This is a genomic window from Streptomyces canus 299MFChir4.1 (genome assembly GCF_000383615.1).
Classification (GTDB): Bacteria; Actinomycetota; Actinomycetes; order Streptomycetales; family Streptomycetaceae; genus Streptomyces; species Streptomyces canus_C.
Genome location: NZ_KB911584.1, coordinates 1 through 115343, shown reverse-complemented (window position 1 = coordinate 115343; position 115343 = coordinate 1). Strand labels below are relative to the sequence as shown.

Here is a 115343-nt window from a genome sequence, read left to right as displayed (position 1 = left end):
GTCGGCCTCGCCCTCTTCGTCGCGCTCGTCTACTGGCTGATGCGCGAGGGCTGGAAGTGGCGCGGCACGCTCCAGGGCGACCTGCCCGAGCTCCCCACCGTGCCCGACGACCCCGGCCCGGCGAGACTGAGCATGTGCGGTCGCTACCACGGCTCCACCACCGCGGGCCAGTGGCTCGACCGGATCGTGGCGCACGGCCTGGGCACCCGCAGCCGGGTCGAGCTCACCCTGACGGACGCGGGACTGGACGTCGTACGCCCCGGCGCGACCGACTTCTTCGTCCCGCGCGAAGCCCTGCGGGAAGCCGTGCTCGGCAAGGGCATCGCGGGCAAGGTCCTGACCGAGGGCGGGCTCCTCGTCGTGACCTGGGCGCACGGCGAGCGACTGATCGACTCGGGGTTCCGCTCGGACCACGCGGCCGAGCACACCGACTGGGTCGACGCCATTAACTCCATGATCAACAAGACGGAAACGGAAGGCGCACGATGACGACCTCCACAAGGGGGGCCACCAAGGCCCCCGCGGTACTCGTCCTGGAGGACGGCCGGATCTTCCGCGGCCGTGCCTACGGGGCCGTGGGGGAGACCTTCGGCGAGGCCGTGTTCTCCACCGGCATGACCGGCTACCAGGAGACCCTGACCGACCCCTCGTACGACCGCCAGATCGTCGTCGCGACCGCCCCGCAGATCGGCAACACCGGCTGGAACGACGAGGACGACGAGTCCCGGCGCATCTGGGTCTCCGGCTACGTCGTGCGCGACCCCGCGCGCGTGCCGTCCAACTGGCGGGCCAAGCGCTCCCTGGACGACGAACTGGTCGCGCAGGACATCGTCGGGATCTCCGGCATCGACACCCGCGCGCTCACCCGCCACCTGCGCGAGCGCGGCTCCATGCGCGCCGGGATCTTCTCCGGCGAGGCGATCGCCGGCGAGCCCGAGCTCGTCGCGCGCGTGCAGGCCCAGCCCCACATGAAGGGCGCCTCGCTGTACGAGGAGGTCGCCACCAAGGAGACGTACGTCGTCCCCGCGGTCGGCGAGAAGAAGTTCACCGTCGCCGCCATCGACCTCGGCATCAAGGGCATGACCCCGCACCGCATGGCCCAGCGGGGCATCGAGGTGCACGTGCTGCCGGCCACGGCGAGCGTCGACGAGGTCTACGCCGTCGAGCCGGACGGGGTGTTCTTCTCCAACGGACCCGGCGACCCGGCGACCGCCGACGGCCCGGTCGCGCTCATGACCGCCGTGCTGGAGCGGAGGACGCCGCTGTTCGGCATCTGCTTCGGCAACCAGATCCTGGGGCGGGCCCTCGGCTTCGGCACCTACAAGCTGAAGTACGGGCACCGGGGCATCAACCAGCCCGTGCAGGACCGGACCACCGGCAAGGTCGAGGTCACCGCGCACAACCACGGATTCGCCGTGGACGCGCCGCTCGACAAGGTCAGCGACACGAAGTTCGGCCGCGCCGAGGTCTCCCACGTGTGCCTGAACGACGACGTCGTGGAAGGGCTCCAGCTGCTCGACCAGCCGGCGTTCTCCGTCCAGTACCACCCCGAAGCGGCAGCCGGCCCGCACGACGCCGCCTACCTGTTCGACCGCTTCGTATCTCTGATGGAGGGCCAGCGTGCCTAAGCGCACCGATATCCAGTCCGTCCTGGTCATCGGCTCCGGCCCGATCGTCATCGGCCAGGCCGCCGAGTTCGACTACTCCGGCACCCAGGCGTGCCGCGTGCTCAAGGCCGAAGGCCTGCGCGTCATCCTCGTCAACTCCAACCCGGCGACGATCATGACCGACCCGGAGATCGCCGACGCCACCTACGTCGAGCCGATCACCCCGGAGTTCGTCGAGAAGATCATCGCCAAGGAGCGCCCCGACGCCCTGCTGCCCACCCTGGGCGGCCAGACGGCCCTCAACACCGCGATCTCGCTGCACGAGGCCGGCACCCTCGACAAGTACGGCGTCGAGTTGATCGGCGCCAACGTCGAGGCCATCAACAAGGGCGAGGACCGCGACCTGTTCAAGGGCGTCGTGGAGGAGGTCCGCAAGAAGATCGGGCACGGCGAGTCCGCCCGCTCGGTCATCTGCCACTCCATGGACGACGTCCTCAAGGGCGTCGAGACGCTCGGCGGCTACCCGGTCGTCGTCCGCCCGTCCTTCACCATGGGCGGCGCCGGCTCCGGCTTCGCGCACGACGAGGAGGAGCTGCGCCGGATCGCCGGCCAGGGCCTGACCCTCTCGCCGACCACCGAGGTGCTCCTGGAGGAGTCCATCCTCGGCTGGAAGGAGTACGAACTGGAGCTGATGCGCGACAAGAACGACAACGTCGTGGTCGTCTGCTCCATCGAGAACTTCGACCCGATGGGCGTGCACACCGGCGACTCGATCACCGTCGCGCCCGCGATGACGCTCACCGACCGCGAGTACCAGCGGCTGCGTGACGTCGGTATCGCGATCATCCGCGAGGTCGGCGTCGACACCGGCGGCTGCAACATCCAGTTCGCGATCGACCCGGTCGACGGTCGCGTGATCGTCATCGAGATGAACCCGCGCGTGTCGCGTTCGTCGGCGCTCGCCTCCAAGGCGACCGGCTTCCCGATCGCCAAGATCGCGGCGAAGCTGGCCGTCGGCTACACGCTCGACGAGATCCCCAACGACATCACCGAGAAGACCCCGGCGTCCTTCGAGCCGACGCTCGACTACGTGGTCGTGAAGGCCCCGCGGTTCGCCTTCGAGAAGTTCCCCTCCGCCGACTCCACCCTCACGACCACCATGAAGTCGGTCGGCGAGGCCATGGCGATCGGCCGCAACTTCACCGAGGCCTTCCAGAAGGCGCTGCGCTCGCTGGAGAAGAAGGGCAGCCAGTTCACCTTCGTGGGCGAGCCCGGCGACAAGGCGGCCCTCCTGGAGGAGTCCGTACGGCCCACCGACGGCCGTATCAACACCGTCATGCAGGCCATCCGCGCCGGCGCCACGCCCGAGGAGGTCTTCGCGTACACGAAGATCGACCCCTGGTTCGTCGACCAGCTCTTCCTGATCAAGGAGACCGCGGACGAGCTGGCCGCCGCCGAGCGCCTGGACGCCGATCTGCTCGCCGAGGCCAAGCGGCACGGCTTCTCCGACCAGCAGATCGCCGAGATCCGCGGCCTGCGCGAGGACGTGGTGCGCGAGGTGCGGCACGCGCTCGGCGTACGCCCGGTCTACAAGACCGTCGACACCTGCGCGGCCGAGTTCGCCGCGAAGACGCCGTACTTCTACTCCTCCTACGACGAGGAGAGCGAGGTCGCGCCCCGGACCAAGCCCGCGGTGATCATTCTGGGCTCCGGCCCGAACCGCATCGGCCAGGGCATCGAGTTCGACTACTCCTGCGTGCACGCCTCCTTCGCGCTGTCGGACGCCGGGTACGAGACGGTGATGGTCAACTGCAACCCGGAGACCGTCTCCACCGACTACGACACCTCCGACCGGCTGTACTTCGAGCCGCTCACGCTGGAGGACGTCCTGGAGGTCGTCCACGCGGAGCAGCAGGCCGGTCCGGTCGCGGGCGTCATCGTGCAGCTCGGCGGCCAGACGCCGCTGGGCCTGGCGCAGGCGCTCAAGGACAACGGCGTGCCGGTCGTGGGCACCTCGCCCGAGGCGATCCACGCCGCCGAGGACCGCGGCGCCTTCGGCCGGGTCCTCGCCGAGGCGGGCCTGCCGGCCCCCAAGCACGGCACCGCCACCACCTTCGCCGGCGCCAAGGCCATCGCGGACGAGATCGGCTACCCGGTCCTGGTACGGCCCTCCTACGTCCTCGGCGGACGCGGCATGGAGATCGTCTACGACGAGACCCGCCTGGAGTCCTACATCGCCGAGTCGACCGAGATCAGCCCCTCGCGGCCGGTCCTCGTCGACCGCTTCCTGGACGACGCCATCGAGATCGACGTCGACGCCCTCTACGACGGCCAGGAGCTCTACCTGGGCGGCGTGATGGAGCACATCGAGGAGGCCGGCATCCACTCCGGCGACTCGGCGTGCGCGCTGCCGCCGATCACCCTGGGCGGCTTCGACATCAAGCGCCTGCGGGCCTCCACCGAGGCCATCGCGCGCGGGGTGGGCGTCCGGGGCCTGATCAACATCCAGTTCGCGATGGCCGGGGACATCCTCTACGTCCTCGAAGCCAACCCGCGCGCGTCCCGCACCGTCCCCTTCACCTCGAAGGCGACCGCGGTGCCGCTCGCCAAGGCCGCCGCCCGGATCTCGCTGGGCGCGACCGTCGCCGAACTGCGTGCCGAGGGCCTGCTCCCGGCCAACGGCGACGGGGGCGAACTCCCGCTGGACGCGCCGATCTCCGTCAAGGAGGCCGTCATGCCGTGGTCGCGCTTCCGCGACATCCACGGCCGCGGCGTCGACACCGTCCTGGGCCCGGAGATGCGCTCCACCGGCGAGGTCATGGGCATCGACTCCGTCTTCGGCACGGCGTACGCCAAGTCCCAGGCGGGCGCCTACGGCCCGCTCCCGACCAAGGGCCGCGCCTTCATCTCGGTGGCCAACCGCGACAAGCGCTCGATGATCTTCCCGGCGCGCGAGCTCGTCGCCCACGGCTTCGAACTGCTCGCCACCTCCGGCACGGCCGAGGTCCTCAAGCGCAACGGCATCAACGCCACCGTCGTGCGCAAGCAGTCCGAGGGCACCGGCCCGAACGGCGAGAAGACCATCGTCCAGCTCATCCACGACGGCGAGGTCGACCTGATCGTCAACACGCCGTACGGCACCGGCGGCCGCCTCGACGGCTACGAGATCCGTACGGCGGCCGTGGCGCGGTCGGTCCCGTGTCTGACGACGGTCCAGGCGCTCGCCGCCGCCGTCCAGGGCATCGACGCCCTCAACCACGGTGACGTGGGAGTCCGTTCGCTCCAGGAACACGCGCAGCATCTGACCGCGGCCCGCGACTAGCAGCCCTGAGGGGGACACCGGAAACGGTGTCCCCCTCTTCATGAGGACACCATGTACAAGATCTTCTTCAATCTCGTCTTCCAGCGCATGGACCCCGAGAAGGCCCACCACCTCGCCTTCCGCTGGATCCGGCTCGCCGTCCGCATCCCCGTGCTGCGCACCTTCGTGGCGGCCGCCCTCGCGCCCCGCTACAAGGAACTGCGCACCGAGGCCTTCGGGCTGCGTATGCACGGCCCCTTCGGCCTCGCCGCGGGCTTCGACAAGAACGCGGTCGCGATCGACGGCATGGCGATGCTGGGCTTCGACCACATCGAGATCGGCACGGTGACGGGGGAGGCCCAGCCGGGCAACCCCAGGAAGCGGCTGTTCCGCCTGGTGCCGGACCGCGCGCTCATCAACCGCATGGGCTTCAACAACGAGGGCTCACTGGCCGTCGCGGCCCGGCTGGCGTCCCGTGAGCCGGTCTTCAAGACCGTCGTGGGCGTCAACATCGGCAAGACCAAACTCGTCCACGAGACCGAGGCGATCGGCGACTACGTGAAGTCCGCGGAGCGGCTCGCGCCGTTCGCCGACTATCTCGTCGTCAACGTGTCCTCGCCCAACACACCCGGCCTGCGCAACCTTCAGGCCACCGAGGCGCTGCGGCCGCTGCTGACCGCCGTCCGCGAGGCCGCCGACCGGATCGTCGCGAACCGCCGGGTCCCGCTCCTGGTGAAGATCGCGCCCGATCTGGCCGATGAGGACGTCGACGCGGTCGCCGACCTGGCCGTCGAGCTCGGCCTGGACGGCATCATCGCCACCAACACCACCATCGCGCGCGAGGGACTCGGTCTGACGTCCGGACCCGCCCTGGTGGAGGAGACCGGCGGTCTCTCCGGAGCGCCCCTCAAGAAGCGCTCCCTGGAGGTCCTCAGGCGTCTGTACGCGCGCGTGGGCGACCGGATCACCCTGGTGGGCGTCGGGGGCGTCGAGAACGCCGAGGACGCCTGGCAGCGCATCCTGGCGGGTGCCACGCTGGTCCAGGGCTACAGCGCCTTCGTCTACGAGGGGCCCTTCTGGGCCCGCGCCATCCACAAGGGCCTCGCCGCGCGCCTGCGCACGAGCCCGTACGCCACCCTCGCCGACGCGGTCGGCGCCGACGTGAGGAACATCACCGTATGACCGAGCCCTTCGGCGCCCGACTGCGCCACGTCATGGACGAGCGTGGCCCGCTGTGCGTGGGGATCGACCCGCACGCCTCACTGCTCACCGAGTGGGGCCTGGCCGACGACGTCTCCGGTCTGGAGCGGTTCAGCCGCACTGTCGTCGAGGCGCTGTGCGACCGGGTCGCCGTGTTCAAGCCCCAGAGCGCGTTCTTCGAGCGCTTCGGCTCGCGCGGCGTCGCCGTCCTGGAGAAGACGGTCCAGGAGGCCCGTGCGGGCGGTGCGCTGGTGCTCATGGACGCCAAGCGCGGTGACATCGGCTCGACCATGGCCGCGTACGCCGAGGCCTTCCTGCGCAAGGACTCCCCGCTGTTCTCGGACGCGCTGACCGTGTCGCCGTACCTCGGCTACGGCTCGCTCTCGCCGGCCGTCGCGCTGGCGCGCGAGAGCGGTGCGGGCCTGTTCGTGCTGGCCCTGACCTCCAACCCGGAGGGCGGCGAGGTCCAGCACGCGGTCCGCGCGGACGGCCGGAACGTCGGCGCGACCATGCTGGCCCACCTGGCCGCCGAGAACACCGGCGAGGAGCCCCTGGGGTCCTTCGGCGCCGTCGTCGGGGCCACGCTGGGTGATCTGTCGACCTACGACCTCGACATCAACGGTCCGCTCCTGGCGCCCGGCGTCGGCGCGCAGGGGGCCACCCCGGCCGATCTTCCCCGGGTCTTCGGGGCGGCGATCCGCAATGTGGTCCCGAACGTCAGCCGGGGAGTGCTGCGGCACGGCCCCGACGCCGGTGCGCTGCGCGACTCCGCCGAGCGGTTCGCGGACGAGATCAGGTCGGCGCTGCCGAGCGCATGACGATGTTTGAACCCCTCGTTCGAGTCATCCGACGAGGGGTTCAAGGCCCGCTTGACTCTGAATACATCCTCAAATCCGGGGAAGTATGTCAGGAATGTCCGGCCTGGCGCAGGCTGACCAGGACTTTTCCGCTGTTCTCGCTGACTCTGGCGGACTTGCCCGCTAGTCTCCGACGCAGAGTCAACGGGCAAGCGTGTTGCTCGTGGCTCACCAGGTGTGGGGCGACTAGGTTCCTCACCGGTCCGTATCCGACAGTTCGACATCCGAGGTGACGTAGGCGTGGCTCTTCCGCCCCTTACCCCTGAACAGCGCGCAGCCGCGCTCGAAAAGGCCGCCGCGGCTCGCCGGGAGCGGGCCGAGGTCAAGAATCGACTCAAGCACTCCGGCGCCTCTCTCCATGAGGTCATCAAGCAGGGCCAGGAGAACGACGTCATCGGCAAGATGAAGGTCTCCGCCCTGCTCGAGTCCCTGCCGGGCGTGGGCAAGGTCCGCGCCAAGCAGATCATGGAGCGACTCGGCATCTCCGAGAGCCGTCGTGTGCGCGGCCTCGGCTCCAACCAGATCGCTTCGCTGGAGCGTGAGTTCGGCAGCACCGGTTCCTGAACCGGGTCACTCCGGGAAGGGAGTCCCGGGCACTCCGGGATTGCTGGAATAATCGCTGCATGGCTGCAACATTCCGGGGGACGACCCCCGAGCCCCCGGACGTACGTCCGCGGCTGACCGTGCTCTCCGGCCCCTCAGGGGTCGGCAAGAGCACGGTCGTCGCCCATATGCGCAAGGAACATCCCGAGGTCTGGCTCTCGGTGTCGGCGACGACCCGTAGGCCCCGCCCCGGCGAGAAGCACGGTGTCCACTACTTCTTCGTCACCGACGAGGAGATGGACAAGCTGATCGCCAACGGCGAGCTGCTGGAGTGGGCGGAGTTCGCCGGCAACCGCTACGGCACGCCGCGTGCGGCCGTGCTGGAGCGGCTGGAGGCGGGCGAGCCCGTCCTCCTGGAGATCGACCTCCAGGGCGCCCGGCAGGTCCGTGAGTCCATGGCGGACGCCCAGCTGGTGTTCCTGGCTCCTCCTTCCTGGGAGGAGCTCGTGCGCAGACTCACCGGACGGGGCACCGAGCCGCCCGAGGTGATCGCGCGCCGCCTGGACGCGGCAAAGATCGAACTGGCGGCTGAACCCGAGTTCGATGTGACCTTGGTCAACACCTCCGTCGAGGACGTGGCGCGCGAGCTGCTAGCCTTGATGGATGTTGTGTGATCGTGCCTGCTCATCGAGGCTTGATCATCCGCACTGATTCTTTCCCATCCATCGGAAGGTAGAGCGTGTCCTCTTCCATCTCCGCGCCCGAGGGCATCATCAACCCGCCGATCGACGAGCTCCTCGAGGCCACTGACTCGAAGTACAGCCTCGTGATCTACGCGGCCAAGCGGGCCCGCCAGATCAACGCGTACTACTCGCAGCTCGGCGAGGGCCTGCTGGAGTACGTCGGTCCGCTGGTGGACACCCACGTCCACGAGAAGCCCCTCTCGATCGCCCTGCGTGAGATCAACGCGGGTCTGCTGACGTCCGAGGCCGTCGAGGGCCCGGCGCAGTAGTAGTACTTTCAGCTTTTCGCTGACTTATCCACAGGCCCGGCAGCGCGACTGCCGGGCCTGTGGTGTGTGATGGACCCGTACGCCGCCCGCGTACGTTGCCGAGCCGGGGAGAGACGGTGGACAAGCCGAAGGTCGTGCTGGGGGTCAGCGGCGGCATCGCCGCGTACAAGGCCTGCGAGCTGCTGAGAAGGCTCACGGAGTCCGGCCACGACGTCCACGTCGTCCCCACCGCCTCCGCGCTGCACTTCGTGGGCGCCGCAACCTGGTCCGCGCTGTCCGGCAAGCCGGTCTCGACCGAGGTCTGGGACGACGTCCACGAGGTCCCGCACGTCCGCATCGGGCAGCACGCGGACCTCGTCGTGGTGGCCCCCGCCACGGCCGACATGCTCGCCAAGGCGGCACACGGCCTGGCGGACGACCTCCTCACCAACACGCTCCTCACGGCCCGCTGCCCCATCGTCTTCGCGCCCGCCATGCACACCGAGATGTGGGAGCACCCGGCCACCCAGGAGAACGTGGCGACACTGCGGCGCCGCGGCGCCACCGTGATCGAACCGGCCGTCGGCCGACTGACCGGCGTCGACACCGGCAAGGGCCGGCTGCCGGAACCCGCCGAGATCTTCGAGGTCTGCCGCCGCGTGCTGGCCCGCGGTGCCACCGAGCCCGACCTCCAGGGCCGGCATGTCGTCGTCAGCGCCGGCGGCACCCGCGAGCCCCTCGACCCGGTCCGCTTCCTCGGCAACCGCTCCTCCGGCAAGCAGGGGTACGCCCTCGCTCGCACCGCGGCCGCGCGTGGCGCCCGGGTCACGCTGATCGCGGCGAACACCGGCATGCCGGATCCGGCCGGGGTGGACGTGGTCCCGGTGGGGACGGCCGTACAGCTGCGCGAAGCGGTCCTGAAGGCGGCGGCCGACGCCGACGCCGTCGTCATGGCGGCGGCGGTCGCGGACTTCAGGCCGCAGACGTACGCGGCCGGAAAGATCAAGAAGAAGGACGGTCAGGACCCCGAGCCCATCGTCCTGGTGCGGAATCCGGACATCCTCGCCGAGATCTCGGCCGAGCGTGCCCGCCCCGGCCAGGTGATCGTCGGGTTCGCCGCCGAGACCGACGACGTGCTGGCCAACGGCCGTACGAAGCTGGAGCGCAAGGGGTGCGACCTCCTCGTCGTCAACGAGGTGGGCGAGCGCAAGACCTTCGGGTCGGAGGAGAACGAGGCGGTGGTGCTGGGCGCCGACGGCAGTGAGACCCCGGTGCCGCACGGCCCGAAGGAGTTCCTGGCCGAAACGGTCTGGGACCTGGTGGTGAGCCGCCTGCACTGAACGCTTCATCCGCTTCTCGGCTCTCACGTACCTCTGCCGCAGAGGTGTGGCGCCCCTGGCCAAGTCCGCTCGGAATTGGGCACAATGCCCGTGCCGCAGGTCACGGCACTCCCGATGGGCGAGACAGGGGGTCCGGTGGCCGAGGGCGACCGATAAACTGTTCTCGGACGATGCCGGGCGCAGCCCCCGACCGTCCGCCAATGATCAGCCAGCAGCCGCTGCAACCCCAGGGAGCGTTGTGTCCCGTCGTCTGTTCACCTCGGAGTCTGTGACCGAGGGCCACCCCGACAAGATCGCTGACCAGATCAGTGACACCATCCTCGACGCGCTCCTCAAGGAGGACCCGGCTTCCCGGGTCGCGGTCGAGACCCTGATCACCACTGGTCTGGTGCATGTGGCCGGTGAGGTCACGACCAAGACCTACGCGCCGATCGCCCAGCTGGTGCGCGACAAGATCCTGGAGATCGGTTACGACTCCTCGAAGAAGGGCTTCGACGGCGCCTCCTGTGGTGTCTCGGTGTCGATCGGCGCGCAGTCCCCGGACATCGCGCAGGGTGTCGACACGGCGTACGAGAACCGGGTCGAGGGCGACGAGGACGAGCTGGACCGCCAGGGCGCGGGCGACCAGGGTCTGATGTTCGGCTACGCGACGGACGAGACCCCGACGCTGATGCCGCTGCCGATCTTCCTGGCGCACCGTCTGGCCAAGCGCCTGTCCGAGGTCCGCAAGAACGGCACCATCCCCTACCTGCGCCCGGACGGCAAGACGCAGGTCACCATCGAGTACGACGGTGACAAGGCCGTCCGTCTCGACACGGTCGTCGTCTCCTCGCAGCACGCGTCCGACATCGACCTGGAGTCCCTGCTGGCCCCCGACATCCGCGAGTTCGTCGTGGAGCCGGAGCTCAAGGCGCTTCTGGACGAGGGCATCAAGCTGGAGACGGAGAACTACCGCCTCCTGGTCAACCCGACCGGCCGGTTCGAGATCGGCGGCCCGATGGGTGACGCGGGCCTGACCGGCCGCAAGATCATCATCGACACCTACGGCGGCATGGCCCGTCACGGTGGCGGTGCCTTCTCGGGCAAGGACCCGTCGAAGGTGGACCGCTCGGCGGCGTACGCGATGCGCTGGGTCGCCAAGAACGTCGTGGCGGCCGGGCTCGCCTCGCGCTGCGAGGTCCAGGTGGCCTACGCCATCGGCAAGGCCGAGCCCGTGGGCCTGTTCGTCGAGACCTTCGGCACCGAGAAGGTCGACACGGACAAGATCGAGAAGGCGATCGACGAGGTCTTCGACCTCCGTCCGGCCGCGATCATCCGCGACCTCGACCTGCTGCGCCCGATCTACTCCCTGACGGCGGCGTACGGCCACTTCGGCCGGGAGCTGCCGGAGTTCACGTGGGAGAAGACGGACCGCGTGGAGGCGCTGCGCAAGGCCGCGGGCCTGTAGGTCCGTAAGCCCCCTGCGGCTTGCCGCGAGGCCCGGTGTCCCTCTGGGATGCCGGGCCTCGCGGCGTCCTGGGGCGCCGGGCCCCGCGGGTCACTGGCCCCTCCCTTCGGGTTCGGGCGCGTCGGTTGTCAGCGGGGTTTGGTAAGAATGCAAGCGTGAGCAGCGAGAACGGGTCGGTGGACGGTGGCGCCGAGGGAGCGCAGCCCGAGCAGCTTGCGCTCATTCGGGAGAGTGTGCGGAACGCCAAGGTGCCGCGGGCCAAGCCGCGGACGTGGCGGGGGGCCGCGCTGGCCAAGGAGCTGCCGGTCGCGCGGGTGCTCGTCGACAAGGGGGTGCTGCATCTCGACCGCTACTTCGACTACGCCGTGCCCGAGGAGCTGGACGCGGACGCGCAGCCGGGGGTGCGGGTGCGGGTGCGCTTCGGCGCCGGGCGGGGGCGGGTCCGGGAAGGGCGGCGTGAGGGCGGGGGACTGATCGACGGGTTTCTCGTCGAGCGGCTCGCGGAGTCGGACTACTCCGGGCCGCTGGCGGCGCTCGCCCAGGTCGTCTCGCCCGAGCCGGTGCTCGGCGAGGAGCTTCTGGGGCTCGCGCGGGCCGTCGCCGACCGGTACGCGGGCAGCCTCGCCGACGTGCTGCAGCTCGCCGTGCCGCCTCGCAGCGCCCGGGCCGAGCAGCGGCCTTCGCCCGAGCCGTTGCCGCCGCCCGCCGCGCCGGAGCCGGGGTCCTGGGGACGGTACGAGCGTGGAGGCGCGTTTCTGGAGTCACTGGCCTCGGGGGGCGCGCCGCGCGCGGTGTGGAACGCCCTGCCCGGGCCGGAGTGGAGTGAGGAGCTGGCGAGGGCCATTGCCGCGACCTTGGCCTCGGGTCGGGGCGCGCTGGTCGTCGTGCCGGACGGGAGGGCTGTCGCGCGCGTCGACGCCGCGCTGACCTCGGTGCTGGGCGAGGGACGGCACGCGGTCCTGACCGCCGACGCCGGGCCCGAGAAGCGGTATCGGCAGTGGTTGGCCGTGCGGCGGGGCGCGGTGCGGGCCGTGGTCGGGACGCGGGCCGCCATGTTCGCCCCGGTGCGGGACCTGGGACTCGTCGCTCTGTGGGACGACGGCGACGACAGCCACAGCGAGCCGCACGCCCCGCAGCCGCATGCGCGCGAGGTATTGCTGCTACGGGCCGCGCAGGACAAGTGCGGTTTTCTGCTGGGGAGTTGGAGCTGCACGGTCGAGGCGGCGCAGCTCGTGGAGAGCGGGTGGGCCCGGCCGCTCGTGGCCTCGCGGGAGCAGGTGCGGGCCGTCGCCCCACTGGTGCGGACCGTCGGCGACCAGGATCTCGCGCGGGACGAGGCGGCGCGGGCGGCTCGGCTGCCCACGCTCGCCTGGCAGGCCGTCAGGGAGGGCCTGCGGCACGGGCCGGTGCTCGTACAGGTACCGCGGCGGGGGTACGTGCCGCGGATGGCCTGCGCCAACTGCCGGGAGCCCGCGCGGTGTCGGCACTGTGCCGGACCGCTGGAGGGGCAGGAGTCCGCGGCGGCGCTGCGGTGCGGGTGGTGCGGGCGCGAGGAGAGCTCCTGGCACTGTCCGGAGTGCGGGGGGTTCCGGTTGCGGGCGCAGGTGGTGGGGGCCCGGCGCACCGCGGAGGAACTGGGGCGGGCGTTTCCGGCCGTTCCGGTGCGGACGTCGGGGCGTGAGCATGTGCTGGACACCGTGCCGGGTGCACCGGCGCTGGTCGTGAGTACGCCGGGTGCGGAGCCGGTCGCCGAGGGCGGGTACGCGGCGGCGCTGTTGCTGGACGGCTGGGCCATGCTCGGGCGACCCGATCTGCGGGCCGGGGAGGACGCGCTGCGGCGGTGGATCGCGGCGTCGGCGCTGGTGCGGGCGCAGGAGGCCGGGGGCACCGTGGTGGTGGTCGCCGAGCCCACGCTGCGGCCCGTGCAGGCGTTGGTGCGCTGGGACCCCGTGGGCCATGCGGTGCGGGAGCTGGGGGAGCGAGCCGAGTTGGGCTTTCCGCCGGTGTCGCGGATGGCCGCGGTGTCGGGGACGGGGGAGGCGCTCGCCGAGTTCCTGGCGGCCGCGGAACTGCCTGAAGAGGCCGAACTGCTGGGGCCCGTGCCCTTGCCGGTGACGGGGGCCGCGGGACCTCGGAGGGTGGGGGCACCGCCGGTCGGGGAGCGGTGGGAGCGGGTGCTGGTGAGGGTTCCGCCGGGGCGAGGGGCCGCGCTGGCGGCTTCGCTCAAGGCCGCGCAGGCTTCGCGGATGGCTCGGGGCGGAGGGAGCGGGGGCGAGGGAGCGGTATGGGTGCGGATCGATCCCCCTGACATCGGGTGACGTTGGGAGTGGGAGCGGGGCACGGAGGGTGGGTGCGGGCGGGAGCGTCGGCCCATCCCGGCCGCGGGGGGACTGGGGTCCACACGGCCCGGCGATCTCCGACGGTCGCTGGAGGGGGGTCTGACCGGTCGCGGGACGGGCGCATGACCGGTCTCGGGACCGGCGTACGGACCGATCGCGGAACGGCCGTACGCCAGGTGGCCCCGGACATGCGTCTGCCCTCCCGGTCGTGAGGTGGGAGGGCAGAGAAGGAGGACGGGTCAGCCGTTGCGGGGGCCGGGGAAGGCGGTGGGCCTTGCCTCCTCGCGGAGGGCGGGGCTGCCCGCGGTGGGCTGGGTCGGCATGGAGCGGGCCGCGGGGACCGTGGGAACCGATGGCACCGTGGGGACACCGGTGTTGACGCTGACCGTGCGGGTTCCCGACGGCTCCGTGGCGCGCTCGGCGTCGGCCGTCGCTTGAGCCGCGGCGCGACGGGCGCCGTAACGGCGGTGGACCGCCTGCTTGGTGACGCCGAGGGCGGAGCCCACCGCGTCCCACGAGAAGCCGAGCGAGCGGTCGAAGTCGACCGCGGCCGTCACCAGGGTCTCGACACTGTCCCGCAGTTCCTGCGCGAGACGGACCGTGGGGGCGGGGGCGCGTCCGTAGACGACGAAGCCCGTGGAGGGACCGGAGCGGCGCGGGCGGTAGACGTTGCCCAACTGGGCGGTCAGCGTGCGCAGTGCGTCCACCTGCCGGCGGACCCGCTCGATGTCCCGCACCAGCAAGTGCAGGCTGGCCCGAGCCTGGGCGTCGTGGGTTGCGTGGTCGGCCATGAACAAGCCTCTCGAACCGGCGTTGAAAAGGATGGGGCCGCGATCGCGGCCCGTTGTGGTCAACTCTTTCTTGACCAACGCGGTTACGCCCCGCTGGTCACGCACTGGGGGCGTACCGGCATATGCGTGCGCCGGGGGTGGGAGGCGCGCGCCTTGATCGGGGACACGGGCCTCGCCTGTGGGGTCCCGCTCCGGCCGTGCGGCTGTCCGAGCTCGCCATAGACTTGTGTGTCGCCCGTCGTCACCCGTGCGAGTCACCCGTCCGAGAGGCCCTGCCCACCCATGAAGCTCGTCTTCGCCGGTACCCCCGAGGTCGCCGTTCCCGCCCTGGACGCTCTCATCGCCTCCGGACGGCATGAGGTCGCCGCCGTCGTCACGCGGCCGGACGCACCGGCCGGCCGGGGACGCAGGCTGGTCGCGAGCCCGGTCGCGGAGCGGGCCGAGGAGGCGGGGATCGAGGTGCTCAAGCCCGTCAAGCCGCGGGACCCGGAGTTCCTCGAGCGGCTCCGCGAGATCGCCCCGGACTGCTGCCCCGTCGTCGCCTACGGCGCGCTGCTGCCCCGAGTCGCCCTCGACATCCCCGCCCACGGCTGGGTCAACCTGCACTTCTCGCTGCTGCCGGCCTGGCGTGGGGCCGCGCCCGTGCAGCACTCCATCATGGCGGGGGACGAGATCACGGGCGCCTCGACCTTCCTCATCGAGGAGGGCCTGGACTCCGGGCCCGTCTACGGCACCGTCACCGAGGAGATCCGGCAGACCGACACCAGCGGTGACCTGCTGACCCGGCTGGCCTTCGCCGGGGCGGGGCTGCTCGCCGCGACCATGGACGGCATCGCGGACGGCACGCTGAAGGCCGTACCGCAGCCGACCGAGGGCATCACCGTCGCCCCGAAGATCACTGTCGAGGACGCCCGGGTCGACTGGGCCGCGCCCGCGCTGCGGGTGGACCGGGTCGTGCGGGGGTGCCACCCCTCGCCCGGCGCCTGGACGACCTTCCGCGGCGAGCGGCTCAAGCTCATCCAGGTCCAGCCGGTTCCCGACCGCACGGATCTCGCCCCCGGCGCGCTCGCCGTCGGCAAGAACAGCGTCCACGTCGGTACCGGGTCGTACGGCGTGGAACTGCTGTGGGTGCAGGCACAGGGGAAGAAGCCGATGAAGGCCGCGGACTGGGCGCGGGGAGCCAGGATCTCGGAGGGGGAGAGCGTCGGTGCGTGACGGGGCCGGCAGGGTGGCTGCGGCCCCGCCCCTCGAAGGGTGACGCACCCCCCGGCGGACGTACTCTTGGGGCGTCAGCAGACCTTGAACCCGGAGCACCTTTTTCGTGAGCGAGCAGCCCCGTCGGCCCCGCAAACCCGGCAAGCCCTACCGTCGGCCCCAGAAGGACCCCGTCCGCTTCCTCGCCTTCGAGGCGTTGCGGGCCGTGGACGAGCGGGACGCGTACGCCAACCTCGTCCTGCCGCCGCTGTTGCGCAAGGCGCGGGAGAAGGACGGTTTCGAGGCGCGGGACGCGGCGCTCGCCACCGAGCTCGTGTACGGGACGCTGCGGCGGCAGGGGACGTACGACGCGATCATCGCCGAGTGCGTGGACCGGCCGCTCCGTGAGGTCGATCCGCCGGTGCTGGACGTGCTGAGCCTCGGGGCGCACCAGCTGCTCGGGACGCGCATCCCGACGCACGCCGCCGTGTCCGCCTCCGTCGAGCTCGCCCGGGTCGTACTCGGGGACGGACGGGCCAAGTTCGTCAACGCCGTACTGCGGAAGATCGCGCAGGACGACCTCGACGGGTGGATCGCGAAGGTCGCTCCGCCCTACGACGAGGATCCCGAGGACCATCTCGCCGTCGTGCACTCCCACCCCCGCTGGGTCGTCTCCGCGCTGTGGGACTCCCTCGGCGGCGGGCGGGCCGGTATCGAGCGGCTGCTGGAGGCCGACAACGAGCGGCCCGAGGTGACCCTCGTCGCCCGGCCGGGGCGGTCCGCCGCCGAGGAGCTGCTGCGCGAGGAGTCCGCCGTACCGGGGCGCTGGTCGCCGTATGCCGTACGGCTGGCCGAGGGCGGGGAGCCCGGGGCCGTAGACGCCGTACGCGAAGGCCGGGCCGGGGTGCAGGACGAGGGCAGTCAGCTGGTCGCGCTGGCCCTCGCGAACATGCCTGTCGAGGGACGGGACGAGAAGTGGCTCGACGGGTGTGCGGGGCCGGGCGGCAAGGCCGCGCTGCTCGCCGCGCTCGCCGCCGAGCGGGGGGCGATGCTGCTCGCCTCCGAGAAGCAGCCGCATCGGGCCGGGCTCGTGGCCAAGGCGCTCGCCGGGAATCGGGGGCCGTATCAGGTGATCGCCGCGGACGGGACCAGGCCGCCGTGGCAGCCGGGGAGCTTCGACCGGGTGCTGATGGACGTGCCGTGCACGGGGCTCGGCGCGTTGCGGCGGCGGCCGGAGGCCCGGTGGCGGCGTCGGCCGGAGGACCTGGAGGGGTTCGGGCCGCTGCAGCGGGAGTTGCTGAGTACCGCGCTGGACTCCGTCAGGGTGGGCGGGGTGGTGGGGTACGCGACCTGTTCTCCTCACCTTGCGGAGACCCGGGCGGTGGTGCAGGACGTGTTGAAGCAGTGGCCGACGGCTGAGCTCGTCGACGCGCGGCCGTTGTTCCCCGGGGTGCCTGAGCTGGGGGACGGGCCTGATGTACAGCTGTGGCCGCATGTGCATGGGACCGACGCCATGTACATGGCGATCATCCGCAGGACGGGGTGATCTAGTCGTTCGTCCGCTGTGCCGTCGTGGCTGGTCGCGCAGTTCCCCGCGCCCCTGGGCCGGCCGACTCACCGTTGGCCAGTCTGCTGGGCCACCACACCTTCTCGCCAACGTCCAGGAACAGGGCCGTGACCAGGACCGACCGGACGATGAACGTGTCCAGCAGAACCCCTAGCGCCACCGCGAAGCCGATCTCCGCGAAGCCGACCATGGGGAGGGTGCCGAGGGCGGCGAAGGTGCCGGCCAGGACCAGACCGGCGGAGGTGATCACCGCGCCGGTCGCGGCCAGGCCCGTGACCACGCCGGGGCGGGTGCCCGAGCGGGCCGCCTCCTCGCGGATGCGGGTGGTCAGGAAGATGTTGTAGTCGATGCCGAGCGCCACCAGGAAGACGAACACGAACAGCGGGAAGTCCGTGGACTCGCCCGCGTAGTCGAAGAGGTGGCGGAAGGCCAGGGCGCTGATGCCGAGGGCCGCCGTGAAGGACAGGATGACCGTCCCGATGAGCAGCAGCGGGGCGATCAGGGCCCGCAGCAGGCCGCACAGGATCAGCAGGACGACCGCGAGCACCAGCGGGATGATCAGCAGGTTGTCGTGCGTGGTCGCCCTGTCCATGTCCAGCAGTGCGGCCGTACCGCCGCCGACCTGGGCGTCGGCGTCCGGGACCGCGTGGACGGCGTCCCGGACCCGCTCCACCGTCTGTTTCGCGGCCTCGCTGTCGGCGGGGGCGGTCATCGTCGCCTCGAAGAGGACCTTGCCCTCGAACGACGGTTTCGTGCCCGGTGGCAGACCCAGGGACGCGGGCACGACTCCGCGCGTGCCCGCGACCGCCTCGCCGACCTGCCGTGCCTGGGCCTGGTTGCTGACGACGACCAGGGGGTCGCCGCTGCCCGCCGGGAAGTACTTCGCGGACACCTCCTGGCCGACGATCGAGTCGGGTTTCCCGGTGAACGCGTCGGCGTTGCTGATGCCCTCCGCGCGCAGCTGGATCAGGCCGAGCGAGCAGACCGCGAGGACCAGGGCCGTGACGGCCCAGACGAAGCGCGGGCGGCGGGCGATACGGCGGCCCGTGCGAGCCCAGACGCCGGACTCGATGTGGCTGGGGGAGCCGAAGCGCGGGGTCGCCGGCCAGAAGAGCCAGCGGCCGCAGATCACCAGCAGGGCCGGGAACAGCGTCATCATCGCCAGCAGGGCGACCCCCACGCCGATCGCGGCGACGGGGCCGAGGCCACGGGTCGAGTTCATCTCGGCGGCCAGCAGGACCAGCATGCTGAGGATCACGGTCGCGCCGGAGGCGATCACGGCCGGGCCCGCACGGTGCAGGGCGCGGGCCATCGCCTCGTGGCGGTCCTCGTGCCGGTGCAGTTCCTCCCGGTATCGGGCGACCAGCAGCAGGGCGTAGTCGGTCCCCGCGCCGAAGACGAGGACCGTGAGGATGCCCGCGCTCTGGCCGTTGACCGTCAGGCCCGCGTGTCGCGCCAGCAGGTAGATGAAGGCCTGCGCGGTGAACAGGGCGGCGACCACCGAGAGCAGGGGGACGAAGAGCAGAGTGGGGCTGCGGAAGGTGATGAGCAGCATGACGACGACGACGCCCATCGCCGCCAGCAGCAGCGTCGAGTCGATGCCCTCGAAGGCCTTGGAGAAGTCCGCGGAGGTGCCGCCCGGGCCGGTGACGTGCACGTCGAGACCGTTGCCGCCCTTGCCGACGACGTCACGGATCGAGTCGACCGCGGGCGCGATCTCCTGCCAGCCCTTCTCGTCCATGGTGATCGGGACGAGGATCTGGGCCGCGCGCGGGTCGCCCTGCCGGTCGTAGATCGGCCCCCGGGTCTCCGAGCCGCGGATGCCGTGCGCCGTGAGCTGCCTGATCTCGGCGGCGTCCTTGGCGATCGCGGCCCGTTCCTGCGGAGTGAGGCCGCTGTCGCGCGCGTAGACGACGACCGCGGGGATCTGTTCCGGCCTGAAGTCCTCGGAGATCTGCAGGACCTGGGTCGACTCCGCGGAGCCGGGCAGCCAGGAGGCCGCGTCGTTGTCCTGGGCGTCGGTGAGCTTGGAGGCGAGGGGCGCCGTCAGGAACAGCACCACCAGCCACAGCGCCAGTACCACCCACTTCGCACGCCGTCCGCAGACGTAGTGCGCGATGCCCCTGTTCCCGGTCATGGCCACCCCCGGCGCCACCAGTTCAGCCGATCAGCCGCCCAGCATGGCACGCACAGGTCGTCCACAACATCCGATGAACGGCTTAGGTCTGGACCGGCGCGCCCGTTCACGCTCCGGCATGGGAGGCTTGGGGCATGGCCGCGCAGATCAACCCCAGCATCCTGTCCGCCGACTTCGCCCGTCTCGCGGACGAGGCGAAGGCGGTCGAGGGAGCCGACTGGCTCCACGTCGACGTCATGGACAACCATTTCGTCCCGAACCTCACGCTCGGGGTGCCGGTCGTAGAGTCTCTGGCCCGTGCGACGGACACCCCGCTGGACTGCCATCTGATGATCGAGGCCCCCGATCGCTGGGCGCCCCAGTACGTAGAGGCGGGGGCCTCCTCCGTCACCTTCCACGTGGAGGCGGCCGCCGCTCCGGTCCGGCTCGCCCGGGAGATCCGGGCCAAGGGTGCCCGCGCCTCCATGGCGCTGAAGCCCGCGACACCGATCGAGCCGTACGAGGACCTGCTCCCCGAGCTCGACATGATGCTGATCATGACGGTCGAGCCCGGTTTCGGGGGACAGGCTTTCCTCGACATCATGCTCCCCAAGATTCGCCGCACCCGCGAGTTGATCAGCAAGCACGGTCTTGAGCTGTGGCTCCAGGTCGACGGCGGCGTCTCGGCGTCCACCATCGAGCGCTGTGCCGACGCGGGCGCCGACGTCTTCGTCGCCGGGTCGGCGGTGTACGGGGCGTCCGACCCGGCAGAGGCGGTACGTGCATTGCGCAACCAAGCCGAGGGGGCGACCGCGAAGGCTTCGTGGGCGTGCGACCACTGAGCGTCAGGAACGTGAACGGCTCCGATCAGGGCTGATCAAGTGCGCCGGATCTGCAAGGATGAACGGCGAATCCAGAGTGTGAACAGCAGTGAGGAGAACGCCGTGTCGGGTATGTCGGCGGGCCGGTCAGCCATGCGGATGGGACCCGCTGAGCTGGTGCAGGCGGCGGCCATGGCCCGCCGCTTCTACCTGGAGGGCAAGTCCAAGATCCAGATCGCGGAGGAGTTCGGCGTCAGCCGCTTCAAGGTGGCCCGGGTCCTGGAGACCGCCCTCGAACGGGATCTCGTCCGCATCGAGATCCGCGTGCCGGCCGAGCTGGACGCGGAGCGCTCCGACGCGCTCCGGGCCCGCTACGGCCTCCGGCACGCCGTCGTGGTGGAGTCCCCGGCCGAGGCCGAGGAGACCCCCGACCCGGAGAACCTGGGAGAAGTGGCCGCCGACCTGCTCGGCGAACTGGTCGACGAGGGCGACATCCTGGGCCTGGCCTGGGGGCGCTCCACCATCCACATGGCGGCCGCCCTCGACCGGCTCCCGCCGTGCACGGTGGTGCAGTTGACGGGCGTGTACGACGCCGGGACCGCCGAGCGCGGTTCGGTGGAGGCGGTACGACGGGCCGCCCAGGTGTCCGGCGGGGACGCCCACCCCATCTACGCGCCGATGCTGCTGCCGGACGCGGCCACCGCGATCGCGCTGCGCAATCAGCCCGGGATCGCCCGCGCCTACGAGTACTTCGACAAGGTCACGGTCGCCTGTGTCTCCATCGGCTCCTGGGAGCCGGGCATCTCGACGGTGCACGACATGCTCAGCGACGAGGAGCGCGGCCACTACGCCTCGCTCGGAGTCGCCGCCGAGATGTCCGCGCACCTCTTCGACGCCGAGGGCCGCAGGGTCGGGCGGGACCTGGGCGAGCGGTGCATCACGGTCAAGGCCGACCAGCTCCGCCGTATCCCCGAGGTCGTCGCGATCGCGGGCGGGCAGCGCAAGGCGGCCGCGATCGACGCGGTGCTGCGGTCCGGACTCGTCACCAGCCTGGTGACGGACACCTCGGCCGCGGACTACCTGATGACGGCGGGGACACCGCCGAAGCCGGCGCTGAACAGGGCGGACCCGGACGGGCCCTGACGGAAGGTCAGGAGGGGGCGGCCGTGGCAGCATCGAGCGCATGCTGCTGCGGTTCGTCTCCCGAATGCTTCTGTGTCTACTGGTCCTGACGGGGTGTTCGGCCACCGGCCCCGATCCCTCGTCCGGCGGCGGCCTGGCCACCGTCCAGGAGTCGAAGCTCCCGGCCGAGGCCCGACAGACCCTCGAACTCATCGACAGGGGCGGTCCGTTCCCGTACGCCAAGGACGGCGCCGTCTTCGGGAACTTCGAGCGGCTGCTGCCCGCGCACCAGCGCGGTTACTACCACGAGTACACCGTCCCCACGCCTGGCTCGCGCGACCGCGGAGCCCGGCGGATCGTCACCGGGCAGGGCGGCGAGGTCTACTACACCGATGATCACTACGACTCGTTCAGGGCGGTACTGAGATGACGGCACGCGTGGTCACGCTGGACCTCGACGGGGTCACGGACAAGGCGGGCCTGATGGACCGCTGCGCCCGGGACCTGCGGCTGCCGGACTGGTTCGGCCGCAACTGGGACGCGCTGGCCGACGTCCTGTCCGACCCGGGCCTGTGGTCCGGGGACGGCGTCGGGGAGGAGACCGTCGTGGTCGTACAGCACTGGGACCGGTACGCCGAGGTGCGGCCGGACGAGTGGGCGACCGCGTGCGAGGTGTTCGCGGAGGCGGCCGCGCTCACCGTGGCGCTCGCGCTTGGAGGTTCGTCCTAGGGCCCCCGCGGCCGGTCTGGACGATTCGCCCGTGGGTGGCTTTCCGCCCGGCATGGGAGAATGAAGTACGTGCTCTTTCCCCCTGGCTGACCTGTCCGGGGGCCACCTCTGATCGACTGGGATGTGCAGCACGTGCGTTTCCTCAACGACATCCAGCCCCCGTACGACCTGACGTACGACGACGTCTTCATGGTCCCGAGCCGCAGCGCCGTCGGCTCGCGGCAGGGCGTGGACCTCAGCGCCCCGGACGGCACGGGCACCACGATCCCGCTGGTCGTCGCCAACATGACCGCCATCGCCGGGCGCCGCATGGCCGAGACCGTGGCCCGGCGCGGTGGCCTCGTGGTCATCCCGCAGGACATCCCGATCGAGGTCGTCACCGAGGTCGTCTCCTGGGTGAAGAGCCGCCACCACGTCCTGGACACCCCGATCGTGCTGGCTCCGCACCAGACCGTCGCCGACGCGCTCGCCCTGCTGCCCAAGCGCGCGCACAACGCCGGTGTGGTCGTCGACGAGGAGGGCCGCCCCGTCGGTGTCGTCACCGACCGGGACCTTTCCGGGGTCGACCGCTTCACCCAGCTCGCCGAGGTCATGTCCCGCGACCTGCTGCTGCTCGACGCGGACATCGACCCGCGGGAGGCCTTCAACCGCCTCGACGCGGCCAACCGCCGGTACGCCCCCGCCGTGGACCGGGACGGCCGTCTCGCCGGCATCCTCACCCGCAAGGGCGCCCTGCGCGCCACGCTGTACACGCCTGCCGTCGACGCGCAGGGCAGGCTGCGCATCGCGGCCGCCGTGGGCATCAACGGCGACTTCGCGGAGAAGGCCAAGCAACTGCTCGACGCGGGCGTCGACACGCTCGTCATCGACACCGCGCACGGCCACCAGGAGTCGATGATCACCGCGATCCGTACGGTGCGGGCGCTGGACCCGCAGGTCCCGATCGTGGCCGGCAACATCGTGGCCGCCGAGGGGGTGCGGGACCTGATCGAGGCCGGCGCGGACATCATCAAGGTCGGTGTGGGGCCCGGCGCCATGTGCACCACCCGCATGATGACCGGGGTCGGCCGGCCGCAGTTCTCGGCGGTCCTGGAGTGCGCCGCCGAGGCGAAGAAGTACGGCAAGCACGTGTGGGCCGACGGCGGGGTCCGGCACCCGCGCGACGTCGCCATGGCGCTGGCCGCCGGCGCGTCCAACGTGATGATCGGGTCGTGGTTCGCGGGCACCTACGAGTCGCCGGGCGACCTCCAGCAGGACGCGAGCGGACGGCTCTACAAGGAGTCCTTCGGCATGGCGTCCGCGCGGGCGGTGCGCAACCGCACATCCGAGGAGTCGGCGTACGACCGGGCCCGCAAGGCGCTCTTCGAGGAGGGCATCTCGACCTCCCGGATGTTCCTCGACCCGGCCCGTCCGGGTGTCGAGGACCTGATCGACTCGATCATCGCGGGCGTCCGCTCCTCGTGCACCTACGCCGGCGCGGGCTCCCTTGAGGAGTTCGTCGAGAACGCGGTCGTGGGCATCCAGAGCGCGGCCGGTTACGCGGAGGGCAAGCCACTGCACGCCAGCTGGAGCTGAGTCCGTTCCGCGCGGCCCCCGGCGAAAACCGGGGGCCGTTCGCGTTCGTGGACCGTACGGTCGGCGTATGGAGATCACGGTCTGCCGCCCCGGCGATGTCGCGCTGCTCGACCGGCACATGGGCTCGCCGGGAGCCACGTCGTTCCATGCCCGGCGGTTCGCGCGGCAGGAGGCGGGGGAGTGCACCTACCTCGTCGCGTGGCTGGACGGGCGGCCCGTGGGCCACACGGAGCTGCGCTGGGTCGGCTGCGCGGCGCCCGAGGTCACGCTGGACTGCCCCGAGATCGGCGCTCTCGCCGTGTGGCCCGAGGACCTGCGCTCGCGGGGCATCGGCACCGAGCTGATCCGGGTCGCCGAGGAACTGGCCCGGGAACGGGGTCTGACGACCGTGGGCATCGGGGTCGGCAAGGACAATCCGCGCGCGGCCGCCCTGTACGCACGGCTCGGCTACCGGCCGGCGACCGACTACCTGGACCGCTACGCGTACCGGGACCACGACGGCACCACCCGTGAGTGCGTCGACGCCTGTGTGTTCCTTGTCCGAGAACTCCCGTCAGGCCGCCTTGACGTCAAGTCTGCTTGACGAGAATCTGGAGGCATGACGACACCGGAGAGCATCGAGCCGCAGTACACCCTGCTGACCGCCGTCTCCCGGCTCGACGAGCTGCGGATGCGGGAGTCGATGGGCGAGGGCGGGGCCACGGACGCCCCCGACCGGGCCGAACTGCTCGAACTCCTGGCGCTGAGCGAGGTCGTGGCGCGCAAGGCGTCCTACGGCCGTCAGCTGACCGTGCGCGCGGCCCGCGAGGCCGGGGCCTCCTGGTCGCAGATCGGGGCCGCGCTGGGCACCAGCAAGCAGGCCGCGTGGGAGGCGCACACACGCTGGATCGACGCCCAGGCCGCGGCCCACGGCAGGCCCGGGCAGCTGGGGTTCGACGAGGCGGACGTGGCCGAGGCGCGGGCGGTGGCGGGGGAGCCGGGGGATCGCTGACGAGGGCCGAAGGGGGCCGGCGGGGAGCGTGCGCAACGAACGCCCACCCTTCGGCGCGGAACGCAACGATCTTGCGAATGCGTGCAAGGTTGCTGCATTACGGCTGCGACGTCCGGACTCGTAGGGTGCTTCGCTGTACTCACCTGCAACGACGAAGGAGTCAGCGCGTGCTCGACCAAGGCGCACCCCCGCAACAGCGCACCCCACAGGCGACGGGGCTCGGCGCGCGCCTCATGCGCCGCAAGCCGGTGGAACGCCTCGTCGCCGAGGGTGGCCAGGGCGAGGGAGGGGCACTCAGGCGCTCGCTCGGACTGTGGCAGCTGACGATGATCAGCATCGGCGCCACCCTCGGCACCGGCATCTTCGTCGTCCTCGGTGAGGCGGTCCCCAAGGCCGGCCCGGCCGTCACCCTCTCCTTCGTGATCGCCGGCCTCACCGCCCTGTTCTCGGCCCTCTCCTACGCCGAGCTCGCGGGCACCATCCCGGTCGCCGGGTCCTCGTACTCGTACGCGTACGCAACCATGGGCGAACTGATCGCCTGGATCTGCGGCTGGTGCCTGGTCCTGGAGTACGGCGTCTCGGTCGCCGCCGTGGCCGTCGGCTGGGGCGAGTACCTCAACGAGCTCCTCGACGGGACCATCGGCGTCACCATCCCGGACGCGCTGTCCGCCCCGCCCGGCGACGGCGGCGTCTTCAACCTCCCGGCGCTGATCGTCGTCCTCCTCGCCATGGCCTTCCTGCTGGGCGGCGCCCGCGAGTCGGCCCGCGCCAACACCGTCATGGTGGTCGTGAAGATGGCCGCGCTGGTGCTGTTCTGCGCGATCGGCGTCCAGGGCTTCCGCTCGGGCAACTACGAGCACTTCATGCCCCTCGGGATGGCGGGCGTCAGCGCGGCCGGTGCCACGCTCTTCTTCTCGTACATCGGCTTCGACGCCGCCTCCACCGCCGGTGAGGAGGCGAAGAACGCCCAGCGCGACCTGCCGCGGGCGATCATGCTGTCGCTGGTCATCGTGACCGCGCTGTACGTCCTGGTCGCGGCGGTCGCGGTGGGCGCGAAGCCCTGGCAGCACTTCAACGACTCGGAGGCCGCGCTCGCCCAGATCATGCGCGAGGTCACCGGGCAGAGCTTCTGGGGGACCCTGCTGGCGTTCTGCGCGGTCATCGCCATCGCGAGCGTCGTCCTCACCGTCCTCTACGGCCAGACGCGCATCCTCTTCGCGATGTCCCGTGACGGACTGGTGCCCAAGGTGTTCGCCCGGGTCCACCCGAAGACCGGGGCGCCCCGCGCCAACACGGTGATCGTGTCCCTGTTCTGCGGGGTGCTGGCCGCGGCGATCCCGCTCGGCCAGCTCGCCGACGCCACCAGCATCGGTACGCTCTTCGCCTTCGCGCTGGTCAACATCGCCGTGGTCGTGTTGCGCCGGACCCGTCCCGAGATGCCCCGCACCTTCCGCGTCCCGTTCTCGCCGTTCTTCCCGGCGCTGGGCTTCGGTTTCTGCGTGTGGATGATGGGCAGCCTGTCCACCGTCACCTGGGTGGTCTTCGGGGTCTGGATGGCCGTCGGACTCGTGTTCTACTTCGTATACGGCCATCGCCGTTCCCGACTCGCAACACCCGAAAGCTGATCCACCCACCGTGCTGAACGATCTCGACGAACGCATCGTGCACGCCCTCGCCGAGGACGCCCGCCGCTCCTACGCGGACATCGGGCAGATCGTCGGCCTGTCCGCGCCCGCCGTGAAACGGCGCGTGGACCGGCTGCGTGCCACCGGGGCCATCACCGGATTCACCGTACGGGTGGACCCGGCGGCCCTCGGCTGGGAGACCGAGGGGTTCGTCGAGATCTACTGCCGGCGCAACACCTCACCGGAGACCATCCAGCGGGGCCTGGAGCGCTACCAGGAGGTCGTGGCCGCCTCCACCGTCACCGGCGATGCGGACGCGGTCGTGCAGGTCTTCGCCTCCGACATGCGGCACTTCGAACGCGTCCTGGAACGGATCGCCGGCGAGCCGTTCGTGGAGCGGACCAAGTCGGTGCTCGTCCTCTCGCCGTTGCTCAGGCGCTTCTCTTCGGGCTCGCCTACCTGACCTGCTCGGCGCGGCGCCGGATCCCCGCCAGCAGGCGTCCGGTGAGCAGGGCGTGCGCCCCCGAGGAGATCACCAGCAGGCGGTAGAGGGCACCGCCGGGCCCGGGAAACCGGGCCCGCGTCTCGGCCCGCAGCCGGGTGCCGGCGCCCTCGGGCTCCAGCCGGAAGACCAGCGCGTACGTCGAGAAACGGTGCCGCCCGACGAGGACGAGCTTCCGGCCCGGAACCGCGGCGGCCACCCTGAACCCGGGAACGGCCGCCCCCTCGACGAGCGGTCGGGGCCCGGACGCCGTACGGTCGGCGACGCCGACGAGTCGTGCGTAACGGGCGGAGCGGGGGCGGCCGAACGACTGCTCCAGGCTCGCGCCGAGCGCGTCCCAGACCTCGGCGGCTGTCGCCGATACGACCACCGCGTGCTCGTCGACCCGTGGCAGCACACCGATGTCCAACACGACCTCCTGGCGGGCGGGCACCCTACTCCGCAGTCTTGCGGGCCAGCGCGTTGTTGTCGATCGAGTTGTGCACGCTGAAACTCACCGCGTCCGAACGGTAGCGGTCGTCCGACCACTCCACCGGTCGCCCCTCACGGGTCGTGGTCACCCGGCGGACCCGCAGCAGCGGGCTGGTCCGGCGGACGCCCAGCAGCTCCGCGTCCCGCGCCCCCGCGGCCACCGCGTCGATGACGTGCTCCCCGTAGGCGAACACCAACCCCGTGTCGTCGTACAGGCGTTGGGTGACCGAGGGGCACCCGGGCTCGATGGCCTCGACGGTCGGGGAGATCCAGTCGGCGTACACCGTCCGCTCCAGCAACACCGGTTCGCCGTCCAGGCCGCGCACCCGCAGGACGTGCAACACCGGTGTGCCGACGGCCAGTTGGAGGCGCAGCGAGTCCTCCTTGGCGGCCGGACGGTACTCCTGTGCGACCACCCGGCCCGTCGCCTCACGGCCCATCGCCCGGGCCCACTCGGCGAAGCTCCGCAGTTCCGCGAAGCTCTGGCTGCGGCGGCTGGCGAGGACCACGCGGCGGGCGCCCTGCCGGGAGCCGATGAGCCCCTCGGCCGTCAGCGCCGCGACCGCCTGGCGGACCGTGCCGCGTGAGACGCCGTAGTGGGCCGCGAGTTCCGTCTCGGCGGGCAGCAGACTGCCGACGGTGTACTCCTCGCGGTCGATCGCCCGGCGCAGTTCGTCGGCGATCTCCTCGTGTCGCGCCCCCATGCTTCCCCTCTGAGTCGGCAACTGTGCACAGCGTGACCAGCGTAGTCGACATCGCGGTCGGCCCGGAGAAGTCCTGATTGTGCGGGAATTCAAGGGTCAGTGTTTCGCCAGTGTTTACGAACAGGACACCAGCGGCAGCATTACTGAGGCCAACTTGTTCAGACAAGTTCTCTCCCTTCTGAGTCCCGTTCGACTCCTGCACCCTCGCGCGTCCCCTGGAGAAGCCGTGACCGTGTCCCTGCCGAGAACCGCCGCCGCCGGTGTTCTCGCCACCCTCGCCGCCCTCGCTCTGAGCGCCTGTGGCGCCGCCCCCGACACCGCGTCGACCACCGCCGACGGCAAGAACGCCGCCACCGCCACCTCAGCCGCCGACTTCGGCGGTATGGACAAGCTGGTCGCCGCGGCCAAGAAGGAGGGCACGCTCAACGCCATCGCGCTGCCCCGCGACTGGGCCAACTACGGCGCCCTCATCGACGGCTTCCAGAAGAAGTACGGCATCAAGATCTCCGTCGAGAACCCCGACGGCTCCAGCCAGGACGAGATCAACGCCGTGACCTCGCGGAAGGGACAGAACCGGGCGCCCGACGTCCTCGACCTCGGCAGCTCCTTCGCGATCAGCGCCGCCCAGCAGGGCCTGCTCGCGCCCTACAAGGTCGCGTCGTACGACGACATCCCCACCGGGCAGAAGGACGCGCAGGCCCGCTGGTACAACGACTACGGCGGCTACATCTCCATCGGCTGCGACGCCAAGCGCGTCAAGACCTGCCCCACCACCTTCGCCGACCTCCTCAAGCCGCAGTACAAGGGCCAGGTCGCCCTCAACGGCAACCCCACCAAGTCCGGTTCGGCCTTCGGCGGTGTCTACGCGGCCGCGCTCGCGAACGGCGGCTCCTTCGACGACATCCAGCCCGGCCTCGATTTCTTCGCCAAGATCAAGAAGAACGGCAACTACACGCCCGTCGAGTCGACCCCGGCCACCGTCGAGAAGGGCGAGACGCCGATCAGCATCGACTGGGACTACCTGAACGCCGGATACGCCGACGAGTTCAAGTCGAAGGGCGTCGACTGGAAGGTCACGGTCCCGAGCGACGGCCAGTTCTCGCAGTACTACTCCCAGGCCGTCAACAAGGACGCCCCGCACCCGGCGGCCGCCCGCCTGTGGCAGGAGTACCTCTACAGCGCTGAGGGCCAGAACCTCTGGCTCAAGGGCTACGCCCGCCCGGCGCTGATGACCGCCATGGAGAAGGCCGGCACCCTCGACAAGGCCGCCGCGGCCAAGCTGCCCGAGGTCACCGGAACGCCCAAGTTCCCGGCCGAGGCCCAGCAGGACAAGGCCAAGACGGTCCTCGGACAGGGCTGGGCGAAGGCCGTCTCCGGATGACGGCCACCGCCGTACGGGTGGACACGGCGCCCGCCGCTCGCACGAAGCGGCGGCGCCGGTCCCTCGGCTGGGTCGCGGTCCTCCCGCTCCTCGCGTTCGTCGCGGTCGCCTTCGGGCTGCCCGCGATCGCCATGCTCGACGGCGCCTTCACCGCCAAGGACCCGGCCACCGGGGCGACTTCGTACACCCTCGACAACCTGACCACCTCCCTCAAGGGCGCCTACCTCACCGCGCTGCTCGGCAGCGTGAAGCTGTCCGCGGTGTCCGCCGCCCTCGGCACCCTGGTCGGACTGCCGCTCGCCCAGGCCGTGGTGTCCTCCCGCTTCCGCGCCCTGCGCGAGGCCGTGCTCACCGCGTCCGGGGTGCTCGCCAACTTCGGCGGCGTCCCGCTGGCCTTCGCCTTCGTCGCCACCCTTGGCAACGCCGGTGTGCTGACCCGCCACTTCGGCCTCACCGACAAGGGCTGGGACCTGTACAGCTTCTGGGGCCTGGTCATCGTCTACCTGTACTTCCTGATCCCTCTCATGGTGCTCACGATCACCCCCGCCCTGGACGGGCTGCGCGTCCAGTGGCGCGAGGCCGCGCAGAACAACGGGGCAACGGCCCTGCAGTACTGGCGCTTCGTCGCCCTGCCCGTCCTGCTGCCCACGCTGCTCGGCGGGTTCGTGCTGCTCTTCGGCAGCGCCTTCGCCGCGTACGCCACCGCCGCCGCGATGGTGGGCAGCTCGATCCCGCTGGTCACCCTCCAGATAGCCGACGCGATCTCCGGCAACGTGCTCGTCGGCCAGGAGAACGTGGCGCTCGCCCTCAGCCTCGACATGGTCCTGGTAGCGGGCCTGGTCATGGCCGTGTACCTGCCCCTTCAGCGAAGGAGCGCCCGATGGCTCGCCTGAACCTGTGGCGGTGGGGCGTGCTCGGCCTCGCCGGGCTGTACTTCCTGGTGCCGCTGGCCGCGTCCGTCGTCTTCACCGTCGACGTGCCGGGCCAGGGCCTCACCTTCGACGCCTACACACAGATCTTCGCCACCGACGGCTTCGTCTCCAGCCTGCTGCTCTCCCTGGAACTGGCCCTCGCCACCATCGCCGTCGTGCTGCTGCTGATGGTGCCCGCCATGGTCGCGCTGCGGCTCGGCGCGCCCCGGCTCAGACCGGTCGTCGAGGTGGTGTGCTCGCTGCCGCTGGTCGTCCCGCCGATCGCCTTCGTCGCCGGTATCGGCACGGTCCTCAAGTGGGGGCCCGACCACCTCTCCCGCACCCCGCTGTTCGAGACCTTCGTGGCGATCCAGAACCCCGACTTCCCCTTCGTCCTGGCCCTGGCCTACGTCGTGATGGCGCTGCCCTTCGTCCACCGGGCCCTGGACGCCGGACTCCGCGCGGTCGACGTCCGCACCCTCGTCGAGGCCGCCCGCAGCTGCGGTGCCGGCTGGCCGCAGGCGCTCGTCCAGGCAGTCCTGTCCAACCTGCGCGGCGCCCTCCTCAACGCCTCCTTCCTCACCTTGGCCCTGGTGCTCGGCGAGTTCACCGTGGCCCAGCTGCTGGGCTTCCGGCCCTTCGCCGTGTGGATCGTCAACGTCAGCGGCTCGCAGGCCCAGTTGTCCGTCGCCGTGTCCGTGCTCAGCCTGCTCGTGACGTGGGTGCTGCTCCTCGTCCTGGCCGGCTTCGGCGGCCGTACCCGTCCTACCTCCCGGGGATGACCCATGCCTGAAACAGCTGCAACCGTCGAATTCCGGGGTCTCAGGCGGGAGTTCGGTCCGACCGTCGCCCTCGACGGACTTGATCTGAGCGCCCGGCCCGGTGAACTGCTCGCCCTGCTCGGCCCGTCCGGCTGCGGCAAGACCACCGCTCTGCGGATGCTCGCCGGCTTCGAACACCCGGACTCCGGCGAGGTGCTGGTGGACGGCGAGGACGTGACCCGGGTGCCGGCCCACCGCCGGGACGCCGGGATGGTCTTCCAGTCGTACAGCCTCTTCCCGCACCTCGACACGCTCGACAACGTGGCCTTCGGACTGCGGATGCGCAAGGTCCGCACGGCCGAACGGCGTGCCAGGGCCGCCGAGTTGCTGGACCTGGTCGGGCTCGCCGACAAGGGCGGCCGGTTCCCGCACCAGCTCTCCGGCGGCCAGCAGCAGCGGGTCGCGCTGGCCCGCGCGCTCGCCCTGCGCCCCCGCGTGCTGCTCCTGGACGAACCCCTGTCGGCACTGGACGCCAAGGTGCGGCTCAGCCTCCGCGAGGAGATCCGGCGGCTCCAGCAGGAGCTCGGCATCACCACCCTGTTCGTCACCCACGACCAGGAGGAGGCCCTGTCCATGGCGGACCGGGTCGCCGTGATGCATGCCGGCCGGCTCGAACAGTGCGCGCCGCCCAGCGAGTTGTACGGCCGTCCCGCGACCCCCTTCGTCGCCGAGTTCGTGGGCACGATGAGCCGGATCCCGGGCCGGCTCGCCCAGGGCACGGTCGACGTGCTCGGGCAGCGGCTGCCGGTCGACGGCCCGGTGCCGTCCGCCACCGAGGTCGACGTGCTGGTGCGTCCTGAGGCCGTGCGGGTGCGGGCCGAGGCCGACGGCAAGTCCCGCGTGGTCGCCACGTCCTTCCTGGGCGCCGCCGTCCGCGTCACCGTCCGGCTCGCCGACGGCATCGAGGTCAAGGCCGACCTGGCCGCGCACGAGGCCGCCGAGCTCACCGCCGGTGCCGTGGTGAGCGTGTCGCTGCCCGAGCGGCCGGTACTGGTGGCGGAACGCACCCGCTGACCGTCGTACGACCGCTGATCCCCCCCACACGAAAGAGATCACCGTGACTCGACTCCCGCTCCAAGCCGTCCTGTTCGACATGGACGGCACGCTCGTCGACACCGAGCGGCTGTGGTGGGAGGCGGTGGAGCAGGTCGCCGGGCGGCCCCTGACCGAGGCGGACCGGCCGGACGTGCTCGGCCGCCCGGTCGAGCACACGGCCGCCTGGCTGGCCGCGGCCACCGGCGCCCCGGCCGGCGGCCTCGCCGAGACCCTGCACCGGGAGTTCGCGGACCGCGTCCGCATCGGTGTCGTGCCCCGCCCCGGCGCGCTCGACCTGCTGGACGCCCTGGCGCGGGAGCAGATCCCCACCGCCCTGGTGACCGCGTCACCCCGCGCCGTCGCCGACACCGTCCTGGAAGCCCTGGGCGGCGCGAGCCGCTTCGCCGTCTCCGTCACCGCCGACGACACCGAGCACACCAAGCCCGCACCCGACCCCTATCTCGCCGCCTGCCGCGCGCTCGGCGTGGATCCTTCGGGGTGCGTGGCCGTCGAGGACACGGAGACCGGTGTGCGCTCCGCCGAGGCGGCCGGGTGCGCCGTCCTCGCCGTTCCCTCACTGGCCCCCATCGACGCGGCCCCGGGCCGTACGGTCCTGACCGGACCGGAGGGCCTGGAGGGCGTCACCGCGGCCCGGCTGCGCGCCCTGCTGCCGTACCGGCTCCGCGTGATGACCTGGAACCTCTGGTTCGGCGGCACCAAGGTCCACGACCACCGGGCCAAGCAGCTCAAGGTCATCGCCGAGGCCGATGTGGACGTGGTCGGGCTCCAGGAGACCTACGGCAACGCCGCCGGGGAACTCGCCGAGGCACTCGGCTGGCACCACCACCGGGCCGGGACAAACCTCGGCATCATCAGCCGCTTCCCCGTCACGGCCGTGCTGGGCGACCCGGACGTCGGTTTCTACGGGGCGGCCGGCGCGCGGATCGCCGTAGGGGAGCGGGAGGTCGAGGTCTGGACGGCTCACCTCGACTATGAGCAGTACGGGCCCTACGAGTCCGAGCCGCTCGCCCACGAGGAGGTACGGCTCGCCCAGATGCGGGACACCCTGCACCGCATCGGCGACACCGCGCCGGTCGTCCTCGTCGGAGACTTCAACTGCCCCTCCCACCTGGACCGGCCGGGCGTCGAGTGGCCGGTGACGAAAGCGGCGGAGGAGGCGGGCTTCAGGGACTCCTTCCGCCAGGCCCGTCCCGATGCCGTACGGGACCCGGGACACACCTGGTCGCCGGTGCATGCCCACCCGGAGCCGCAGGACCGGATCGACTTCGTCCTCCACCGCGGCCTGCGGGTTCTCGACTCGCGGACCTGCGTCAGCGGCACCCCCCGGACCTGGCCGGACGTCGAGGACAACGACTGGCCGTCCGACCACGCCGCGGTGATCACCACATTTTCGCTGGGCAGCGGGCCCGCGACTGTCTAACATCGGTGCCATGACCTGGCGACATTGATCCACCAGCCGTGCCTCCCGAGGGCCGCCTCGGACGCCGTACCGACGACGTCCGAACCGCCCTTCCGGGAAGGCCTCATGACACTCTCACCCGCACGTGTGCCCGCGACCGGCGTCCGCCGGCTGACGACCACGCTGTACGGCTACGCGTTCCTCGACGACCTCGTCCTGCTCTACCCGGTGTACGCGCTGCTGTTCGCCGACACCGGTCTGCCGCTCTGGCAGATCTCCTCGCTGTTCGCCCTGTGGTCCCTCACGGCCGTCGTCCTGGAGGTGCCCTCCGGCGCCTGGGCCGACACCGTCTCGCGGCGCCGGCTGCTGTGGATCGGCCCGCTGCTCACCGCCGCCGGCTTCACCCTGTGGGTGACCGTGCCGTCCTACGGCGCCTTCGCGCTGGGCTTCGTCCTGTGGGGGGCCGGCGGAGCGCTCGGCTCAGGCTCGCTGGAGGCCCTCGTCTACGACGAGCTGGAACGGCTCGGGTCCACCGAGCGCTACGCGCGCGTGATGGGGCGGACCCGGGCGGCACGGCTGCTGGCCACCGTCGCGGCGATGGGCCTGGCCGGACCGGTCCTCGCCCTCGGCGGCTACACGGCCGTGGGGGCAGCGAGCGTCGTGGCCTGTCTGCTGGCCGCGGTGACGGCGACCCGGCTCCCCGAACACCGGGTGCCGGACGAGAAGGGGAGCACGCGCTGGTCGGCGACCCTGCGGGCCGGACTCGCCGAGGCCCGCGGGGACCGGACCGTCCGGCGTGCCCTGCTGCTCGTCCCGGCCGTCGCCGCGGTGTGGGGTGCCCTCGACGAGTACGTCTCGCTGCTGATCCGCGACCTGGGTGTGGCCGACGCGACCGTGCCCTACCTGGTCCTCCTGGTGTGGACGATGGTGACCCTCGGCAGCCTGTGCGCCGGGCCCGCCGAGCGCCTCGGCACCCGGGGCCTCGCCGCCCTGATCGCGGGTTCCGCGCTTGCCCTGGCCGTGGGCGCCGGGGCCCGCACCCCGGCGGGCGTCGCCCTCGTGGGTCTGGCCTTCGCCGGCTTCCAGCTGGCCGAGGTGCTCGCCGACGTCCGTCTCCAGCACCGCATCGAGGACGCCCGCCGGGCCACGGTGACCTCGGTGGCGAGCCTGGGCACCGAGCTGGTGACGCTCGCGGTGTTCGGGGTGTACGCGCTGCTCGGCGCGTCCCTGGCGCACAGCACGGTCTTCATGATCCTTTCCGTGCCCTATCTGGTGACGGCACTGGTGCTGGGCCGGGGGAGCGGGCGCCCGCGCAACGAATCGCCGCAGGACCGCCCCCGCACGCAATGAACCGTTCACGGGCGCGCAACGGCTCCTCCTTGTCCGCCCTGGCGGGCCGCCCGTACCGTCTACATGGCCCTTCCAGTGGCCCCCACATCCACCTTCCGCCCGGTGAGGATCCCGCATGCGCACCGCCCTGCTCCAGAGCTCCGGCCGCCCCGGCTCCGTCGAGGGGAACCTCAAGGTCCTCGACGAGGCCGCGGGCCGTGCCGCCGCCGCGGGCGCCGCGCTGCTGGCCGCACCGGAGATGTTCCTCACCGGGTACGCGATCGGTGACGACATCGCCCGCCTGGCCGAAGCGGCCGACGGCGACTCGGCGGACGCGGTCGCGGAGATCGCCGAGCGGCACGGGGTCGCGATCGCCTACGGCTACCCCGAGCTGGCCGGCGGGTCCGTCTTCAACTCCGCCCAGCTGATCTCCGCCGACGGTGTCCGGCTCGCCAACTACCGCAAGACCCACCTCTTCGGCTGCTTCGAGCACGACCACTTCGAGCCCGGTGAACAGCCGGTCGTCCAGGCCCAGTTGGGCGGACTCACCGTCGGTCTCATGATCTGCTACGACGTCGAGTTCCCGGAGAACGTCCGCGCCCACGCCCTCGCCGGCACCGACCTCCTGATCGTGCCGACGGCCCAGATGCACCCCTTCCAGTTCGTCCCTGAGTCTCTGGTGCCGGTGCGCGCCTGGGAGAACCAGCTGTACGTCGCCTACGTCAACCGGGTCGGCCGGGAAGGGGAGTTCGAGTTCGTCGGGCTGTCCACGCTGGCCGGTCCCGACGGGGTGGCCCGTGCTCGCGCCGGACGCGTCGAGGAGCTGGTGTTCGCCGACGCCGACCCCGCCCTCCTCGCCGCCTCCCGCGAGGCGAACCCCTACCTGACGGACCGCCGACCCGGCCTCTACGGGTCCCTCGTCTGAACCACCCCTTTGTTCCAAGGAGTCCGTACCCCATGACGTCCACCGTGCCCAACGCCGTCGAGCACGCAGACGAGCAGCAACCGCCGATCACCATGTTCGGACCGGACTTCCCGTACGCGTACGACGACTTCCTCGCCCATCCGGCGGGCCTCGGCCAGATACCCGCGACCGAGCACGGCACCGAGGTCGCGGTGATCGGCGGCGGTCTCTCCGGGATCGTGGCCGCGTACGAGCTGATGAAGATGGGCCTCAAGCCGGTCGTCTACGAGGCCGACCGGATCGGCGGACGGCTCAGGACCGTGGGCTTCGAGGGCTGCGACCCCACGCTCACCGCGGAGATGGGCGCGATGCGCTTCCCGCCCTCCTCCACCGCCCTCCAGCACTACATCGACCTCGTCGGACTGGAGACCCAGGCCTTCCCCAACCCCCTCGCGGAGGCCACCCCTTCGACGGTCGTCGACCTCAAGGGCGAGTCCCACTACGCCGAGACGATCGACGACCTGCCGCAGATCTACCGCGATGTCGCCGCCGCCTGGAACAAGTGCCTCGAAGAGGGCGCCGACTTCTCCGACATGAACCGCGCGATGCGCGAGCGGGACGTGCCGCGCATCCGTGAGATCTGGGCCGAGCTCGTCGAGAAGCTCGACAACCAGACCTTCTACGGCTTCCTCTGCGACTCCGAGGCCTTCAAGTCCTTCCGGCACCGCGAGATCTTCGGCCAGGTCGGCTTCGGCACCGGCGGCTGGGACACCGACTTCCCGAACTCCATCCTGGAGATCCTGCGCGTCGTCTACACCGAGGCGGACGACCACCACCGCGGGATCGTGGGCGGTTCGCAGCAACTGCCGCTACGGCTGTGGGAGCGCGCGCCGGAGAAGATCGTCCACTGGCCGTACGGCACCTCGCTGGCGAGCCTGCACATGAACGGCGAGCCCCGGCCCGCCGTCACCCGTCTGCACCGCACCGCCGGCAACCGGATCACCGTGACGGACGCCGACGGTGACATCCGCACCTACGCGGCGGCGATCTTCACCGCCCAGTCCTGGATGCTGCTGTCCAAGATCGCGTGTGACGACTCGCTCTTCCCGATCGACCACTGGACGGCGATCGAGCGCACCCACTACATGGAGAGTTCGAAGCTCTTCGTCCCCGTCGACCGGCCGTTCTGGCTGGACAAGGACGAGGAGACGGGCCGGGACGTCATGTCGATGACTCTCACCGACCGTATGACGCGCGGCACCTACCTCCTCGACGACGGCCCGGACAAGCCCGCCGTCATCTGCCTCTCCTACACCTGGTGCGACGACAGCCTGAAATGGCTGCCGCTGTCCGCGAACGAGCGGATGGAGGTCATGCTGAAGTCGCTCGGCGAGATCTATCCCAAGGTCGACATCCGCAAGCACGTCATCGGCAGCCCGGTGACGGTCTCCTGGGAGAACGAGCCCTATTTCATGGGCGCGTTCAAGGCCAACCTGCCCGGTCACTACCGCTACCAGCGGCGCCTGTTCACCCACTTCATGCAGGACAAGCTCCCCGAGGACAAGCGGGGCATCTTCCTCGCCGGTGACGACATCTCCTGGACGGCCGGCTGGGCCGAGGGCGCGATCCAGACCGCCCTGAACGCGGTCTGGGGCGTCATGCACCACTTCGGCGGCGAGACCGACGCGACCAACCCCGGCCCGGGGGACGTGTACGAGGAGATCGCACCGGTCGAACTCCCCGAGGACTAGAACCTGTTGTGCCCGTGTCGGTTCAGTCCGGCAGCGGAGTGAGGAGCATGCGGCCCGCGAATCCCACCGCCGTGTCGAGGCGCTCGGTGAACTCCCCGGCCACGTCGGGCAGTCCGCGCAGGGCCCACAGCGCCCGGGCCGCGGTCCAGGTGGCGTCGCGGGCGCGCTCCAGGCTCCAGGAGCCCAGCAGATGGGTGAGCGGGTCGGCGATCTGGAGGAGGTCGGGGCCCGGCATCAGATCTTCGCGGATGCGCTCCTCCAGCGAGACGAGGAGATCGCCCACGCGGTCGAACTCGTCCTCCACGTCCGCGGGTTCGCAGTCGAGGCTACGACAGGTGTCCACCACGGCGAGCGCCAGGTCGTGCCCGATGTGCGCGTTGATGCCCGCGAGCGCGAACTGAAGTGGTCGTACGCCGGGATGCCGACGGAACTGGAACAGTGGCCGCCAGCAGGCCGGTGGACGGTGCTCACGGGCCGCCGCGTCCACCGCCGCGAGATAGCGCTCGGCGAACCGCACGTCCAGCGTGATCGCGGCCCGCGCGTCCGCGAACCGGCCCCCGTCGACGCACCGGTCGACCGCCTCGGTGACGGCGAGGTAGACGCGGTTGAAGACCGCTACGCCGTCCCGTTCGGGCAGGTCCTCGTGCAGGGCGCGCATACGGGAGACGACCGTGTCGAGGGGAGTGGTGAACTGTTCCAATTGCGCCATAGCGGCAGGGTCCCAGTCCTAGGCTGGCCGGGGTACCGGCGGGCCCGACGCTTCCCCAGAACGGGGGAACGCGACCGTCGCGCGAGGGGGGAGCGCCAGGGTGGCAGGCTCACGTGCCCAGCGGCTGGCCGCGCGCCGCGCCGCGCGCAGATGTGCCACGGGCCGCGGCGTGCTGGTCGCGGCGGCCTCCGCGGTGGTCGCCGTCGGCACCGCGACCGGGATGCTCTCCGCGCTCGACGACCGGCACGGCTCCGACGAGGCGCGGCCCGGGCTCGTCAGCGGCTCCCAGAGCCGGAGTTCGCCGTCCGCCGTGCCGTCGGCGTCCCGGCCGGCTTCTCCCTCCGCGTCTCCCTCCGCCTCGGCTTCGGGGGACGGGAAGGCGAGTGCGTCCCCGTCCCCCAGGAAGGCGAGCACCGGTTCCACGAAGGCCCGCCCGACCACCGCCACCCGCCTCTACCGCTACCCCGCGTCCCAGGTCTTCGACTGGGTGCGGGACCACCCGCGCGACTGGCGCGCCGACGTCATAGCGGCCCGCATCGCCGACCGGCCGGCCGCGGTCTGGTTCGCCGACTACACGCCGACGACCATCGCCTCCCGGGTCCGCGCGGTCACCTCGGGCGGTGCCGCGCAGGGCCGGGTCCCGGTGCTGGTGCCGTACGCGATCCCGGACCGCGACTGCGGCGGCGCCTCCCAGGGCGGGGCACCGGACCTCGGCGCGTACGACGCCTGGATCGACCGGTTCGCCGCGGGCATCGGTTCCGCCGAGGTCGTCGTCGTCCTGGAACCGGACTCGATCGCCCAGTCCGACTGCCTCTCGGACGCCGGGCGCGCCGACCGCTTCGCCTCGCTGGCCCGCGCGGGCCGCGTCCTGAAGGCCGCGAACCCCGAGGCCCGCGTCTACTACGACGCCGGTCACTCCGGTTGGCGTCCGGCGTCCGAGCAGGCGGCCCTGCTCAAACAGGCGGGCGCCGCCTCGGCCGCCTCCTCCGACGGGATCTTCAGCAACGTCTCCAACTTCCACACCACGTCCACCGAGATCGCCTACGACCGCCGGGTCCTCGACGCCCTGGCCGGACCACCGACCCTGGGCGCCGTCATCGACACCAGCCGCAACGGCAACGGCGCCCCGCCCGACGGCGAGTGGTGCGACCCCGCGGGCCGGAAGATCGGCCGGCCCCCGACTCTGAGCACCGGCGAGGCGAAGATCGACGCCTACCTGTGGGTGAAGCTGCCGGGGGAGTCGGACGGCTGCCGGGGCACACCGGGCACGTTCAGCCCGTCGTACGCCTATGACCTGGCCTCACCGTAGGCGGGCCGGCACGCCAGGCGGGGTGAGCGGCCGCTTAGGATAGGGGTCGTTGCCGTATACACCCAGGAGTTCCGCCGTGACCGCCGAAGCCACCCTCGTCCCCGCCCTGTCCTACGGACGGCTGATGCCGGTCACCGTCCACTTCGACGACCTGGACGCGCTGGGCATGCTCCACAACGCCCGCTACCCGCTGCTCGTCGAGCGGGCCTGGGCCGAGTTCTGGGACGGGCACGGCATCCGCTTCGACGGTGACTGGGCGAGCGCCGGGGACGCCTGCAACGTCGTCAAGGAGCTGCTGATCGGCTACGAGGCCCCCGTCACCCGGACCGGCCCCTACGCCGTCCACCTCTGGCTGGAGCGGCTCGGCACCACCGGCCTGACCTACGGTTTCCGGTTCTGCTCCGCGGACGGGGTCACGACGTACGCGCGCGGCACCCGCGTCCTGGTCCGGCTGGACCCGCAGACGCTGCGCCCCACGCCGTGGAGCGAGGGCTTCAGGGCCGCCGGTCGGGAACTGCTGCGGCCGCAGGACTGACCTTCGGGCGGTCGCGGTCGCCGGCGCGCAGCACACCCGCGAAGGCCACGAGGCCGCCGGCCAGGACGGTCACCAGGACGAACGAGACCATCAGGCTCGTGGCCTGGGCCAGCGTGCCGATCGCGCTCGGGGCGATCAGCCCCGAGGTGTAGGTGATCGTGGCGACCCCGGCGATCGCCAGACTGGGGTTGGACCCGCTGCGGCCCGCCGCGGCGAAGCACAGCGGTACCACCACCGCGATACCGAGCCCCATCAGCGCGAACCCGCCCATCGCCACGGCCGGATGGTTCGCGACCACGATGAGGAGGCCGCCGAGCACGGCCAGTGCCCCGCTCGCCCGGACCGTGCGCACCGAACCGAACCGGTCCACGATCCGGTCGCCGACCAGCCGCGCGACCGCCATGGTGAACGTGAAACCGGTGGTGCACGCGGCCGCGAGTCCGGCCGAGGTCTCCAGCTGGTCTCGCAGATAGACCGCCGACCAGTCCAGGCTCGCGCCCTCCGCGAACACCGCGCAGAACCCCACCGCGCCGATCAGCAGCGCCGACTTCGGGGGCAGCGCGAACCGGGGCGGCGGCTCCTCGTCCTCGGTGGGCTGGAGGTCCAGCACCCAGCGGCAGAAGAACAGGCCGAGCAGGGTGAGGGTGACCGACGCGAGCACGTGGTGCAGACGGGCGTCCGAGCCCAGATGGGCTGCGAGGGTGCCGGCCGCCGAGCCGATCAGGGCACCCGCGCTCCACATGCCGTGCAGTCCGGACATGATCGAGCGGCCCAGCCGGTTCTCCACCTCGACGCCGAGCGCGTTCATCGCCACGTCCGCCATGCCGGCGGTGGCGCCGTAGACGAACAGGGCCAGGCAGAGCGTGAGGAGGTTCGGGGCCAGGGAGGGCAGCACCAGGGCCAGCGTCCACAGGGAGATCAGACCGCGCAGGGCGTTCCGGGCGCCGAAGCGGTGACTGACGCTTCCCGCCAGCGGCATCGCCACGGAGGCGCCGAGCGCGGGGAAGGCGAGCGCGAGCCCCAGCTGGCCGGCGCTCACCGAGGCATGGTCCTGGATCCACGGCACCCGGGTCGCGAACGACCCGGTCACGGCCCCGTGCACGGCGAACACGGCGGCCACGGCGTACCGGGCCCGCCGTACCTCTGCCGGCGCGTACACCACATCGCTCATGGTCGGGCCCCTCCCGGATCCTCGTCCTGCCCATGCTGCCGCCGTAAACTATCAGGAACCCTGCCTGATAGATAGCGCATATTCGGCACTGTGGATCTGAGAGGATTCCCGGCATGCCCGCATCCCCGAGCACCGCCCGGGCCATCAACGACCGGCTCGCCCTGCGCCTGCTCCAGCAGGAAGGCCCGCTGACGGCAGGGCAGTTGAAGCAGCTCACCGGACTGTCCCGGCCGTCCGTCGCCGACCTCGTCGAGCGCCTCGCCGCCGCCGGACTGATCGACGTGGTCGGGGAGTCGGGGGAGCAGCGCCGCGGCCCGAACGCGAAGCTGTACGGCATTGTCGCCGACCAGGCCCACCTCGCGGCCCTCGACGTCCGCACCGAGGGCGTCTCCGTCGTGGTCTCCGATCTGCTGGGCGGGGTGCTGGCCGAGGCGTCGGTGCCCATCGGCGGGGACACGGGGACCGGGCCCGCGGTCGAGCAGGCCGTCGCGCTGGTCGAGCGGGCGGCGAAGGAGGCGGGGGTGCCCGGACTCCACACCGTCGGCATCGGCGCCCCCGGCCTGATCGACCCGGCCACGGGTGAACTCCGCGACTCCGGCGGCCTGCCCGCCTGGCACCGGCGACTGGTGCTGGCGCTGCAGGAGCGGCTCCCGGAGACCCGCGTCCATGTAGAGAACGAGACCAACCTCGCGGCGCTGGCGGAACAGCGCGACGGGGTGGCCCAGGACCGGGACACCTTCGTGCTGCTGTGGCTCGGGCACGGCACGGGCGCGGCCGTCGTCCTGGAGGGCACCCTGCGCCGGGGCGCGTCGGGCGGCACGGGGGAGATCGGTTTCCTGCCCGTGCCGGGCACGGGGGGACTGCCGTCGGCCGTGGACTGCGAGGGGGGCTTCCACTCCCTGGCGGGCTCGGCGGCGATCGTGGCCCTGGCGGAGCGGCACGGGCTGACCGTCGAGGCGCAGGGGTACGAGCCGCTGGCCGCGGGGGTGGTTCGGGACGCGGTGGCGCGTGCGGGAGCGGGGGTGAGCGCGGCGACGGTAGCGGGGGCGAGTGCCGCGACGGACTTCCTGGACGCCCTCGCCGACCGCCTGGCCGTGGGAGTCGCCGCGGTCGTGGCCATCCTCGACCCGGGCTGCCTGGTGCTGGCCGGGGAGGTCGGCCAGGCCGGTGGAGCGGACCTCGCGGCGAGAGTGGAGCGACGGGTCCGCCGTATGTCACCGCTGTTCACCGAGGTGCGGGCTAGCGCGCTGGGAGGAGGGGCGGTCCTGCGGGGCGCTCTGCTCACGGCGAGAGAGAGGGCTCAGGACGAGTTGTTCGCGCCTCTCCGGAAGCGCGGGGCTCTGCCCTAGCACGCGGTTCCGCCGCGCGGACGCGATCGGCTCCCGCCGGCCCGCAGGGAGTCCCCGAACGTCCCCTTCCTTGCGGCCTGTTCGGGCGTGAGATGCCCACCCGCCCGCAGATGGGCGCGCGCCGGATCGGCGAGCCTGCGCACCTGGGGCCCGCCCGGACGCACTCTCACCAGGGAAGGAGACCCGGCGGCGGGCAAGGGCCGTCGTCACCGCCGCCGGGCCCGTCTCTACGGGTGTCCACGCACAGCGACCCTAAAAAGGACTAGACCATTACGTCAATGGATCTGCGCCATCCGCCTGTTGGGAACCGGGCCGGAGGTCGCCCTGACAAGTCCATCGGTACCGTCTGTGAGCCACCCCACATCCATCACCTGTATGGACATCGATCAGGCGTGGCAGACTGGCCCTGTACCAGAAGCAGCGCACTCCGGGGTCGGTGAAAGTCCGAACCGGCGGTTACAGTCCGCGACCCGGCCGCTTCCAGCGGCCGGTTGACCAGGTGAAATTCCTGGACCGACGGTTAAAGTCCGGATGGGAGGCAGTGCGCGGCGGGCGGGCATTCGTGCGCGCCGCCGTATCCGTTCGTCCTGAGGGACGAGTGCGTCCGGCGTCGCCCCCGGTGTTCCCGCTCGTCCATTCTGTCGTCATCGACAGCCCCGGAGTCCGTGCCCCAAGAGGCAGGGAGGACCCGGGAAGTGTTCACCGGAATCGTCGAAGAGCTGGGCGAGATCACCGCCGTCGAGAACCTCGGCGACGCCTGTCGCTTCCGACTGCGCGGCCCCGTCGTCACCGAGGGCGCGAAACACGGGGACTCCATCGCCGTCAACGGCGTCTGCCTCACCGTCGTCGACCACGAGGGCGACGAGTTCACCGCCGACGTGATGGCCGAAACCCTCGACCGCTCCAGCCTCGGTGCCCTGGGCGTCGGCTCCCGCGTCAACCTCGAACGCCCCACGGCCGTGGGCGCGCGCCTCGGCGGACACATCGTCCAGGGGCATGTGGACGGCACCGGCGAGGTCCTGGAGCGCAAGCCCTCCGAGAACTGGGAGATCATCAAGATCTCGCTCCCCGCCGACCTCTCGCGGTACGTCGTCGAGAAGGGCTCCATCACGGTCGACGGCATCAGCCTCACCGTCGTGGACGCCGGCCCCGACTACTTCACCGTGAGCCTCATCCCCACCACCCTCGCCCTGACCACGCTCGGCCTCAAGCAGCCCGGCGCCCCGGTCAACCTCGAGGTCGACGTCGTGGCCAAGTACGTCGAGCGCCTGCTCGCGAGCGGTCAGGGGGCGGGGAAGTGAACTCCCTCAACACCGAGGCCTTCACCCTGTTCGGCCAGCACATCCTCTGGTCGGACATGATCGGCAACATCCTCGGCCTCATCGCCCTCGCCCTCGGCTGGCGGCGCAACCTGTGGAGCTGGCCGGTGCAGTTCGCCTCCGGCCTCATCCTCTTCGGCGCCTTCTACGGGCACCTCACCGGCAGCGCCGGCAAGCAGGCCGTCGTCATGGTCGTCGCCCTGTACGGCTGGTGGCAGTGGAACCGCAACAAGGGGCAGTCCGGCGACGGACACATCGCACCGCGGTTCGCCACCTGGGCCGAACGCGCCTCGATGATCAGCGCGGCCGCCGTCGGCACCGTCGCGGTCGCCCTGCTCTTCAAGGCCTACCCGAGCCTGTCCTGGGACCCCTGGCCGGACGCCTACATCTTCGTCGGCACCGTCGTCGCCATGTACGCCCAGGCGCGCGGCATGGTCGAGTTCTGGTTCGCCTGGCTCCTCGTCGACCTCGTCGGCGTCCCGCTGAACTTCGCCAACGGCTACGCCTTCTCCGGCTTCGTCTACGTCATCTACGGCGCGCTCGTCCTGTGGGGCATGCGCGACTGGTGGCTGCGCTCCCGTGAGTCCGCGCGGCCCGTCATGGAAGGAGCGCCGGCATGACCGCCGCACCGATTCTCTACAGCACCGACGGGTTCGAGGACTTCGCGCTGGACCCCGTCGAGCAGGCCATCGCCGACATCGCGGCCGGCCGGCCGATCGTGGTCGTCGACGACGAGGACCGCGAGAACGAGGGCGACCTGGTCGTCGCCGCCGAGAAGGTCACCCCCGAGATCGTCGCCTTCATGATGAGCGAGTGCCGCGGCCTGATCTGCGCCCCCATGGAGGGCGACGAACTGGACCGGCTCAAGCTGCCTCAGATGGTCGACGACAACACCGAGTCGATGAAGACCGCGTTCACCGTCTCCGTGGACGCCTCCGGCGCCCACGGCGTGACCACCGGGATCTCGGCATCCGACCGCGCGACCACGCTCCAGCTCCTCGCGAACGGCGACGCCGCTCCCACCGACTTCGTCCGCCCCGGCCACATCTTCCCGCTGCGCGCCAAGGACGGAGGCGTCCTCACCCGCAACGGCCACACCGAGGCCGCCGTCGACCTCGCCCGGCTCGCGGGACTGCGCCCCGCCGGCGCGATCGTCGAGATCGCCGGCGAGGACGGCCGGATGCTGCGGCTGCCCGAGCTGATCCCCTTCGCCCGCAAGCACGGCCTGACGATCATCTCCATCGAGGACCTGATCGCCTACCGCCGCAGCAGCGAGCCCACGGTCCGCCGCGAGGCCGAGACCCGGCTGCCCACCGCCCACGGCACCTTCACGGCGTACGGCTACCGCTCCACCGTCGACGGCGTCGAGCACGTGGCTCTCGTCCACGGCGAGATCGGCGACGGCGAGGACGTCCTGGTCCGCCTCCACTCCGAGTGCCTCACCGGCGACATCTTCGGCTCCCTGCGCTGCGACTGCGGCCCCCAGCTCGACGCCTCCCTGGAGCGCATCCAGGAGGAGGGCAGGGGAGTGGTGGTCTACCTGCGCGGCCACGAGGGGCGCGGCATCGGCCTGCTCTCCAAGCTGCGGGCGTACGAACTCCAGGAACAGGGCCACGACACCCTCGACGCCAACCTGGAGCTCGGCCTGCCCGCCGACGCCCGGGACTACGGCGCCGGCGCGCAGATCCTTCAGGACCTCGGTGTCCGCGGCCTGCGCCTGATGACCAACAACCCCGACAAGTCCGACGCCCTCCTGCGCCACGGACTCAAGGTCACCGGGCGGGAGCCGATGCCCGTACAGGCGGGTGAGCACAACCTCCGCTACCTGCGCACCAAGCGGGACCGGATGGGCCACGACCTTCCCTGGCTGGACACCAACCCGGTGTCCACCTGCAGCAACCAGTAAGCACTTCGAGGAGAGTCCAGAACGTGAGCGGCAAGGGTGCACCGGAGCTGTCCGTACGCAACGTGGGTGACCTTCGGGTCGCCGTCATCGCGGCGCAGTGGCACGAGAAGGTGATGGACGGACTGGTCGACGGCGCCCTGCGGGCCCTGCACGACCTGGGCATCGACGAGCCGACCCTGCTCAGGGTCCCCGGCAGCTGGGAGCTCCCGGTCGTCGCCAAGGTCCTCGCGGGCCGCGGCTACGACGCGATCGTCGCCCTCGGTGTCGTCATCCGCGGCGGCACCCCGCACTTCGAGTACGTGTGCCAGGGCGTCACCCAGGGCCTCACCCAGGTCTCGGTGGAGACCGGCGTCCCCGTCGGCATGGGCGTGCTGACCTGCGACACCGAGGAACAGGCCCTGGACCGCGCCGGCATCGAGGGCTCGAACGAGGACAAGGGGCACGAGGCGGTGACCGCCGCGGTGGCCACCGCGGCCACCCTCCGCTCAGTATCTGAACCGTGGCACTAGGTGGTCCGGGCTTACGCGTAAAGTGGGCGCCACCATGTCCAATAAGACGTTCGAGGAGCTCTTCACCGAGCTCCAGCACAAGGCCGCCAACGGCGATCCCGCCACTTCCCGCACCGCAGAGCTGGTCGGCAAGGGCGTCCATGCCATCGGCAAGAAGGTCGTCGAAGAGGCCGCCGAGGTCTGGATGGCCGCCGAGTACGAGGGCAAGGAGGCGGCCGCCGAGGAGATCTCGCAGCTGCTCTACCACGTCCAGGTGATGATGGTCGCGCGCGGGATCTCCCTCGACGACGTCTACGCCCACCTGTAAGCCACGCGCCGAAACCACCCCTGAGAGCAAAGGAAGCCGACCTCATGCTGCGCATCGCCGTCCCCAACAAGGGTTCCCTGTCAGGCCCTGCGGCGGACATGCTGCATGAGGCCGGCTACCAGCAGCGCCGCGAGTCCAAGGAACTGCGGATCGTCGACCCGGTCAACGACGTGGAGTTCTTCTACCTCCGCCCCCGGGACATCGCGATCTACGTCTCCTCCGGTCAGCTCGACATCGGCATCACCGGCCGTGACCTGCTGGTCGACTCCGGCGCCGACGCCGAGGAGATCCTCCCGCTCGGCTTCGCCCGCTCCACCTTCCGCTTCGCCTCCAAGCCGGGCACCGCGAACGGCGTCGAGGACCTCAAGGGCAAGACGGTCGCCACCTCCTACGAGGGGATCGTCGCCGGGCACCTCGCCGCGGGCGGCATCGACGCTTCCGTCGTCCACCTCGACGGCGCCGTCGAGACCGCGATCGAGCTCGGGGTCGCCGAGGTCATCGCGGACGTCGTCGAGACCGGCACCAGCCTGCGCAACGCGGGCCTGGAGGTGTTCGGCGAGCCCATCATGAAGTCCGAGGCCGTCGTCATCCGCCGCACCGGCGCCGACACCGAGGAGGCCGCGGAGTCGAAGGTCCAGCAGTTCCTGCGCCGCCTCCAGGGCGTCCTGGTGGCGCGGACGTACGTGATGATGGACTACGACTGCCGCGTCGAGCAGCTGGAGAAGGCCGTCGCGCTCACGCCGGGCCTGGAGTCGCCGACCGTCTCCCCGCTGCACAACGAGGGCTGGGTCGCCGTTCGCGCGATGGTCCCCGCCAAGGAGGCGCAGCGGATCATGGACGATCTGTACGACATCGGCGCGCGGGCCATCCTGACGACGGCCATCCACGCCTGCCGTCTGTGAGGGAAGTGCCGCAGATGTCCTCCGAACCGCCCACCCTCCCCGTCACCTTCCGGCCGGGCCGCACCCGTGCCGTGCTGATCACCGCGGGTGTCGCGATCTTCGTGACCATCACGGTGATCGCTCTCCTGCTGGAGCAGCTGGGCCCCGGCGAGCGCCTGAGCTTCATCTTCACCGCGGCCCTGCTCGCCGGTGTGCTGTTCCTGCTGGCGAGGGTGAAGGTCGTCGCCGACGAGTCCGGTGTCACCGTCCAGAACATCGCCGGCCGCCGGCATCTGGCGTGGGCCGAGATCATCCAGGTGAACCTCCGCCCGGGCGACCCCTGGGTCTTCCTGAACCTGAGTGACGGCACCAGCCTGCCCGCGCTCGGCATCCAGCCGGGCATCGCGAAACAGCAGGCCATCGCCGACGCGAAGGCCCTGCGGGCGCTCGCCGAGGCCCGCTCCACCGCCCGCTCCGACGAAGATCAGGGCTGACTCAGGGGCTTCCACCCTGCCGCAGTCGGCCATGTCTTGATTAATCTGTTGGCGGAGGCGTTTTTCCTTGCGCCTCCGCCTCTCGTTGTTCCTGCTACCCGAGGAGTGACTCCCTCCAGCGATGGACGGATCGTCCTGTAGTACCTGCGCCGCCCCCTCCCGAGATATCCCGCGAGATATCGAGGCGGCGGCATGACCATCCCCTTGCTGCTCCTGGGAGCGGCGTTCCTGCTGATTCTCGCCAACGGCTTCTTCGTGGCGGCCGAGTTCGGCCTCGTCACCGTCGAGGCCACGGACGCCGAGAAGGCCGCCGCGGAAGGCGACCGTCGTGCCCGCAGGGTCGCCGAGTCGCTCAAGGAGCTGTCGTTCCAGCTCTCCGGCACCCAGCTCGGCATCACCATCACCTCCCTCGTCGTCGGCATGCTCGCCGAACCGGCCCTCGCGCAGCTGCTGCACGGCCCGTTCACGGCCCTCGGCGTCCCCGAGGGCGCCGTCTCCGGCGTGGCCGTCGTCGTCGGCATGCTGCTCGCCTCGGCCGTGCAGATGGTGATCGGTGAACTCGTGCCCAAGAACTGGGCGGTGTCCAAGCCGATGCAGGTCGCCCGCTTCGTGGCCGGCCCGCAGCACGCTTTCGCCCGCCTGTTCCGGCCGGTGATCGCCGCTCTGAACGCGGTCGCCAACCGCCTCGTCCGCGCCCTCGGCATCGAGCCGGCCGACGAACTGGCCTCCGCCCGCACCCCCGGCGAGCTGGTCTCCCTGGCCCGCCACTCGGCCCAGGCGGGAACCCTGGAGCAGGACACCGCGGACCTGTTCGTGCGCACCCTCTCGCTCGCCGAGCTGACCGCGCAGCACGTCATGACCCCGCGCGTGAAGGTCAGCTCGCTCCAGGCCTCGGCCACCGCCGAGGACGTCGTCAACCTCACCCGCGCCACCGGCCTGTCCCGCTTCCCCGTCTACCGGGAGAAGATCGACGAGATCGTCGGCATGGTCCACCTCAAGGACGCCCTGGCCGTCCCGGTCCAGGACCGGCTGCGCACCCCCGTCGCCCGCATCGCCCGCCCGGCGCTGCTGGTGCCCGAGACCCTCCCCGTCCAGCCCCTCCTGGCCCAGCTGCGCAGCGAGCAGCCCATCGCCGTCGTCGTCGACGAGTACGGCGGCACCGCCGGCGTGGTCACCCTGGAGGACATCGTCGAGGAGATCGTCGGCGAGGTCCGCGACGAGCACGACGGTCAGGACGTCCCCGAACTCGCCGCCGCCCCGCCCGAGGACGGCCGCCTCGCCTGGGACGCCGACGGCAGCTGCCGGGTCGACATCCTCCAGCGCATAGGCCTCGACGTGCCCGAGGGGCCGTACGAGACCGTCGCCGGGCTGGTCGCCGACCTGCTCGGCCGTATCCCCGCCGTCGGCGACCGGGCCGAACTGCCCGGCTGGCGGCTCACCGTCCGCCAGGTCGGGCACTACCGTGCCGAGCGGGTCCGCCTGGTCCGCACGGTTCCTGCGGTCAACGTCATGGAGGCCGCCCGATGAGCGTGCTCCAACTCCTCTTCGCCGGGCTGCTCGTGCTCGCCAACGGCTTCTTCGTCGGCGCCGAGTTCGCGCTCGTCTCGGTGCGCCGCAGCCAGATCGAACCGCTCGGCACGGCACGGGCACGTCAGGTGCTGTACGGCCTTGAGCGGCTCCCCCAGATGATGGCGGCGGCCCAGTTCGGCATCACCGTGTGCTCGCTCACGCTCGGCGCGGTCGCCGAACCGACGGTCGCGCACCTGCTGGAGCCGGTCTTCGAGTGGATCCACCTGCCGCACGGCATGATCCACCCGCTGGGCTACGTCATCGCCCTGGCCGCGGTCGTCTTCTTCCATCTCGTCATCGGCGAGATGGTCCCGAAGAACCTCGCGATGGCGGCCCCGGAGAAGGTCGCGCTGTGGCTCAGCCCGGGCCTCGTCTACTTCGCCCGCCTCTGCAGGCCGATCACCCTCTCCCTCGGCGCCTGCGCCCGGGCCATCCTGCGGCTCTTCAACGTCGAGCCCAAGGACGAGGTCGAGGCCGTGTTCACCAGCGAACAGCTGAACCGGCTGGTGGAGGACTCCGGCCAGGCCGGCCTGCTGGACCCCGAGGAACAGGAACGCCTGGAGGACGCGCTGGAACTGGGCTCGCGCCCCGTGACGGACGTCCTGCTCAAGCGCGAGTCCCTGGTGACGGTGCGCCCCTCGGTGACCCCGGGCCAGATCATCGAACTCACCGGCCGTACCGGGTACTCACGCTTCCCGGTCGCCGCGGAGAACGGCGCCTTCATGGGGTACCTGCACGTGAAGGACGTACTGGACCTGGAGGACTCGCAGCGGGCGGTGCCCCAGCAGATCTGGCGGCCGATGACGAAGCTCAGGTCCGACCTGCCGCTCGACGACGCCCTCACGGTGATGCGGCGTGCGGCGACCCACCTCGCCCAGGTCGCGGACGGGTCCGGCAAGGTGCTGGGTCTGGTCGCCCTGGAGGACGTACTGGAGCTGCTGGTCGGCGAGGTCCGGGACCCCGCGCACCGGGACCTGCCGGAGGTCCGGGTCACCGAGCCTCGGAGCAGTGAGGAAGCGCTGGCGTCGTAGTTCTTCGGCTGCGGCCGAGTGGGGGCTATGGCGTGATTCCCCGCGCTGTGCCCACTGCTTTCAGGGGCGCGGGGAACTGCGCGACAAGCCCCCACCGGCCCGCAGCCAACGAACTACATCGCCGACGGATCCTGCGGCCCCCGCCCCGACAAGACCTCCCCGTACGCCTGCATCAGATCCGGCAGCCGCAGTGTCGACAAGTCGTCGCGGCTCAGCATCCCCGGATAGGTCGACAACCGGAGATCCCGATACGCGCAGCTCTTCTCGTAGAGCGTCCGCAGGAACCGCCCGTTGCCCAGCTCGTCGATCCAGCCCTGGTCCACCACGTGCCCGGCGATGGAGCGCAGCTCGTCCAGCGCCTCCTCGTCCCAGACGTCACCGTTCTCCGCCGCCAGCACCTCGCCGATGGAGGTGAGTTCGAGGGGACGGTACGACGGGAAGTCGACGCGGGTCGTGAAGCGGGAGGAGAGCCCCGGGTTGGCGCCGAGCAGACGGTCCATGCCCTCCGGGTAGCCCGCCAGGATCACGACCAGGTGGTCACGGTTGTCCTCGGCCCGCTTCAGCAGCACCTGGAGTGCCTCGTCGCCGTACGCGTCCCCCTTGCCGTAACCGGAGTTGGAGAGCGAGTACGCCTCGTCGACGAAGAGGACGCCACCGAGGGCCGAGTCGATCAGTTCGTTCGCCTTGACCGCGGTCTGGCCGAGGTACTCCCCGACGAGGTCTGCCCGCTGTGCCTCCACCAGATGGTCGCCGCCGAGCAGGCCGAGGGCGTAGAAGACGCGCCCGAGGATGCGGGCCACCGTGGTCTTGCCGGTGCCAGAGGGCCCGGAGAAGACGAAATGACGTTTGGGCGGCTGGACCGGCAGGCCCTGCCCGGCGCGCAGACGGGCCATGTTCAACTGGGCGGACAGGGCCTTGACCTGGCGCTTCACCGGCTCCAGCCCCACCATGCGCTCCAGCTCGGTGAGCGCCTCCTCCAGTAAGACGGGATCGGTGGGCCCCGCCGGCAGCGGCCCCGCCGGTACTCCGGACCGCTCGCGTCCGGCCGGGTCGGTCATCGGGGGCAGCGGACCGGTCGGCGGCGGCTCCGGGTCGGAGAGCTTCAGCTCCCGCCCCTCGACACCGAACAGCGGATCGATGCCGTCGGGTCCGTCCAGCACGTCCTGGCCGAACCCGGTGAGCGTGATCGCCGCGAGGTCGGCCGGGTCGTCGTACCCGTCGGCCTCGGCGATCGCGGCGAGCCGGGCGGAGGTGTCCATGAACGCGGGGTCGACGCGGTGCACGGCCCGGTAGAGGGGGAGCGCGGCCGCCGACCGGCCCGTCCCCTCGTGCGCCCGGGCCAGCCAGTACCGCAGCTCCTTGCGCTGGGGCTGCTCGCTGCGACAGCGCATCAGGGCCGCCGAGAGCAGCGGTTCGGCCTGGCCGTACATCTCCAGGCGGACCCGGGCCATGCCGCCGAACAGGCCGGCCTCGATGCCGAGCATGGCGTCGTCGATCAACGGGTCGGTGTGCCGGACCAGTTGATCCCAGTCCTTGACGAGATAGGCGCGGCAGGCGTGCAGAAAGCGGACCTGATGGTCGGTGTCCACCGGTGGCAGGCCCGCGAGGGCCCGGTCCAGCTCGGGGACATGCCGGCCGTCCAGCCAGTGCGAGGCGTGCGCGAGCAGCAGGTCGCGCGGGCTCTCCAGGACCGGTTGCACCCACCACCCCAGCCAGTACCAGGAGTTGAGGGTGCGTCGGTGCCGTGCGCGCTGTTCGCCGAAACGCTCGCGGTGCCGGAACATCCTGAGCAGCGCGGTCGTCGTGTCGACGCGCAGCGCGTGCAGTCCGAGCCAGCCGTCGGCCATCCCGGGATCGATCCGTACCGCGGCCCGGAACTCCTCCTCCGCCTGTGGATAGGCGCCCATCGTGTAGGCGTCCACACCTCGCAGCCAGGCGAGGTCGGCCGGGGCCTCGGGGCCCTGCGTGCCGAAATCCATCACGTCCCCCACAAACCGTGCCCCCGTGGTTTCACCACCGGGCCGACGCCCGGTGGCCGCCTTCGTCCAACCGCTGTGCCGCGGACCGGAGTTGCAACGGTGCGCAGCGCAGTCGTCCGTAGGTCGCACCGAGGGCATCGTACCTGCGGTGGTGTCGCTCGCCGTAGGGTGCCGTACAGGCCGTTTGGCGAGGTGGGAGCAGATGAGGCGCACCGCGGGTGGTGACCGAGGGTGAGCGAATCGCGCCTCACGGCGTCCGGAAATCCGTGTGAGGGCAGAACGAAGCCCCCGATCACGGGGGAACAACCGGGGGCTTCGCGACTGCGGGCGGCCTCGAACGGCCGCACATTCAGAACGTAAGACCTGTACGGCCCCTCGGTCAAGCGGAGTTGGGCGACTCAGGCAAGTTCCTACTGGTGGGTCTTCACAGGTTCAACACATTGCCGCCGGGCCGTCACCGTGGGTGACCTCGTGGTCCGGTCCAACGGTCCCGGCAGGCCCTTTGGTGAGCGTGTATCCCTTCTGGCACTGCCGTACCAGGAGGTCGGCGTAGGGCCGGGAGGGGTCTTCGGCGAAATGCCGTTGTTCCGCCGTGACCCATCCCTCCCAGAACTCCCGCTGTTCCACGCCGTCCCGGGAGCGGCCGCGTGCCCAGGACTCCTCGGGGGACAGCTCCATCCACAGCAGTCGGGCCAGGTACGGCCGCAGCGCGCGTCGGCCCGCGCCGACCCCCTCCAGGAGGATCACCGGCGCCGGCGGCAGGGCGCGGGACGGTCCGAAGCGGCGGGCGTGCCAGTCGTAGACGGCGTAGTGCGCGGTCTCGTCGCGGCCCAGCGGGGTGATCACCTCGTCCATCAGCCGCCCGGTCCAGTCGAACAGTTCGTCGTGGCTGGCGATGTCGTCGAGATGCAGCACCGGCGCGCCGCCGAGGGCGTCGGCCAACTGCCCGGCGAACGTGGACTTTCCGGAACCGGCGTGCCCGTCGACGCCGATCAGACGGACCGGGCCGCAGGACGGGGGCAGCCGGCGGAGCCGGGAGGCGAGGAAGTGGATGACGAGTTCCTGAAGCTGCTCATACGGATGGGCGGTCGGGCCCGTCCAGTCTAGTGAGGCGCCTGTGATCGCCGCCGGAACCGCAGCTTCCCAGGTCATGCCAGTGGACGAGACCAATATTCACGGGCGTGGCACGGGCCGAAGTGCTGGCAGGAGCATGCCGCCTCGTTCATAGTTGGCGCACAAACGTGCATCGGCCCGCTCCGAATCGGACACCTGGGGGTCTTCCCACCCATGAGCAGAGCCCAGCAGCCGTCCCGCAGAACCGTTCTGGCTGTCGCGGTCGCCGCCGCGGTGGCAGGCGTCGCGAGCCCCGCGACCGCCGCGGACAACACCGCCGCGGAACCCGACGACACCGCCGCCCGCACGGTCGACAACCACGCCTGGACCACCTACAGCGACTGGCGCGCCGGCACCGCCGACGGCACCCGCGCCGTCGCAGGACACCGCCCCGGGGTCGTGATCGGCGCTCCCGCGGGCACCACCGCGTACGCCGACCCGCACACCGGGACCACCGCCACCTGGGCGTACGCGACCTGGACCTCGCCGGTCCACCCGCTCGCCGTGCCCTCGACCGAGGTGATCGCCTCCTGGAACGCCCACACCCCGGCCGGCACCTGGATCCAGATCGAACTCCAGGGGACCTACTCCGACGGGACGGCCACCCCCTGGTACGTGATGGGCCGCTGGGCGGCCGGCGACGGGGACATCAAGCGGACCTCGGTCGACGACCAGACGGACGGCAAGAGCACGATCTGGACGGACACCTTCGCGATCGACGACGCGTCGACCGGGCTGCGCCTGGCCTCGTACCGGCTGCGGCTGACCCTGTACCGCAAGCCCGGCGCGACGAACACGCCGACCGTCTGGCGGGTCGGCGCGATGGGCTCGGACGTCCCGGACCGCTTCACCGTGCCGGCCACCGCGCCCGGGCTCGCCAAGGAGCTGATCGTCCCGCGCTACTCGCAGGAGATCCACAAGGGCCAGTACCCGGAGTACGACAACGGCGGCGAGGCATGGTGCAGCCCCACCTCCTCGCAGATGATCATCGAGCACTGGGGCGGCCGGCTCACCAAGGAGCAGCTGGCCTGGGTCGACCCGGCGTACGCCGACCCCCAGGTCTGCCACGCGGCCCGGTACACCTACGACTACCAGTACGCGGGCTGCGGCAACTGGCCGTTCAACGCGGCCTACGCGGCCACCTTCGACGACCTCCAGGGCGTGGTGACCCGGCTCGGCTCGCTCACCGACCTGGAGACGCTGATCGCGGCCGGCATCCCGGCCATAACGTCCCAGTCGTTCCTCAAGGAGGAGCTCACCGGGGCCGGTTACGGCACCTCGGGCCACCTGATGACGGTGATCGGCTTCACCGCCGAGGGCGATGTGATCGCCAACGACCCGGCCTCGCCCGGCGACGAGGCGGTGCGGCGCGTCTACAAGCGGCGCGAGTGGGAAAATATCTGGCTGCGCACCAAGCGGTACAACGCCAGTGGCAAGGTCGTCTCCGGCACCGGCGGCGTCTGCTATCTGTACTTCCCCGCCTGCCCGACCCCGCGCCAGCGCAAGGCGCTCGCGGCGGTGGGCGTGCGCTGAGCCGCCCCGCGACGGCCCCCGGCATCCGTCGGGGGCCGTTCGCTGTGACCAAGATCTCGGCCGCAAAAGCCGCGGAGAGTGGCAAGGTGGACGGATCGGCGGGGGGATCCGACCAGTACTTCCGAGATCAGCGAGACGCCATGACCGCACACTCTGCCACCGCCGCCCGCACCCGTACCGGCGGCCCCGAGGACCACGGTCCGAAGATCCTCGAACAGATCGCGGGCTGGGCCCTTGTCGCGGTGATCGCGATGCTCGTCACGCAGCTCGGTCTCCTGTGACCTGGTCCACAAGTGACCTGACATACTGCGGATGTCCCGCCGCCAGCCCGAGATCAGGGGCGAAAACTTGAATATCAGTGATCAGCGTGAAGCCGCCCGGCCGCGGGCCCGCGGCACCGAGCGCTCGGTTGCGCGCCGCGCCGAACTCATCGCCATCGGGCGGAAGTTGTTCGCGGACACGTCCTACGACGCGCTTTCCATGGACGACATCGCCAAGCAGGCGCATGTCGCCAAGGGGCTGATCTACTACTACTTCCAGTCCAAGCGGGGCTACTACCTGGCGATCATCCAGGACTCCGTCGCCGACCTGGTCACCTACGCGGCGAGCGGCCTGGAGATGGAACAGGTGGACCGCGTCCAGCGCACCCTGGACAGCTATCTCCGCTATGCCGAGCACAACCAGGCGGCCTACCGCACCGTCGTCAGCGGCGGTGTCGGTTTCGACGCCGAGGTGCACGCCATCCGGGACGGGGTGCGGGAGGCGATCGTCGCGACCATCGCCGAAGGGGCGTACGGCCGTACCGACATCTCCCCGCTGGCCCGCATGGGTCTGCTCGCCTGGGTGTGCAGTGTCGAAGGCGCCACCCTCGACTGGATCGGCGGCCCGCCCCAGCTCTCCCGCGACACCATGCGCGACCTGCTCGTGAAGACGCTCGGCGCCTCGATGCGCGCCATCGAGGAGATGGATCCGACCCACCCGGCTCCGGCACCGGCCCGCCGCGGCGACTGACGGCCACGAGTTGGGGCGGAGGCTCGTGGTCCCCCGCCCCAAGTCCCCCGTGGGACCGGTCAGTTCATGACCTGATCCCGGCTAGTTGATCGATTTGACCAGCTCGCCGTTCGAGGTGTCCCCGCTCAGTTCCCAGAAGAAGGTGCCGCCCAGGCCCTGCTGGTTCTTGTACGTCATCTTCGTCGCGATGGTCGCGGGGGTGTCGTAACTCCACCAGTCGTTCCCGCACTTGGCGTACGCGGTGCCGCCGACCGTCCCTGTCGCCGGGCACTTGGACTTCAGCACCTTGTAGTCGTCGATGCCCTGTTCGTAGGTGCCCGCCGCCGGGCCCGTCGCGGTGCCGCCCGGCGCCGACTGCGTCACGCCGGTCCAGCCGCGGCCGTAGAAGCCGATGCCGAGCAGCAGCTTCGAGGCCGGGACGCCGAGGCCCCTGAGCTTGGCGATGGTCGCCGAGGTGTAGTAACCGGCCCTCGGAATGCCGGAGTAGGAGTCGAGCGGCGAGTGCGGGGCCGTCGGTCCTGTCGCGTCCCAGGCGCCGAAGTAGTCGTACGTCATCGGGTTGTACCAGTCGACGTACTGGGCCGCGCCCGCGTAGTTCGCCGCCTCGATCTTGCCGCCGGCCGTGGCGTCCGCGGTGATCGCGGCGGTGACCAGCGAACCGCTCCCGAACTTCGCACGCAGCGCCGCCATCAGGTTCTTGAACGCCTCCCTGCCGCTGGTGTCACAGGTGTTGCCGCAGGCGTTCGGGTACTCCCAGTCGATGTCGATGCCGTCGAAGACGTCGGCCCACTTGGAGTTCTCGACCAGGTCGTAGCAGGACTGGGCGAACGCGGCGGGGTTGCGGGCGGCCTCGCCGAAGCCGCTCGACCAGGTCCAGCCGCCGAACGACCAGATGACCTTCAGGCCCGGGTGCTTCTTCTTCAGCTCGCGCAGCTGGTTGAAGTTGCCCCGCAGCGGCTGGTCCCAGGTGTCCGCGACCCCGTCCACGGACTCGGCCGCCGTGTAGGTCCGGTCGGTCGCCGCGTAGGCGTCGCCCATCGCGCACTTGCCGCCGGTGACGTTGCCGAAGGCGTAGTTGATGTGGGTCAGCTTCGCCGCCGAGCCGGAGGTCTCGATGTTCTTGACGTAGTACTTGCGGTCGTAGGTGCCCCATTCGGTGAAGTAGCCGACGACCTTGGAGCCGGCGGCCCTCGGTGTCGCCTCGGGGGCGGCCGCGGTGGCGCTGCTCGCGCCGGCCAGCAGGCCCGCGCCGAGGACCGCGCAGCACGCGGCGGAGATCAGCGCCCGGAAGCGGGCGCGGTGGGGAAGGTGCATCGGTGTCTCCTCGTGGGGGAGAGGGGAACGCCAGTCGATTGGCATGAACGCGATGAAGCGCTGCCGGAAGAGTAGGAGGACTAGACCACCTGGTCAATGGTTCGGACCAATCCCGGGCCGATTCGAGGCCGGTTGTCGGTGCCCTGAGATATCTTGAAGTGAGCGGTCGTTAACCAGTGACCAGGTGTCTCCTTTCGGGCATACTCACAGGGCGCAGCCGCTGGTCAGCAGCTTCCGTGACCCGGGAGACGCGAGCAGCGAGCGGCGCCCAGTGAGACCGGCGGAGCCGCCCCACCCCACGGCGTGCGCCCGCCAGCGCCCTACAGGGAGGAGAGCGTCGCCATGCCCGACCGCGCCCCGCAGCCGGTGGACCGGCAACTGCCCACGGACGAGGCCCGGGATCTGATCTCGCTCGTCCGCGACATCGCGCAGCACGAGATCGCCCCGAACGCGGCCGAGGAGGAGGACGCCGGGCACTTCCCGCGCGAGGTCTTCACCCTGCTCTCCCGCACCGGACTGCTCGGTCTGCCGTACGACTCCGAGTACGGCGGCGCCGACCAGCCGTACGAGGTCTACCTCCAGGTCCTCGAAGAGCTCGCCGCGGCCCGTCTCACCGTCGGCCTCGGCGTCAGCGTGCACACCCTCGCCTCCTACGCCCTCGCCACCTACGGCAGCAAGGAACAGCAGGTCGAGCACCTGCCCGCGATGCTCGGCGGCGGACTGCTCGGCGCCTACTGTCTCTCCGAGCCCTCGTCCGGTTCGGACGCGGCCTCGCTGCGCACCAGGGCGGTCCGGGAGGGCGACGACTGGGTGATCACCGGCACCAAGGCCTGGATCACCCACGGCGGGGTCGCCGACTTCTACACCGTCATGGCGCGCACCGGCGAGGAGGGGCCGCGCGGGATCACCGCGTTCCTGGTGCCCGCCGACTCGGAGGGCGTGAGCGCCGCGGCCCCGGAGAAGAAGATGGGCATGAAGGGCTCGCCCACCGCCCAGGTCCACTTCGACGGAGTGCGCGTCCCGGACGCCCGGCGCATCGGCGACGAGGGGCAGGGCTTCGCGATCGCCCTGTCCGCGCTCGACTCGGGACGGCTCGGCATCGCGGCCTGTGCGATCGGGGTGGCCCAGGCGGCCCTCGACGAGGCGGTCGGTTATGCGACCGGGCGACTGCAGTTCGGGCGGCCGATCGCCGACTTCCAGGGGCTGCGCTTCATGCTCGCCGACATGGCGACCCAGATCGAGGCGGGCCGGGCGCTGTACCTCGCGGCCGCGCGGCTGCGCGACGCCGGACGGCCCTTCGCCAAGCAGGCGGCCATGGCCAAGCTGCACTGCACCGACACCGCGATGAAGGTCACCACCGACGCCGTCCAGGTCCTCGGCGGCTACGGCTACACCGCGGACTTCCCGGCCGAGCGGTACATGCGCGAGGCCAAGGTCCTCCAGATCGTCGAGGGCACCAACCAGATCCAGCGGATGGTCATCGCCCGTCACCTAGCGGGTCCGGAGACGCGCTGAACTGACCGGGCCTGACCTGCGGCGCCGCGAGCCGTACCCATTCCGGGTCGTGGCGCCCCGGCAGAGTGCGCCCGCCGCTCGCCCAGGTGCGCATCAGGTCCCGGTAGATGGGCGGGTCCTGGGGTGGCGGCGGGGCCGGGCGGTAGGAGGACGGGGTCGGCGGAACCGATTCTGCGACCGGTGCATACGTACGGGTCATACCGGGGCAACGCGGAAGTCGGCGGCTGGGTCACGGTGTCCGCAATCGACCGTGAGTTCGCGGGCGTCCGGCCGAACATCTGGCCAGTGGCAGCGGTCTGACGTACCGTCAGCCAACCGCCGGCAGGGAGTTTGGCCATGACCGACGACCGCCCCGTACCGCTCGACGAGTACCCCGTGCACCAGGTGCCCCTGTCCATGAAGTACGTGGCGACGGGGGACCGCAACGCCTACGACCGCTGCATCTTCCACGTCCTCGACCACGAGGGACACGCCCTGCTCATCCTCGGGCTCGGTGTCTACCCCAACCTCGGGGTGATCGACGCCTACGCGACCCTGCGCCTCGGCGACACCCTGCACGCGGTCCGCGCCTCGGACGCCCTGCGCGAGGACTCCCGGACGGAGCTGACCGTCCGCCCTCTGCGCATCCTCGTCGAACGCCCGCTGCGGGAGTTCGTGCTGAGCTGCGAGGCGGACCCGGGCGACCCGGACGGATTGTCGTACGAGATCAACTGGACCGCCGACTTCCCGGCCCTCTGGGAGCCGCACCACCTCCAGCGGCGGGGCGGCCGGCTCACCCTGGAGGGCAGGCGCTTCGTGCAGGCGGGCCACTGCGACGGCTGGATCCGGGTGGGCGGACGCGAACTGCGCGTCCAGGGCTGGACCGGGACCCGGGACCGCAGCTGGGGTGTGCGACCGGTGCCGGGGGAGGAGGGCGGCCGGTTCGCGGAGGAGCACCCCGCGGAGGGCTTCCACTGGATCTGGTGCCCGGTCCGCTTCGAGGACCGCTTCCTCATGGTGATCGTCCAGGAGGACGCCGACGGCCACCGCTCGCTCAACGACGCGACCCTCGTCCGCCCCGGCCGGCGCGACCGCCAACTCGGCTGGCCCCAGCCCGAGATCACCTATCGCCCCGGCACGCGCCACCCGGAACGCGCCCTCATTCACCTCGGTGACCTCCGCAAGCCCATGGAGCTGGAGGTGGAGGTCCTCACCTCCTCACCGCTCGCGCTCGGCGCCGGCTACCCGCCCGCCGACGACTGGCAGCACGGCACCTGGCAGGGCCGCGACTGGACCGACCGCCGCACCTACGACCTCACCGAGCCGCACCCCCTGGCCGCCTTCGGCGTCACCGACCACGCGGCCCGCTTCCGGCTGGACGGCCGGCTCGGCCACGGCATCTTCGAACACGGCTCGTTCGGACGGCACGACCCGAGCGGCTTCACCGGCTTCGACTCGGTGGCCCCGTAGGAGAGTTCCGCCTGCTCCACAAGGGAGTTGACGACATGCCCATGGCACCCCGCCCCCGCCCCCGCACCAGCACCCGCGACCCGCAGGAGCTCGCCGACCGCCTCTCCGCCTGGCTCGGCACCCGCCTGCCCGGCGCGAAGGCCGTCGAAGTCACGGTCCCCACCTCGAACGGCCTGTCCAGCGAGACCCTACTCTTCGACATCGAGCACCCCGAACCGCCCCTGCGGTCCTGCGCGTTGCGGCTCGCCGCGGACCCCTCGGCGTACACCGTCTTCCCGGTGTACGACATGGTCCGCCAGTACCGCACGATGCTCACGGTGGCCCGCTGCACGGACCTGCCCGTGCCGAGGGTGCAGTGGCTGGAGGAGGACCCGGGTCCGCTCGGGGCGCCCTTCTTCGTCATGGAACGCGTGCGGGGGCGCGTGCCGCCGGACGTCATGCCCTACACCTACGAGGGCAACTGGCTGCATGCCGCGAGCGACGCCGAGCGGGAGCACCTGGAGGCGGCCACGATCGGCTTGTTGGCCCAACTGCACGACCAAGTCCCGACTTCTGAAGCCGCGTTCCTGGAACTGCCCGGCGAGGGTGACGCACTGCGCCGCCATGTCACCGCCCAACGCGCCTACTACGACTGGGTGGTCGACGGACTCGCCCGCTCACCCCTCATCGAGCAGGCCTTCGACCGGCTGGAGGAACTCTGGCCGACCGACCCGGGCCCGCCCGTCCTCAACTGGGGCGACGCACGTATCGGGAACGTGATCTACGACGGCTTCGACCCCGTCGCCGTCCTGGACTGGGAGATGGCGGCCCTGGCCCCGCGCGAGGTCGACCTCGGCTGGACCGTCTACCTGCACCGCTTCTTCCAGGACCTGACGACCGCCCTCGGCGGGCCCGGGCTGCCGGACTTCCTGCGCCGCGACCGGATCGAGGCCCGCTACGCCGAACTCACCGGCCACACACCGCACGACATGGACTTCTTCACCCTGTACGCCGCGCTGCGGCACGCGATCGTCATGCTGCGCATCGCCTACCGCCAGGCGCACTTCGGCGAAGTGGCCGTACCGGCAAACCCGGACACACTGATCCTGCACCACGACAGTCTGCGGGCCATGGTGCAGGGCAGCTACTGGGATTGAGCGGGACGGCTCAGGCGGCCTGGCGGCGCATCACCGGCACGCGCAGGGGGCGCGAACCGGGGCCACCGACGTGCGAGAAGGGCTGGGTCCGCCAGTCGAGTCCCTGAGGGAGCGTCAACAACAGGGCCGTGTCCTGCTCCTGGGGCTCCGCCGACTCGTCCGCCGACCGGGCGTCGGAGGCCTTGCGCCCCGTACCGGCGCAGACCGTGAGGCCGAACGGATTCCACGGCGAGGCGCACAGCGCGTGCTCCGGCAGGATCTCCTCGTCCGCCAGCAGGGCGATGGGCTGCGCGCAGTCCGGGCAGATCACCCGGTACATCTCGAAGGTGTCGTACGCGTCGAAGTCCTCGTCGAGGGCGTCGGGTTCGACGCCCTCCGGCTCGAACTCGACTACCGCCTGGAGGCGCTTGGGCGCGGTACGACCAGGACGCTGAAGACTCTGCATTGGGTTCTCCCCCTCGGGCTGGGCCGTGAAGGCACTGCGGCCTCGACCACAGCAAGCACTTCCCGTCCCGTCGTGGCGGTAATCACGAGAACATCACAGGGGCCGTTCAGAGTGTGTGGCCTTCGTCACATGCCGCTCGCAGATGCCCGTGGCGGTGGCTTTGTCCCTCAGGAGACGCACAGGCGCCTCTCGGCCACATCACGAACCGGGCATGACCTGGGGCGCTCAGGTATCCGAGAAGATCAGGCGCACTGTAGGTTCTTGCGCCATGGAGGAGCTGGACCGACAAATCGTGCAGCTGCTCGTCAAGGACGGGCGGATGAGTTACACGGACCTGGGCAAGGCCACGGGCCTGTCCACCTCGGCCGTGCACCAGCGGGTGCGGCGGCTGGAGCAGCGTGGTGTCATCCGCGGCTATGCCGCGGTGGTCGACCCGGAGGCGGTGGGCCTGCCCATGACGGCCTTCATCTCGGTGAAACCGTTCGACCCCAGCGCCCCCGACGACATCGCGGACCGCCTCGCCGGCGTCCCCGAGATCGAGGCGTGCCACAGCGTCGCGGGCGACGAGAACTACATCCTGAAGGTGCGGGTGGCGACCCCGCACGAGCTGGAGGAACTGCTCGCGCGCGTGCGGTCCCTGGCCGGGGTCTCGACGCGTACCACGGTGGTGCTGTCGACCCCGTACGAGGCACGACCACCGCGCATCTGAACGAACCGGGGTTCGTGCAACCCGCACCCTTGCGGCGAGATGCCTCCTGCGAAACTGTCCCCCATGAGCGAACCGAAGACCGTCCTCCTCCGTCGCGGCGAGGTCCACAGCCCCGCCGACCCCTTCGCCACCGCGATGGTCGTCGAACGTGGACAGGTGGCCTGGGTCGGTTCCGAAGGCGCGGCCGACGCCTTCGCTGACGGTGTCGACGAAGTCGTGGACCTGGACGGAGCTCTGGTCACCCCCGCGTTCACGGACGCACATGTGCACACGACCGCCACCGGCCTCGCGCTCACCGGCCTCGACCTCTCCGACGCCCCCTCCCTGGACGCGGCGCTGAATCTCGTACGAGAGTTCGCGGCCGCCCGCCCGAACGACCACGTCCTCCTCGGCCACGGCTGGGACACCTCCCGCTGGCCCGGCGGCCGCCCGCCCACGCGCGCGGAACTCGACGAGGCGACCGGCGGCCGCCCGCTCTACCTCAGCCGTATCGATGTCCACTCGGCGGTGGTGACGACCGCCCTCCTCGACATGACGTCCCTCGGTGCGGTGGACGGCCCCCTCACGGCCGACGCCCACCACGCCGTCCGCGCGAAGGCGCTCGGTTCCGTCTCCCCGGCCCAGCGCGCGCAGGCCCAGCGCGCCGCCCTCGCCCACGCCGCCTCCCTCGGCATCGGCACCGTTCACGAATGCGCAGGCCCCGAGATCTCCTCCGAGGACGACTTCACGGGGCTGCTGCGGCTCGCGAGCGAGGAGCCGGGCCCGAGGGTGGTCGGCTACTGGGCCGAGCAGGGCGACGAAGGCGTTGCCAAGGCACGCGAACTCGGCGCGCTCGGCGCCGCCGGAGACCTCTTCGTCGACGGCGCCCTCGGCTCCCACACCGCGTGCCTGCACGAGCCGTACACCGACGCCGACCACTCCGGCCTCGCCTACCTGGACGCCGCCGCCGTGGCCTCCCATGTCGCCGCCTGCACCGAGGCGGGCCTCCAGGCCGGCTTCCACGCCATCGGCGACGCGGCGGTGACCGCTGTGGTCGAGGGAGTGCGCGCCGTCGCGGAGAAGCTCGGCCTCGCCCGTGTCCGTGCCGCCCGGCATCGCATCGAGCATGTCGAGATGCTCACCCCCGAGGCCGTCGCCGCGTTCGCCGAACTCGGTCTGACCGCGTCCGTCCAGCCCGCCTTCGACGCCCTGTGGGGCGGTGAGGACGGGATGTACGCCCGGCGCCTGGGCAGGGCGCGGGCGAGCCGTCTGAACCCCTTCGCGGCCCTCCTGCGCGCCGGCGTCCCGCTCGCCTTCGGCTCCGACAGCCCCGTCACCCCCCTCGACCCGTGGGGCACGGTCCGCGCGGCCGCCTTCCACCGCACCCCCGAGCACCGCGTCTCCGTGCGTGCCGCCTTCACCGCGCACACCCGGGGCGGCTGGCGGGCGGTCGGCCGGGACGACGCGGGCGTCCTGGTGCCCGGCGCCCCCGCCGACTACGCCGTGTGGCGCACCGGCGAACTGCTGGTGCAGGCCCCCGACGACCGGGTCGCCCGCTGGTCCACCGACCCCCGCTCCGGCACCCCGGGCCTGCCCGACCTGACGCCGGGCCGTGACCTGCCCGTCTGCCTGCGCACCGTGGTCGGCGGACGGACGGTCTTCGTACGGCCGGGCGAGTGATCTCCAGGGGTGGCGCGGTATCGATCGGACGCCGCCCCGCTCTCGCGCGACCTGCGCATCCTCTGCCCTGACCAGGGCATTGTCGGAAGATGCGCAGGTCGAACGACTGTTGACAGCCGACGGCAGGAGGCCGGTAGGTTCGGCCGGGTCCACCACCGGACGCCCGACCGGGGAATTTCCACCCAGTCGTCGCAGCGCCGCTGGGTCAGGGACGGTGTGCCGCACCGGAGCACCGCCACTGGGAGCCAGGCTCAGCGCTCGCGCCACGGCGAGGGAACGTTCCGTCCGGCCGGGGAGGTGTGACCCGGGTGGGGCCCGGGCGCTCAGTAGACAACGGCTTTCGGTCGACCCGCAGCCAGCGGGCCCCAGGTCGGCCCGAAGAGCGCCGGGCCCCCATCCGCAGCGAGGGGGCAATTCGGCCACAGCGGCCAAAATTCCTATTCTTACCCCGCTCTTGTGGAAACGACACCAGCATACGAACGCCTTGTCACGTCATCGCAGGCCGTGCGCACTATGGTGGACGCCTGCGCAATGACTCGAAGGGGCAGCGGTGAACGACGGCGACGGGACCCACACGGGCCAGGAGAGGCGATTCGGCCCGCTCGGCACGGCGTTGGTGATCATTCCGACCTACAACGAGGCGGAGAACATCAAGGCCATCGTCCGCCGGGTGCGCGAGGCCGTCCCGGAGGCGCACGTCCTCGTGGCCGACGACAACAGTCCCGACGGCACCGGCAAGCTGGCCGACGAACTGGCCGTCGAGGACGACCACGTCCAGGTCCTGCACCGCAAGGGCAAGGAGGGCCTCGGCGCCGCCTACCTCGCGGGCTTCCACTGGGGTCTGGAGCACGGCTACGGCGTCCTGGTCGAGATGGACGCCGACGGTTCCCACCAGCCCGAGGAGCTGCCCCGGCTGCTGACCGCTCTGAAGGGCGCCGACCTGGTCCTCGGCTCCCGCTGGGTGCCCGGCGGGAGGGTCGTGAACTGGCCCAAGTCCCGAGAGTTCATCTCCCGCGGCGGCAGCCTGTACTCCCGCGTCGCCCTCGACCTTCCCCTCCGTGACATCACGGGCGGCTACCGCGCCTTCCGCCGCGAGACCCTCGAAGGCCTCGGCCTCGACGACGTCGCCTCCCAGGGCTACTGCTTCCAGGTCGATCTCGCCCGCCGCGCGGTCAAGGCCGGCTACCACGTCGTGGAGGTGCCGATCACCTTCGTCGAGCGCGAACTGGGCGACTCCAAGATGAGCCGCGACATCCTCGTGGAGGCCCTGTGGCGGGTCACCACCTGGGGTGTGGGGGAGCGGGTCGGCAGGCTCACGGCACGGGCAAAGCGCGCGCAGCCGTAGGTCCACGACCTCACAGACGGGGGCGATCGTCCCCTTATGCCGTGCTGAGCCGTGCCCAGGCACACTGGACGTATGACGACAGGCGCTTCGACCCCCACGTACCCCGCCCGGCCCCGCCGCTCCCGTGTGCGCACCTACCTGCCGCTGGGCATCGCCGCCTGGCTGGTGCTGGAGATCTGGCTGCTGACCGTGGTCGCGGGCGCGGCGAGCGGCTTCGCGGTGTTCCTGCTGCTGGTCGCCGGCTTCGTGCTCGGCTCGGTGGTCATCAAGCGGGCCGGCCGCCGCGCCTTCCAGAACCTGAACGAGGCGCTCCAGCGCGGCGGCGCCCCGTCGAGCTCCGGCAGCGGTGGCAACGGCCTGATGATGCTGGGCGGCCTGCTCCTGATGATCCCCGGCCTGCTCTCCGACGCGGTGGGGCTCCTCCTGCTGATCCCGCCGGTCCAGAAGGCCGTCGGCCGCTACGCCGAGCGCACCTTCGACCGCAAAATCCGCGCTGCCGCCCCCGGCACCCTGGGTGACGCGTTCCAGCAGGCCCGTATGCAGCGTCCGGACGGCAAGGTGGTCCAGGGCGAGGTCATCGTCCGGGACGAGCCGGGCGGCGACTCCCCGCGGGAGCAGCGCCCTCCGCTCACCCGCTGACCCGGGCGCGGACAGCACAAACCGCGGGCGCGGTACGTGAATCACGTACCGCGCCCGCGGTTACTTGTATGCGCTTGTTCCCGCTCAGGCCGACTTGCGGCTGTCCCGGGGATGAACAGCGATGTTCATCGCGCCGGAACGCAGAACCGCCAGACGCTCCTCAAGGACCTCTTCGAGTTCCTCTCGGGTGCGTCGCTCCATCAGCATGTCCCAATGTGTACGCGCGGGCTTGGCCTTCTTCTCTTCAGGGCCGTCGCCGTCCACGAGGAGTGCCTGGGCCCCGCAGACCTTGCACTCCCACTCCGGCGGGATCTCCGCCTCGACCGAGAAGGGCATCTCGAAGCGGTGCCCCTTCTCGCATGCGTACTCCACGGCCTGGCGCGGGGCCAGGTCGATGCCGCGGTCCGTCTCGTAGCTGGTCACCACGAGGCGCGTGCCGCGAAGAGCTCGCTCACTCATGAATCGTGCCTCCCGGGCTTGTCGCCCACAGGACAGGTGTCGCTGTCGTCGTCATACCGGTCAACGTCCGGTCGGCGGTAAAGATTCCCGTTCCGGGTCCCGTCCCGGGCAATGCGTCGCCGTCGTAGCCGCCCCTTGTTGTACCCACCATCGCCCGGTTTGTCACATCTGCTAGCAGATGTCACCCAGCGTTTCAGTATCTTTGACGCGCAGTAACGGTACGCCTGGCAGGCCAAACGCGTACACTACAGCGCTTTGGTGTTGAACGCTAAATCCTTTCGGGTACGGGGTTGCCCGCGTCGCTGATCGCCCGCCGTACCGGGACCCGTGCGAGCAGGGCGAATCCGATGATGAAGAAGGCCACCAGGGAGATGATCGCGTCCCGGTAGCTTCCGGTCAGCTGGTAGGTGATCCCGAACAGGAGCGGGCCCAGCCAGCTCATGCCCCGGTCGCTCATCTCGTATGCCGAGAAGTACTCGGCTTCCTTGCCGGGCGGGACGAGGTGGGAGAACAGGGAGCGGGACAGGGCCTGGCTGCCGCCGAGGACGAGCCCGATGCCGGAAGCCAGGACGAAGAACCACCCGGGTGCGCCGGCGGGCAGGAAGTACCCGGCACCCAGGATCACCGCCCAGGCGACGAGCGAGCCGAGGATCGTCTGCTTGGCCCCGTAGGTCCGGGCGAGCCGGCCGAGTGCCAGCGCCCCCGCCACCGCGAGCACCTGGACCAGGAGCACGGCCGCGATGAGCGTCGACTGCCCAAGCCCCAGCTCCTCCGAGCCGTAGACCGACGCCTGGGAGATCACGGTCTGGATGCCGTCGTTGTAGATCAGGTACGCCAGCAGGAAGGCGAGCGTGAGCGGGTGGCGGCGCATGTCGCGGACGGTGGCGGCGAGCTGCCGGAAGCCGGGGGCCGTGGGCTCCTCGGCTTCATGCGCGGACGACCGGCGGTCGCGCAGCCGTCGTAGCGGAACCAGCGTGAAGGCGCCCCACCACAGGCCGGCCGAGGCCAGACAGATGCGGACCGCGGCGCTCTCGGAGAGGCCGAAGGAGTCATGGCCCATGTAGAGAACGAGGTTCGCGACCAGCACCAGGGCGCCCGCCGCGTAGCCGAAGGCCCAGCCCTTGGAGGAGACGGCGTCGCGCTCCTCGGGCGGTGCGATCTGCGGGAGGTAGGAGTTGTAGAGCATCGTCCCCACGGACTGCGCCGCGTTGGCGACGACCAGGAGGACGCCGCCGAGGAGGTAGCGCTCGCCGCCCAGGAAGAACATGCCGGTCGTCGCGGCGGCCCCGGTGTACGCGGCGGCCGCCAGGAGGGGCTTCTTGCGGCCGCTGCGGTCGGCGGCGGCGCCCACCACGGGCATCACCAGCACGGCCACGATCACCGACAGGGACACCGAGTACGCGAAGAAGGAGCCGGCGCGCACCGGGATGCCCAGCGGATGGACATAGCCGTCGGCGTCCGCCGCGTTCTTGGCGACCGACGTCAGATAGGGGCCCAGGAACACGGTGAGCACGCTCGTCGAGTAGACGGAGCACGCCCAGTCGTAGAAGTACCAGCCGCGTTGTTCGCGCCGCCGGTCGGCGGCCTCGTCCGTCGCGCCCACCCGCACGGTGTCGGTGCCCACCCGTGCCCTCGCTTCCCCGTGAAGGTGCCGTGCGCGGGCCGGGGAACGGGCTGGTCGGACGTGGGTCAGACCCAGACGCCCCGGTCCTCCATGACCTTGCGCAGTGTGTCGATGTGATCGGTCATGATGCCATCGACTCCCAGGTCCAGGAGCCGGTGCATGCGCTCGGGCTCGTTGATGGTCCACACGTGCACGTGGAGCCCGCGCGCGTGGGCGGCGCGCACGAAGCGGTGGTCCACCACCTGGATGCCCGACTGGACCTCGGGCACCTGGGCGGCGACGGCCGAGCGGCGCAGGGCGGCCGGCACACCCCAGGAGCGCAGCCGGAGGTTGAGCACGCCCCGGGTGCCGTACGACGTCGCCAGGCGCGGCCCGGCCAGCCGCTGGGCGCGCATCACCCGCGCCTCGGAGAAGGAGCCGACGCAGATGCGGTCCCAGGTGTCGGTGCGCTCGACGAGGTCCAGGAGCGGCTGGAGGGCGGACTCGGCCTTGACGTCGACGTTCCAGCGGGCCTCGGGGAAGGCATCGAGGAGCTCCTCGAAGAGCGGCACCGGCTCCTTGCCCGCCACACGCGCGTGCCGTACGTCGGTCCAGGGCAGGTCCGCTATCCGGCCCGCGCCGTCGGTCACCCGGTCCAGGGTGGTGTCGTGGAAGGCGACCAGCCTGCCGTCCGCGGTGGCGTGGACGTCGGTCTCCAGGTACCGGTACCCCGCCTCGACCGCCCGCCGGAACTGGAACGCGGTGTTCTCCAGGCCGTCCGCCGCTCCGCCCCGGTGGGCGAAGGGGATGGGGCCGGGGTGGTCCAGGTAGGGGTGCCGTATCCGCGAGGTCACGGACGCAGTATCGCTCCCCGCGGTTGCCCGACGGCAACGACCGTGCTGCCGTCGGATGCCCGGGGAACGGCGAACACGCGCAGGAAGACCTGGGCGAGCGGGCCGATGGACACCGCGTAGAGGGCGGTGCCGGCGCCGATCGTGCCGCCGAGCACGAATCCCGTGACCACGACGGCCACCTCGATCGCGGTCCGCATCAGCCGGATCGAGCGTCCCGTGCGCCGGTGCAGCCCGGTCATCAGACCGTCCCTGGGGCCCGCACCGAAGCCGGCGGCGATGTACAGGCCGGTGGCCGCGCCGTTGAGCACGATGCCGGCCAGCATGAGGGGAATCCGTACGGCGAGACCGTGCGCGTCGGGGACCACGGCGAGGCTGGCGTCCAGGGCGAGGCCGACCACGAAGACGTTGGAGACCGTGCCGAGGCCCGGCCGCTGGCGCAGCGGGATCCACAGGAGCAGCACGGCCGCGCCGACGACGATCGACACGACACCGATCGACAGCCCGGTCAGCTCGGCGAGTCCCTGGTGCAACACGCCCCAGGGCTCCAGGCCCAACCCCGCCTCGACGAGCAGCGCGGAGCTGGCCCCGTACAGAGCGAGTCCGGCGCACAGCTGGATCAACCGTCGTCCCAGACGGCTCTGCATGGACAAGGTGGGTCCCCCCGTGGCGGTAGTGGCCTGATGCATGACACCCTGTGGCTTGGGGTGACATGCTATCCATGGCCAATTCGGTGAAGGTGGACTGATTTCAGTGGCGCAGTGGACTTCCGCGATGGGGGCGGCGCAGCTCGCCCGGTTGCTCAACTCCCAGCAGGACCGTCCGGCGGGCCCCGGCACGCGCCGGCCGCCCGCCTACCGCGCCCTCGCCGACGGCATCCGCCTGCTGGTCCTGGAAGGGCGAGTTCCGGTGGCCGCCCGGCTGCCCGCGGAACGGGAGCTGGCCTTGTCCCTGTCCGTCAGTCGTACGACCGTGGCGGCGGCCTACGAGGCGCTGCGGGCCGAGGGTTTCCTGGAGTCCCGGCGCGGCGCGGGCAGCTGGACGGCCGTACCGGCCGGGAACCCGCTCCCCGCGCGCGGACTGGAACCGCTCCCGCCCGAGGCCCTCGGTTCGATGATCGACCTGGGCTGCGCGGCACTGCCCGCGCCGGAGCCGTGGCTGACGCGTGCGGTGCAGGGCGCCCTGGAGGAGCTGCCGCCGTACGCCCACACACATGGGGACTACCCGGCCGGGCTTCCGGCCCTGCGCGCGATGATCGCCGAGCGGTACACCGCGCGCGGGATCCCGACGATGCCCGAGCAGATCATGGTCACGACCGGGGCGATGGGCGCGATCGACGCGATCTGTCATCTGTTCGGGGGCCGGGGCGAGCGCATCGCCGTCGAGTCCCCGTCCTACGCGAACATCCTCCAGCTGATGCGGGAGGCGGGCGCGCGGCTCGTGCCCGTCGCGATGGCGGAGGGGCTGACCGGCTGGGACATCGACCGCTGGCGTCAGGTGCTGCGGGACGCGGCGCCGCGGATCGCCTATGTCGTCGCCGATTTCCACAACCCGACGGGTGCGCTGGCCGGTGAGGACCAGCGGCGGCAGTTGGTGGAGGCGGCGCGGTCCGCGGGGACCGTGCTGGTGGCGGACGAGACGATGACCGAGCTGTGGTTGGACGAGGACGTCTCGATGCCGCGGCCGGTGTGCGCCTTCGACCCGGCCGGATCCACCGTGGTCACCGTCGGCTCCGCCAGCAAGGCGTTCTGGGCGGGGATGCGGATCGGGTGGGTCCGGGGGGCACCGGACGTGATCCGCAGCCTGGTCGCCGCGCGCGCCTACGCCGACCTGGGAACGCCTGTGCTGGAGCAGTTGGCCGTGAACTGGCTGTTCAGCACGGGCGGGTGGGAGCAGGCCGTGGAACTGCGGCGGGCCCAGGCCCGGGAGAACCGGGACGCCCTTGTGGCGGCGATGCGCAAGGAGCTGCCCACCTGGGAGTTCGAGGTGCCGCAGGGCGGCCTGACGCTCTGGGTGCGGGCCGGCGGACTGTCCGGGTCGCGTCTGGCGGAGGTCGGTGAGCGCGTGGGGGTGCGCGTCCCGTCGGGGCCGCGTTTCGGGGTGGACGGCGCTTTCGAGGGGTATGTGCGGCTGCCGTTCACGGTGGGCGGCGCGCTGGCCGAGGAGGCGGCGACACGGCTGGCTGCCGCGGCGAGGGTGGTGGAGAGCGGGGGGTCCGGTGGTGGGGAGGCGCCGCGTACGTTCGTGGCGTGAGATCGCTGACCGGGCCTGCGCGGCGGCTGCGTGACCGGCCCCCACCGGTCCACAGCGGCACCGACGGCCACCATCCCTACGGCGCTTCCGCGGCCATCGCTTCCGAGGGGACGCTCTCCGCGTCGGCCGGATGGACGGTCTTCGCGTCGGCCGAGGGGACGCTCTCCGCGTCGGCCGGAGTCGTCCGCTCCGGCAGCAACGCCAGCACCGCCTGCCGGTCCGCCTCGCTCGTAGCGTCGTCGTACGGGTCCGGGGTCGCCGGCACCTGGAGTCGATGCACGGGGCCCGTCCCGAGGCGGGCGTAGCCGCGGCCCGGCGGCACCTCGGCCACCGGGGTCGTGTGCGGGGGTGCTCCCAGGAAGGCCTCCAACTGGTCCGGTGTCGCGGGCCCGAGCACGACACGCGCGCGTGTGTGCTGGCGTACCGGCTCGCTCAACGCCTCCGCGCTGTCGAACTGATCGGCCACCACCACCGTGACATTCGCCGCACGCCCGTGCCGCAGGGGGACCTGGAGCAGGGACTGCGGATCCTTGCGGCCGTCCGCGGCGGCCAGGTGGGTGAAGGCACTCGGCCGGTCCAGGAGGATCCACAGCGGACGCTTGGTGTCCTCGGGCGGCGGATGGCCGGCCTGCCGGGCGCGGTTGGTCGCGATCAGGCGGCGCTCCGTCTCGGTCGCCGCCCACTCCAGGCTCGCCACCGCCCCGGAGAGCCCGCACTCGACCGCGAGGACACCGTCCCGCCCGGTCAGGCACGCGTACTCGCCGGTGCTGCCACCCTCGACGATGACGACATCGCCGTACTGAAGGGCCTGGAGCGCGATCGAACGCAGCAGGGTCGAGGTGCCGCTGCCCGGCTGGCCCATGACCAGCAGGTGCGGCTCGGTGGAGCGGATGCCGGTGCGCCAGACGACCGGCGGGACGTCACGCTGCCCGTCGCCGTAACCGAGCGGGAGGGTGCGCTGGACCTGGGTGGGGTCGGTGAAGCCGAGCACCGTCTCGCCCGGGGCGGTGACGAAACGCTGGGCGGCGATGTCGGTGGGCAGCGGGGCGAGGACGGTGACCGTCAGCTCGTTGCCCTCCTCGTCCCAGGCGAAGTGGTACTCGCGGCCGCGGCCCGACTTGGCGTGCAGCAGCTGCTCGATGCGGGCCCGGGACTCGGCCTCGCCGTCGGTGAAGTACGCCGGGTAGCGGATCAGCAGGTGGGTGATGCGGCCGGTGGCGTCGAAGTCGTACGCGGGGAAGGCATCCCCCCACTCGCCGCCGTGCGTGTACAGCGGGGCCGGGTCCTCGGCCGCCGAGAAGTACGGGACGAGCGCCTCGTACAGCGACTGGAGGCGCTGTGTCTGCGACTCGTCGGGTCCGTCCGGCTCCGGCGGCTTGCGGTCCCGGCCCTGCCAGGCTGCCGCCGCCATCAGGCTGATGACGGCGAGCAGCGGGCCGTACGGAACGAGCGCCACGACCAGGACCACCGAGGCCACCAGGAACAGCAGCGGTCCGCGCCGGTCCTTGGGGGTGTCGGCCCACCTGCGCCGCCCGGCCGAGGCCAGCCGGCGCAGACCACGGGTGAGCGTGATCAGCGGGTGGAGGACATCGGTGGCGCTGTCGGCCGCCGTCCGGGCCAGCTCCCGGCTCCGGGCGATCTGCGCGCTGCCTGTGCTCAGGATGCGGGGGAGGGGGCGGCGGGCCACTGCTGTCTCCTGGAGGTGCGTACGGACGGGACGGGCGGCGTCAGAACTTGATGCCGCCGAGGAGGCTCGCCAGGCTCTCGCCGCCGGCCTTGATGCTCGGAGCGATGGCCGTGCTGGCCAGGTAGAAGCCGAACAGCGACGAGATCAGCGCGTGCGAGGCCTTGAGCCCGTCCTTGCGGAAGAAGATGAAGACGACGATGCCGAGCAGTACGACACCCGAGATGGAGAGGATCATTTGGTGCTCCTGGTTCGTGGGGACAGTCACCATGAGTACTTCCAGCATCACAGCATGTATCCATACGATAAAAGGTGCAAATGGTTGAATTTCTCGCGATTTCACCTGGTTGGTGGAGCCGTGGTGATGCCCACCACGGGACCCCGGGTCATCTGCGGTGCGAGCCAGTACCCTTGCGATTCACCTGAACGGTTGTATGAGAGGCGGTCCGGCCGATGACTGAAGCCCCCGACCCCGAGGTCGTGGAGCTGGCGACCAAGATCTTCGATCTGGCCCGGCAGGGGCAGACCGAGGCACTGGTCGCGTACGTCGACGCGGGTGTCCCGGCAGGCCTGACCAACGACCGCGGGGACTCGCTCGTGATGCTCGCCGCCTACCACGGCCACGCGGACGCCGTGCGCGAGCTCGTCGCCCGCGGGGCGGCGGCAGGCGGGGTCAACGACCGGGGGCAGACGCCCCTCGCCGGCGCTGTCTTCAAGGGCTCCACGGACGTCATCGAGGCCCTGCTGGCAGCCGGCGCCGATCCGGCCGAGGGCACCCCCTCGGCCCTCGACACGGCCCGGATGTTCGGCAGGACGGAACTGCTCGAACTGTTCGCCGCACACTGATCCGCACCTGCTGACCAGTGAACTGACCAGCGAGAACACAGACAACGGGGGAGGCGGTACAAGGCCGCCGAAATTTCGGTCGCGGCAGATGTGAGTGCCGGGTCATCATGACGTCGTGGTTCACGGACGTGATGGCCGGGCAGGTGATGCCGCACCGCGCGGACCGTGACACGGTCCGCATGGGCCACCGACGAGAGGCAGAGGAAGATGGCTTACAGCAAGCAGGAAACGGCGGGCGCCCCGACGTGTTGTCACGCGGCCAGGTAATGCACGTCCCCGGTTGCGTCGACGCTTGATGTGAGGCTGTTTCCCATGTTCGATCCGGTCATAGCGCCCAGCGGTACGCTGCTCGGCCTGCTCCAGCGGGGCCGCGGCGACGGCACACTGCACGCGCTCACCGCCCCGCGCGCCGAGGCGCTCGCGGCCCTCAACCACTGCGTGCTGCGCGATCCCCGCCACGACTGGCAGGTGGAGAACCGCTCCCTGTACTACGCCCGTCTCTTCCTCGACCTGGGTGGCGAGCTGGACGAGATCGAGGCACACCTCTTCGAGGTGGACGACGTCTTCGACACCGAGGAGTCACGCACGGGCCTCGCCCTCGCCGTCCTCGGCCACCTAGCCTCCTACGGCAGGCGCGACGCGCTCGAACTGCTGCGCAGGTACGCCGCCACGGGCTCCAACTGGGCCTGGGCGCTGGACGAACTGGCGCTGCGCGACGACGACGCCGGGCTGCGTGCCCTCGCCGCACCCGTGCTCGCACGCTTCGCGACCGATCCCGAGGGCGAGGCCGAACTGGCCGCCGCCGTCCGCGACGCCTTCGAACCGCGGCCGTGGCGGCTGTGGGCCGAAGATCCCCGCGAATCCGTCTCCACCCGCGTGCGTGCCGCTCACGAGGCCGGCTGTTTCGACCGTTGGCAACGCCAGATGCGACCCGCCGGGCCGCGCCCGGGATGGAGTGTGCAGGCCGTCTTCGAGTGGGCCCAGCAGGGCATCGAGCGGGGTGCCGCCCTCCACGTGCCCGCCGCCCGGTGTCTGACCGCCGTCGCGGGGCCGGAGGACCGGCCGGAGATCCTCGCGGCCGCCAAGGACGGCACCGAGGGGGCGCGGTCCACCGCGCTGCGCTATCTCGCCGACAGCAATGATCCCGAGGCCTTCGAGCTGATCGAGCTGGCCGCCGCCACCGGCTCACCGCTCGTCGTCGAGGCCGCCCTCGACTCATTCGAACGCATGCGCAGTATCGCCGCCGTCGACCGCGCGCGTGGCTGGGCCCGCCGGCCCGATCCGCTGGGCGCCGCCGCCGGCCGCATGCTCGCCTGCCTGGGCGGAACCAAGGACCGGGACCTCGTGCTCGCGGCCCTCCGGGAGGCCGTACGGGGCGAGGGCCCCGACGCGCCCACCCTGTGGACCCTCGTCGACGGCACCGGACGGCTCGGCATCGCCTGCGCCGCGCCCGTACTGCGTCACATCTACCGGGAGACGGCCTCCTCCCACCTCCGAGGCCGCGCCGCCCGCGCGCTCGCCGCCACCGACCCCTCGTTCGCCACCGGCTTCGCCGTCGAATGCCTGTGGGACTGCGAGGAGACCACCCGCGAGATCGCCGCCCGGCACGCCGAGACCGGCGACGCCCGGGTCGTGGAGCGACTGCGCCGACTGGCCGCCGACCCGGCCGAGGAGGCCGAGGTCCAGACGGCCGTCCGCAGCCGTATCGGACCGGACACCGCGGCCATGTGAAACCACCCTCGGGTGTGAACCTCCGAGCCCCGTCACACCCGCCGGGTGAACACCGGACGACCCACGGGTCAGGCGCGCATGGACGCCGCCTGACCTGCTCGGGTGCGCGGCGGAACGCTCATGGGACGTTCATCGTTCGCAAAGATCCACGTTGACGCGGCCACGTCCAACGCGGCGAGAACACCCTTATGCGTGTCGTCATAGTGACCGAATCCTTTCCCCCCGATGTGAACGGCGTGGCCCACTGCGCGCTCCAGACCGCCCGGCACCTCGTAGATCGCGGTCACCTTCCGCTCGTCGTCGCGCCGGCCACCGCGTCCGGCCCCGGGCCCGGCGTGGACGCCCTCGCGCCGTGCCCCGTCGTCCGTGTCCCCTCCCTCCCCCTCCCGGGCTACCCCCAGGTCCGCGTCGCCCTCCCCAGCAGGCGCGTGGCCGCGGCGATCGCCGAGCACCGGGCCGACATCGTCCACCTGGCCAGCCCCTTCGTCCTCGGCGTCCGCGGCATGGCCGGCGCCTCCCGGCTCGGCATCCCCGCCGTGGCCGTCTACCAGACCGACCTCGCCGGATACGCCCGCACCTACGTGCACGCGGGAGAAGCCGCCGCCTGGCGCCGTATCCGTTCCGTCCACGCCGCCGCCGACCTCACCCTCGCCCCGTCCAGCGCCTCCCTGCGCGACCTGGAGGCGCACGGCGTGCCCCGGGTCAAGCTGTGGCCGCGAGGCGTGGACACCGTCCGCTTCCGCCCCGACCTGCGCGACGAGGCGCTGCGCCGCCGACTCGCCCCGAACGGCGAGACGATCGTCGGCTACGTCGGACGGCTCGCCGCCGAGAAGCACATCGAACTGCTGGCCGACGCCTGCCGCCTGGACGGCGTCAAGGTCGTGGTCGTCGGAGACGGGCCCAGCCGGCCCCATCTGGAGCAGGCACTGCCCGGCGCGGTCTTCCTGGGCCGTCGTATGGGCGACGAACTGGCCCGGATCTTCGCCTCCTTCGACGTCTTCGCGCACACCGGCCCCTTCGAGACCTTCTGCCAGACCGTGCAGGAGGCCATGGCGAGCGGCGTGCCCGTCGTCGCACCCGCCGCCGGTGGCCCGCTCGACCTGGTCGCCCACGGGCGCACCGGGTACCTCGTCCCGCCACGCGACCCGGCCGCCGTACGGGACGCGGTGTGGTCCCTGGCCGCCGACGCCGGGACGCGGGCCTCGTTCGGCGCCGCCGCGCGGGCCATGGTCGAGGGGCGTACCTGGGCAGCCGTCGGCGACCTGCTGATCGGCCACTACGCCGCCGTGCTCACCGGCCGGAAGACGGCGGTGGCGGCATGAACGGACCGTCGCTGCGGATCGTCCGTCTCGCCAACTTCGTCGCGCCCGCCTCCGGCGGCCTGCGCACCGCCCTGCGCGAGCTCGGCAAGGGCTACCTGGCGGCCGGACACGAGCCCGTGCTCATCGTGCCCGGCGAGCGCGCGAGCGACCGCGTGACCGGGCAGGGACGGATCATCACCCTGCCCGGCCCGCTGCTGCCCGGCACCGGCGGTTACCGCGTCCTCGCCGACAAGGGGCGCGTGGCCCGGCTCCTGGAGGAACTCGCCCCCGACCGCCTGGAGGTCTCCGACCGTACGACCCTCAGGTGGACCGGCAAATGGGCCCGGCGGGCCCGCGTCCCCGCCGTGATGGTCTCCCACGAGACCGCCGACGGCGTCCTGCGCACCTGGGGACTGCCCGAGGGCGCGGCCCGGCGTACCGCCGACGCCCTCAACGTCCGTACGGCGCACACGTACGCGCGCGTGGTGTGCACCACCGAGTTCGCCGAGCGGGAGTTCGTCCGGATCGGCGCGCGCAATGTCGTACGGGCTCCGCTGGGCGTCGACCTGGTCGAGCGGCGCCCGGCGCTGCGCGACGCGGGACTGCGGGCCCGCTACGCGCGTGAGGACGAGACGCTTCTCGTGACGTGCACCCGGCTGTCTGTGGAGAAGCGGCCGAGCACGGCCCTGGACGCCCTGGAGACCTTGGTCCGCCGAGGCCGGCGCGCGGTGCTCGTGGTGGCGGGGGACGGGCCGCTGCGGCCGCGCCTGGAACAGCGGGCCCGGGAACGGCGGTTGCCGGTCACCTTGCTCGGCCACGTCTCCGACCGCGGGCTGCTCGGCGCGCTCCAGGCCTCCGCCGACGTGTGCCTGGCGCCCGGGCCCGCCGAGACCTTCGGGCTCGCCGCGCTGGAGGCCATGGCGTGCGGCACGCCGGTGGTGGTGAGCGCCTCCTCCGCGCTGCCGGAGGTCATCGGACCGGCCGGGGCCGTCGCCGCCGACCGCGGGGACGCCTTCGCGGACGCCGTCGACATGCTCCTCGAACGCTCCGAGGCCGAGCGTCGCGAGGCCGCACGCGCGCGTGCGGAGTGCTTCGGCTGGGACACGGCGGTCAGGGCGTTCCTCGCCGCGCACGACGCGGAGGTCTTCGTACCGGGCCCCGTGCCGGGGGGCGTCGCATGAGCAGGGGTGTGTCATGAGAACCGTGCGCTTCGTCGCCCTCGGGGACTCGCTGTCCGAGGGCGTGGGCGATCCCGTCGGCGGGGGATGGCGCGGCTGGGCCGCGCTGCTCGCCGACGGGCTCGCCGAGTCCGTGGAGTTCACCAAGCTCGCGGTGAGCGGGGCGCAGACGCGGGACGTGCTGGAGCGGCAGCTGCCGGTGGGGCTGGGGTCGCGGCCGGATGTCGTCTCGGTCGTCGTCGGCGTCAACGACACCCTGCGCTGCACGTTCGACATCCATGCCGTGGCCGCGCGGCTCGACGAGGTGTACGCGGCCTTCACCGAGCAGGGCGCTCTCCTGCTCACGGCGTGCCTGCCCGACCCGGGCACGATGCTGGGGCTGCCCGGCGCGCTGGCGCGTCCGCTGGCCCGGCGGCAGCGGGCGGTCAACGCGGTGGTGCACGCACTGTCCGAGCGGTACGGGGCGGTGCATCTGCATGCGGCCGAGGGGGCTTGGACCACCGAGCCCGCGATGTGGAGTGCGGACCGGCTGCACCCCAGTGAGCGGGGGCACCGGCAGCTGGCCGTGCGGTTCCACGCGGTGCTGGCGGAGCGGGGGGTCGCGACCGGGGCCGCGCCCTCGGCCGAGCCCGAGTTTCCCGTGCCCGCGAGGGCGGCGAGTCTGTGGTGGCTGGCTACGGCGGGCATGGGGTGGGTGGTGCGGCGGTGCACCGATCTGCTGCCCCAGTTGGTGACGCTCGCGGTGGACGAGATGCGCCATCGTGCGCGGGGGACCAGCGCGCGGCTCGATCTGCGGGCCGCGCACGGGGTGTCCACGGCGTTGGCGGCCTTGTCCGGGCAGGAGCAACGACCTGAGGCCGCGTGAGTGCGTTGTTGGGTGCGGGTGCGGGTGCGGGTGCGGGTGCGTTGTGGCTGGTCGCGCAGTTCCCCGTGCCCCTAGGAAAGTTGTCGCCGCCGCACCTCTACGAAGCGCACCGGGATGCCGGGTACCGCCTGCGCCGCCGCGGCCAGGTCCGGTGTGCGGACCACGCCGATCACCGGGTAGCCGCCGGTGGTCGGGTGGTCTGCCAGGAAAACCACCGGCCTGCCGTCGGGAGGGACCTGGACGGCGCCCAGAACCATGCCTTCGCTGGGGAGTTCACCTTCGAACGCCCGCTCCAGGGCCGGACCCTCCGTGCGCAGGCCGATGCGGTTGCTCGCCGAGGACACCTGGAAGGCGCGGGAGGTGAAAGCCCGTACCGCTTCCGGGGTGAACCAGTCGGCTCGTGGGCCCAGCGTGACGCGCAGGACGAGTTCCGCGGGGGGTGCCGGCTGCGGCGCGGCGTCCACGCGCGTGTGGAGCGGCGTCGGCGTGCCCAGGGGGAGGACCGCGCCGTCCGTGAGGGGGACCGGGCCCAGGCCCGACAGGAGATCCGTGGACCGGCTGCCCAGGACCGGCTCCACAGCGATTCCGCCAGAAACGGCCACATAGCTGCGCAGCCCCGAAATGGCGGTTCCGACGGCCAGCAGCGCTCCGGCCGGTACCCGCACCGGTGCGCCCCAGGCCGCCGGACGGCCGTCCACCGTGATCCGGCAGGGGGCACCCGTGACGGCCACGGTGACCGTCGAACGCGGGCGTACCGCGCAGCCGTTGAGCGTGGTCTCCAGGAGGGCAGCGCCGGGGCGGTTGCCGACCAGACGGTTGGCGAGGTCGGCCGCCGGACCGTCCAGTGCGCCCGAGCGGGGGACGCCGAGGTGGGCGTGGCCCGGGCGGCCCCGGTCCTGGACGGTGGTCAGTGCTCCGGCCCGGACGACGAAGAGCGCTCGGTCCGTCATGTCGCCCCCACGAAGCGCACCCGGGTCCCCGGCGACAGCAGCGCGGCCGGCACACGCGCGTGGTCCCACAGAACGGCGTCCGTGGTCCCGATGAGCTGCCAGCCGCCCGGCGACGAGCGCGGGTAGACGCCGGTGTACGGGCCCGCGAGCGCCACCGAGCCCGCCGGGACGGTCGTGCGCGGGGTGGCCCGGCGCGGGACGTCGTAGCGGGCGGGCAGGCCGGTGAGGTAGCCGAAGCCGGGCGCGAATCCGCAGAAGGCGACCGTGAACTCGGTGCCGGCGTGGATGCGGGCCACCTCCTCGGGGGTGACGCCCCAGTGCGCGGCCACGTCGGCCAGGTCCGGACCGTCGTAGCGCACCGGGAGTTCGATCACCTCACGCGCGCGTGGGGGAGCGGGCGGCACCTCGGAGGCGGTGAGTTCGTCGGCAAGGCGGGCGGGGTCGGCGAGGCCGTCGAGGAGGACCGTACGGGCCGCGGGGACGATCTCGCGGACCGACAGCGAGCCCTCCGCGCGGCGGCGCACCAGCTCCGCGTGCAGGGCCTGGGCCTCCTCGCCCGAGGACACCTCCACGAGCAGGGCGTCGTCCCCGACCGGCAGTGCTTTCATACGAACGCCTCCACCCGCACGCCCGAGGACTCCAGGCGCTCCCTGACCCGTCGGGCCAGTTCCACCGCGCCCGGTGTGTCGCCGTGCAGGCACAGGGAGCGGGCCTCGACCTCGATGCGGGCACCGGAGCGGGCGGTGACCGCGCGGTCCCCGGCCAGGCCGAGCGAGCGCTCCACGACCGCCTCGGGATCGGTGATCACCGCACCCTCCTGCCCGCGTGGTACCAGCGTGCCCTCGTCGGTGTAGGCGCGGTCCGCGAAGGCCTCCGGGACGGGCTCCAGGCCCGCCTTCCGGGCCGCCTCCAGAAGACGCGAGCCGGGCAGGCCCAGCACGGGCAGCGTGGCATCGGCGAGGAGCACTCCCGCGACGACCGCCTCGGCCTGCTCCTCGTCGTGGACGGCTCGGTTGTAGAGCGCGCCGTGCGGTTTGACGTAGGACACGCGCGTGCCCGCCGCCCGGGCGAAGACCTCCAGGGCGCCGATCTGGTAGGCCACCTCGGCCGTCAGCTCGGCGGACGGCACGTCCATCGCGCGCCGCCCGAACCCCGCGAGGTCCCGGTAGGAGACCTGGGCGCCGATCCGCACCCCGCGCGCGGAGGCCAGCTCGCACACCCGCCGCATGGTGACCGCGTCCCCGGCGTGGAACCCGCAGGCCACGTTGGCGCTGGTGACGACGGACAGCAGCTGCTCGTCGTCGGTCAGCCGCCAGCGGCCGAAGCCCTCGCCGAGGTCGGCGTTCAGGTCGATCGAGGTCATGGAGGTCTCGCGTCTCCTTTCGGATCTTCAAGAGGGTCAGGTCTTCACGAGGGTCAAGCGGTTCTCAGGCCACCCGGTACTGCTCGTCGCGGGCGTCCGTCAGGAACATCTGCCCCGGTGCGTGGGTGATGGCGAACGGCGGGCGCGAGGCCATCACCGCGGCCTGCGGGGTCACTCCGCAGGCCCAGAACACCGGGATGTCGTCCGGCTCGGCGTCCACCGGGTCACCGAAGTCGGGACGGCCGAGGTCCTCGATGCCCAGGCCGGAGGGATCGCCACAGTGCACGGGGCTGCCGTGCACAGCCGGGAGCAGACTGCTCTCCCTCAGGGCCGCGGCCAGGTGCTGCGGCGGCACCGGGCGCATGGAGACCACCATGGGTCCGTGCAGCCGCCCCGCGGGACGGCACTGTCGACTGGTCACATACATCGGAACGTTCCGGCCCTGCTCGATGTGCCGGATCGGGACGCCCGCCTCCGAAAGTGCCCACTCGAAGGTGAAACTGCACCCGATCAGGAACGAAACGAGGTCGTCACGCCAGTGTGCGCGCACGTCCGTCGGCTCGTCCACCAGGTGCCCGTCCTCCCACACCCGGTAGCGCGGGAGATCGGTGCGCAGATCGGCGCCCTCGGCGAGGACGGTGGTCGGGTCGCCGGCGTCCGTCACGTCGAGGACCGGGCAGGGCTTGGGGTTGCGCTGGCAGAACAGCAGCATGTCGTACGCCCAGTCGGCGGGCACCGAGATCAGGTTGGCCTGGGTGTGGCCGGCCGCGACCCCGGCGGTGGGGCCGGTCAGACCCGCCCGGAAGCGGGCGCGTGCCCGGGCCGGGCTCCACGCGTGCGCGTGCTCGTCGACGAGGGTCAGGGGACGGTCTTCTGTGCGGTTCACGCGAGTTCCTTCCCACGGGTCTCCGGCAGTCCGAGCAGGGCCAGTGCGGCGATTCCGTAGCCGATGGCGCCGAAGACGAGTGCCCCGCCCACGCCCCAGCTGTCGGCCAGGAAGCCGACGGTGGTCGGGAAGACGGCGCCGACGGCGCGGCCCGCGTTGTACGTGAAGCCCTGTCCCGAGCCGCGCACCGCCGTCGGGTAGAGCTCGCTCAGATAGGACCCGAAGCCGCTGAAGATCGCCGACATGCAGAACCCGAGCGGGAACCCGAGGACCAGGAGCCAGGTGTCGGCTCCGCTCGGGATGTTGCCGTAGGCCACGATGCAGACGGCCGACAGCAGGGCGAAGAGCCAGATGTTGCGGCGCCGGCCCAGCCGGTCGGTGAGGTAGCCGCCGGTCAGATACCCGAGGAAGGCGCCGGAGATCAGGAAGGTCAGGTAGCCGCCGGTGCCGACGACCGACAGTCCGCGGTCGCTCTTCAGATACGTCGGCACCCAGGTGGCGAGCGTGTAGTAGCCGCCCTGGACGCCGGTGGACAGCAGCCCGGCGAAGATCGTCGTACGCAGCAGGTCCGGTTTGAAGATCGCCGCGAAGGAGCCCTTACCCGCGCTCTTCTCGCGCACGGCGATCGCCTCGGGGGCGTCCTGGACCTGGCGCCGCATCCAGACGACCAGCAGCGCGGGCAGTGCGCCGGTCCAGAACATCACGCGCCAGGCCGTGTCGGCGTCGAAGACCGAGAAGACCACCGTGTACACGATCGCGGCCAGCGCCCAGCCCACGGCCCAGGAGCTCTGGATCGCACCCAGGGTGCGGCCCCGGTGCTTCGAGCTCGCGTACTCGGCGACCAGGATCGCGCCGACCGCCCACTCGCCGCCGAACCCGAGGCCCTGGAGGGCGCGGAAGACCAGCAGCGACTCGAAGTTGGGGGCGAAGCCGCAGGCCACGGTGAAGATCGCGTACGTGACCACCGTGATCATCAGCGCCCTGACCCGGCCGGCCCGGTCGGCCAGCACCCCTGCCAGGGCTCCGCCGATGCCGGAGGCCAGCAGGGTGACGGTGGTGAAGAGTCCGGTCTGGCCGCTGTCCAGGCCGAAGTAGGCGGCCAGCGCGACCATGCTCAGCGGGAGCGTGAAGTAGTCGTAGGAGTCGAGGGCGTAGCCGCCGAAGGCACCGGCGAAGGCGCGTCGGCCGCGCGGACCGAGGGCGCGGAACCAGCCCAACGCCCCGTCTTCGGTCTGGCGTTCGGTGGCTGTGGGCTGATCGGTCAGGGCCTGAGGAGGCGGGGTCGTGCTCATGAGCACCTCGCAGTGGGAGGACGGAGGTCGCGGAGCTGAACCGTGCGGTGATGAGTAACGTAGAGGATCGTTCAACGATCCTTCAATACCCCTGTTGTTTCGTTCTCGTGTCTGCGGTTGAATTCCGGGCATGGCAGAGCAGTTGAGCGGACTGGCCGACGATCGCGCCCTCCTGGGCCGCACCAGCACGGCCGAGCGGGTCTCGGACATCCTCAGGAGCCGCATCGCCGAGGGCTACTTCCCGCCGGGGACACGGTTGTCGGAGGACAGCATCGGAGGAGCGCTGGGGGTCTCCCGCAACACCTTGCGCGAGGCGTTCCGGCTGCTCACCCACGAGCGGCTGCTGGTCCACGAGTTGAACCGCGGTGTGTTCGTCCGGGTGCTGGCGGTCGAGGACGTGGAAGACATCTACCGCACCCGCGCGCTCGTGGAGTGCGCCGTCGTCCGTGGGCTGGGCGAGCCGCCGTACGCCCTGGACGCGCTCGCCGAGGCGGTCGTGGAGGGGCAGCGGGCGGTGCGCGAGGGTGACTGGAAAACGCTGGGCACGGCCAACATCCACTTCCACCGCGAACTCGTCGCCCTCGCGGGCAGCGACCGCACCGACGAACTGATGCGCAGCGTCTTCGCCGAACTCCGCCTCGCGTTCCACGTCGTGGACGACCCCAAGGCCCTGCACGAGCCGTACCTGGCCCGCAACCAGCAGATCCTCGGCGCGCTCCAGGCGGGCGACAAGGCGGAGGCCGAAAAGCTCTTGGCGGTCTATCTCGGCGACTCGCTGGAGCGAGTGGTCGATGTGTACCGGCGGCGGGTGAGCGCCCCGTAGGGGCGCGGGGCTGTGTCGATCTGCGGCTCCGCCGCGCGGGCGCGACCAGCCGAGGACGGCCCGCGGACGAGACGCAACCGGTAGTGCCCCGTCCCACCGCCGGAGGCGATCCGCGCCGTTTGGCGAGTTGTCAGACCGAGGACCTAGTCTGTGCACCGTGACTTCGCCTGCGACGACGGACAGCGTTCCGCCCCAGTTCAGCGCGGGGCCGCGCCCCGCACCGGGCCCGGCCGCCGACGAGGGACTGGCGCGTCGGCTGCGCGCGCTCGCCTGCACCGCGCCGCTGCACGACCTCGACGTGCGCAAGGCCAATCTTGCGGGCGAGTACTCGGTGTACGGCATGGCGGAGGTGGCCCTCGCCGCCATCGACCTGGTCACCCTGAACATGGACTTCGACACCGGCGCCGACCACGACCAGGTCGTCGCCCGCCTCATCCCGCGCATCGCCGCCCAGGCCCCGCGGCGGCCCGTCGCCGAGCACGAGCGCGTGGCCCGCTGGGTCCTGGAGAACCTGATCAACGTCGGCAGCGTCGACCGCGGTTTCCGCGCGGTCTACGGCACGTTCGCACCGGACGGGACCTACGTCCGGCGTGACTACGACTTCAAGCTGATCGAGGAGGTGCCGGGGCCCGGCGGCTCGGTGTATCTCCGGACGACGGACGAGGCGGTCAACGTCCTCGTCGGGGCCCTCGACACCGACGTCACCAGCGCCCAGATCGCCGCCGAGGTCAAGCTGGAGGTGCTGATCAGCCGCGGCCGCCTCGCCGACGCCCAGCTCGCCGCGGAGCAGGCCCGCTACCGGACCGTGCAGTACTCCGAGACGCTGCGCAGGACCCTGGACGCCACCCGGCGCAATGTCCGGGCCGTCGACTGGCTCAGCTCCGTGCCCGACATGATCGCCGAGGCGCTCGACCACGTCGCCGACCGGTACCGCCACGAGAACGCGATCCTGACCAACATCCGCAAGGCGCGGGACGAGTCCGAGGACCCCGAGCAGAAGCGCCGGGCCGCCGAGCTCGTGGACATCGTCAAGGACTGCATCCGGCGCCATACCCAGCTCCAGTCCCGGCTCCTGGAGGCGGGCCCGCTGTTCCGCGCCGAGCAGGACCGGCAGGCCTTCGCCACCCCCATGACGACGTCGGGGACAGACCTGTACGGCCAGCTGTTCGCGCCGCTGCTGCCCTTGCCGTTGCAGCAGGCCACCCGGGTCACCGACGCGTTCTTCGCGCGCGGGACCGGCCTGCGCACACCGGTGTCGGTCCGGGTGGGCGATCTCGTCGACATACTGCTGACGCCCCCCGTGGAGCGGGAGCACCTGGGCGCGGAGATGCCGGAGCCGGACCTCATCGCCACGCCCGACGACAGCCGGTTCAGCGAGGAACAGCTGGCGTCCGCGAAGCAGTTGCTGGACCTGCCCGCGGACGCGCCGCGGCGGCTCTCCGGGCTGCTCGCGGAGGCTCGCCGGACCGGCGGGTTCGATCTGGCCTACCTGGTGGCCCTGATGTCGATCCACGCGGCCAGCCCCGCCGTGGGCACCGCCTACCGCCAGGGCGAGGAGAAGCTGCTCTTCGCCGTGGACGACGGGACGGAACTGGACGATCCGGACTTCGGCGGCGCCGACCTGATCGTCGGCACAGCCCTGCTGGACGCCGCGGGGATGGCGGCGGACCGGACGGAAGCAGCATGAGTGAGCGACAGCGTGACAAGGAGTCCCAGCCGTGAGTGAGCATGTCGAGTGGAGCGACACGGAGGTCCCGACCCCGTCGGCGCCCGCCGCCGTCACCCCCGCCGACGCCGCCGACGCCGCTCGGCTCGTCGCCTTCGGGCTGCAGCCCAAACTGCAGCCCGCTCGGGACCAGGAGTACGCCGACCTGCTGCGGCGTTACCGGGAGGACCCGCCGTTCGCGCGACTCGCCGACGCCGTCGCCGCCGGACTGGGCCTGGTCGTCCTCGAGGTGTCCCCGCGCGCGGGGATGGCCGTGACCGCCGCCGAGGACTCCGTGTTCGCCGTCCGGATGGGGGAGTACGCGCGTCGTACGTCCGCCGACGGCGGCGACCGGTTCCTGCACGGCCTCGCCCATCTCGCCGTCGCCGCCATGGCGTTCCCGCGGCCCGAGGACCTCGCCGACGACGGATACATCGGGCGGGTCTCGGTCAACGGTGTGGACGCCTTCGTACGGCAGGCCTGCCGGCGGCTCGAGGAGCGGGCCGAGGAGGTCGGCGAGAACACCGACCCGGCGACCGACGCTCCGGGGCTGGAGGCGGCCTGGCGGATCTGGGCGAGACGCAGCGCGGCCGGCGCGACCAAGGACGCGCGCCGACTGGCCGGGTCCACGACCGGCATCGTCGGCAAGGCGGCCGCCTTCCTCACCGACTCCGGATTCCTCCAGCGCACCGGGGACGACAACGGCGGTACCTACCGGACCACGGCTCGCTACCAGCTCCAGGTGCGCGACATGGCCGGAAGCGCCGCCATGGCCGAACTCCTGGAGCTGGGGGTCGTCCCGGTCACCGACGGCACACCGACCCTGGTGCCCGCCGAGGACGCCGACGACCTGGAGCTGGTGGCCGATGCCGGGCTGCCGTTCCACTCCTGAACTTCCCTGACCTGCCGAAGACTTACGAGAGTCCGCCATGTACGAGCTGTCCCGGGTCCGCCTCTACTCCATCGGCCCCGCTGGTGCGCGCTACGCCGACACCGTGCTGGACCTGCGCGGCGTCGGCGCGGAGGTGCCCGACCCCGCGCCCACCCAGGCGGAGTTCTTCGAGGAGGAGCCCGTCGGCCCGCCCCGCCGGCCCGCGCCCGCCGGAGTGCTCTTCCTGGAGAACGGCGGCGGCAAGTCCGTCCTGCTCAAGCTGATCTTCTCGGTGATGCTGCCGGGCCACCGGAACACCCTGGGCGGCGCCAGCTCCGGTGTGCTGCGGAAGTTCCTGCTGGCGGACGACTGCGGGCACGTGGCCCTGGAGTGGCAGCACACGCTGACCGGCGAGTGTGTCGTCGTCGGCAAGGTCAGCGAGTGGCGGGGGCGCCAGGTCTCCAACGACCCGCGGAAGTTCGCCGAGGCCTGGTACTCCTTCCGGCCCGGACCGGGGCTCAGCCTCGACAACCTGCCCGTCGCCGAGTCCACCGCCGTACGGCCGCCCGCCGAGGGCCAGTCGGCCGCACAGGGCCGCCGCCGCACCATGAAGGGCTTCCGGGACGCCATCACCGAGGCGGGAAAGGCGTATCCGCATCTGGAGGTGCACTGGGAGGAGATCCACGACCGCTGGATCGAGCACCTCGGCGACCTCGGCCTGGATCCCGAACTGTTCCGCTACCAGCGGGAGATGAACGCCGACGAGGGCGAGGCCGCCGGCCTGTTCGCGGTGAAGAAGGACTCCGACTTCACCGACCTGCTGCTGCGCGCCGTGACCGACACCCGCGACACCGACGGGCTCGCCGACCTGGTCAGCGGATTCGGCAACAAGCTGGGGCGACGCGCCGAACTCATCGCCGAACGGGACTTCACCGCAGGCTCCGTGGACCTGCTGGGCCGGATCGTCGAGGCCGCCGAGGCCCGCTCACGCGCGCGTGACATCCACGCGGGCGCCGAGCGCCGTACCCGCACGCTGGCCCGGCGGCTGTCCGCGCGGGGTGTCCAGGAGCGGGTACGGGCAGCGGACCTGGCCCAGCGGGTCACCGCGGCCGCGTACGCCGTCACGCACGCCGAGGCGGGCCGGGAGCGCAGTGCGCTCGTCGCCGCCGAACTCGCCTACCGGCACGCCTCCCTGGCGCTGGCGGCCGCCGAGAAGTCGGCCGCGGCCCAGAAGCGCGAGCTCGCCGAAGCGCGCACGCTGCACTCCGCCTGGCAGGCCGCCGAGGCCGTGCTGCGGCACCGCGCCGCCGCCGACCGGGTCGCGCGCGTGGCCGCCGCCATCCAGGAGGCCGAGCGGGACGCGGCTCCCGCGCTCGCCGCCCGCGCCAAGGCCGCCGTCGATCTGGTACGGGCCCTGCACGCGGCCGCCGAGGGTGCCGAGACGCTCGCCAACGAGGAGGAGGAGCGGTCCGCCGCCCTCCAGGAAGTCAGCGAGTCGGCCCACCGGGACTCCACGTCCGCCGCCACCGAGGCGCAGCGCGCCCGCAGTGAGATCGGCCATCTGCGCCAGCGGCTGAGCGAGGTCGAGCAGGAGACCGCCGAGGCGGTCCGCGCGGGCTGGCTCGACGACAGCGCGCCCGACGCCGACCCCGCCCGGGCCGCCCTCGCCGCGAGCGACGCCGAGAAGACGGCCGTGGCCGCCTGGGACACCGCGCGCGAGGCATCCCACCGGGCCGCCGAGCACGCGCGCGAGGCGGCCGCCGCCGAATCCCGGGCGGAGCTCACGGCCGCCCGCGCGGAGGACGCGGCCACGGCGGCCGCGCGGTCCTACGAGGCCGAGCGGCGCCTGGCCGAGGGCCTGGCGGGAGAGGAGCGCCTGGCGGAGTTGCTGAGCCTGACCGGAACCTCCGCGGCCGTGCCGGGACCGCGCGCGGGCGCAGAGGGCCCGAGGACGCACGGCGCGGCCGGGCGCGAGGGTGCCGGTAGTGGCGCCGATCCGCACAGTGGCTCCATGGGGTCTCACGCCGACGCCGGTCTGACCCCCGAGGATCTCGACCGGTTCGCCGACGAACTGCGGGAACTGCTCGACGACTCCGTCTCCGCCGCCGAACGCCAACTCTTCGAGCTGCGGACCGCCGCCGCCGACGACTCCCGGATCCTCGGCGCGCTCGGTGACGGCGGGCTTCTGCCGCCGGGCCCGGACGTGCTGGCCACGGTCGAGTTCCTCGGTGAGAACGGCATCCCCGCCCTGCCCGGCTGGCGCTACCTCGCCCAGGCCGTCGACCCCGTCGACCACGCGCGCGTGCTGGCCACCCGGCCCGAACTGGTCGACGGCGTGATCATCACCGACCCCGACACCCACGCGCGTGCCCGTGAGGCGCTGAACGACGCGGCCCTCCTCCCGCGCTCCGCCGTCGCCGTCGGCACGGCCGCCGCCCTGCTGGCACCGACCCCGGCGACCGATTCCCAGAGCGCCGACGTCTTCCTCGTGCCGCCGAACCCGGCCATGCACGACGAACACGCCGCCGACGAGGAGCGCCAGGCGCTGCGCGCGCGGGCCGGCGAACGGGACGAGGAGATCCGGTCGCTCGCGGCCCGCCTCGGCAAGGACCGTGAACTGGCCGCCCGGCTCGCCTCCTGGCGCACCGGCTGTCCGGCCGGCCGGCTCGTCGAGCTGGCCCAGGCCGCCATGGACACGCGCGTGTTCGCCGAGGAGTCGGAGGCCGAACTGGCCGAGGCGCGCACGGTACGGGCGGAGGCCGACGAAGCCGCCGCCGAGGCCGCGCAGACACGTGACGAGCGACAGGAAGCCGCTCAGAAGGCCCGGCGCGCCGCCGACGCCCTCGCCGGGCTGGCCTTCCGGCTGCGCGAGCGGGCCGGCTGGCAGGCCAAACTGCGTGAGCTGGCCGACGAGGCCACCGAGTCGGAAGCCCGCGCCCAGACCTGTCTGGAGCGGGCCCGGGCCGCCGACGAGGACCGGCGCGGGGCCCAGCGGGCCGCCGACGACGCCCGCCGCACCGCGCGGGCGCTGCGCGCCGAGCGCGCCGAGATCGCCGGCGCCCCGGACGACGTACCGGACAGTGACCCGGACGCCTCCAAGTCCTCGCTGCCCGCGCTCCGCGAGGCCTACCGTGCCGCCTCCCAGCTGTACGAGAAGGTGGGGGTCGGTGCCGACCTGCGGGCCGAGCAGGCGCGGGCGGAGAGCGACGAGAGCGCGGCCCTCGCCGAACTGGACCGGCTGAGCAACAAGGTCCGCACCCGCGCGGCGCAGCTGCTTCAGTCGCCCGACGGCTCCGACGGGCCCTCCCGGCAGGCCGCCGCCGCCCGTGCGGAGGAGCTGGTGCAGCTCCTGGAGACCCGGGTGTCGACCGCGAGCGAGCAGCTGGGGCGGTTGCGCGGCGAGGCCGAACGGCACGCACCCGAGGACGGTGAGGCGCACACCGAGCTGTCGCCGGAGCTGGAGCCGCGCGACGCCGAGCACGCGCAGGCGCTGTTGCGTACGGCCACCGCCGAACTCGCCTCCCGGACCGAGGCGCTGGCACAGGCCAGGGAGGTGCACGCGGAACTGCTCGGCTCCCACCGGGCCGCCGAGGACGCGGCGGACGGCTTCGACGAGATCGCCGCGATGCTGCGCGACCTGCTGCGCGAGCACGCCATGGAGGACGAGCAGGACGAGCAGGAGCCGTACCCGGGCAGCCCCGAGGAGGCCCGGCAGGCCGCCGCCGAGGCCCGACGGTCGCTGCGCGGCTGTGCCGCCGACCTCTCCGCCGCCGAGTCGGCCGTCCGCGAGGCCAGTGACGTCCTCGTGCGCCACGCCAACTCCACGCGCTACGAGCAGGTCCGCACGCCCGCGCGGCAGCAGATCCGCGAGCTGCCCGCCTCGGCCCTGCCCGAGCACGCGCAGAAGTGGGCGGACGCCTTCGCACCCCGACTGCGGGTGCTGACCGACGAGTTGGCGCAGCTGGAGCGGAACCGGGACTCGATCGTGGACCGGCTGCGGGGGCTCGTGGAGTCCGCCCTCGCCACGCTCAGGTCCGCCCAGCGGCTGTCCCGGCTGCCGGAGGGGCTCGGTGAGTGGTCCGGGCAGGAGTTCCTGCGGATCCGCTTCGAGGAGCCCGACCAGGCGGCGCTGACCGAGCGGCTCGGCGAGGTCATCGACGAGGCGACCAGGGCGGCGGTGAAGAAGAACTCCGACCTGCGGCGGGACGGAATGTCCCTGCTGCTGCGGGGAGTCGGGGCGGCGCTCCAGCCCAGGGGGGTGGCCGTGGAGATCCTCAAGCCGGACGCCGTGCTGCGGGCCGAGCGGGTGCCCGTGGGGCAGATGGGTGACGTGTTCTCCGGCGGTCAGCTGCTGACGGCAGCCATCGCGCTGTACTGCACGATGGCGGCCCTGCGGTCCAACGACCGGGGCCGGGACAAGCACCGGCACGCGGGGACGCTGTTCCTGGACAACCCCATCGGCCGCGCCAACGCGACGTATCTGCTGGAGCTCCAGCGGGCCGTGTCGGACGCGCTGGGTGTGCAACTCCTTTACACCACCGGCCTGTTCGACACGACGGCGCTCGCCGAGTTCCCCCTGGTCATCCGGTTGCGCAATGACGCGGACCTCAGGGCCGGCCTGAAGTACATCAGCGTGGAGGAACACCTCCGCCCCGGCCTGCCGCAGCAGCCGCAGGCGGGGGAGGCGGGGCACAGCGAGATCACGGCGACCCGGATGTTCAAGCGTCCGGCGCCCGCGACTCCGTAAGGGCCCGCGGGGCCGCGTCCGGTGGGCGGTCGGCCGTCGCCGACGGCGTGGGTGATCAAGCCCTCGCGGGTGAAGCCCTCACGGGTGGGACAGCTGCCCGGCGCTGCCGCCCTGACGCCGTATCCGCTTCTGGGTCCGCTCCGTGACCCGCGCGTGCCGCCGGGCTTTGCGGCGCTCACGCCGCAGCGCACGCGCCGTGCTGCTCGGGGTCGACACCACGCCGTAGCGCTGGTTCCAGACCTGACGGGTCACCCAGACGTCCACGGCGCCCCAGGTGGCCACCACGGTGCTCGCCACACTGCTCAGCACCATCGGGAACGCCAGCCAGGACCCGGCCAGGGTGCACAGGAAGGCCACCATCGCCTGAAGCAGGGTCACCGCGATGATGAGTACCGCCCGCACCGCGGAGGTCCGCACCGGATCCGGCAGCCGACGCCTGCGGGCGGGCTCCTCGACCCACAATGGCCGGTACGCCTCCTCCCGGGCCGCGGCGCGCCTGCGCGGCACGGCCGGCTCCGCCGGTATGTCGGGAACCCGTGCCTCGGTGCGCCGGGGCGCCGTCGGACTCGCTGTCTCCGCGCCGGTTCCCGGCGCCTCCTGCCGTTCCGCCGTGCCCATCACCGTGTCACTCCCCACCGCCGGCAGACCCCTGGTCCCGGTGTTCGTGAACCGGGCTTCTAAGGTGGCTGCCCGGCTTGCGCTGCTTTACGCCGCCCAGTTGCAGATGCGGCTCCTGTGGCCGAATCCACCGCCATTTCCCGAAGAGGTAGACGAACAAGACCCCTTCAAGATTCCCTCGCGACATCAAAGAAACGAAAAAATCCAGCCAACCACCCGCCCTGGCCGATCGGTTCCGGTCCGATCGCCCCACCTGGTCGCAGGACGCAATCTCCCGCAATGGGAGGACAAGCACCCATCTCTAGAAACCGCGGCAGAAGTTCGGGTTCCGGACGCAACTTCGAGTTACGTGTGCGTCGGTAGTAGGCTCGCGCCGGTTTGTTGACGTACATGTGTACCCCCGGCCGGCGGGGGTCCAGCTGGGGGAGGCCATGCGCTTTCGCGGGAAGTCGATCCGCCGGAAGATCGTGGCGCTGCTTCTCGTGCCGCTGGTGTCCCTGATCGCGGTGTGGGGCTTCGCCACGGTGCTGACGGGACGTGAGGTCGCCCGGCTCTTCCAGGTGTCGACCGTTACGGAGAAGCTCGGGTATCCCATCGAGGACACCGTGCGCGTGCTCCAGCAGGAACGCCGCCAGACGCTCGTCTACCTGGCCGATCCGCGCGCCTCGGACGCCCTGGCCGCGCTGCGCGGCACGAGGAGCGCCTCGGACGAGGCCATCGCCAAGTTCCGCCGGAACGCGCACGATCCCGATGTCCGCGACGGTCTGGACCAGGACGACGACGAGCGCCTCACCGCCGTCCTGGACGCCTTCGACGGCATCGACTCGCTGCGCCGCAGTGTCGAGGACGGCACCGTCTCCAGGTTCCAGGCCCTCGACCAGTACAACCGCCTCGTCGACCCCGCCTACGTCCTCCTCGCCACCCTCGACGGCATCGACAACGTCGAACTGGACAAGCAGGCCCGGGCGCTGGTCAACATCACCCGGGCCCGCGAACTGCTCTCCCGCGAGGACGCCCTTCTCGGTTCCGCCCTCGTGGTGGGCAAGCTCACCCGTGACGAGATCCGCGACGTCTCCGACCTCGCCGCCCAGCGGACCCTGATGTACGACGTCAGCCTGGGAGTCCTGCCGGCCTCGGAGCGCGAGCGCTACGAGCGTTTCTGGAAGAACGCCGGCACCGCTCCGCTGCGCTCCGCCGAGCAGTCCGTCGCCACCGCGGAGCCCGGCACGACCGGCAGTGTCAGCGCAAAGAGCTGGGACGCCGCCGCGGGCAGCGCGCTCGACGAACTCGCCAAGCTCGACGACCAGGCGGGCGACCGCCTCCAGGACCGCGTCCGGCCGGACGCGGTGGGCGTCATCATCAAGGCGGCCGCCGTCGGCATCCTCGGTCTGATCGCCCTGCTCTTCTCGCTCGTGCTGTCCGTGCGCGTCGGCCGCGGCCTCATCCGCGACCTGCGGCAACTGCGTCTGGAGGCCCACGAGGCCTCCGGCGTACGGCTGCCCAGCGTGATGCGCCGGCTGTCCGTGGGCGAACAGATCGACATCGAGACCGAGGTCCCACGCCTGGAGTACGACAAGAACGAGATGGGCGAGGTCGGTCAGGCGCTCAACACCCTCCAGCGCGCCGCCGTCGAAGCGGCCGTCAAACAGGCCGAGTTGCGCGCCGGGGTCTCCGAGGTCTTCGTCAACCTCGCCCGGCGCAGCCAGGTTCTGCTGCACAAGCAGCTCACCCTGCTCGACACCATGGAGCGCCGCACCGAGGACACCGACGAACTCGCCGACCTGTTCCGCCTCGACCATCTGACGACCCGTATGCGCCGGCACGCCGAGGGCCTGGTGATCCTCTCCGGCGCCGCCCCCTCACGGCAGTGGCGCAAACCCGTCCAGCTCATGGACGTCGTCCGTGCCGCCGTCGCCGAGGTCGAGGACTACGAGCGCATCGAGGTCCGCCGGCTGCCGAGGGTGGCCGTGACCGGCCCGGCCGTCGCGGACCTCACGCATCTGGTGGCCGAACTGCTGGAGAACGCCACCGTGTTCTCCCCGCCGCACACCGCCGTCCAGGTCCTGGGCGAGCGCGTCGCCAACGGCTTCACCCTGGAGATCCACGACCGCGGACTCGGCATGGCCGCCGACGCGCTCCTTGACGCCAACCTCCGGCTCGCCGAGACACCGGAGTTCGAGCTGTCCGACACCGACCGGCTGGGGCTGTTCGTGGTCAGCCGGCTCGCCCAGCGGCAGAACGTCAGAGTCTCGCTGCAGCCTTCGCCGTACGGCGGCACGACGGCGGTCGTCTTCATCCCCGACGCACTGCTGACCGACGACGTCCCCGACACCAACGGCATCGGCTTCCGCCTCGACAGGCCCCGGCCGTCGAAGGAGGCCGAACTGGAGCAGGGGCAGCGCGTCTCGCTCACCCGGGGGGCACCGCTCGGGGGCATGCCGCCCGCGATCCTGGACGGCCCGGTCGAACTGGAGGCTCCGGTCGACCTGGACACCCTGAGCGATCTGCCGGGCGTCCTCGAATCCGAGGACAGCGAGCGCGGCGGACTGTTCCGGCCGCGCCGCTCCCTGGCCCAGGTCGACGACGAGGCTCCCGGAACCGACGGGGCGGACATCGGCGGCGGCAGCGCGGACGGCCCGGTGTCGTTGTCCCGTCGCCGGACTCCCAAGCTGGTCAGCTCCCACGGCCGCCCGGTCACCGACGAGCGGACGGGACGCGAGGAGGCGGACCAGCCGCCGGCGATCGGCCCGGGCGCGTCCCGGTCGCAGACCACCCCCGCGGCGGGGCCCGCGCGCTCCGAACCTCCGACACTGCCGAGCCGCCGCCGTGCCGCGGCCCTGCGCCGGAGCACCGGCGTGGCCGACCGCCTGGACGGACTGACGGAGCCACCGGCCCCCTCGACATCCCCCAGTCGTGAACTCGGCGGCGGACCCGCAGCCCCTGGTCTGCCCCGACGCACCCGGCGTGCCGACATCGCGTCGAGTGGCCCGGGCGCTGAGGACTCGGCCACCGGCGGGCACGGCTCGGATATGTCCGCTCTCGGCGCCGTGGGCCCGGCCGTGGATGCCGTCGGCACGCGCGCGACCGACTCCGCGCCGGGCGGCGTCGTACGGCCGGGCTGGGGCGAGCCTTCCGGCGGTGCCGCCGGAACGTCCGGCTCCGGCAGGCCGCCTCTCGGCGCTGCCCGCGGGCCCGTCGAGGCCGGCTCCGGCACCGCTCCGCTGCCCCGCCGGGTACGACAGGCCAACCTGGCCCCGCAGCTCAAACAGGCCCCGGAGCGGCGCCCCCAGAACCAGGCGGAGCCCGCGGAGCGGGACGCCGACGAGGTACGCAGCCGAATGGCCTCGCTCCAACGGGGCTGGCAGCGTGGCCGTGAGGAGAACGCCGAGGGCGACGACACGTCCGGCGGCACAGCACCACAACGAACGACTAAGGGGGACGGTCGATGACCGCACCGAAGGCGACCGACAAGTCCGGCGAGCTCAACTGGCTCCTCGATGACCTGGTGGAGCGCGTCGCGAGCATTCGCAAGGCCCTGGTGCTCTCCAGCGACGGCCTCCCGACCGGCGTGTCCCAGGACCTGACCCGTGAGGACAGCGAGCACCTCGCCGCCGTGGCGTCCGGGTTCCACAGCCTGGCCAAGGGTGTGGGGCGGCACTTCGAGGCGGGCAACGTCCGGCAGACGGTCGTGGAACTGGACGATGCCTTCCTGTTCGTGACGGCCGCGGGTGACGGCAGCTGCCTCGCCGTCCTCTCGGACGCCGACTCGGACGTGGGTCTCGTCGCGTACGAGATGACGCTCCTGGTCAAGCGGGTCGGTGTACATCTCAGTGCCGCCCCGCGCACCGATCTGCCTCAGGGCGGGTAGTGAGATGACATGAGCACAGATGGTCAGGGAAGAAGCCACTGGTTCGACGACGAGGCCGGACCGGTGGTTCGTCCGTACGCCATGACGCGTGGTCGCACCACAAGTGCCGGCCAGCACCGCCTCGACCTGATCGCGGTCGTCGTGGCCGAATCCCACACGGACGATCCGGAAGGGGACCACTCGCTGTCCCCCGAGCACGTGGACATCGTCGACCTGTGCCGGGACACCCCGCAGTCGGTCGCCGAGCTGTCCTCCGAACTCGACCTGCCCATCGGGGTCGTACGGGTCCTCGTGGGCGACCTCGTCGCCTCGGAGTGGGTCCATGTGAACCGGCCGGTGCCACCCGCCGAGCTGCCGGACGAGAGCATCCTGCGCGACGTGATCAACGGCCTGCGGGCACTGTGACGGGCCGTCGCGCGCGCCCGCCCTCGGAGAACGCCGAGAGCGGGCCGCGCGTCCGCGCCGGAAGGCCTACCGGTCCGCGGCGGACACCAGGAAACCCCCCTGCCGATATGATCTGACTGATCGTCGACGACCATCCGCGGACGGCCGGCCAGCGTCCCGCGGACACGGCTGCGAGCAGTGCGATCGGGGAGACGGACGTGACGACGTCCACCCCCCACACCCCCAGCAAGCAGGAGAAGAGACCAATGATCTTCGGGCGATCTGAGCGCGGCAAGCCCCCGGTCGAGCCCGTCACGCTCAAGATCCTGGTGGCCGGCGGCTTCGGCGTGGGCAAGACCACGTTCGTGGGCGCGGTCAGCGAGATCAGACCGCTGCGCACCGAGGAACTGCTGACCGAGGCGGGCCGCCCCGTCGACGACACGAGCGGTGTCGAGAACAAGCGCACCACCACCGTCGCCATGGACTTCGGGCGGATCACCCTGCGCGAGGACCTGGTGCTGTACCTGTTCGGCACGCCCGGGCAGGAACGGTTCTGGTTCATGTGGGACGAGCTCTCCGAAGGAGCCCTGGGAGCCGTCGTGCTCGTCGACACCCGCCGCCTGGAGGACTGCTTCGCCGCGGTCGACTACTTCGAGCGGCGCTCCATCCCCTTCCTCGTCGGCGTCAACTGCTTCGAGGGAGCCGTCCGTTACCCCGAGGAGGACGTGCGGCAGGCCCTCGACCTCGACGAGGACGTACCGGTCGTGCTGTGCGATGCCCGGGACAAGCAGTCGGTCAAGGACGTGCTCGTGGGCGTCGTCCAGCACGCGATGGCGTACTCGGCGCGGCGCCGCCAGAGCGTCACGACCTGAGACACGGGTGCGGCCCGTACCCCCGCCGACAGGGGTACGGGCCGCGGCTCGACGGCACTGCGCGCGTGCCTAGTTCTCGCCGTCCTCCTCCCAGCCGAAGCTCTTCTCCACGGCCTTGCGCCAGTTGTGGTACTGGCGGTCCCGGACGGACGCCTCCATGTTCGGCGTCCACTCGACGTCCTTCTGCCAGTGGGCCTTCAGCTCGTCGAGGTCGTTCCACACGCCCGTGGCGAGCCCTGCCGCGTACGCGGCGCCCAGGCATGTGGTCTCGGACACCTTCGGCCGGACCACCGGCACGTCGAGCACATCCGCCTGGTGCTGCATGAGCAGGTTGTTCTTGGTCATGCCGCCGTCCACCTTCAGGGTGGTGATCCGCACCCCGGAGTCCTGGTACATGGCGTCCACGACTTCGCGCGTCTGCCAGCTCGTCGCCTCCAGCACGGCCCGCGCGAGGTGCGCCTTGGTGACGTAGCGCGTCAGGCCCGTGACGACCCCGCGCGCGTCGGAACGCCAATAGGGCGCGAACAGGCCGGAGAAGGCGGGCACGATGTACGCGCCGCCATTGTCCTCGACACTGGCCGCGAGCGGCTCGATCTCGTCGGCGGCACGGATGATGCCGAGCTGGTCGCGGAACCACTGGACCAGGGCGCCCGTGATGGCGATGGACCCCTCCAGGCAGTAGACCGGCGCCTCGCCGCCGATCTTGTAGCCCATGGTCGTCAGCAGGCCGTTCTTCGACGGGACCGGCCGGTTGCCCGTGTTGAGCAGCAGGAACGAGCCCGTGCCGTACGTATTCTTCGCCGTGCCCACGTCGTAGCAGGCCTGCCCGAACACCGCGGCCTGCTGGTCGCCCAGCGCCGACGCCACGGGCACGCCCGCAAGTTGGCCGACCGCGGTGCCGTAGACCTCGGCGGACGACCGGATCTCGGGCAGCACCGCGTCGGGCACGTCCATCGCGGACAGGATGGACTGGTCCCACTGGAGCGTCTCCAGGTTCATCAGCATGGTCCGTCCGGCGTTGGTCACGTCCGTGACGTGCCGCCCGCCGTCCGTACCGCCGGTGAGGTTCCAGATCAGCCAGGAGTCGATGGTGCCGAAGGCGATCTCGCCGTTCTCGGCACGCGCGCGCAGTCCCGGCACGTTGTCGAGCAGCCAGGCCGCCTTCGGCCCCGAGAAGTAGGTGGCCAGCGGCAGTCCGGTCTGTTCGCGGAAACGGTCCTGGCCGTCCGAGCCACCGAGCCGGCGGGTCAGAGCCGCGGTACGGGTGTCCTGCCAGACGATCGCGTTGTGCACGGGCTTGCCCGTGGCGCGGTCCCACAGGACCGTCGTCTCGCGCTGGTTGGTGATGCCGAGCGCGCTGAGCTGGTCGGCGCGCAGCCCGGCCTTCGCGACCGCCCCGGCGACCACGGCCTGCACCTTGGACCAGATCTCGGTGGCGTCGTGCTCCACCCAGCCGGGCTTGGGGAAGATCTGGCGGTGCTCGCGCTGGTCGACGGCCACGATCGCGCCGTCCTGGTTGAAGATGATGCAGCGGCTGGAGGTGGTGCCCTGGTCGATGGCGGCGACGAACTTGTCCGTCATGACGTCCCCTTCGTCGGTTCCTGCACGAGGCTGCGTTTCACGAGGGCTGCGCTACACGAGGGCTGCGGTTCAGAATGCTGCATTGAAGATCACGCCGGAGAGTGCCCCGCCGATCAGCGGCCCCACCACCGGGATCCACGCGTAGCCCCAGTCCGAAGTGCCCTTGTTGGGGATCGGCAGCAGGGTGTGGACGATGCGTGGGCCCAGGTCACGGGCCGGGTTGATGGCGTATCCGGTGGGCCCGCCGAGCGACAGACCGATGCCCACCACCAGGAAGGCGACGACGAGGACCGCGGTACCGGACTCGCCGAGGCCCTTGGTGAGTCCGAAGGCCAGGATCGGCAGGACCAGTCCGACGGTCGCGATGATCTCCGTGACCAGGTTCGCCACGGGATTGCGGATCGCCGGCGCGGTCGAGAAGATCCCGAGCGTGGGCTGGGCGATCTCCTCCTCGGCGTTGGCCCGGAACTGCGCGTAGTAGGTCAGCCAGCACAGGACCGCCCCGAGCATGGCGCCGACCATCTGCCCGGCGATGTAGACCGGTACCTGGTCCCAGTCCCCGGTGTCGACGGCGATCCCGATGGTCACGGCGGGGTTGAGATGCCCGCCGGACAGCGGCGCGGCGGTGTACGCCCCGGCCAGCACGCCGAAGCCCCAGCCGAACGCGATGACGACCCAGCCGGCGTCCTTCGCCTTCGAGTAGTTGAGAACGACGGCGGCGACCACGCCCGCGCCGAAGAGGATCAGAATGGCCGTACCGATGACCTCACCGAGGAATACGTCTCCGTTGCTCATGGCGGCTCCTAGGCCATGGCCCGGGGCTTTCCCGCCCCGGTTCTCCGTGCAGGGTTGCGGTTCCCTTGGCGAACTGCCGAGGGCAGGGAGGTCCCGCGCCCCGCCCGGCGTCCGCGACGAGCGTGCCGTCGCAGCCGAATCGCCCGTGGGGGTATGGGCCTTGGCTCATGGGGGGCCCGCGCGGCGTGGTGCCTGGAACGCCGAGAATGTACGGCGATGTCGACCGACACCCGAAGTGTTCACCGGGCCCCGGGGAGCGTCAAGGTCGCCGACGGCAACGGTTGGGACGGGCGCCCGAACCGACTTGAACAACGGGCTCGGGGACCGGACGAGCCCTCTTCGAACCGAAGGGGGGCGACTTACCTGATGCCTCTTCAGCCCCGCCCCGGCTCAGCCACCGCATACCCCGCCGAAGGCGCCTGTGGCCCCGTCCCGCGGCGGATCTCGTGCCCGGGAAGTCCTGCCCGTCCCACGACCCAACTCGCCCCGCTGAGCGCCTTGGCGGCCTTCTTCAACGGCGCCAGACACGCCGCCGCCTCCCGATGGTCCGCCACGCTGCCCGGCACGCACACCACGGTGGCCAGGGACAGTGTCACAGGCCGCCCGCCCGCCGCCCACGGGGCGTCGAGAACGGACGCGGCCAGCGGAGCCAGTTCCTCCGGATCCGTCAGCACCAGGAAGTCGTCCCCGCCGATGTGCCCCACGCGCGCGGTGCCGGTCGCCGAGTGCTGCAGCACCCGTCCCACCGCGCGGATGAGTTCGTCGCCCGCCGCGAATCCCGCCCCGTCGTTGACCTGCTTGAAGTGGTCGACGTCCAGCCAGCTCAGCGCGAACGTCCGACCGGCGGCGACACGCCGGTCCACCTCGCCCGTGATCGCGTCCGAACCGGGCAGCCGCGTCAGCGGGTTGAGCCCGGCCGCCTCCTCCACCCGGGTCTCGCTCAGCGCCCGTACGAGATCCGCGAGCCGCACGACTCCCACGCACCGGCCGAACCGGTCGACCACGGCGACATCGTCCGACGTACGGTCCCGGTCGCCGACCGCGACCACGTCCAGGACCTCCCACGCGGTGGCGTCGATCCCCACCGTCCGCGGCGGATCGCCGAGTTTGGCCGCGGGACGGTCGGCGTACAGGGCGTGTCCGTAGCGCCCCGACATCGACAGCAGGAAGCGCGAGCGGTGCACCGAGCGGAACGGCACCCCCTCCCTGTCCACGAGCAGCACCCCGGACACGTCGGGCGACCCGGTCAGCAGTGCCCGCACCTGCCCCGCGGACGCGGTGGCCGGCAACAGCGCGGCGGGACGTACGAACTCCCGTACCGAAGGACCCGACCGCGGGGGCGCCGCATCGGCGGGGGAGCGGGGCGGAACGTATACCTCCGCCGCGGGGAGCCGGGACGGCGGCGCGAGCAGTGTGCCCTGCGCCAGTTGCGCACCGGCCGACAGCGCGGCCCCGTACTGCAGTTCCGTCTCCACGCCCTCCACGCACAGGAGCGCTCCCAGCTCGTCGCACAGGGTCCGCATCGCCCGCACCGCCGACGGCCGGACCAGCAGCGACGCGTCGAGCTTCACGAGGTCGGGCGACATGTCGACAAGGAGTCTCAGCGGTACGTCCCCGTCGCCCACGCCGTCCGCACTGATCTGGAAACCCTGCCCCCGCAGCTCGGCGAGCGCCTCCAGCAGTGCCTGGTGCGGCACATGTGTGTACGGCGGACCCACGTCGAGGGTGATCTCCCAGGGCAGCCGACCCACCTCACACACCGCGTGGTGCAGCGGGGTGAGGCCGCCGAGGTCGGCGAGTGTGCCCGCGAACACATTGACGTGCAGCGGCAGCAGCGTTTCCCGGCGTGCCGCCGCCCTTACCGCCAACACGGCGAGCCGTCCGTCGAGTTCAGGGTCGCGGCGGGCCTCCGCGAGGATGTCGCCGGTCTCGGGGCGGGCGAGTATCTCCAGCCCCGCGACTCCGCCGGTGGCCAGATTGACCACGGGCTGGAAGGCGAAGCGGAGAGTGTCCGTCCAGGAGCGCACGGGAGCATGATGGCTCCCTCAGCCCACGCCCAAGCGCAGTTCATGAGACGTTCACGCAGGATTCGGGGCCGCTCACGCACCGTATGGGAAGCCCTTCCCGGGGCCTCGGCCCGGCCGGTCATCTCACCGCGATCACCGCCGACCCGTGCCCGAACAGCCCCTGGTTCGCGGTGATCCCCACGCGCGCGTGCTCGACCTGCCGGTCGCCCGCGTCGCCTCGCAGCTGCCAGGTGAGCTCACACACCTGGGCGATCGCCTGGGCCGGCACCGCCTCACCGAAGGAGGCGAGCCCGCCGCTCGTGTTGACGGGAATGCGCCCGCCGGGCGCCGTCGCTCCCTCCCGCAGGAGCTTCGCGCCCTCGCCCTCCCCGCACAGCCCGAGGTCCTCGTACCACTGCAACTCCAGGGCGGTGGACAGGTCGTAGACCTCGGCGAGGGAGAGATCCTCCGGCCCGAGACCCGCCTCCTCGTAGGCCGCGCGCGCGATCGACGCACGGAACGTCTCGGCGGCGGGCTCGGCCGCGGCGGCGGAGTCGGTCGCGATGTCCGGCAGATCCAGCACCGTGTTCGGGTACCTCGGCGTCACCGTCGACACCGCCCTGATCCGCACGGGCTCGGCCACGCCCCTGCGGCGCGCGAACTCCAGGCTGGAGAGCACCAGCGCCGCCCCGCCGTCCGAGGTGGCGCAGATGTCGAGCAGCCGCAGCGGATCGGCGACCACGGCGGAGGCCGCGACCTCGTCCGCGCTGACCCGCTTGCGGTAGCGCGCGTACGGATTCAGTGCGCCCAGAGCCGAGTTCTTCACCTTGACCTGCGCGAAGTCCTCCACCGTGTCCCCGTGCACGGCCATGCGCCGGCGCGCGTACAGCCCGAAGTACGTCGGGTTGGTCGCCCCGAGGACCCGGAACCGCAGCCAGTCCGGATCGTCGGGCCGGTCGCCGCCCGCGGGCCGGAAGAATCCCTTGGGGGCGGCGTCGGCACCCACCACGAGCACCACGTCGGCCAGGCCCGCGAGGATCTGCGCCCGCGCGGCGGCCACCGCCTGCGCCCCGGACGCGCAGGCGGCGTACACGCTGGCGACGCGGGCCCCCTGCCAGCCCAGCGCCCTGGCGAAGGTCGCCCCCGCCACGTAGCCGGGATAACCGCCCCGCACGGTGTCCGCGCCGACGATCGATGCGACGTCCCGCCACTCCAGGCCGGCGTCGCCAAGCGCCGCGCGCGCCGCCGCCACGCCGTAATCGACGAAGTTGCGCCCCCACTTGCCCCAGGGGTGCATGCCCGCACCGAGCACCGCCACCTCTCCCGTCATGCCGTCACCCCCGTCGGCCGCCACTGCCACGTCGTCCAGACCGTCTCCCCGTCCTCATGGAGCACCCCGGGGACGACCTCCACCTCCGCGCCCACGGTCAGATCGGCGGCGGTGACCCCGGGAGCCGCCTGCCCCAGCACCACCATCCGCTCGGCGGCCAGCTCCACAGCGATCAACGTGTGCGGCTCCCACGGAAGTTCCGGATCGGTCACATAAGGTGACGGAGGCCGGTACCGGCTGTCCGTGTACGACCAGACGCGACCGCGGCGCGAAAGGGGAATCTCCGCCAGATCGCCACCGGCGCATCCGGGGTTGCGGCACCAGCCGTCCTCGCGCGGGAAGAAGACCGAGGTGCAGGCGGAGCAGCGGGTTCCGAGAAGTGTGAAGTCGTCTCCGTCACCGGTGAACCACCCGGCGACCACAGGTGTGTGCGTGCGCGGCACAGGTCCTCCCCGGCCCAGATCTGACGGAACGTCAGAAGTGTGCCACGGGCAGCCGCAAAGAGGCAGAGGGCCCGGCGCAACCGGACCACCTGATGATCGGATACAGTCCGCGGCGTGTCCGAAACTCAGCACTCCACCCCCAACTCCGTCCCTGGCTCCCACTGTTCGAGCTGCGGAGCGCCCTACGGAGAGGGTGTCGCGGGCTGGCCCCGCACCTGTCCCGTCTGCCACACCGTCGCGTACCGCAACCCCCTGCCGGTCGCCGTCGCGCTCCAGCCCGTGTACGACACCCAGGGCACCGCTCTGGTCGTCATCACCCGAACCGTGGCTCCCGCGCGCGGAGGCATCGCGCTGCCCGGCGGCTTCATCGACGACGGCGAGGACTGGCGGCACGCCCTGGTCCGTGAACTCAGGGAAGAGACCGGCATCGAGGCGGCGAGCCGCGACGTACGGCTCGTCGACGCGCTGAGCTCGCCCGACGGCCACCTGCTGCTGTTCGGGGCATTGCCGGAGCGTCCCGCCGACGGTCTCCCGCAGTCCGCGCCCACCAACGAGACGGAGGGCTGGCACCTCCTGCGCAGGCCGGAGGAGCTCGCCTTCCCGCTGCACACGCTGGCCGTACGGGCCTGGTTCGAGGGCCGTTACCTCTGAGTCTCAGCGCGCTCCCAGCCCGCGCAGCCGCACCGGGTGGGACGGCTCACTCAAGCCGTCCTCGCCCTCCCGCTGAACGACCAGCTTCCGGCCCTCCCAGCGGGCGACGTACCGTTCGATCTCCGGTTCGTCCCAACCGTCGCCCGCGTCCTCGACGAGCAGCCCGCCCCCGCTCCGTCCCCGGGCCGGAGCCCACACCTCCAGTTCGATCCCGCCGTCGTCCCCCCGCACCGGAATGACGGCGCCCGCGCGCGCGAGCACCGGGATCCGCGACAGGGGGGCGTCGACCAGGACCTGTCCCGGCCCCTCGTACACCTGCTCCGTGGTCGTGTCGTACCAGCGCCCCCGCGGCAGCTGCACCGCACGCCGGTCGCCGCCCGGATCGAGCACCGGTGCCACGAGCAGGCTGTCGCCGAGCAGGAAGGCGTCCTCGCAGTCCCGCAGGGCGCGGTCCTCGGGCACGGACCACCACAGGGGCCGTACATAAGGCGCTCCGGTACGCCGGGCCAGCTGCGCGAGCGTCATGAAGTACGGCAGCAGCCGACGGCGTTCCACGAGCGCCACGCGTGCGTGCTCCAGCACCTCGGCACCGAACTCCCACGGCTCCCTGCGCCCGGCCCGCGGACTCGCGTGGGTACGGAACAACGGCAGATAGGCGCCGAGCTGGAACCAGCGCAGATACAGCTCGGGGGAGGGGTGCCCGTCGTAGCCGCCCACATCGGGCCCCGAGTACGGCACCCCGCACAGGCCGAGGCCCATGACGAGCGACAGTGAAGCCCGCAGGCCCGGCCATCCGGTGGCCACGTCACCGGACCAGGTGCCCCCGTACCGCTGTATGCCGGCCCACCCGGAGCGCGAGAACAGGAAGGGTCGCTCGCCCGGCACCAGCTCGCGCAGACCCTCGTATCCGGCCTGGGCCATGCACAGCGCGTAGACGTTGTGCGCTTCCTGGTGGTCGCCACCGCGACCCTCCAGGGCGTGTCTGGCCGAGCGCGGCAGGGTGGACTCCCCGAACGCGTTGAAGGACGTGGGCTCGTTCATGTCGTGCCAGAAGCCCGCGAACCCCGCCGTGAGTCGCTCCTGGTAGAGGCGACCCCACCAGGCACGTACACGCGCGTGCGTGAAGTCCGGAAAGAGCGCCTCCCCGGGCCACACGACCCCCTTCACGAGCCGCCCCGACGCGTCCCGCACGAAGGCGTCCTCGGCCGTCCCGCTGTCATGGACGGCGTTGCCGGGCGCCGCCTTGACCGCCGGGTCGACGATCGACACCAGCCGGATCCCGTCCCGCCGCAGCTCCTCGGCCAGTTGAGGCAGCTTGGGAAAGCGCTCCTGGTCGACCGTGAACACCTGGTGCTCGTCGTAGTGGTCGATGTCCAGGTGCACGGCGTCGAGCGGCAGACCGCGCTCCTGGTACCCGGCGACGATCCGCCGGACCTCCTGCTCACTGCCGAAGCCCCAGCGGGCGTGATGATGGCCCAGCGCCCAGGACGGCGGCAGCGCGGGCGCACCGGTCAGCGAGGCCCAGGCGAGCAGCACGCGCGCGGGAGTGCCCACCATCACCCAGCAGCGCAGCGGACCGCCGGCCATCCGCAGCTCGGACATCCCCGCCCGGTCGTGCCCGGAGCCGGCCCCCTCCTCGCCCTCCCGCAGGGTCACGGTGCCGTCCCACGAGGTGTCGTGGAACACGAGATGGGTGGCGGCGTCGGCCACCACCAGCTGCACCGGCATCGTGACGTACAGAGGATCGTCGCCCGGCCCGAAGGCCCGGCCGGGATCGGTGTTCCACAGGCGGTACGTCCCGTCCCGCAACCGAGGCCCCGAGGCCCGCCCGCCCAGTCCGAAGAACCGGGCGTCGGCGGCCACCTCGGACCGCTGCATCCAGCGCGCCTCGCCCCCGCCCACCGGCTCCCACCAGCGGGGCGGCAGATCCCGGCGCAGGGTCACTCCGCCGGGCGTACGCACCTCGACGGCTCCGTGCCGCGACACCATGACCGTGGCCCGTTCGGCGACGACCCGCCAGCCGCCGTCCTTGTCCGGCTCCAGGACCGCCCGGGGATCCGGCTCCGGGCAGCGGCCCGCGAGCGCGTACGACGGCTGCGGCCCGGCGCCGTCCCACCCCCAGAAGACCGCCCCGTTCACCGCGACGACGATCCGCAGTTCGGAGCGGCTGAACCGGACGACACCCCCGCCGGGAGCCGGCTCCGCGTCCTGGACCGCTCCCGGCACCCGCGCCCGCTCGGCTCCCCGCGCGGGCAACCCGACGGCGTCGGTACGCCTCCTGCGCCACGCGGCACGCACGGTACGCAACCCCTGGGGCGCCCCCGCCGAACCGACCGCCCTTATCGAACGCACCAGGTCACGACCGCTCATGCTGCTCACCCTGCCACTCACCGCCCCCCGCGCGCGTGTCGTTCAACTGCCGTTCACCCGTGCCGGGGCCACATCTTCACGACACGGACTATGTGGGGGGCACCCTGGCGTAGAAGTTGATCACATGGCATCGTCCCTGTCAGCCGCGTCACGCGCACACCCCTGACCCGTGCGCGGGAGACGCACACGACGCGCACAGCCCGGGAGCCCCCATGCCGACCGAGAATCCCCAGCCGCTCTGGCAGCCAGATCCGCAGCGCATCGCCCGGTCCCAGGTCACCAGGTTCCAGGCATGGGCGGCCGAGCACCACGGCGCCCCGGCCGAGGGAGGCTACGAGGCGCTCCACCGCTGGTCCGTGGACGAGCTGGAGCCGTTCTGGGCAGCCCTCACCCAGTGGTTCGACGTACGGTTCTCGACGCCCTCCGCGCGCGTGCTCGGCGACCGCTCGATGCCCGGCGCCGAGTGGTTCCCCGGAGCCACCCTCAACTACGCCGAGCACGCTCTGCGCGCGGCCGACAGCCGCCCGGACGAACCCGCCCTCCTGTACGTCGACGAGACCCACGAGCCGACCTCGGTGACCTGGTCCGAGCTGCGCCGCCAGGTGGGGTCCCTGACCGCCGAGCTGCGCGCCCTGGGCGTCCGCCCCGGAGACCGCGTCAGCGGCTACCTCCCGAACATCCCGCAGGCCGTCGTCGCCCTCCTCGCCACGGCCGCCGTGGGCGCCGTCTGGACGTCCTGCGCTCCCGACTTCGGCGCCCGCAGCGTCCTGGACCGCTTCCAGCAGGTCGAACCGGTCGTCCTGTTCACCGTCGACGGCTACCGCTACGGCGGCAAGGAGCACGACCGCCGCGAGACGGTCGCTGAACTCCGCCGCGAACTGCCCTCCCTGCGCGCCGTCGTCCACATCCCGCTGCTTGGGACCGAGGCTCCTGAAGGCGCCCTGGAGTGGGCCGCCCTCACCCGCACGGACACGGAACCGGTCTTCGAACAGGTGGCGTTCGCGCATCCGTTGTGGGTGCTCTACTCCTCCGGCACGACGGGCCTGCCCAAGGCCATCGTCCAGTCGCAGGGCGGCATCCTCGTCGAGCACCTCAAGCAACTCGGCCTGCACTGCGACCTCGGCCCCGAGGACCGTTTCTTCTGGTACACCTCCACGGGCTGGATGATGTGGAACTTCCTCGTCTCCGGCCTCCTCACGGGCACGACCGTCGTCCTGTACGACGGCAGCCCCGGCTATCCCGACACGGGCGCCCAGTGGCGGGTCGCCGAACGCACGGGCGCCACCCTCTACGGCACCTCGGCCGCCTACGTCATGGCCTGCCGCAAGGCCGACGTGCACCCGGGACGCGACTTCGACCTCTCCAAGATGCAGTGCGTGGCCACCACCGGCTCACCGCTCCCGCCCGACGGCTTCCGCTGGCTGCACGACGAGGTCCGCGACGACCTGTGGATCGCCTCCGTCAGCGGCGGCACGGACGTGTGCTCGTGCTTCGCGGGCGCCGTACCGACCCTGCCCGTGTACATCGGCGAGCTCCAGGCACCGAGCCTCGGCACCGACCTGCAGTCGTGGGACCCGAGCGGCAAGCCCCTGGTCGACGAGGTCGGTGAGCTGGTCGTCACCAACCCCATGCCGTCCATGCCGATCCACTTCTGGAACGACCCCGACGGCAGCCGCTACCACGACAGCTACTTCGACACCTATCCCGGAGTGTGGCGGCACGGCGACTGGATCACCGTCACCTCGCGCGGCTCGGTCGTCATCCACGGCCGCTCCGACTCGACGCTCAACCGCCAGGGCGTCCGCATGGGTTCGGCCGACATCTACGAGGCCGTGGAGCGACTCCCCGAGATCAAGGAGTCCCTGGTCATCGGCATCGAACAGCCCGACGGCGGCTACTGGATGCCGCTGTTCGTGCAGCTGGCTCCGGGTGCGGTCCTGGACCAGGCACTCCTCGACCGCATCAAGGCGACGATCCGCGAAAACCTCTCACCCCGCCACATCCCGGACGAGGTCATCGAGGTCCCCGGCATCCCGCACACCCTCACCGGAAAGCGCATCGAGGTCCCCGTCAAGCGCCTCCTCCAGGGCACCCCTCTGGAGAAGGCGGTCAACCCGGGCTCCATCGACAACCTCGACCTGCTGCACTTCTACGAGGACCTGGCCCGCAAACGCGCCTGACCGAGCGGGTCAACCACCGTAGGTGGCCTCGGACTCGCCGAGCACTCCGGCGAAGTCCGAGGCCAGCCGCGCCGCGTCGGCCGGCGCCAGCTCGGCAGTCGTGATCCGCACGCCCGGCCCCGCCGACAGCCGGAACCGGGCTCCGGCCGCGACCCACCAGCCGTACGACCGCAGCCCGTTCACCACGGCCGACTCGTCCCGGACGGGCACCCACACGTTCATCCCGCTCGCCCCGTGCGCTTCGATGCCCCGGTCGCCGAGCTCCTGTACCAGAGCGTTCCGGCGCACGGTGTAGGTCTCCTCGGCGCGAGCGACCAACGCGCGCGTGCTCTCGTCTGTGAGAAGCCCGTACACCGTCTCCTGGAGCAGATGACTGACCCAGCCGGACGTCAGCAGCAGCCGCCCGTCGTGCCGCCCCAGTGTCATCGGATCACACGCGGCGGCCGCCCATCGCAGGTCCGTCCCCAGGAACTTGCTCACCGTCCGCACATGCACCCAGCGCGACAGCCCCGCGCCGGTCAGGGTCCGCAACGGCGCGTCGGCGACGGCGGAAGCGTGGTCGTTCTCCACGACCAGCACCTCAGGGTGTTCCCGGAGCACACCCAGCAGCGCCTCCCGGCGCTCGGCGGAGAAGCGACCACCGTACGGATTCTGCGCCCGCGGACTGCACACGAGCGCCCGCGCCCCCGCCCCCGCCCGCAGCGCCGTGCGCACGGCCTCGGGCAGCACTCCCTCGTCGTCGACCGCGACGGGGATCATGCGCAGCCCCAACGCCGTGACCAGATCCAGCAGATGGTGGTATCCGGGATCCTCCATCGCCACGGCGTCACCGGGCCGTAGCTCGACGGAGAACAGCCGCCCGACCAGATCCAACGCCCCGTGCGCGAAGGTCACATGCTCCACCGGTACGCCGTCGGACCCCAGCCACGCGCGTACGGCGTCCTCGAGCCGCGCCAGCCGGGGCGTCGAACGGTGCGAACGGGCGCCGGGTGACAGCCGCGAGGGCGGCACCAGACCGGGGAGCAGCCGAGGATCCGGGTGACCGCCCGCCAAGTCCCGCAGCCCCTCGGGCACTTTGGGCGGCCGACGTGACGCCACAGCCGGAGCCGGGACCACAACGGTCCCGCCTCGGCCCCGGGTGACCACGATGCCGCGCTGCCGCAGTTCCTTGTACGCCGTCGCGACCGTTCCCGGGCTCACGCCGAGGTCGTCCGCGAGGCGCCGCACCGGAGGCAGTGCAGCCCCGGGCGCCATGGAGCCCTCGGCCACGGCCCGTTCGACGGACGCCGCAATTCCCTTGGCCGTCGTGCCACTGATCCCATATTGTGTTGCCACGTTGCCAAGTATGTATCAGTACATAAATGAAAAGCAAGCAGGCGAAGGGGGAGCAGTGCATCCGACACGGCGCGCGGCATCATGGTCGAGAAGCGTTCCCGGAGGGCGCGACGGGCGCGGAATGCTCACCATCGCGCTCGTCGACCGCGTCGGCAGCGGACTGTGGGCGTCCGTCTCCGTCCTCTACTTCACCTACGTCTCCGCCCTCTCCCTCGCCCAGGTCGGCACCCTCGCCGCTGCCGCCGGCGCCATCGGCATCGCCGGGGCACCCATAGGGGGCAAGCTCGCCGACCGGTTTCCGGTCACCCGAGTCCTGCTGATCGTCCAGCTCGTGCGGGCCGTCGCCTCCTGCGCCCTGCTCACCACGAACAACTACGCCCTGCTCATCGCCTTCTCGGCGGTGGGTGGCCTCGGCGACCGCGCCGCCAGCGTCCTCACCAAGCTCTACGCCGCCCGGGTCGCAGGGCCGGACCGCGTCCGCTACCAGGCCTTCCACCGAACCGTCGCCAACGCGGGCTGGGCGCTGGGAGGCCTCACCGCCGCGGCGGCCCTGGCGCTCGGCACCACCACCGCCTACCAATGGCTCCTCGCCGGCGACGCCCTCTCCTTCATCGCCTCAGCACTTCTCACCCTGCGCTGGGCGAACCCCCGTCCCCTACCCGCACCGTCATCACCTCGAAGCACCCGGCCCCGACGACCAGACCGACGAACCCGTGGCGCGACCGCACCTATCTCGCCTACGTCGCCACCGAGACCGTCCTCTTCCTCGACGACGCCGTGTTCAAGGTCGGTCTGCCCCTGTGGATCGCGCACGAGAGCAACGCCCCGAACGGACTCGCACCACTCCTGATGGTCCTCAACAACGTCACGGTCGTGGCACTCCAGGTGCCCCTCGCACGATTCGGCACCACCACAGCGGCGGCCCGGAACCTCCTCCTCCCGCTCTCCGTCACCTTCGCCCTGGGCGGCATCGCCATGGCACTCGCGGCCACGGGCGGAGCCGTCACCGCCACCGTGCTCCTCACCGCCGCCGCAGTCGCCTTCACCCTGGCCGAGATGCTCCACGCCACCGTCTCGTGGGAACTCTCGGTCGCTCTCGCCCCCGACACCGTGCAGGGTGCCTACCTCGGAGTCCACGGCCTGGCCCAGTCCGTGCAGCGCACATTCGGACCACTGGCGGTCACCGCTGCCATCGCCACCGGCCCGGCAGGATGGGCCACCTTCGGCACAGCCATCGCTCTGACCTGCACAATCCAGCACCGACTGGTGCGGAAGCGCCTCACTCAACCCTCTTTGTCAGTGCCGCCGGTTACTGTGAGTGAGCACTGATCGACTGCGCACAGGGGGAAACATGGCGCACACCGACCACCAGACGATGCGACGCGTCCTGCGCCGCGAAATCGCCGGCACCATCGGCCTGCTCACGGACGAACACGACTTCCGCGCCATGCGGCGCTACCGCACCTTCACCTTCGACGACCACGCGACCTACCTGAAACAGGTCGAAGACCTCCTGAGGACCCGCTCCGCACAGGGCAGCCACACCACCGTCGCCCTCTTCGATCCCCAGGAGTACGCCGAGTTCTGCGAGGAGACGGGCCTCGACCCGGACGTCCCGTCGAGCCGCACACGCTTCACGGCCGAACTCGCCGGCACCGGCCCGACACTCCCGTACGAGGGCCAGCCACTCACCGACCTGGTACCTGCCCTCGTGGACGAGGCGGTCCGCCAGGCCACCTGGGAGTACGCGACCACACTCCTCGCACGCCTCGGCACCTGCGGTTCCTGCGGGGAGGACATCGGCCGCGCGGCCTTCACCCGCGCCTCGGACCTCCTCCTCCGGATCCTCGACACAGCCCTGCCGGGCGAACACCACTTGGTCTGCAGCGTCACCGGCACCCCGGAAACCCTCGTCTCCGTCCTCCACTCCGACGAGAACACCGACGGATGCGTACAACTCGACGAGGCCGAGGCCCTTGAATTCACCACGGTCCTCGCACTCGGCATCGCCACCCGGAGCCCCGGCGGACTCGTCATGCGCACCAGCGCCCCCGGCACCACCGACCGCATCTACGGCTGGCGCCTGCGCGGCGACGGCCTCGAACCCCTCACCGCAGGAGAGGTCTTCGACGCCTACTGCACCGACATCGACTCCGGCGATCTGATCTCCCCGGAATCGGACGTCGACTACTGCACGCCCCCCGACCTCGGACCGCAAGGACAGACGCCACACCACAGCCACTGAACACAAGGAGGGCGCCCCACCCACAGGTGGAGCGCCCTCCGGAACCGTCAGCCGGCCGATCAGGTCCGACTACTCGCCCGACAGCACCGCCTGAGCCGCGGCACGCGCCTCGTCAGCACTGTCGCCAGTCCGCGCGGCTGCGGCAGCACGCTCGCACTGCGCCAGCGTGTACTTCGCCAGCGTCGCCCGGACGTACGGAATGGACGCCGCCCCCATGGAAAGCGAGGTGACACCAAGACCGGTCAGCACACAGGCGAGCAGCGGATCGGACGCGGCCTCACCACAGACACCACAGCTCTTGCCCTCGGCCTTCGCCGCCTCGGCGGACAGCGCGACCAGGTCGAGCAGCGCGGGCTGCCACGGATCCTGCAGCCGCGACACCGCACCCACCTGACGGTCGGCGGCGAAGGTGTACTGCGCGAGGTCGTTGGTCCCCAGCGACAGGAACTCGACCTCCTGCAGAATCGACCGAGCCCGCAGGGCAGCGGAGGGGATCTCCACCATCGCGCCAAACTTCGCCCGCAGCCCGGCCGCACGGCACGCGTCGGCGAACGCCTTGGCGTCGGCACGGTCCGCCACCATCGGGGCCATGACATCGAGGTAGACCGGCAGCCCCTCGGCGGCCTTCGCGAGCGCCGTCAGCTGAGTACGCAGCACCTCAGGGTGGTCCAGCAGCGTCCGCAGCCCCCGCACACCCAATGCCGGGTTCGGCTCGTCGGCCGGTGTCAGGAAGTCCAGCGGCTTGTCCGCGCCCGCGTCCAGCACACGGACGACCACTCGTCCCTCGGGAAACGCCTCAAGGACCTGGCGGTACGCCTCGACCTGCTTCTCCTCGGACGGAGCGTTCTTGCTGTCGTCGAGGAAGAGGAACTCGGTACGGAAGAGACCGACACCCTCGGCCCCCGCCTCGAGCGCGGCAGGTACGTCCGCCGGACCACCGACGTTCGCCAGCAGCGGCACCTTGTGACCGTCGGCGGTGACCCCCGGGCCCGTCGACGCGGCGAGCGCGGCCTTCCGCTGAGCGGCAGCGGCCTCCAACTCGGCCTTCTTCTCATCGCTCGGGTTCACGAAGATCTCACCGGTGCTGCCGTCGACGGCGACGACCGTGCCCTCGGCCAGCTCACCGGCACCCGGCAGCGCCACGACGGCCGGCACCCCGAGCGCCCGCGCCAGAATCGCACTGTGGCTGGTCGGTCCACCCTCCTCGGTGACGAAACCCAGAACGAGCGTCGGGTCCAGCAGAGCCGTGTCGGCGGGAGCGAGGTCACGCGCCACGAGGACGTACGGCTCGTCGCTGTCCGGGATACCCGGCATGGGCACCCCGAGCAGCCGAGCGACGATACGATTCCGCACGTCGTCCAGGTCGGCGACGCGTCCGGCGAGGTACTCCCCGGCACCCGCCAGCAGCTCCCGGTACGCGGCGAACGCGTCGTACACGGCCCGCTCGGCCGTGCTGCCGACGGCGATACGCCGGTCCACGTCCGCCATCAGCTCGGGATCCTGGGCCATCATGGCCTGCGCCTCGAGCACCGCCTGGGCTTCGCCCCCCGCCAGATTGCCGCGCGCCATCAGGTCGGCCGCCACGGCTTCCACTGCCTTGCGGGCGTTCCCCTGTTCACGCTCCGCGTCCTCCGCCGGGATCTGCTTGGCAGGCGGCTCCAACACCGCCGTTCCCATGTGCCGAACCTCGCCGATCGCCACACCATGGCTCACGCCGACGCCTCGCAGCGTTGTGTCCATCTCACCCGTCTCCGATAGTGCGGCGGGCCCCGCCGCCGCGATGGTTGTCGTCCTGGTCGCCGTCGTACGACGGCGGTCACGTCACTTCCAGCTGAAGAGACTGTCGCCGGCCTTCACATCGCCGTTGTCACGGAGTTCGGAGAGCGCCTCGACCGTGGCCTCCAGAGCCACGACCGGGCAGACAGCGGACTTGCCGGCGGCTTCGACGGCGGCCGGATTCCAGCGCACGATCGCCTGACCGCGCGTGACGGTGTCGCCCTTGCTCACCAGCAGCTCGAAGCCCTCACCGTTGAGCTGCACGGTGTCGATTCCGAGGTGCACGAGCACGCCGTGTCCCTGCTCGTCCACGACGACGAACGCGTGCGGGTGGAGAGAGACGATCACACCGTCGACGGGTGCGACGGCCTCGGACGGTTCACGCACGGGTTCGATCGCCGTACCCGGGCCGACCATGGCCCCGGAGAAGACCGGATCCGGCACTGCGGCCAGTCCGATGGCGTGTCCTGCAAGCGGGGACGTCACGGTGGTCATGGGAAGCCTCCCAGGGGTGGAGCTGCGTACACGCGCCGTCACTGCTTGTCTCGGGCGGCGCTGTCCAGCAGCGTATGTCAAATGAAGTAAGGGCTCCGCACGGAAGATACCGGCTGGTGGTCTAGACCACCAGTCCAATGGATTTGCACCGCCTTCCAGGCCCCGTGTACAGTCGTACTCCTGCTTGAGGCCGAGCGGCGCCACCGAGCGTCCCAGCCGGGCAGCATCCAACTTGTCAGATCCTATCTCGGGGTCACCTTCTGCATGTCTGCAGAACGGTGGTCAGGGGGCCGGAAAAACACTGATAGAGTTTGGAACAGCGAAGGGAAGCGCCCGGAGGAAAGCCCGAGAGGGTGAGTACAAAGGAAGCGTCCGTTCCTTGAGAACTCAACAGCGTGCCAAAAATCAACGCCAGATATGTTGATACCCCGTCTCCAGCATCTGCTGGGACGAGGTTCCTTTGAAATAAACACAGCGAGGACGCTGTGAACGACCGCCTTATTCCGGTGGTTGTTCCGCTCTCGTGTGTGTGCACCCGATTACGGGTAAACATTCACGGAGAGTTTGATCCTGGCTCAGGACGAACGCTGGCGGCGTGCTTAACACATGCAAGTCGAACGATGAACCACTTCGGTGGGGATTAGTGGCGAACGGGTGAGTAACAC

The 115343-nt window shown here is 71.5% G+C and carries 102 protein-coding genes, 1 rRNA gene and 1 riboswitch (1 of these 104 running past the window's edge); of the genes, 72 read left to right on the top strand and 31 right to left on the bottom strand.

Features of this window, described 5'->3' with window-relative positions; translation table 11 throughout:
• The 11 genes from H293_RS0108470 to H293_RS0108420 all read left to right on the top strand — a co-directional run.
• Positions 1-489: the 3' portion of a PH-like domain-containing protein gene (locus H293_RS0108470; protein ID WP_020117447.1), read on the top strand. It extends 90 nt beyond the left edge of the window; only the last 489 of its 579 coding nucleotides appear in the window; its start codon lies off the left edge, out of view; the stop codon is at positions 487-489.
• The gene (carA, locus tag H293_RS0108465) at positions 486-1628 is read left to right on the top strand and encodes a glutamine-hydrolyzing carbamoyl-phosphate synthase small subunit (RefSeq protein WP_020117446.1); all 1143 of its coding nucleotides are present in this window, start codon (positions 486-488) and stop codon (positions 1626-1628) included. Before H293_RS0108470 ends, carA begins: the two co-directional genes overlap by 4 nt.
• Entirely contained in the window at positions 1621-4929 is a 3309-nt protein-coding gene (carB, locus tag H293_RS0108460; protein WP_020117445.1) for a carbamoyl-phosphate synthase large subunit, read from the top strand. The genes carA and carB overlap by 8 nt, the downstream gene beginning before the upstream one ends.
• Positions 4930-4980: 51 nt before the next feature.
• Positions 4981-6090 (top strand): quinone-dependent dihydroorotate dehydrogenase, encoded by a 1110-nt coding sequence (locus H293_RS0108455; protein WP_020117444.1) that lies wholly within the window; start codon positions 4981-4983, stop codon positions 6088-6090.
• A complete protein-coding gene (gene pyrF / locus H293_RS0108450; RefSeq protein WP_020117443.1) occupies positions 6087-6926 on the top strand; it encodes an orotidine-5'-phosphate decarboxylase in 840 nt (279 codons plus the stop codon). Before H293_RS0108455 ends, pyrF begins: the two co-directional genes overlap by 4 nt.
• A 279-nt stretch (positions 6927-7205) precedes the next feature.
• Entirely contained in the window at positions 7206-7529 is a 324-nt protein-coding gene (locus tag H293_RS0108445) for an integration host factor (RefSeq protein ID WP_003977346.1), read from the top strand.
• 59 nt (positions 7530-7588) lie between these two features.
• Positions 7589-8182, top strand: a complete 594-nt coding sequence (gene gmk, locus H293_RS0108440) for a guanylate kinase (RefSeq protein WP_028807668.1) — start codon at positions 7589-7591, stop codon at positions 8180-8182.
• Positions 8183-8247: 65 nt separating this feature from the next.
• On the top strand, positions 8248-8520 hold the full coding sequence (gene rpoZ, locus H293_RS0108435; protein ID WP_003988945.1) for a DNA-directed RNA polymerase subunit omega: 273 nt from the start codon (positions 8248-8250) through the stop codon (positions 8518-8520).
• A gap of 116 nt (positions 8521-8636) precedes the next feature.
• The gene (gene coaBC, locus H293_RS0108430) at positions 8637-9839 is read left to right on the top strand and encodes a bifunctional phosphopantothenoylcysteine decarboxylase/phosphopantothenate--cysteine ligase CoaBC (protein WP_020117441.1); all 1203 of its coding nucleotides are present in this window, start codon (positions 8637-8639) and stop codon (positions 9837-9839) included.
• Between the two features lie 238 nt (positions 9840-10077).
• On the top strand, positions 10078-11286 hold the full coding sequence (metK, locus tag H293_RS0108425) for a methionine adenosyltransferase (protein WP_020117440.1): 1209 nt from the start codon (positions 10078-10080) through the stop codon (positions 11284-11286).
• A 155-nt stretch (positions 11287-11441) separates the two neighbouring features.
• A complete protein-coding gene (locus H293_RS0108420; RefSeq protein ID WP_020117439.1) occupies positions 11442-13604 on the top strand; it encodes a primosomal protein N' in 2163 nt (720 codons plus the stop codon).
• A 260-nt stretch (positions 13605-13864) separates the two neighbouring features.
• Here H293_RS0108420 and H293_RS0108415 read toward each other — a convergent pair whose 3' ends face one another.
• Positions 13865-14416 (bottom strand): hypothetical protein, encoded by a 552-nt coding sequence (locus tag H293_RS0108415; protein WP_020117438.1) that lies wholly within the window; start codon positions 14414-14416, stop codon positions 13865-13867.
• 282 nt (positions 14417-14698) lie between these two features.
• On the opposite strand from H293_RS0108415, the gene fmt reads away from it, so the two are divergent.
• Entirely contained in the window at positions 14699-15631 is a 933-nt protein-coding gene (fmt, locus tag H293_RS0108410) for a methionyl-tRNA formyltransferase (RefSeq protein WP_020117437.1), read from the top strand.
• A 106-nt stretch (positions 15632-15737) separates the two neighbouring features.
• Positions 15738-17156 (top strand): RsmB/NOP family class I SAM-dependent RNA methyltransferase, encoded by a 1419-nt coding sequence (locus tag H293_RS0108405; RefSeq protein WP_020117436.1) that lies wholly within the window; start codon positions 15738-15740, stop codon positions 17154-17156.
• A gap of 1 nt (position 17157) precedes the next feature.
• On the opposite strand, the gene H293_RS0108400 is transcribed toward H293_RS0108405, so the two are convergent.
• Positions 17158-19314, bottom strand: coding sequence for an MMPL family transporter (locus H293_RS0108400; RefSeq protein ID WP_020117435.1), 2157 nt, complete (start codon positions 19312-19314; stop codon positions 17158-17160).
• Positions 19315-19448: 134 nt separating this feature from the next.
• Here H293_RS0108400 and rpe point away from each other — a divergent pair, with 134 nt between their 5' ends.
• The 9 genes from rpe (at position 19449) to H293_RS0108355 (ending at position 26619) form a co-directional block, all read left to right on the top strand.
• Complete coding sequence (rpe, locus tag H293_RS0108395; RefSeq protein WP_020117434.1) at positions 19449-20135, top strand: ribulose-phosphate 3-epimerase; 687 nt, start codon at positions 19449-19451, stop codon at positions 20133-20135.
• A gap of 78 nt (positions 20136-20213) precedes the next feature.
• Entirely contained in the window at positions 20214-21257 is a 1044-nt protein-coding gene (locus H293_RS0108390) for a sugar-binding transcriptional regulator (RefSeq protein WP_020117433.1), read from the top strand.
• A gap of 40 nt (positions 21258-21297) precedes the next feature.
• Positions 21298-21666 carry a guanyl-specific ribonuclease gene (locus H293_RS0108385; RefSeq protein WP_020117432.1) on the top strand — a complete coding sequence of 123 codons (369 nt, stop codon included), beginning with the start codon at positions 21298-21300 and terminating at the stop codon, positions 21664-21666.
• Complete coding sequence (locus H293_RS0108380; protein ID WP_020117431.1) at positions 21663-21965, top strand: barstar family protein; 303 nt, start codon at positions 21663-21665, stop codon at positions 21963-21965. Before H293_RS0108385 ends, H293_RS0108380 begins: the two co-directional genes overlap by 4 nt.
• Positions 21966-22097: 132 nt before the next feature.
• Positions 22098-23540 (top strand): GuaB1 family IMP dehydrogenase-related protein, encoded by a 1443-nt coding sequence (locus H293_RS0108375; protein ID WP_051138075.1) that lies wholly within the window; start codon positions 22098-22100, stop codon positions 23538-23540.
• A gap of 67 nt (positions 23541-23607) precedes the next feature.
• Positions 23608-24123, top strand: a complete 516-nt coding sequence (locus H293_RS0108370; RefSeq protein WP_020117429.1) for a GNAT family N-acetyltransferase — start codon at positions 23608-23610, stop codon at positions 24121-24123.
• 15 nt (positions 24124-24138) lie between these two features.
• Entirely contained in the window at positions 24139-24531 is a 393-nt protein-coding gene (locus tag H293_RS0108365; protein ID WP_020117428.1) for a hypothetical protein, read from the top strand.
• 167 nt (positions 24532-24698) lie between these two features.
• Entirely contained in the window at positions 24699-26156 is a 1458-nt protein-coding gene (locus H293_RS0108360; RefSeq protein ID WP_020117427.1) for an amino acid permease, read from the top strand.
• Positions 26157-26166: 10 nt separating this feature from the next.
• Positions 26167-26619, top strand: a complete 453-nt coding sequence (locus H293_RS0108355; RefSeq protein WP_020117426.1) for an Lrp/AsnC family transcriptional regulator — start codon at positions 26167-26169, stop codon at positions 26617-26619.
• Here H293_RS0108355 and H293_RS0108350 read toward each other — a convergent pair.
• Entirely contained in the window at positions 26612-27091 is a 480-nt protein-coding gene (locus H293_RS0108350) for a hypothetical protein (protein WP_020117425.1), read from the bottom strand. The genes H293_RS0108355 and H293_RS0108350 overlap by 8 nt on opposite strands.
• 1 nt (position 27092) lies before the next feature.
• The gene (locus H293_RS0108345; protein WP_020117424.1) at positions 27093-27833 is read right to left on the bottom strand and encodes a GntR family transcriptional regulator; all 741 of its coding nucleotides are present in this window, start codon (positions 27831-27833) and stop codon (positions 27093-27095) included.
• A gap of 226 nt (positions 27834-28059) precedes the next feature.
• On the opposite strand from H293_RS0108345, the gene H293_RS0108340 reads away from it, so the two are divergent.
• From H293_RS0108340 to H293_RS0108305, 8 genes are all read left to right on the top strand, one after another.
• The gene (locus H293_RS0108340) at positions 28060-29214 is read left to right on the top strand and encodes an ABC transporter substrate-binding protein (protein ID WP_020117423.1); all 1155 of its coding nucleotides are present in this window, start codon (positions 28060-28062) and stop codon (positions 29212-29214) included.
• Complete coding sequence (locus H293_RS0108335) at positions 29211-30107, top strand: ABC transporter permease (RefSeq protein ID WP_020117422.1); 897 nt, start codon at positions 29211-29213, stop codon at positions 30105-30107. Before H293_RS0108340 ends, H293_RS0108335 begins: the two co-directional genes overlap by 4 nt.
• On the top strand, positions 30095-30907 hold the full coding sequence (locus H293_RS0108330; protein ID WP_020117421.1) for an ABC transporter permease: 813 nt from the start codon (positions 30095-30097) through the stop codon (positions 30905-30907). The genes H293_RS0108335 and H293_RS0108330 overlap by 13 nt, the downstream gene beginning before the upstream one ends.
• Positions 30908-30910: 3 nt before the next feature.
• The gene (locus H293_RS0108325; protein WP_020117420.1) at positions 30911-31960 is read left to right on the top strand and encodes an ABC transporter ATP-binding protein; all 1050 of its coding nucleotides are present in this window, start codon (positions 30911-30913) and stop codon (positions 31958-31960) included.
• Between the two features lie 43 nt (positions 31961-32003).
• On the top strand, positions 32004-33422 hold the full coding sequence (locus tag H293_RS0108320) for an HAD-IA family hydrolase (RefSeq protein ID WP_020117419.1): 1419 nt from the start codon (positions 32004-32006) through the stop codon (positions 33420-33422).
• A 105-nt stretch (positions 33423-33527) separates the two neighbouring features.
• Entirely contained in the window at positions 33528-34751 is a 1224-nt protein-coding gene (locus H293_RS0108315) for an MFS transporter (RefSeq protein ID WP_020117418.1), read from the top strand.
• Positions 34752-34866: 115 nt separating this feature from the next.
• On the top strand, positions 34867-35655 hold the full coding sequence (locus tag H293_RS0108310; protein WP_020117417.1) for a carbon-nitrogen hydrolase family protein: 789 nt from the start codon (positions 34867-34869) through the stop codon (positions 35653-35655).
• Between the two features lie 32 nt (positions 35656-35687).
• Positions 35688-37385 (top strand): flavin monoamine oxidase family protein, encoded by a 1698-nt coding sequence (locus H293_RS0108305; RefSeq protein WP_020117416.1) that lies wholly within the window; start codon positions 35688-35690, stop codon positions 37383-37385.
• Between the two features lie 22 nt (positions 37386-37407).
• Here H293_RS0108305 and H293_RS0108300 read toward each other — a convergent pair whose 3' ends face one another.
• Positions 37408-38094: a DUF5995 family protein gene (locus tag H293_RS0108300; RefSeq protein ID WP_028807666.1), complete on the bottom strand. Its 687-nt coding sequence runs from the start codon at positions 38092-38094 to the stop codon at positions 37408-37410.
• Positions 38095-38314: 220 nt separating this feature from the next.
• Between H293_RS0108300 and H293_RS0108295 the strand changes: the two genes are divergently transcribed.
• Complete coding sequence (locus tag H293_RS0108295; protein WP_397895339.1) at positions 38315-39403, top strand: glycoside hydrolase family 6 protein; 1089 nt, start codon at positions 38315-38317, stop codon at positions 39401-39403.
• 76 nt (positions 39404-39479) lie between these two features.
• Entirely contained in the window at positions 39480-39938 is a 459-nt protein-coding gene (locus tag H293_RS0108290) for an acyl-CoA thioesterase (protein WP_020117413.1), read from the top strand.
• Here H293_RS0108290 and H293_RS0108285 read toward each other — a convergent pair.
• On the bottom strand, positions 39898-41109 hold the full coding sequence (locus H293_RS0108285) for an MFS transporter (protein WP_028807664.1): 1212 nt from the start codon (positions 41107-41109) through the stop codon (positions 39898-39900). The two genes, H293_RS0108290 and H293_RS0108285, sit on opposite strands and share 41 nt — an antisense overlap.
• Positions 41110-41222: 113 nt before the next feature.
• Between H293_RS0108285 and H293_RS0108280 the strand changes: the two genes are divergently transcribed.
• From H293_RS0108280 to H293_RS0108235, 10 genes are all read left to right on the top strand, one after another.
• Entirely contained in the window at positions 41223-42458 is a 1236-nt protein-coding gene (locus H293_RS0108280) for an ROK family transcriptional regulator (RefSeq protein ID WP_020117411.1), read from the top strand.
• Positions 42459-42876: 418 nt separating this feature from the next.
• Positions 42877-43007, top strand: a riboswitch (FMN riboswitch).
• Positions 43008-43153: 146 nt separating this feature from the next.
• Positions 43154-43759, top strand: coding sequence for a riboflavin synthase (locus H293_RS0108275; RefSeq protein ID WP_020117410.1), 606 nt, complete (start codon positions 43154-43156; stop codon positions 43757-43759).
• Entirely contained in the window at positions 43756-44397 is a 642-nt protein-coding gene (locus H293_RS0108270; protein WP_020117409.1) for a nicotinamide mononucleotide transporter family protein, read from the top strand. Before H293_RS0108275 ends, H293_RS0108270 begins: the two co-directional genes overlap by 4 nt.
• A complete protein-coding gene (locus H293_RS0108265) occupies positions 44394-45683 on the top strand; it encodes a bifunctional 3,4-dihydroxy-2-butanone-4-phosphate synthase/GTP cyclohydrolase II (protein WP_020117408.1) in 1290 nt (429 codons plus the stop codon). The genes H293_RS0108270 and H293_RS0108265 overlap by 4 nt, the downstream gene beginning before the upstream one ends.
• 23 nt (positions 45684-45706) lie before the next feature.
• Positions 45707-46192 (top strand): 6,7-dimethyl-8-ribityllumazine synthase, encoded by a 486-nt coding sequence (ribH, locus tag H293_RS0108260; RefSeq protein ID WP_020117407.1) that lies wholly within the window; start codon positions 45707-45709, stop codon positions 46190-46192.
• 34 nt (positions 46193-46226) lie between these two features.
• A complete protein-coding gene (locus tag H293_RS0108255) occupies positions 46227-46499 on the top strand; it encodes a phosphoribosyl-ATP diphosphatase (RefSeq protein WP_020117406.1) in 273 nt (90 codons plus the stop codon).
• Positions 46500-46543: 44 nt separating this feature from the next.
• Entirely contained in the window at positions 46544-47401 is an 858-nt protein-coding gene (gene hisG / locus H293_RS0108250; RefSeq protein ID WP_020117405.1) for an ATP phosphoribosyltransferase, read from the top strand.
• Positions 47402-47415: 14 nt separating this feature from the next.
• Complete coding sequence (locus H293_RS0108245; protein ID WP_020117404.1) at positions 47416-47874, top strand: PH domain-containing protein; 459 nt, start codon at positions 47416-47418, stop codon at positions 47872-47874.
• A gap of 192 nt (positions 47875-48066) precedes the next feature.
• Positions 48067-49401: a hemolysin family protein gene (locus H293_RS0108240; protein ID WP_020117403.1), complete on the top strand. Its 1335-nt coding sequence runs from the start codon at positions 48067-48069 to the stop codon at positions 49399-49401.
• Positions 49398-50474 carry a hemolysin family protein gene (locus H293_RS0108235; RefSeq protein ID WP_020117402.1) on the top strand — a complete coding sequence of 359 codons (1077 nt, stop codon included), beginning with the start codon at positions 49398-49400 and terminating at the stop codon, positions 50472-50474. The genes H293_RS0108240 and H293_RS0108235 overlap by 4 nt, the downstream gene beginning before the upstream one ends.
• 113 nt (positions 50475-50587) lie before the next feature.
• On the opposite strand, the gene H293_RS0108230 is transcribed toward H293_RS0108235, so the two are convergent.
• On the bottom strand, positions 50588-52453 hold the full coding sequence (locus tag H293_RS0108230; protein ID WP_020117401.1) for an AAA family ATPase: 1866 nt from the start codon (positions 52451-52453) through the stop codon (positions 50588-50590).
• A 432-nt stretch (positions 52454-52885) separates the two neighbouring features.
• Positions 52886-53605: a uridine kinase family protein gene (locus H293_RS0108225; protein WP_020117400.1), complete on the bottom strand. Its 720-nt coding sequence runs from the start codon at positions 53603-53605 to the stop codon at positions 52886-52888.
• Positions 53606-53740: 135 nt separating this feature from the next.
• Here H293_RS0108225 and H293_RS0108220 point away from each other — a divergent pair, with 135 nt between their 5' ends.
• The 3 genes from H293_RS0108220 (at position 53741) to H293_RS0108210 (ending at position 56110) form a co-directional block, all read left to right on the top strand.
• Positions 53741-55099, top strand: a complete 1359-nt coding sequence (locus H293_RS0108220; RefSeq protein WP_020117399.1) for a peptidase C39 family protein — start codon at positions 53741-53743, stop codon at positions 55097-55099.
• 140 nt (positions 55100-55239) lie between these two features.
• Positions 55240-55380, top strand: a complete 141-nt coding sequence (locus H293_RS57170; protein ID WP_020117398.1) for an SCO1431 family membrane protein — start codon at positions 55240-55242, stop codon at positions 55378-55380.
• A gap of 67 nt (positions 55381-55447) precedes the next feature.
• Positions 55448-56110, top strand: coding sequence for a TetR/AcrR family transcriptional regulator (locus H293_RS0108210; protein ID WP_028807662.1), 663 nt, complete (start codon positions 55448-55450; stop codon positions 56108-56110).
• Between the two features lie 81 nt (positions 56111-56191).
• Here H293_RS0108210 and H293_RS0108205 read toward each other — a convergent pair whose 3' ends face one another.
• Positions 56192-57424, bottom strand: a complete 1233-nt coding sequence (locus tag H293_RS0108205) for a glycoside hydrolase family 18 protein (RefSeq protein WP_020117396.1) — start codon at positions 57422-57424, stop codon at positions 56192-56194.
• A 342-nt stretch (positions 57425-57766) separates the two neighbouring features.
• On the opposite strand from H293_RS0108205, the gene H293_RS0108200 reads away from it, so the two are divergent.
• The 3 genes from H293_RS0108200 to H293_RS0108190 all read left to right on the top strand — a co-directional run bounded on the left by H293_RS0108200 (position 57767) and on the right by H293_RS0108190 (position 61524).
• On the top strand, positions 57767-58939 hold the full coding sequence (locus H293_RS0108200; RefSeq protein ID WP_020117395.1) for an acyl-CoA dehydrogenase: 1173 nt from the start codon (positions 57767-57769) through the stop codon (positions 58937-58939).
• Positions 58940-59275: 336 nt separating this feature from the next.
• The gene (locus tag H293_RS0108195) at positions 59276-60388 is read left to right on the top strand and encodes an Rv3169 family protein (protein ID WP_020117394.1); all 1113 of its coding nucleotides are present in this window, start codon (positions 59276-59278) and stop codon (positions 60386-60388) included.
• A gap of 41 nt (positions 60389-60429) precedes the next feature.
• Positions 60430-61524 carry a phosphotransferase family protein gene (locus H293_RS0108190; RefSeq protein ID WP_028807661.1) on the top strand — a complete coding sequence of 365 codons (1095 nt, stop codon included), beginning with the start codon at positions 60430-60432 and terminating at the stop codon, positions 61522-61524.
• 10 nt (positions 61525-61534) lie between these two features.
• On the opposite strand, the gene H293_RS0108185 is transcribed toward H293_RS0108190, so the two are convergent.
• On the bottom strand, positions 61535-61969 hold the full coding sequence (locus H293_RS0108185) for a hypothetical protein (protein WP_020117392.1): 435 nt from the start codon (positions 61967-61969) through the stop codon (positions 61535-61537).
• Between the two features lie 268 nt (positions 61970-62237).
• Here H293_RS0108185 and H293_RS0108180 point away from each other — a divergent pair, with 268 nt between their 5' ends.
• The 4 genes from H293_RS0108180 to fxsA all read left to right on the top strand — a co-directional run bounded on the left by H293_RS0108180 (position 62238) and on the right by fxsA (position 66321).
• Positions 62238-62678 carry an Lrp/AsnC family transcriptional regulator gene (locus H293_RS0108180; RefSeq protein WP_006136660.1) on the top strand — a complete coding sequence of 147 codons (441 nt, stop codon included), beginning with the start codon at positions 62238-62240 and terminating at the stop codon, positions 62676-62678.
• A gap of 63 nt (positions 62679-62741) precedes the next feature.
• Positions 62742-64337, top strand: a complete 1596-nt coding sequence (locus tag H293_RS0108175) for an amidohydrolase (RefSeq protein WP_020117391.1) — start codon at positions 62742-62744, stop codon at positions 64335-64337.
• 550 nt (positions 64338-64887) lie between these two features.
• The gene (locus tag H293_RS0108170) at positions 64888-65682 is read left to right on the top strand and encodes a polyprenol monophosphomannose synthase (RefSeq protein ID WP_020117390.1); all 795 of its coding nucleotides are present in this window, start codon (positions 64888-64890) and stop codon (positions 65680-65682) included.
• Between the two features lie 72 nt (positions 65683-65754).
• On the top strand, positions 65755-66321 hold the full coding sequence (fxsA, locus tag H293_RS0108165; RefSeq protein ID WP_020117389.1) for an FxsA family membrane protein: 567 nt from the start codon (positions 65755-65757) through the stop codon (positions 66319-66321).
• A gap of 84 nt (positions 66322-66405) precedes the next feature.
• Here fxsA and H293_RS0108160 read toward each other — a convergent pair whose 3' ends face one another.
• The 4 genes from H293_RS0108160 to yczE form a co-directional block, all read right to left on the bottom strand.
• On the bottom strand, positions 66406-66780 hold the full coding sequence (locus H293_RS0108160; protein ID WP_003977404.1) for an RNA polymerase-binding protein RbpA: 375 nt from the start codon (positions 66778-66780) through the stop codon (positions 66406-66408).
• A gap of 268 nt (positions 66781-67048) precedes the next feature.
• Positions 67049-68404: an MFS transporter gene (locus H293_RS0108155; protein ID WP_020117388.1), complete on the bottom strand. Its 1356-nt coding sequence runs from the start codon at positions 68402-68404 to the stop codon at positions 67049-67051.
• Between the two features lie 65 nt (positions 68405-68469).
• Complete coding sequence (locus H293_RS0108150; protein ID WP_020117387.1) at positions 68470-69237, bottom strand: glycerophosphodiester phosphodiesterase family protein; 768 nt, start codon at positions 69235-69237, stop codon at positions 68470-68472.
• Positions 69234-69923, bottom strand: coding sequence for a membrane protein YczE (yczE, locus tag H293_RS0108145; protein ID WP_199790140.1), 690 nt, complete (start codon positions 69921-69923; stop codon positions 69234-69236). The genes H293_RS0108150 and yczE overlap by 4 nt, the downstream gene beginning before the upstream one ends.
• Positions 69924-69987: 64 nt before the next feature.
• On the opposite strand from yczE, the gene H293_RS0108140 reads away from it, so the two are divergent.
• Positions 69988-71487: an SCO1417 family PLP biosynthesis transcription factor gene (locus H293_RS0108140; RefSeq protein ID WP_028807659.1), complete on the top strand. Its 1500-nt coding sequence runs from the start codon at positions 69988-69990 to the stop codon at positions 71485-71487.
• A gap of 76 nt (positions 71488-71563) precedes the next feature.
• On the opposite strand, the gene H293_RS0108135 is transcribed toward H293_RS0108140, so the two are convergent.
• Both H293_RS0108135 and H293_RS0108130 read right to left on the bottom strand, forming a co-directional pair.
• A complete protein-coding gene (locus tag H293_RS0108135; protein ID WP_020117384.1) occupies positions 71564-73174 on the bottom strand; it encodes an ATP-binding cassette domain-containing protein in 1611 nt (536 codons plus the stop codon).
• Positions 73175-73214: 40 nt separating this feature from the next.
• Positions 73215-73409 (bottom strand): hypothetical protein, encoded by a 195-nt coding sequence (locus H293_RS0108130; protein WP_020117383.1) that lies wholly within the window; start codon positions 73407-73409, stop codon positions 73215-73217.
• A gap of 215 nt (positions 73410-73624) precedes the next feature.
• Here H293_RS0108130 and H293_RS0108125 point away from each other — a divergent pair, with 215 nt between their 5' ends.
• The 5 genes from H293_RS0108125 to H293_RS0108105 all read left to right on the top strand — a co-directional run bounded on the left by H293_RS0108125 (position 73625) and on the right by H293_RS0108105 (position 79092).
• A complete protein-coding gene (locus tag H293_RS0108125; protein WP_020117382.1) occupies positions 73625-74017 on the top strand; it encodes an ankyrin repeat domain-containing protein in 393 nt (130 codons plus the stop codon).
• A 312-nt stretch (positions 74018-74329) separates the two neighbouring features.
• Positions 74330-75748 (top strand): HEAT repeat domain-containing protein, encoded by a 1419-nt coding sequence (locus H293_RS0108120; protein WP_020117381.1) that lies wholly within the window; start codon positions 74330-74332, stop codon positions 75746-75748.
• Positions 75749-75936: 188 nt separating this feature from the next.
• Positions 75937-77070 (top strand): glycosyltransferase family 4 protein, encoded by a 1134-nt coding sequence (locus H293_RS0108115; RefSeq protein WP_028807658.1) that lies wholly within the window; start codon positions 75937-75939, stop codon positions 77068-77070.
• Positions 77067-78230 (top strand): glycosyltransferase, encoded by a 1164-nt coding sequence (locus H293_RS0108110; protein ID WP_020117379.1) that lies wholly within the window; start codon positions 77067-77069, stop codon positions 78228-78230. Before H293_RS0108115 ends, H293_RS0108110 begins: the two co-directional genes overlap by 4 nt.
• Positions 78231-78243: 13 nt before the next feature.
• A complete protein-coding gene (locus tag H293_RS0108105; protein WP_020117378.1) occupies positions 78244-79092 on the top strand; it encodes an SGNH/GDSL hydrolase family protein in 849 nt (282 codons plus the stop codon).
• A gap of 71 nt (positions 79093-79163) precedes the next feature.
• Here the strand turns inward: H293_RS0108105 and H293_RS0108100 are convergent, their stop codons facing one another.
• The 5 genes from H293_RS0108100 to H293_RS0108080 all read right to left on the bottom strand — a co-directional run bounded on the left by H293_RS0108100 (position 79164) and on the right by H293_RS0108080 (position 83583).
• Positions 79164-80042 (bottom strand): 5-oxoprolinase subunit C family protein, encoded by an 879-nt coding sequence (locus tag H293_RS0108100; RefSeq protein WP_020117377.1) that lies wholly within the window; start codon positions 80040-80042, stop codon positions 79164-79166.
• On the bottom strand, positions 80039-80650 hold the full coding sequence (gene pxpB, locus H293_RS0108095; RefSeq protein WP_020117376.1) for a 5-oxoprolinase subunit PxpB: 612 nt from the start codon (positions 80648-80650) through the stop codon (positions 80039-80041). The genes H293_RS0108100 and pxpB overlap by 4 nt, the downstream gene beginning before the upstream one ends.
• Complete coding sequence (locus H293_RS0108090) at positions 80647-81405, bottom strand: LamB/YcsF family protein (protein ID WP_020117375.1); 759 nt, start codon at positions 81403-81405, stop codon at positions 80647-80649. The genes pxpB and H293_RS0108090 overlap by 4 nt, the downstream gene beginning before the upstream one ends.
• 64 nt (positions 81406-81469) lie before the next feature.
• The gene (locus tag H293_RS0108085; protein ID WP_020117374.1) at positions 81470-82291 is read right to left on the bottom strand and encodes a putative hydro-lyase; all 822 of its coding nucleotides are present in this window, start codon (positions 82289-82291) and stop codon (positions 81470-81472) included.
• Positions 82288-83583, bottom strand: a complete 1296-nt coding sequence (locus H293_RS0108080; RefSeq protein WP_020117373.1) for an MFS transporter — start codon at positions 83581-83583, stop codon at positions 82288-82290. Before H293_RS0108080 ends, H293_RS0108085 begins: the two co-directional genes overlap by 4 nt.
• 130 nt (positions 83584-83713) lie before the next feature.
• On the opposite strand from H293_RS0108080, the gene H293_RS0108075 reads away from it, so the two are divergent.
• The 4 genes from H293_RS0108075 (at position 83714) to H293_RS0108060 (ending at position 91729) form a co-directional block, all read left to right on the top strand.
• The gene (locus H293_RS0108075) at positions 83714-84406 is read left to right on the top strand and encodes a GntR family transcriptional regulator (protein WP_020117372.1); all 693 of its coding nucleotides are present in this window, start codon (positions 83714-83716) and stop codon (positions 84404-84406) included.
• A 157-nt stretch (positions 84407-84563) separates the two neighbouring features.
• Positions 84564-86093, top strand: a complete 1530-nt coding sequence (locus H293_RS0108070) for a hypothetical protein (RefSeq protein ID WP_020117371.1) — start codon at positions 84564-84566, stop codon at positions 86091-86093.
• Positions 86094-86124: 31 nt separating this feature from the next.
• Entirely contained in the window at positions 86125-87003 is an 879-nt protein-coding gene (locus tag H293_RS0108065) for a hypothetical protein (RefSeq protein ID WP_020117370.1), read from the top strand.
• 37 nt (positions 87004-87040) lie between these two features.
• Positions 87041-91729 carry a hypothetical protein gene (locus H293_RS0108060; RefSeq protein WP_020117369.1) on the top strand — a complete coding sequence of 1563 codons (4689 nt, stop codon included), beginning with the start codon at positions 87041-87043 and terminating at the stop codon, positions 91727-91729.
• A gap of 78 nt (positions 91730-91807) precedes the next feature.
• On the opposite strand, the gene H293_RS0108055 is transcribed toward H293_RS0108060, so the two are convergent.
• On the bottom strand, positions 91808-92347 hold the full coding sequence (locus tag H293_RS0108055; RefSeq protein WP_020117368.1) for a hypothetical protein: 540 nt from the start codon (positions 92345-92347) through the stop codon (positions 91808-91810).
• A 431-nt stretch (positions 92348-92778) separates the two neighbouring features.
• Between H293_RS0108055 and H293_RS0108050 the strand changes: the two genes are divergently transcribed.
• From H293_RS0108050 to H293_RS0108035, 4 genes are all read left to right on the top strand, one after another.
• Complete coding sequence (locus tag H293_RS0108050; RefSeq protein WP_020117367.1) at positions 92779-95796, top strand: sensor histidine kinase; 3018 nt, start codon at positions 92779-92781, stop codon at positions 95794-95796.
• Positions 95793-96215 (top strand): roadblock/LC7 domain-containing protein, encoded by a 423-nt coding sequence (locus tag H293_RS0108045; RefSeq protein ID WP_020117366.1) that lies wholly within the window; start codon positions 95793-95795, stop codon positions 96213-96215. The genes H293_RS0108050 and H293_RS0108045 overlap by 4 nt, the downstream gene beginning before the upstream one ends.
• A gap of 9 nt (positions 96216-96224) precedes the next feature.
• Positions 96225-96620 carry a DUF742 domain-containing protein gene (locus tag H293_RS0108040; protein WP_007380600.1) on the top strand — a complete coding sequence of 132 codons (396 nt, stop codon included), beginning with the start codon at positions 96225-96227 and terminating at the stop codon, positions 96618-96620.
• 245 nt (positions 96621-96865) lie between these two features.
• Positions 96866-97471, top strand: a complete 606-nt coding sequence (locus H293_RS0108035) for a GTP-binding protein (RefSeq protein WP_007380599.1) — start codon at positions 96866-96868, stop codon at positions 97469-97471.
• A gap of 69 nt (positions 97472-97540) precedes the next feature.
• Here H293_RS0108035 and glpK read toward each other — a convergent pair whose 3' ends face one another.
• From glpK to H293_RS0108010, 5 genes are all read right to left on the bottom strand, one after another.
• Complete coding sequence (gene glpK, locus H293_RS0108030; protein ID WP_020117365.1) at positions 97541-99052, bottom strand: glycerol kinase GlpK; 1512 nt, start codon at positions 99050-99052, stop codon at positions 97541-97543.
• A 69-nt stretch (positions 99053-99121) separates the two neighbouring features.
• Complete coding sequence (locus H293_RS0108025; RefSeq protein ID WP_020117364.1) at positions 99122-99847, bottom strand: MIP/aquaporin family protein; 726 nt, start codon at positions 99845-99847, stop codon at positions 99122-99124.
• A gap of 374 nt (positions 99848-100221) precedes the next feature.
• Positions 100222-101874, bottom strand: a complete 1653-nt coding sequence (locus tag H293_RS0108020) for a GGDEF domain-containing protein (RefSeq protein ID WP_020117363.1) — start codon at positions 101872-101874, stop codon at positions 100222-100224.
• Positions 101875-101992: 118 nt separating this feature from the next.
• Positions 101993-103183, bottom strand: coding sequence for a lipid-transfer protein (locus H293_RS0108015; protein ID WP_028807657.1), 1191 nt, complete (start codon positions 103181-103183; stop codon positions 101993-101995).
• A complete protein-coding gene (locus H293_RS0108010) occupies positions 103180-103605 on the bottom strand; it encodes a Zn-ribbon domain-containing OB-fold protein (protein ID WP_020117361.1) in 426 nt (141 codons plus the stop codon). Before H293_RS0108010 ends, H293_RS0108015 begins: the two co-directional genes overlap by 4 nt.
• Before the next feature lie 135 nt (positions 103606-103740).
• Between H293_RS0108010 and H293_RS0108005 the strand changes: the two genes are divergently transcribed.
• The gene (locus tag H293_RS0108005) at positions 103741-104277 is read left to right on the top strand and encodes an NUDIX domain-containing protein (RefSeq protein WP_020117360.1); all 537 of its coding nucleotides are present in this window, start codon (positions 103741-103743) and stop codon (positions 104275-104277) included.
• A 3-nt stretch (positions 104278-104280) separates the two neighbouring features.
• Here H293_RS0108005 and H293_RS0108000 read toward each other — a convergent pair whose 3' ends face one another.
• Positions 104281-106647, bottom strand: coding sequence for a glycoside hydrolase family 31 protein (locus H293_RS0108000; protein ID WP_028807656.1), 2367 nt, complete (start codon positions 106645-106647; stop codon positions 104281-104283).
• Between the two features lie 212 nt (positions 106648-106859).
• On the opposite strand from H293_RS0108000, the gene H293_RS0107995 reads away from it, so the two are divergent.
• Positions 106860-108827 (top strand): acetoacetate--CoA ligase, encoded by a 1968-nt coding sequence (locus H293_RS0107995; protein ID WP_020117358.1) that lies wholly within the window; start codon positions 106860-106862, stop codon positions 108825-108827.
• 9 nt (positions 108828-108836) lie between these two features.
• On the opposite strand, the gene H293_RS0107990 is transcribed toward H293_RS0107995, so the two are convergent.
• Positions 108837-110162 carry an aminotransferase class I/II-fold pyridoxal phosphate-dependent enzyme gene (locus H293_RS0107990; RefSeq protein WP_033415316.1) on the bottom strand — a complete coding sequence of 442 codons (1326 nt, stop codon included), beginning with the start codon at positions 110160-110162 and terminating at the stop codon, positions 108837-108839.
• Between the two features lie 121 nt (positions 110163-110283).
• Here H293_RS0107990 and H293_RS61360 point away from each other — a divergent pair, with 121 nt between their 5' ends.
• The 3 genes from H293_RS61360 to H293_RS0107980 are packed head-to-tail and all read left to right on the top strand — an operon-like array spanning position 110284 to position 112407.
• Positions 110284-111012, top strand: a complete 729-nt coding sequence (locus H293_RS61360; RefSeq protein WP_310591871.1) for an MFS transporter — start codon at positions 110284-110286, stop codon at positions 111010-111012.
• Positions 111012-111491: an MFS transporter gene (locus tag H293_RS61355; RefSeq protein ID WP_310591870.1), complete on the top strand. Its 480-nt coding sequence runs from the start codon at positions 111012-111014 to the stop codon at positions 111489-111491. The genes H293_RS61360 and H293_RS61355 overlap by 1 nt, the downstream gene beginning before the upstream one ends.
• 22 nt (positions 111492-111513) lie before the next feature.
• Positions 111514-112407 (top strand): hypothetical protein, encoded by an 894-nt coding sequence (locus H293_RS0107980; protein WP_020117356.1) that lies wholly within the window; start codon positions 111514-111516, stop codon positions 112405-112407.
• A 69-nt stretch (positions 112408-112476) separates the two neighbouring features.
• On the opposite strand, the gene ptsP is transcribed toward H293_RS0107980, so the two are convergent.
• The gene (ptsP, locus tag H293_RS0107975; RefSeq protein WP_028807655.1) at positions 112477-114147 is read right to left on the bottom strand and encodes a phosphoenolpyruvate--protein phosphotransferase; all 1671 of its coding nucleotides are present in this window, start codon (positions 114145-114147) and stop codon (positions 112477-112479) included.
• Between the two features lie 81 nt (positions 114148-114228).
• Positions 114229-114678, bottom strand: coding sequence for a PTS sugar transporter subunit IIA (locus tag H293_RS0107970; protein ID WP_020117354.1), 450 nt, complete (start codon positions 114676-114678; stop codon positions 114229-114231).
• Between the two features lie 552 nt (positions 114679-115230).
• Here H293_RS0107970 and H293_RS0107965 point away from each other — a divergent pair.
• Positions 115231-115343: ribosomal RNA gene (locus H293_RS0107965) — 16S ribosomal RNA — on the top strand; the annotation flags it as partial.

What these genes read in the sequence shown, in the direction of transcription:
- H293_RS0108255 (WP_020117406.1), top strand. Translation starts at nt 46,227, where the DNA reads ATGTCCAATAAGACGTTCGAGGAGCTCTTCACCGAGCTCCAGCACAAG.
- H293_RS0108235 (WP_020117402.1), top strand. Translation starts at nt 49,398, where the DNA reads ATGAGCGTGCTCCAACTCCTCTTCGCCGGGCTGCTCGTGCTCGCCAAC.
- H293_RS61355 (WP_310591870.1), top strand. Translation starts at nt 111,012, where the DNA reads ATGGTCCTCAACAACGTCACGGTCGTGGCACTCCAGGTGCCCCTCGCA.
- H293_RS61360 (WP_310591871.1), top strand. Translation starts at nt 110,284, where the DNA reads ATGCTCACCATCGCGCTCGTCGACCGCGTCGGCAGCGGACTGTGGGCG.
- H293_RS0108105 (WP_020117378.1), top strand. Translation starts at nt 78,244, where the DNA reads ATGAGAACCGTGCGCTTCGTCGCCCTCGGGGACTCGCTGTCCGAGGGC.
- H293_RS0108365 (WP_020117428.1), top strand. Translation starts at nt 24,139, where the DNA reads ATGACGACACCGGAGAGCATCGAGCCGCAGTACACCCTGCTGACCGCC.
- H293_RS0108060 (WP_020117369.1), top strand. Translation starts at nt 87,041, where the DNA reads ATGTACGAGCTGTCCCGGGTCCGCCTCTACTCCATCGGCCCCGCTGGT.
- H293_RS0108245 (WP_020117404.1), top strand. Translation starts at nt 47,416, where the DNA reads ATGTCCTCCGAACCGCCCACCCTCCCCGTCACCTTCCGGCCGGGCCGC.
- fxsA (WP_020117389.1), top strand. Translation starts at nt 65,755, where the DNA reads ATGACGACAGGCGCTTCGACCCCCACGTACCCCGCCCGGCCCCGCCGC.
- H293_RS0108345 (WP_020117424.1), bottom strand. Translation starts at nt 27,833, where the DNA reads ATGGGGGCGCGACACGAGGAGATCGCCGACGAACTGCGCCGGGCGATC.
- H293_RS0108195 (WP_020117394.1), top strand. Translation starts at nt 59,276, where the DNA reads ATGACCGACGACCGCCCCGTACCGCTCGACGAGTACCCCGTGCACCAG.
- H293_RS0108385 (WP_020117432.1), top strand. Translation starts at nt 21,298, where the DNA reads ATGCTGCTGCGGTTCGTCTCCCGAATGCTTCTGTGTCTACTGGTCCTG.
- rpe (WP_020117434.1), top strand. Translation starts at nt 19,449, where the DNA reads ATGGCCGCGCAGATCAACCCCAGCATCCTGTCCGCCGACTTCGCCCGT.
- H293_RS0108190 (WP_028807661.1), top strand. Translation starts at nt 60,430, where the DNA reads ATGGCACCCCGCCCCCGCCCCCGCACCAGCACCCGCGACCCGCAGGAG.
- H293_RS0108130 (WP_020117383.1), bottom strand. Translation starts at nt 73,409, where the DNA reads ATGATCCTCTCCATCTCGGGTGTCGTACTGCTCGGCATCGTCGTCTTC.
- H293_RS0108000 (WP_028807656.1), bottom strand. Translation starts at nt 106,647, where the DNA reads ATGAGCGGTCGTGACCTGGTGCGTTCGATAAGGGCGGTCGGTTCGGCG.
- H293_RS0108035 (WP_007380599.1), top strand. Translation starts at nt 96,866, where the DNA reads ATGATCTTCGGGCGATCTGAGCGCGGCAAGCCCCCGGTCGAGCCCGTC.
- H293_RS0108220 (WP_020117399.1), top strand. Translation starts at nt 53,741, where the DNA reads ATGAGCAGAGCCCAGCAGCCGTCCCGCAGAACCGTTCTGGCTGTCGCG.
- H293_RS0108120 (WP_020117381.1), top strand. Translation starts at nt 74,330, where the DNA reads ATGTTCGATCCGGTCATAGCGCCCAGCGGTACGCTGCTCGGCCTGCTC.
- H293_RS0108075 (WP_020117372.1), top strand. Translation starts at nt 83,714, where the DNA reads ATGGCAGAGCAGTTGAGCGGACTGGCCGACGATCGCGCCCTCCTGGGC.
- H293_RS0107970 (WP_020117354.1), bottom strand. Translation starts at nt 114,678, where the DNA reads ATGACCACCGTGACGTCCCCGCTTGCAGGACACGCCATCGGACTGGCC.
- yczE (WP_199790140.1), bottom strand. Translation starts at nt 69,923, where the DNA reads ATGCATCAGGCCACTACCGCCACGGGGGGACCCACCTTGTCCATGCAG.
- H293_RS0108175 (WP_020117391.1), top strand. Translation starts at nt 62,742, where the DNA reads ATGAGCGAACCGAAGACCGTCCTCCTCCGTCGCGGCGAGGTCCACAGC.
- ptsP (WP_028807655.1), bottom strand. Translation starts at nt 114,147, where the DNA reads ATGGACACAACGCTGCGAGGCGTCGGCGTGAGCCATGGTGTGGCGATC.
- H293_RS0108240 (WP_020117403.1), top strand. Translation starts at nt 48,067, where the DNA reads ATGACCATCCCCTTGCTGCTCCTGGGAGCGGCGTTCCTGCTGATTCTC.
- pxpB (WP_020117376.1), bottom strand. Translation starts at nt 80,650, where the DNA reads ATGAAAGCACTGCCGGTCGGGGACGACGCCCTGCTCGTGGAGGTGTCC.
- H293_RS0108400 (WP_020117435.1), bottom strand. Translation starts at nt 19,314, where the DNA reads ATGACCGGGAACAGGGGCATCGCGCACTACGTCTGCGGACGGCGTGCG.
- H293_RS0108185 (WP_020117392.1), bottom strand. Translation starts at nt 61,969, where the DNA reads ATGCAGAGTCTTCAGCGTCCTGGTCGTACCGCGCCCAAGCGCCTCCAG.
- H293_RS0108180 (WP_006136660.1), top strand. Translation starts at nt 62,238, where the DNA reads ATGGAGGAGCTGGACCGACAAATCGTGCAGCTGCTCGTCAAGGACGGG.
- pyrF (WP_020117443.1), top strand. Translation starts at nt 6,087, where the DNA reads ATGACCGAGCCCTTCGGCGCCCGACTGCGCCACGTCATGGACGAGCGT.
- H293_RS0108310 (WP_020117417.1), top strand. Translation starts at nt 34,867, where the DNA reads ATGCGCACCGCCCTGCTCCAGAGCTCCGGCCGCCCCGGCTCCGTCGAG.
- H293_RS0108335 (WP_020117422.1), top strand. Translation starts at nt 29,211, where the DNA reads ATGACGGCCACCGCCGTACGGGTGGACACGGCGCCCGCCGCTCGCACG.
- H293_RS0108045 (WP_020117366.1), top strand. Translation starts at nt 95,793, where the DNA reads ATGACCGCACCGAAGGCGACCGACAAGTCCGGCGAGCTCAACTGGCTC.
- H293_RS0108125 (WP_020117382.1), top strand. Translation starts at nt 73,625, where the DNA reads ATGACTGAAGCCCCCGACCCCGAGGTCGTGGAGCTGGCGACCAAGATC.
- H293_RS0108160 (WP_003977404.1), bottom strand. Translation starts at nt 66,780, where the DNA reads ATGAGTGAGCGAGCTCTTCGCGGCACGCGCCTCGTGGTGACCAGCTAC.
- H293_RS0108200 (WP_020117395.1), top strand. Translation starts at nt 57,767, where the DNA reads ATGCCCGACCGCGCCCCGCAGCCGGTGGACCGGCAACTGCCCACGGAC.
- H293_RS0107995 (WP_020117358.1), top strand. Translation starts at nt 106,860, where the DNA reads ATGCCGACCGAGAATCCCCAGCCGCTCTGGCAGCCAGATCCGCAGCGC.
- H293_RS0108205 (WP_020117396.1), bottom strand. Translation starts at nt 57,424, where the DNA reads ATGCACCTTCCCCACCGCGCCCGCTTCCGGGCGCTGATCTCCGCCGCG.
- H293_RS0108455 (WP_020117444.1), top strand. Translation starts at nt 4,981, where the DNA reads ATGTACAAGATCTTCTTCAATCTCGTCTTCCAGCGCATGGACCCCGAG.
- H293_RS0108050 (WP_020117367.1), top strand. Translation starts at nt 92,779, where the DNA reads ATGCGCTTTCGCGGGAAGTCGATCCGCCGGAAGATCGTGGCGCTGCTT.
- H293_RS0108040 (WP_007380600.1), top strand. Translation starts at nt 96,225, where the DNA reads ATGAGCACAGATGGTCAGGGAAGAAGCCACTGGTTCGACGACGAGGCC.
- H293_RS0107980 (WP_020117356.1), top strand. Translation starts at nt 111,514, where the DNA reads ATGGCGCACACCGACCACCAGACGATGCGACGCGTCCTGCGCCGCGAA.
- H293_RS0108370 (WP_020117429.1), top strand. Translation starts at nt 23,608, where the DNA reads ATGGAGATCACGGTCTGCCGCCCCGGCGATGTCGCGCTGCTCGACCGG.
- H293_RS0108110 (WP_020117379.1), top strand. Translation starts at nt 77,067, where the DNA reads ATGAACGGACCGTCGCTGCGGATCGTCCGTCTCGCCAACTTCGTCGCG.
- H293_RS0108315 (WP_020117418.1), top strand. Translation starts at nt 33,528, where the DNA reads ATGACACTCTCACCCGCACGTGTGCCCGCGACCGGCGTCCGCCGGCTG.
- glpK (WP_020117365.1), bottom strand. Translation starts at nt 99,052, where the DNA reads ATGACGGACAAGTTCGTCGCCGCCATCGACCAGGGCACCACCTCCAGC.
- H293_RS0108305 (WP_020117416.1), top strand. Translation starts at nt 35,688, where the DNA reads ATGACGTCCACCGTGCCCAACGCCGTCGAGCACGCAGACGAGCAGCAA.
- H293_RS0108100 (WP_020117377.1), bottom strand. Translation starts at nt 80,042, where the DNA reads ATGACGGACCGAGCGCTCTTCGTCGTCCGGGCCGGAGCACTGACCACC.
- H293_RS0108380 (WP_020117431.1), top strand. Translation starts at nt 21,663, where the DNA reads ATGACGGCACGCGTGGTCACGCTGGACCTCGACGGGGTCACGGACAAG.
- carA (WP_020117446.1), top strand. Translation starts at nt 486, where the DNA reads ATGACGACCTCCACAAGGGGGGCCACCAAGGCCCCCGCGGTACTCGTC.
- H293_RS0108225 (WP_020117400.1), bottom strand. Translation starts at nt 53,605, where the DNA reads ATGACCTGGGAAGCTGCGGTTCCGGCGGCGATCACAGGCGCCTCACTA.
- H293_RS0108025 (WP_020117364.1), bottom strand. Translation starts at nt 99,847, where the DNA reads ATGAGCAACGGAGACGTATTCCTCGGTGAGGTCATCGGTACGGCCATT.
- H293_RS0108090 (WP_020117375.1), bottom strand. Translation starts at nt 81,405, where the DNA reads ATGACCTCGATCGACCTGAACGCCGACCTCGGCGAGGGCTTCGGCCGC.
- H293_RS0108330 (WP_020117421.1), top strand. Translation starts at nt 30,095, where the DNA reads ATGGCTCGCCTGAACCTGTGGCGGTGGGGCGTGCTCGGCCTCGCCGGG.
- hisG (WP_020117405.1), top strand. Translation starts at nt 46,544, where the DNA reads ATGCTGCGCATCGCCGTCCCCAACAAGGGTTCCCTGTCAGGCCCTGCG.
- gmk (WP_028807668.1), top strand. Translation starts at nt 7,589, where the DNA reads ATGGCTGCAACATTCCGGGGGACGACCCCCGAGCCCCCGGACGTACGT.
- fmt (WP_020117437.1), top strand. Translation starts at nt 14,699, where the DNA reads ATGAAGCTCGTCTTCGCCGGTACCCCCGAGGTCGCCGTTCCCGCCCTG.
- H293_RS0108295 (WP_397895339.1), top strand. Translation starts at nt 38,315, where the DNA reads ATGCTCTCCGCGCTCGACGACCGGCACGGCTCCGACGAGGCGCGGCCC.
- H293_RS57170 (WP_020117398.1), top strand. Translation starts at nt 55,240, where the DNA reads ATGACCGCACACTCTGCCACCGCCGCCCGCACCCGTACCGGCGGCCCC.
- H293_RS0108015 (WP_028807657.1), bottom strand. Translation starts at nt 103,183, where the DNA reads ATGACGGGAGAGGTGGCGGTGCTCGGTGCGGGCATGCACCCCTGGGGC.
- H293_RS0108055 (WP_020117368.1), bottom strand. Translation starts at nt 92,347, where the DNA reads ATGGGCACGGCGGAACGGCAGGAGGCGCCGGGAACCGGCGCGGAGACA.
- H293_RS0108230 (WP_020117401.1), bottom strand. Translation starts at nt 52,453, where the DNA reads ATGGATTTCGGCACGCAGGGCCCCGAGGCCCCGGCCGACCTCGCCTGG.
- H293_RS0108415 (WP_020117438.1), bottom strand. Translation starts at nt 14,416, where the DNA reads ATGGCCGACCACGCAACCCACGACGCCCAGGCTCGGGCCAGCCTGCAC.
- H293_RS0108265 (WP_020117408.1), top strand. Translation starts at nt 44,394, where the DNA reads ATGACCGCCGCACCGATTCTCTACAGCACCGACGGGTTCGAGGACTTC.
- H293_RS0108080 (WP_020117373.1), bottom strand. Translation starts at nt 83,583, where the DNA reads ATGAGCACGACCCCGCCTCCTCAGGCCCTGACCGATCAGCCCACAGCC.
- H293_RS0108115 (WP_028807658.1), top strand. Translation starts at nt 75,937, where the DNA reads ATGCGTGTCGTCATAGTGACCGAATCCTTTCCCCCCGATGTGAACGGC.
- H293_RS0108300 (WP_028807666.1), bottom strand. Translation starts at nt 38,094, where the DNA reads ATGGCGCAATTGGAACAGTTCACCACTCCCCTCGACACGGTCGTCTCC.
- H293_RS0108280 (WP_020117411.1), top strand. Translation starts at nt 41,223, where the DNA reads ATGCCCGCATCCCCGAGCACCGCCCGGGCCATCAACGACCGGCTCGCC.
- H293_RS0108325 (WP_020117420.1), top strand. Translation starts at nt 30,911, where the DNA reads ATGCCTGAAACAGCTGCAACCGTCGAATTCCGGGGTCTCAGGCGGGAG.
- H293_RS0108285 (WP_028807664.1), bottom strand. Translation starts at nt 41,109, where the DNA reads ATGAGCGATGTGGTGTACGCGCCGGCAGAGGTACGGCGGGCCCGGTAC.